This is a genomic window from Salmonella sp. JXY0409-18 (assembly GCF_020268625.1).
Lineage (GTDB): Bacteria > Pseudomonadota > Gammaproteobacteria > Enterobacterales > Enterobacteriaceae > Salmonella > Salmonella enterica.
In genome coordinates this window covers 2,699,412-2,814,754 of the sequence record NZ_CP084216.1, presented here as the reverse complement: position 1 = coordinate 2,814,754, position 115,343 = coordinate 2,699,412, and the positions used below count along the sequence as shown (strand labels likewise).

The following is a 115,343-nucleotide window of genomic DNA, read 5'->3' as shown; positions in this document are numbered from 1 at the left end:
CCACCAGGGGCAAATTTCGCTGCTGTTTTCTCCGCAGGGCTGGCGCATACAAGGCTTACGGGATCAAATTTTACCTCGCTGGTATCATCAGTGGTTTGGCGTGTCCGAGGATAACGGGTAGAATATGCGGCTATTTCAACAAATGCTGGTTTTTTGAATGCATAACGATAAAGATCTCTCTACGTGGCAGACCTTCCGCCGACTGTGGCCAACCATAGCGCCTTTTAAAGCAGGTCTGATCGTGGCGGGCATAGCGTTAATTCTCAACGCAGCCAGCGATACCTTCATGCTATCGCTCCTCAAGCCATTACTGGATGATGGTTTCGGTAAAACGGATCGCTCAGTGTTGCTGTGGATGCCGCTGGTGGTTATTGGGCTGATGATATTACGAGGCATCACTAGCTATATCTCCAGCTACTGTATTTCATGGGTGTCAGGCAAGGTGGTAATGACCATGCGCCGTCGCCTGTTTGGCCATATGATGGGAATGCCCGTCGCCTTCTTTGATAAACAGTCTACCGGTACGCTGCTGTCGCGTATTACTTACGATTCAGAACAGGTTGCCTCTTCTTCATCTGGCGCGCTGATTACCGTGGTGCGTGAAGGGGCATCGATCATCGGATTGTTTATCATGATGTTCTATTACAGCTGGCAGTTGTCGATCATCCTGGTTGTTCTGGCACCGATTGTGTCGATTGCGATTCGCGTTGTCTCAAAGCGGTTCCGCAGCATCAGTAAAAATATGCAGAACACGATGGGACAAGTGACTACCAGCGCTGAACAAATGCTGAAAGGACACAAAGAGGTACTGATTTTCGGCGGTCAGGAAGTCGAAACTAAACGCTTTGATAAAGTCAGCAATAAGATGCGACTGCAAGGCATGAAAATGGTCTCTGCCTCGTCAATTTCCGATCCTATCATTCAGCTCATTGCCTCGCTGGCGCTGGCGTTTGTTCTCTATGCTGCGAGCTTCCCAAGTGTAATGGATAGCCTGACGGCTGGGACCATCACCGTGGTGTTCTCCTCCATGATCGCGCTGATGCGTCCATTAAAATCGCTGACAAACGTTAACGCGCAGTTCCAGCGTGGGATGGCGGCTTGTCAGACGTTGTTTGCGATTCTGGACAGCGAACAGGAGAAAGATGAAGGTAAACGTGTCATTGACCGCGCGACCGGCGATCTCGAATTCCGCAATGTGACGTTTACTTACCCGGGCCGTGAAGTGCCGGCATTGCGTAACATCAATTTGAAAATTCCTGCCGGGAAAACCGTGGCGCTGGTGGGGCGTTCCGGATCGGGTAAATCAACTATCGCCAGTCTGATCACCCGTTTCTACGATATTGATGAAGGACACATCCTGATGGATGGTCACGATCTACGCGAATACACTCTGGCCTCTCTACGTAATCAGGTGGCGCTGGTTTCGCAAAACGTGCATCTGTTTAACGACACGGTCGCTAATAACATTGCTTATGCCCGGACGGAAGAATACAGCCGCGAGCAGATTGAAGAGGCGGCGCGCATGGCCTATGCCATGGACTTTATCAACAAGATGGATAATGGCCTGGATACCATTATCGGCGAAAACGGCGTACTGCTTTCTGGCGGTCAACGCCAGCGTATCGCGATTGCCCGCGCCTTACTGCGCGACAGCCCGATTCTGATCCTTGATGAAGCTACGTCCGCGCTGGATACCGAATCTGAACGTGCGATTCAGGCAGCGTTGGATGAGCTGCAGAAAAACCGTACCTCTCTGGTGATTGCGCATCGTCTCTCCACCATCGAACAGGCGGATGAGATCGTTGTGGTCGAAGACGGCATTATCGTTGAGCGCGGCACTCATAGCGAGTTGCTGGCACAACACGGCGTTTACGCCCAGCTACATAAGATGCAATTTGGCCAATGATAGCGCGTATCTGGTCTGGTGAATCCCCTCTATGGCGGTTACTGCTGCCGCTCTCCTGGCTGTATGGCCTGGTGAGCGGGGCGATTCGTCTGAGCTATAAGCTTGGTTTTAAACGCGCCTGGCGAGCGCCGGTACCGGTGGTTGTGGTAGGGAATCTTACGGCTGGCGGTAACGGTAAAACACCCGTAGTCATTTGGCTGGTGGAAAAGCTGCAACAGCGTGGCGTGCGCGTGGGGGTCGTTTCCCGCGGCTACGGCGGGAAAGCTGCCGCTTATCCGCTGCTCCTGACGCCGGAGACGACAACCGCAAAAGCGGGAGATGAACCGGTATTGATTTATCAACGGACCGGCGCGCCTGTCGCGGTGGCGCCTGAACGCGCCGCGGCGGTGAAAGCGATTCTGGCGGCGCATAATGTGCAGATTATTATCACCGACGATGGGTTGCAGCATTACCGACTAGCGCGAGATATTGAAATTGTGGTGATTGACGGCGTGCGCCGTTTTGGCAACGGCTGGTGGCTTCCTGCCGGTCCTATGCGCGAACGCGCCAGTCGCCTGAAAACCGTGGATGCCGCTATCGTGAATGGCGGCGTCGCCCGGGCGGGCGAAATCCCCATGCAGCTAACGCCTGGACTGGCGGTGAACTTACGTACGGGAGCGCGTTGCGATGTGGCGCAACTGAGCAATATTGTGGCGATGGCGGGCATCGGTCATCCGCCGCGATTTTTCGCGACGCTGGAAGCCTGTGGCGCGCATCCGCAAAAGTGTGTCCCGCTGGCCGATCATCAAACGCTCGCCCCTGCTGACGTTCAGGCGTTGGTCGGTGAAGGGCAGACCCTGGTAATGACGGAAAAAGACGCGGTGAAATGCCGTGCTTTTGCCGAAGATAACTGGTGGTTCTTACCGGTTGATGCGCGTTTGTCCGGTGAGCAGCCTGATAAGTTGCTTCAACATATCACCTCGCTGGTTCGCTAGCGTACCCCAATGCAGCGGCAGTGATGAATTTATGGAGCCATGAATGTCATTGCCGTACCTTTCTCTTTCCCAGGCCCGGTGTCTTCACCTTGCTGCGCAGGGGCTATTGAAAAAGCCGCGCCGTAACGCGATGCCTGGCGATGTTCTTGCCGCCATCTCACGCATGGCGTTGTTGCAAATTGATACCATCAATGTTGTCGCACGTAGCCCCTATCTGGTGCTGTTTAGCCGTCTCGGTTCGTACCCGCAGGCCTGGCTGGATGAGGCGCTGCGACGCGGCGAGTTAATCGAATACTGGGCGCATGAGGCCTGTTTCTTACCACGCCGCGACTTTAAACTTATCCGCCATCGTATGCTGTCGCCGGAAAAGATGGGCTGGAAATATCGCGCGGCATGGATGCATGAGCACGCGGAAGAAATAGAACAGCTAGTGCGGCATATTCAGGAGCACGGTCCGGTGCGTTCTGCCGATTTTGAGCATGTGCAGAAAGGCGTCAGCGGCTGGTGGGAATGGAAACCACATAAACGCCACCTTGAGGGTTTATTTACCGCCGGAAAAGTCATGGTTGTTGAGCGGCGTAATTTTCAACGTGTATATGATTTAACGCCCCGTGTGATGCCGCACTGGGATGATGGACGCGATGGACTGTCACAGTCGCAGGCGGAAAGCCTGATGCTGGATAATAGCGCGCGCAGTCTGGGGATTTTCCGTGAACAGTGGCTGGCGGATTACTACCGCCTGAAACGTCCTGACCTGAAGGGATGGCGGGAGAGCCGGGCGGAACAGCAGCAGATTATTCCGGTCGAGGTGGAAACGTTGGGGCGGATGTGGCTTCATGCCGATCTTCTTTCGCAGCTTGAACCGGCGCTAAATAACGCCTTAAAAGCGACCCATAGCGCAGTACTGTCGCCTTTCGATCCTGTGGTATGGGATCGCAAGCGGGCAGCGCAGCTCTTCGGATTTAACTATCGGCTGGAATGTTATACGCCTGCGGCGAAGCGCCAGTACGGTTATTTTGTGCTGCCGCTATTATACCAGGGCCGTTTAGTCGGGCGAATGGACGCCAAAATGCACCGTAAAACGGGGGGACTTGAGGTTATCTCGCTGTATCTGGAGGACGATATTCGTCCTGGCGTTAATCTGCAAAAAGGAATCTGGCAGGCGATTAGCGCGTTTGCTGCCTGGCAACGGGCATCGCGCGTGACGCTGGGACAATGTCCGCCAGGCCTGTTTAGCGCCATGCGTCATGGCTGGGAAATAGACCCTGCACCATAACCGATTATGTTAATATTGAAGGATTCACAATCCGGTCCATCTGGAGGAACTATGGATCATCGTCTGCTTGAAATCATCGCCTGCCCGGTATGTAACGGCAAACTCTGGTATAACCAGGAAAAGCAAGAATTAATTTGCAAACTGGATAATCTCGCTTTCCCGTTACGCGACGGCATTCCTGTATTGCTGGAAAATGAAGCTCGCTCCCTGACATCTGATGAGAGTAAATCATGAGTTTCGTCGTCATCATTCCGGCCCGTTTTTCATCTACCCGACTGCCAGGCAAACCATTAGTGGATATTAATGGTAAGCCCATGATTGTTCATGTCCTGGAGCGGGCGCGTGAATCTGGCGCGGAACGCATTATTGTCGCGACCGATCATGAAGACGTGGCTCGTGCGGTAGAAGCGGCTGGCGGCGAAGTGTGCATGACGCGCGCCGATCACCAGTCCGGCACCGAACGGTTGGCGGAAGTGGTAGAGAAGTGCGGATTCAGCGACGATACCGTTATTGTGAACGTTCAGGGCGATGAGCCGATGATCCCGGCGGTTATTATTCGCCAGGTTGCGGAAAATCTGGCGCAGCGCCAGGTTGGCATGGCGACGTTGGCGGTGCCGATTCACAGCGCCGAAGAAGCGTTTAACCCGAATGCGGTAAAAGTCGTGCTGGATGCTGAAGGCTATGCGCTTTACTTTTCCCGGGCGACGATTCCCTGGGATCGCGACCGCTTTGCAAAAAGTCTGGAAACGGTAGGGGATACTTGCCTTCGTCACCTGGGCATTTACGGCTATCGCGCGGGATTTATCCGCCGTTACGTGAGCTGGCAACCCAGCCCGCTGGAACATATTGAAATGCTGGAGCAACTCCGTGTGCTGTGGTACGGCGAAAAAATTCATGTCGCCGTCGCCAAAGCGGTGCCCGGCACGGGCGTAGACACCGCCGACGACCTGGAGCGCGTACGCGCTGAAATGCGTTAACATGATCCTGTTCATGATCGTCTTAGACGGTCATGAACAGCGCGGTATGATAGCGCAAAGATGAATACTCACGTCTGCTCATCAGTGGCGGCTTTCTCGTACCGTTACGATTTTCCTCATTTTTCTTTTCTTCCCTTGATCTGATACGGGTGACATCTGTCCATACGACGCTCATTATTAAAGCAGTAGCACTAATGGGGGTAATCTGGAATGGAACAGTTGCGGGCCGAACTCAGTCATTTGTTGGGTGAAAAACTTAGCCGTATAGAGTGCGTGAATGAGAAAGCGGATTCCGCATTGTGGTCATTATATGACAGCCAGGGAATTCCGATGCCGCTGATGGCGCGAAGTTTTACCACTCCCGGCGTTGCGCAGCAACTGGCATGGAAAACCTCAATGCTGGCGCGTAGCGGTACGGTGAGGATGCCGGTAATCTATGGCGTATTGACGCATGAAGAGCATCCTGGTCCGGATGTGCTGCTGCTGGAACGACTGCGCGGTGTGCCGGTCGAGGCGCCGGCGCGCACTCCGGAACGCTGGGAACAGCTAAAAGATCAGATTGTCGAAGGATTGTTAGCCTGGCATCGGCAGGATAGCCGCGGTTGCGTTGGCGCCGTAGACCATACTCAGGAGAATATCTGGCCTTCCTGGTATCGTCAGCGGGTGGAGGTGCTGTGGACGACGCTAAATCAGTTCAGCAATACCGGCCTGACGATGCAGGACAAACGCATTCTGTTTCGTACCAGAGAATGTCTTCCTTCGTTATTTGAAGGGTTTAACGACAACTGCGTACTGGTGCATGGCAACTTCTGCCTGCGCAGTATGCTTAAAGACGCCCGTAGCGATCAGCTTCTGGCGATGGTCGGCCCCGGGCTGATGCTGTGGGCGCCGAGAGAGTTCGAACTGTTTCGCCTGATGGATAATCCATTGGCGGAGGGATTGCTTTGGCATTATCTGCAACGCGCGCCAGTGGCGGAGTCCTTCATCTGGCGGCGTTGGCTCTATGTGCTGTGGGACGAGGTTGCACAGTTGGTCAATACCGGACGTTTTAACCGTACCAACTTTGATCTGGCGGCGAAATCATTACTCCCCTGGCTTGCCTGATATGCCTTTCAGCCATTGCCAAAGTCGTCCTAATGTTTCATACCCAGCGCGATCGCTGTGCATTAGCCAGACCGGGGACGGAATTGCCCGCTCCCAGGGATTGAGCGGCGAATCGATCGCCAACTGATTCGCCGGCGCGGGAAGCGGATTCAGCCCGGCATGCTGAAAGAAAATCATCGCACGCGGCAAATGCGAGGCGGAGGTTACCAACAGGAAAGGGGCGTCGCCGATGGCCTGCTTAACGGCGGCGGCTTCTTCTTCCGTATCTTTTGGCTTATCCAGCGTAATAATATCGCTACGCGGTACGCCCAGCGACTGCGCCACCCGCGCACCGACTTCCGCCGTGCTTACCGTATTGGTTTTTGCTACGCCGCCGGTAAAAATCAGCCTGGCTCCCGGATTCGCGCGCCACAGCCGGATGCCTTCCGCCAGCCGCGGCAAGCTGTTGTTAATTAAATTAGAGCTCGGCGCCCACTGCGGGTTCCAGGTATAGCCGCCGCCGAGAACCACAATATATTCCACCTTTTGCGGACCCTGCCAGGTAGGGTAGCGGTTTTCTATCGGACGCAGCAGATGGTCAGAGACGGGTTGCAGGCTTAATAGCAATAGCGCCAGCCAACCTACGCTGATAAATACTTTTCCGGTCTTCTGAAAGCGGCTAAACCAGAGCAGCGCCAGGCCGACGCCAATGATCAGCAACATCAGCGGAAGCGGCAATAACATACCGCCAATCACTTTCTTTAGCGTAAAAAGCATCCTTTTTGGTTCCTTTTTTAACCATATAGCGGAGGATTAACGGTGATATTACACCAGACAGGTTCATTCTGGCCGCGGCTGTGACAAAATAGCGGTTTTATCAGATAACGCCTGAGCCAGCCTGTGGAGAGTCCGATGCAGGATCGCAATTTTGATGACATTGCTGAAAAGTTTTCCCGTAACATTTACGGCACGACCAAAGGGCAACTGCGGCAAGCCATTCTGTGGCAAGACCTCGATCGCGTGCTGGAGGAGATTGGCGGGCGGAAACTGCGGGTGCTGGATGCCGGCGGCGGCGAAGGGCAAACGGCGATTAAGATGGCGGAACGCGGCCATCAGGTAACATTATGCGATCTGTCTGGCGAAATGATCGCCCGCGCGCGGCAGGCGGCCGAGGCAAAAGGTGTGAGCAAAGACATGCATTTTATACAATGCCCGGCTCAGGACGTCGCTTCGCATTTGGAAAGCCCGGTTGATCTGATATTGTTTCATGCTGTGCTGGAGTGGGTAGCCGATCCTGTCGGCGTATTAGAAACGCTCTGGTCAGTATTGCGCCCTGGCGGCGCGCTGTCGTTGATGTTCTATAACGCTAACGGTTTGCTGATGCACAATATGGTGGCGGGTAATTTTGACTACGTGCAGGCGGGGATGCCTAAACGCAAGAAGCGCACGCTGTCGCCTGACTACCCGCGCGACCCCGCGCAGGTGTACCAGTGGCTGGAGGCGATTGGCTGGCAGATTACCGGTAAAACCGGCGTGCGTGTGTTTCATGATTATCTGCGTGAAAAACACCAGCAGCGTGACTGTTATGAGACCCTGGTCGAACTGGAAACGCGTTATTGCCGCCAGGAGCCGTATATTAGCCTTGGGCGCTACATTCATGTCACCGCGATTAAAAGCCCGGCGCTAGCCGCAGATGCAAGGATAACCTATGAGTGAATTTTCCCAGACAGTCCCCGAACTGGTTGCCTGGGCCAGAAAAAACGACTTTTCCATCTCGCTGCCGGTAGACAGACTTTCCTTTCTGCTGGCGGTCGCCACGTTGAACGGCGAACGCCTTGACGGCGAGATGAGTGAAGGCGAGCTGGTGGATGCATTCCGCCATGTGAGTGATGCGTTTGAGCAAACCAGCGAAACCATCGGCGTGCGCGCGAACAACGCGATTAACGATATGGTGCGTCAACGTCTGCTGAACCGCTTTACCAGCGAGCAGGCGGAAGGCAATGCGATTTACCGATTAACCCCGCTCGGGATTGGCATCACCGATTACTACATTCGTCAACGCGAATTCTCTACGCTGCGTCTTTCTATGCAGTTGTCGATTGTGGCCGGCGAATTGAAGCGCGCGGCGGATGCGGCAGCGGAGGGTGGCGATGAGTTCCACTGGCATCGCAACGTTTACGCGCCATTGAAATATTCGGTGGCGGAGATTTTCGACAGTATCGATCTCACCCAGCGCATTATGGATGAACAGCAGCAGCAGGTGAAAGACGATATCGCACAACTGCTGAATAAAGACTGGCGGGCGGCGATTTCCAGCTGTGAACTGCTGCTTTCCGAAACGTCCGGTACGCTGCGCGAATTGCAGGATACGCTGGAGGCGGCGGGCGATAAGCTGCAGGCTAACCTGCTGCGCATTCAGGATGCCACGATGACGCACGACGATCTGCATTTTGTCGACAGGCTGGTGTTTGACTTACAAAGTAAACTCGACCGCATTATCAGTTGGGGTCAGCAGTCTATTGATTTATGGATCGGTTACGATCGTCACGTGCATAAATTTATCCGTACCGCGATCGATATGGATAAAAACCGTGTCTTCGCCCAGCGGTTGCGCCAGTCCGTACAGACTTATTTTGACGATCCGTGGGCGCTAACCTACGCGAATGCCGATCGTCTGCTGGATATGCGCGATGAAGAGATGGCGTTGCGTGACGATGAAGTCACCGGGGAGTTGCCGCCGGATCTGGAATATGAAGAGTTTAACGAGATCCGCGAGCAGTTAGCGGCCATCATTGAAGAACAGCTGGCTATCTACAAAACCAGACAAACGCCACTGGATCTTGGGCTGGTGGTGCGCGAGTATCTGGCGCAATACCCGCGCGCGCGTCATTTCGACGTGGCGCGTATTGTTATCGATCAAGCGGTACGTCTTGGCGTAGCGCAAGCAGATTTCACCGGACTGCCAGCCAAATGGCAGCCGATTAATGATTACGGAGCCAAGGTACAGGCGCATGTCATTGACAAATATTGAACAAGTGATGCCGGTTAAGCTGGCGCAGGCGCTGGCGAATCCGTTATTTCCGGCGCTGGATAGCGCATTACGTTCGGGCCGCCACATCGGGCTGGACGAACTGGATAATCATGCCTTTCTGATGGATTTTCAGGAATACCTGGAAGAGTTTTACGCGCGTTATAACGTGGAACTGATTCGCGCGCCGGAGGGGTTCTTCTACCTGCGTCCGCGTTCTACCACGCTTATCCCGCGCTCGGTGTTATCCGAACTGGATATGATGGTCGGTAAAATTCTCTGCTACCTCTATCTTAGCCCGGAGCGTCTGGCCAACGAAGGGATCTTTACTCAGCAAGAGTTGTACGACGAGCTGCTTACCCTTGCGGACGAAGCCAAACTGCTAAAGCTGGTGAATAACCGCTCGACGGGATCTGACGTTGATCGTCAGAAACTGCAGGAAAAGGTGCGTTCTTCTTTAAACCGCCTGCGTCGTTTAGGCATGGTATGGTTTATGGGCCACGACAGCAGCAAATTCCGCATTACCGAATCGGTCTTCCGCTTTGGCGCGGATGTCCGCGCCGGCGACGATCCTCGCGAGGCGCAGCGTCGTCTCATCCGCGACGGGGAAGCGATGCCCATTGAAAACCATCTGCAACTTAATGATGAGACCGAAGAGAGTCAGCCGGACAGTGGAGAGGAAGAATAATGATTGAACGCGGTAAATTTCGCTCGCTAACGCTGATTAACTGGAACGGTTTTTTTGCCCGCACTTTTGACCTGGATGAACTGGTCACGACGTTATCCGGGGGCAACGGCGCCGGGAAATCCACGACGATGGCGGCGTTCGTCACGGCGCTGATCCCGGATCTCACATTACTGCACTTTCGTAACACCACGGAAGCCGGCGCCACCAGCGGTTCGCGCGATAAAGGTCTGCACGGTAAGCTGAAGGCGGGCGTCTGTTACTCCATGCTCGACACCATTAATTCCCGCCATCAGCGGGTGGTGGTCGGCGTGCGTCTGCAGCAGGTCGCTGGGCGCGATCGCAAAGTGGACATCAAACCGTTTGCTATCCAGGGGCTGCCGATGTCGGTACAGCCGACACAACTGGTGACGGAGACATTAAACGAACGTCAGGCGCGCGTACTGTCGCTTGCTGAGCTGAAAGACAAGCTTGACGAGATGGAAGGCGTGCAGTTTAAGCAGTTTAACTCCATCACCGATTATCATTCGCTGATGTTTGACTTAGGGATTATCGCCCGTCGTCTGCGCTCCGCTTCCGATCGTAGTAAATTCTATCGTTTGATAGAGGCCTCGCTGTACGGCGGGATCTCCAGCGCCATTACCCGATCGCTGCGCGATTATTTATTGCCGGAAAACAGCGGTGTGCGCAAGGCATTCCAGGATATGGAAGCGGCGCTGCGCGAGAACCGACTCACGCTGGAAGCGATTCGTGTTACCCAATCCGATCGCGATCTGTTTAAGCATTTGATCAGCGAAGCCACCGATTATGTGGCGGCGGATTATATGCGCCACGCTAATGAGCGTCGGGTTCACCTTGATCAGGCGTTGGCGTTTCGACGCGAACTGTACACATCGCGCAAACAACTGGCGGCGGAGCAGTACAAGCACGTCGATATGGCCCGTGAGTTGGGCGAACATAACGGTGCCGAAGGTTCTCTTGAAGCGGATTACCAGGCGGCGAGCGATCACCTGAATCTGGTGCAAACTGCGCTGCGCCAGCAGGAAAAAATTGAACGCTACGAAGCAGATCTTGAAGAGCTGCAGATTCGACTCGAAGAGCAAAACGAAGTGGTGGCGGAAGCCGCCGAAATGCAGGACGAAAATGAAGCGCGTGCCGAAGCCGCCGAGCTGGAAGTCGATGAACTCAAAAGCCAGCTTGCGGATTACCAGCAGGCGCTGGATGTACAGCAAACGCGCGCGATTCAGTATAACCAGGCGATATCAGCGCTTGCCCGCGCTAAAGAACTTTGCCATCTGCCGGATCTAACGCCGGAAAGCGCCGCCGAATGGCTGGATACTTTCCAGGCAAAAGAGCAGGAAGCTACGGAAAAACTGCTGTCGTTGGAACAAAAAATGAGCGTGGCGCAAACCGCGCACAGCCAGTTTGAGCAGGCTTACCAGCTGGTGGCGGCGATCAACGGCCCGCTGGCACGTAGCGAAGCCTGGGACGTGGCGCGCGAGCTGTTACGGGACGGCGTGAACCAGCGTCATCTGGCGGAACAGGTACAGCCGCTGCGGATGCGCCTGAGCGAACTGGAACAGCGGCTGCGCGAGCAGCAAGAGGCGGAACGTCTGCTGGCTGAGTTCTGTAAGCGACAGGGCAAAAATTTTGATATTGACGAACTGGAAGCGCTGCATCAGGAGTTGGAAGCCCGCATCGCGTCCTTGTCTGATAGCGTATCGTCAGCCAGCGAACAGCGCATGGCCTTGCGTCAGGAGCAGGAGCAGCTGCAATCCCGTATCCAGCATCTGATGCAACGCGCTCCTGTCTGGCTGGCGGCGCAAAACAGTCTGAACCAGCTTAGCGAACAGTGCGGCGAGGAGTTTACGTCCAGCCAGGAAGTGACCGAATACCTGCAACAGCTACTGGAGCGTGAGCGCGAAGCCATTGTCGAACGCGACGAAGTGGGCGCGCGTAAAAATGCGGTTGATGAAGAGATCGAACGTTTAAGCCAGCCGGGCGGCGCGGAAGACCAGCGTTTGAATGCGCTGGCGGAGCGTTTTGGCGGGGTACTGCTGTCGGAAATCTACGATGATGTCAGCCTTGAAGATGCGCCGTACTTTTCCGCACTGTATGGCCCGTCGCGCCATGCGATCGTCGTACCGGATTTATCGCAAATAGCCGAACAGCTTGAAGGTCTGACCGACTGCCCGGAAGATCTGTACCTGATCGAAGGCGATCCGCAGTCTTTTGATGACAGCGTATTCAGCGTTGACGAGCTGGAAAAGGCGGTGGTCGTGAAAATTGCCGACCGTCAGTGGCGTTATTCGCGTTTCCCGTCGCTGCCTATTTTTGGCCGTGCGGCGCGCGAGAACCGTATTGAAAGTCTCCATGCGGAACGGGAAGTGCTTTCCGAGCGCTTTGCCACGCTCTCGTTTGACGTGCAGAAAACCCAGCGTTTGCACCAGGCGTTCAGCCGTTTTATCGGCAGCCACCTTTCCGTCGCCTTTGAGGACGATCCGGAAGCGGAAATTCGCCGACTGAACGGGCGTCGCGTCGAGCTGGAGCGCGCGTTGGCGACGCATGAAAGCGACAACCAGCAGCAGCGCCTTCAGTTTGAGCAGGCGAAAGAGGGCGTTTCCGCGCTTAACCGTTTGCTGCCGCGGCTGAATTTATTGGCTGATGAAACGCTGGCCGATCGGGTCGATGAAATTCAGGAACGGTTGGATGAGGCGCAGGAAGCGGCGCGATTTGTGCAGCAATATGGCAACCAGTTAGCCAAACTGGAGCCGGTGGTTTCCGTTCTGCAAAGCGATCCGGAACAGTTTGAGCAGTTAAAAGAAGACTATGCATGGTCGCAGCAAATGCAGCGCGACGCGCGCCAGCAGGCTTTTGCGCTGGCTGAAGTCGTCGAACGTCGGGCGCATTTCAGCTATTCCGACTCGGCGGAAATGCTGAGCGGCAACAGCGATCTCAACGAAAAGCTGCGCCAGCGGCTGGAGCAGGCGGAAGCCGAGCGTACCCGCGCCCGCGAAGCGCTGCGCAGCCATGCCGCGCAGTTAAGTCAGTACAGCCAGGTTCTGGCCTCGCTAAAAAGCTCTTACGACACGAAAAAAGAGCTGCTTAACGATTTGCAGCGCGAATTACAGGATATTGGCGTTCGCGCCGACAGCGGGGCGGAAGAACGCGCCCGCCAGCGTCGCGATGAACTGCACGCTCAGTTGAGCAATAACCGTTCGCGTCGCAATCAGCTTGAGAAAGCGCTCACCTTCTGCGAAGCGGAGATGGAGAACCTGGCCCGTAAGCTGCGCAAGCTGGAGCGTGATTATCATGAAATGCGCGAGCAGGTCGTGACCGCGAAAGCCGGCTGGTGCGCAGTCATGCGGATGGTGAAAGACAATGGCGTGGAACGCCGTCTGCACCGTCGTGAGCTGGCTTATCTGTCGGCGGATGAACTGCGCTCCATGTCGGATAAGGCGTTGGGCGCGTTGCGCCTGGCCGTCGCGGATAACGAACATCTGCGCGACGTATTGCGTCTGTCGGAAGATCCGAAACGCCCGGAACGTAAAATCCAGTTCTTTGTGGCCGTTTACCAGCATCTGCGCGAGCGTATTCGTCAGGATATTATTCGTACCGACGATCCGGTTGAAGCCATTGAACAAATGGAGATTGAGCTGAGCCGTCTGACGGAAGAGCTAACATCGCGTGAGCAAAAGCTGGCGATCAGTTCCCGCAGCGTGGCAAACATCATCCGCAAGACTATCCAGCGTGAGCAGAACCGTATTCGTATGCTGAACCAGGGTTTGCAAAGCGTCTCGTTTGGCCAGGTGAATAGCGTGCGGTTAAACGTCAACGTGCGTGAAACGCATGCCACCTTGCTGGATGTGCTTTCAGAACAGCAGGAGCAGCACCAGGATCTGTTTAACAGCAATCGTCTGACCTTCTCCGAAGCGTTGGCGAAACTGTACCAGCGCCTGAATCCGCAGATCGATATGGGGCAACGCACGCCGCAGACCATCGGCGAGGAGTTGCTGGACTACCGTAACTATCTGGAAATGGAAGTTGAAGTTAACCGTGGGTCTGACGGCTGGCTGCGTGCGGAATCCGGCGCGCTATCCACGGGTGAAGCTATCGGGACCGGGATGTCAATTCTGGTGATGGTGGTGCAAAGCTGGGAAGACGAAGCGCGCAGACTGCGCGGGAAAGATATTTCGCCATGCCGCCTGCTGTTCCTTGATGAAGCGGCGCGTCTGGATGCGCGCTCTATCGCCACGCTGTTTGAACTATGCGAACGTTTGCAGATGCAGCTCATCATCGCCGCGCCGGAAAACATCAGTCCGGAGAAGGGCACGACGTATAAACTGGTGCGTAAAGTGTTTCAGAATACTGAGCATGTTCATGTTGTCGGGCTGCGTGGCTTTGCGCCGCAGCTTCCGGAAACGCTTCCCGGTACGCAGACGGAAGATACGCCTTCAGAAGCGAGTTAAATACGGCAGAAATAATGAAGTGCCCGATGGCGCTTCGCTTATCAGGCAAGGCCGGATAAGTCGGTTACGCCGCCATCCGGCACAACAAGTTCTGCTTTATCATTACCCTGGGGCGGCGAAAGCCGCCTTTTTCTTTATCTGAAAAATCTCTCCGGGTAGTGCATTTTCTTTAAACTTCTTTACATTAGGTTAGGCAAAAACGTAACGAACTTTATATACTGGAGTTAAGCCTGACGAGTGAGCAGGCTGACTCGTCATACTAAACAAAAGCATTGGTTGCGGTTGACCCGCGCTGCGGGCAGCACAGTCATGCGGAGTATGATAATGAAAACAGGGGGCAAGGGATGTTGCTTAATAAGATGTGTGGTCGTTGTCTGTCGGCAATCAGTTTATGCCTGGCCGTAACATTCGCTCCACTGTTCAATGCGCAGGCCGATGAGCCTGAAATGATACCTGGCGATAGCGCCGTTGCCGCGACGGATCAGGCTGGGCCGCAGAAGCAATCAGCCGCGACGGCGATTATGGCCGGGATTCAGCCGCTGCCGGAGGGCGTTTCAGCCGAGAAAGTCCGGGCTGATTTACAGTCGCAGCTTCCTTCCGGCTATACGCCGGTCTATATGAGCCAGCTGACATTGCTGTATGCCGCGCGCGACATGAAGCCCATGTGGGATAATCGCGATGCGGTGAAAGCCTTCCAGCAACAGTTGGCGGAGGTGGCGATTGCCGGATTCCAGCCGCAGTTTACCGCCTGGGTGGCATTGTTGACCGATCCCGCCGTAAACGGTATGGCGCGTGATGTTGTGTTGTCAGACGCCATGATGGGCTATCTCCATTTCATTGCGAATATCCCCGTCAAAGGCCAGCGCTGGTTATATAGCAACAAACCTTACGCATTGGCGACGCCGCCAGTCTCGGTGATTAACCAGTGGCAAATCGCGCTGGAAGAGGGCCAGTTGCCGATGTTTGTCGCCAGCCTGGCGCCGCAGCATCCACAGTATGCGCCCATGCATGACGCGCTACTGAAGCTGGTGGCGGACTCTCGCCCGTGGCCGCAGTTGGCCAATACCGCGACGCTGCGCCCGGGGCAATGGAGTAACGATGTGCCTGCGCTGCGCGAAATATTACAGCGTACGGGGACGCTGGATGGCGGTCCAAAGATAGCCTTACCCGGCGATAACACTGCTGATAGCGCCGTCGTCAGCCCCTCCGCCGCGGTAGTCGAAACATCGGTGGCGCAGCCGGTCGACGAACAAACGGCCCGCCGTAGTAAGTCGGCTCCGGCGGCACGCGCCTACGATCGTGAACTGGTCGAGGCGGTAAAGCGTTTTCAGGCATGGCAAGGGCTGGGGGCGGATGGCGTTATTGGCCCGGCGACGCGTAACTGGCTTAATATGACCCCCGCGCAACGCGCAGGCGTACTGGCACTGAATATCCAACGTTTACGCCTGCTGCCGGCGGAACTCTCTACCGGTATTATGGTAAACATTCCCGCTTATTCGCTGGTCTACTATCAGAATGGCAACCAGGTGCTGGCTTCGAGGGTGATCGTCGGGCGTCCTGACCGTAAAACGCCGATGATGAGCAGCGCGCTGAATAATGTGGTGGTGAACCCGCCGTGGAACGTTCCGCCCACGCTTGCGCGTAAAGACATTTTACCGAAGGTGTGGAATGACCCAGGCTATCTGGAGCGTCATGGCTACACCGTGATGCGCGGCTGGAACAGCAAAGAAGCGATCGATCCGTGGCAGGTTGACTGGGCCACCATTACGCCATCGAATCTTCCGTTCCGTTTCCAGCAGGCGCCAGGCGCGCACAATTCGCTGGGGCGTTATAAATTTAATATGCCGAGTTCAGATGCTATCTATCTGCACGATACGCCCAACCATAATCTCTTTCAGCGTGACGCCAGGGCGTTAAGTTCCGGCTGCGTGCGGGTCAATAAGGCCTCTGAACTGGCGAATATGCTCTTGCAGGATGCTGGCTGGAACGATGCGCGGATCTCAGGCGCCCTGAAGCAAGGCGACACGCGGTATGTCAATATCCGGCAGAACATTCCAGTAAATCTTTACTATCTGACCGCGTTTGTCGGCGCAGATGGACGTATGCAATATCGTACAGATATTTACAATTACGATCTCACAGCGCGATCCAGCGCACAAATTGTGCCAAAGGTTGAACAATTAATCAGGTAAATGAAGAAGTTCTGGTAAATATGTTGTCCTAATGTTTGGCTTCAACGGGGCGTTTCGCTGTAGACCCCCGTTGTGGCTGGGGGAGGGCCATCTTGACGCGGGCTTTATCGGCAGTTAAGGTGCCTTTCGTGCGCCAGAAGTGCATATACAACAACCTTTAAGTCGACCGGGCCGTTCAGAAGTCTGTGCCAGCCGGTATCATGTCTGCTTAAAGGTAGAAGTGTATTAACGATAACATTGACCTGTAGACCTGATTATCATGGACAAATTTGACGCTAATCGCCGCAAGCTGCTGGCGCTTGGTGGTGTCGCTCTCGGCGCCGCCATCCTGCCCGCGCCAGCGTTTGCCACACTCTCGACCCCACGCCCGCGCATTTTGACGTTAAACAATCTCCATACCGGAGAGTCAATCAAGGCGGAGTTTTTCGATGGAAGAGCCTATATTCAGGATGAATTAGCAAAGTTAAACCATTTTTTCCGTGACTATCGCGCGAATAAAGTCCGATCAATCGATCCCCGCCTGTTTGACCAACTTTACCGACTTCAGGGGTTGTTAGGGACGCGTAAACCTGTGCAGCTCATCTCAGGCTACCGTTCTCTTGATACCAATAATGAATTACGCGCCCGTAGCAGCGGCGTAGCGAAAAAAAGCTACCATACAAAAGGGCAGGCGATGGATTTTCATATTGAAGGCGTGGCGCTGAGCAATATTCGCAAAGCGGCGTTATCTATGCGCGCAGGTGGTGTAGGATATTACCCACGTAGTAACTTTGTGCATATTGATACCGGGCCGGCGCGGCACTGGTAATCAGCGAGGCTTAATCAAAGGAGCAGTATGAACTATCGTATTATTCCGGTCACCGCGTTCTCCCAGAACTGTTCATTAATCTGGTGCGAACAAACCCGGCTGGCGGCGCTGGTCGATCCGGGCGGCGACGCGGAAAAAATTAAACAGGAAGTGGACGCCAGCGGCGTGACGTTGATGCAAATTTTACTCACGCATGGGCATCTCGATCATGTCGGCGCGGCGAGTGAACTGGCGCAGCATTACGGCGTTCCTGTTATCGGTCCGGAAAAAGAAGATGAGTTCTGGCTGCAAGGACTGCCGGCGCAAAGCCGCATGTTTGGTCTGGATGAGTGTCAGCCGCTGACGCCTGATCGCTGGTTGAACGACGGCGATCGCGTCAGCGTGGGGAATGTGACGTTACAGGTGTTACATTGTCCGGGACACACGCCGGGACACGTGGTTTTCTTTGATGAACAGTCGCAACTGCTGATCTCCGGCGATGTGATTTTCAAAGGTGGCGTCGGGCGCAGCGATTTTCCTCGCGGCGATCACACCCAGTTGATTGACGCTATTAAGCGTAAATTATTGCCGCTTGGCGATGATGTGACCTTTATTCCTGGCCACGGCCCGCTCTCTACGCTCGGGTACGAGCGTCTGCATAATCCCTTCCTGCAAGATGAGATGCCGGTCTGGTAAGCAGAATGAAAAAGCCTGCAATGTGCAGGCTTTTTTATCGGTCACGCCAGTCGGCAGCTTTTTACAGTACCGCGACAATGGCTTCGCACAGCGGCGCCATATTATCCGGGGTCATGCCCGCCACGTTCACGCGACCAGAAGCCACGGCATAAACGCCGAACTCTTCACGCAGACGCAGCACCTGCTCTTTGGTCAGTCCGCTGAATGAGAACATCCCGTTCTGCTTGATAATAAAGCTGAAGTCACGGTTCGCGCCTTTTTCCTGCAAGGTATTCACGAACAGTTGACGCATACGCTGAATACGCTGGCGCATGTCCGTCAGTTCCTGTTCCCAGATCGCGCGCAGGGCGTCATTACTCAGGATAGTCGCGACGATGGACGCGCCGTGCGCTGGCGGGTTGGAGTAGTTAGCGCGAATGGCGGATTTCATCTGGCTAAAAGCGCGATCCACGGTTTCCACATCGGCAGCCACGAGGGTGCAGGCGCCGACGCGTTCATTATATAAGCCGAAGTTTTTGGAGTAGGAGCTGGCGACAATAAGCTCTTTATGCAGCGCGGCAAAGGCGCGCAGACCTTCCGCATCTTCTTCCAGGCCGCGGGCAAAGCCCTGGTAAGCGAAATCGAATAGCGGCAGCCACCCTTTTTCAACGGAAAGCTCAGCCAGAACCTGCCACTGTTCCAGAGTAGGGTCAATGCCGGTTGGGTTATGACAGCAACCGTGGAACAGAACCACATCGCCGGCCTGTGCTTCGCTCAGGCTGGCTTGTAGCGCTTCAAAATCCAGCGTGTGATTTTCCGCATCGTAGTAAGCGTACTCCCGAACTTCCAGGCCGGCAGCGTTAAACACGCTTTTGTGGTTCGGCCAGCTGGGGTTGCTCACCCACACCCGTTTTACCGGAGTATTTTTTGCCAAAAAGTCGGCGGCAATGCGTAACGCGCCGGTACCGCCCGGCGTTTGCGCCGTGCGTGCGCGCTTATCGTTAATCAGCGCGCTGCCTTTGCCGAACAGCAGTTCCTGAGTACAGCGAGCAAATTCCGGAATCCCGTCAATGCCGAGATAGTTTTTCGTCGTTTCATTTTCCAGTAAATACTGCTCGGCTTTTTTAACGCTGGTGAGCACCGGTGTTTTGCCGGTTTCATCTTTATATACGCCAATGCCAAGGTTAATTTTCCCTGGACGGTCATCGGCGCGAAACAGATCGGCCAGGCCCAAAATTGGGTCGGCAGGAGCGGCGGTTATGTTCTCAAACATGACGAGGTTCCATTATAGTTACAGAAGGGAAATCCGCTATCAGGTTAACGGCAGATTTACAAAATGCCAACCGTTAGCGCTAAAAAGCCCGCCTGTTTTTGAAAGACGCACATTTTCTCTAAGAGAGATAAAAAAACAGGACCGAAGTCCTGTTTTTGAGGCATAAAACAAAGGGGTCTGCTGATCAGAACTGGTAAGTAATACCGACAGCCGCCTGATCGTCGGTGCCAACGTAGCTGGAGCTATAGTCGTTTTCGTCCAGCAGGTTGAAACGGTAGTCAACCCATACGTTCATGTTTTTGTTGAAGTAGTAAGTCGCGCCCGCCTGAATATATTTCGCCAGATCGGCCGAGCCGTCGGCGCCGTTCAACTGCTTACCTTTACTCTGCACATACGAGATTGCCGGACGCAGGCCGAAGTCAAACTGGTACTGAGCGACCACTTCCAGGTTCTGCGTTTTGTTTGCCATTTCCACGGTATCGGTAACCGTATTTTCAACAATGCTCATATTGCGGGTTTCAGCATATACGGCAGCCAGGTAGACGTTGTTTGCATCATATTTCGCGCCAACGGCCCATGACTCTGCGCGATCGCCATTACCATCGCGATCCTGCTGATCGTTAGTACGCTTGCTGTTGCTGTACGCTGCGGTGACGCCAAAGCCGTCGAACTCATATGCCATGGTGTAACCTACGCCATCGCCATTCTGAGAGTTAATGCTGTGGTTGTCCTGATTTTTACCCTGATACTGGATACCGAAAGAGAGACCGTCCACCAGACCAAAGAAGTCAGAGTTACGATAGGTCAACAAACCGCCAGCACGGCTGGTCATGTAGTTATCGGTATAGGCGCCGCCCCAGGTTTCGCCGGAGAAGTAGGGGGCCATATCGGTATAGGATTCAACATCGTAAACGATACCGTAGTTACGACCATAATCGATTGAACCCACTTCCGCGTATTTCAAACCCGCGAAAGCCAGACGGACCAGATTCGAGTTCTGCTGTTCGCCTTCAGCGCGGTCTGCTTTAGTACGGTATTCCCACTGACCGAAACCGGTCAGATCGGTGTTAATCTGCGTTTCCCCTTTAAAACCAATCTGGGCATAAGTCTGGTCGGCATTTTTGCTATCGCCGGTCGTTGTCCATACGTGACGACCCACGGCTTTACCGTACAGATCCAGCTTATTACCATCTTTATTATAAATTTCTGCTGCGTTTGCGGTTGCAGCAGCCAGCAGGGCAGGGATCACCGCTGCCAGGATTTTGCGCTTCATCATTATTTATTACCCTCATTGGTTTTTTTATATGACACCTGCCACTGCCGTCAATAAATTCCGTCAATAAAACTTTACAGAAATATTGATGAGAGTTTGGTGTCTTTATGTGTCTGACAGGCATCTTTCCATTCAAACTAACGTTTCGCTACCGTGAAAGTGCTACAAATATAAAGATTTAGTTTCAAAAGGAAAAAATATGTAAACAAATGTTATTTTCGCGGAACTTTGTGAACAACGTCAAACTTCCCCTGAGTTCTCGCTTTGATTTGATCGTTTTTCTTTTATCACTATGATTTTATTGCAATTATTGGCTTGTAGAACCGTTGTGTCTGAAAAAGCAGCAGGCGAGCTATTTCATAAAAATAGCCATTTGGAAGTCTTGATGTCTGAAATTGTGGTTAAAAATTGTGCTATTAGAACAGAAAATCTAATCCGCAATAAAATTAAGGATTAATTTTTATGTGTAAATATTTTCGTGAAATATACAGTAACAAGATGTGGTAATTCAGAGGGTTGTAATTAAATTTATTTACTTATTGATAATAAAACTGACATTCAGGCGAAAAAAAAGGCCAGCATAGCTGGCCTTGAGTGTGACGTAAAAATCAGAAGCTGGCGTTGCGTGGGGTCCGTGGGAACGGAATAACATCGCGCACGTTTTGCACACCCGTGACGTAAGCGATAAGGCGTTCAAAGCCCAGGCCAAAGCCGGAATGCGGTACAGTACCGTAGCGACGCAAGTCGCGATACCACCAGTAATCCTCTTTATTCAGCCCCATTTCGGCCATACGGGCATCCAGCACATCCAGACGCTCTTCACGCTGGGAACCACCGATGATTTCGCCGATTCCCGGCGCCAGCACATCCATGGCCGCCACGGTTTTGCCATCTTCGTTAAGGCGCATGTAAAATGCTTTAATTTCCTTCGGATAGTTTTTCACCACTACCGGCGCTTTGAAATGCTCTTCCGCCAGATAACGTTCGTGTTCGGAAGAGAGGTCGACGCCCCAGAACACCGGGTTTTCAAATGTCTTACCACAGCGTTCCAGAATGGCGACCGCATCGGTGTAATCCACCTGAGCGAAGTCGGTAGAGACAAAACGCTCCAGACGAGCGATAGCGTCTTTATCCACGCGTTCGGCAAAGAACTTCATATCATCCGCACGCTCTTCCAGAACCGCCTTGAAGACATATTTCAGCATGGCTTCCGCCAGACGGGCGTTGTCTTCCAGATCGGCGAACGCCACTTCCGGCTCCAGCATCCAGAACTCCGCCAGGTGGCGGCTGGTGTTGGAATTTTCCGCGCGGAAGGTCGGCCCAAAAGTATAGATTTTGGACAGCGCACAGGCATACGTTTCACCGTTGAGCTGGCCGGAGACGGTCAGGAATGATTCTTTGCCAAAAAAGTCTTTGTCAAAATCTACTCTGCCCTGGTCGTTACGCGGCAGGTTTTCCAGATCCAACGTTGAGACGCGGAACATTTCGCCAGCGCCTTCGGTATCGGAAGCGGTAATCAGCGGGGTAGAGACCCAAAAGAAACCCTGCTCATCGAAGAAGCGATGCAGCGCCTGCGCCAGAGTATGGCGGACGCGCGCTACCGCGCCAATCAGGTTGGTGCGCGGGCGCAGATGCGCGACCTCACGCAGATACTCAATGCTATGGCGTTTTGCCGCCATCGGGTAGGTATCCGGATCTTCCACCCAGCCTGCGACCTCTACTTTCGTAGCCTGGATTTCGAAACTTTGCCCCTGTCCCGGCGACGCGACAACCTTACCTGTTACTACTACGGAGCAGCCTGTCGTCAGGTGTAATACTTCTTCATTATAATTGGGCAGAGAATTATTAATGACAGCCTGTACAGGATCAAAGCAGGAGCCGTCATAAACGGCGAGGAAGGAGATGCCAGCTTTTGAATCTCGGCGGGTACGCACCCATCCGCGCACGGTGACTTCTTGGTCAACGGCTACGCGGCCCTGGAGTACGTCGGCTACAGGCACAACGCTCATAATATTCTCTCTGTTAATAGTCGGAAAAAATAAACACTTGTCCACCCGAAATGGGGGTATTCCTATGTTACCTGGCATCTGCAATCAGACAAGCAGAAATCGCAGCTGAAGTGAAAGATTTCGGAAATAAACCTGAAAAAGGAGCCCAGGCAGGCTCCCTGGAAAGAATTAACTGGCTTTGCGGATCTGCGGGAGATCAAAGGCTTTACGCAGCGCGCGTACAAACGCTTTATCATGACAGATCGTTTTACCGGGGCTGTCGGAAAGTTTAGCCACCGGCTTTCCGTTACATTCCACGAGTTTAATCACAATATTGAGCGGTTTTACCTGAGGGATATCGCAGGTCAGGCGGGTACCGATGCCGAAGCTTAACTGCACGCGAGAGGCGAAATGGCGATAGAGCTCGACCGCCTTTTGCAGATCAAGGTTATCTGAAAAGACCAGCGTTTTTGTCAGCGGATCAATCCCCAGCTTTTCATAATGGGCAATCGCCTTTTCGCCCCATGCGACAGGGTCTCCTGAGTCGTGGCGTAACCCCTGATAACGGCTGGCGAATTCAATGCCGAAATCGCGTAAAAACGCATCCATTGTAATGCAATCTGTCAATGCGATACCAAGCTGGTCCGGATATTCGTTAAGCCAGGCGGCCAACGCGGCACGCTGGCTGGTCGCCAGGTCCGGACTGATTTGTTGATGCGCCTGGAACCATTCGTGCGCCTGAGTGCCCATCGGCGTCAGCGCCAGGCGACGCGCGAGATCATAGTTGCTGGTGCCGACGAACCATGACTCCTGCTGGAGACGTTTAACTATCGCCTGCTGCACTTCACGAGAGAAACGGCGGCGGGTGCCGAAGTCCATCAGGTGGAAGCGGGACATATCGAGATTGGCGGTTAACGCAGTGAAATCAACCAGCTTACTTTCCAGCGCGTCGAGCGCCTGATCAACGCCCGCGTTTGGCGAGCGGTAGTGATGAACCAGCTCACTGATCACGGCCAGCAGCGGCACTTCCCACATAATGACTTCACGCCACGGGCCGGTTAAGCGAATATTCAGCTTGCCGTTATCGTTGGTGACACAGACTTGAGCCGGGTTATAGCGAAACTCGCGTAACCAGTTCAGATAATCCGGTTTAAAAAAGGGCAGGCCGGAGAGCCACTGGAACTCGTCCTCCTGGAGGCGCAGGTGCTGCATCGCGTCCACCTGCTCGCGAATAGCATCGGCATAAATACCCAGCAGGTCGTCGCCACGGCAACGAAACTCAGCCGCTACCTGCACATCATAGTAGTGGTGAAAAACGGCTTGCTGCATATGCAACTTATAAGCATCTGTATCCAGCAACGAGTGCAGAACAGGAGAAGCGAATTGTGTCATAGGTGCGCTGTTGCGTCCTCTCACGGGAGCGTTTAGTACAATAAACAACTAAGAAAACCGCTGGAGTATACCTTGTTTAGCGATTTATTGAACCCCGATCACACCATAAGCTGTCTTTAGGGTCGAGCGCATTTCGTGCCCCATGTTATAAAAATGTAGCAAAGAGGCCGTTTGTGCCTGAAAAGATGAACATTCTGCGTAGCGCGATTTGCGCAACAGGAATAGACTGGAGTCGACACTCTACACAAAGATGCGAAAGGTTTTTTATGACACAACAGCCACAAGCCAAATACCGCCATGACTATCGCGCGCCGGATTACCAGATTACTGATATTGACTTGACCTTTGACCTCGATGCCGAAAAAACCGTGGTCACCGCAATAAGCCAGGCTGTTCGTCATGGCGCGCCTGATGCGCCTCTTCGCCTTGATGGGGAAGATTTAACGCTGGTATCTATCCACGTCAACGATGCGCCGTGGACAGCATATAAAGAAGAAGAGGGCGCGCTTATCATCAGCGACCTGCCAGAGCGTTTTACGTTACGCATAGTCAACGAGGTAAGTCCGGCGGCGAATACGGCGCTGGAAGGATTGTACCAGTCCGGCGATGCGCTCTGTACCCAGTGTGAAGCGGAGGGCTTCCGCCATATTACCTGGTATCTTGACCGCCCGGACGTACTGGCGCGATTTACCACCAAAATTATTGCCGATAAAAGCAAATATCCGTTCCTGCTCTCCAATGGCAACCGTGTTGCGCAGGGCGAACTGGAGAATGGCCGTCACTGGGTTCAGTGGCAAGATCCGTTCCCGAAACCGTGTTATCTGTTTGCGCTGGTGGCCGGTGATTTTGACGTGCTGCGCGATACCTTTACCACCCGCTCCGGGCGTGAAGTCGCGTTAGAACTGTACGTTGACCGTGGCAATCTGGATCGCGCGCCGTGGGCAATGACCTCGCTGAAAAATTCCATGAAATGGGATGAAACGCGTTTTGGGCTCGAATATGACCTCGACATCTATATGATTGTCGCGGTGGATTTCTTTAATATGGGCGCGATGGAGAATAAAGGTCTCAATATCTTTAACTCCAAATACGTGCTGGCGCGAACCGATACCGCGACGGATAAAGATTATCTCGATATTGAGCGCGTGATAGGTCATGAGTATTTCCACAACTGGACCGGCAACCGCGTCACCTGCCGCGACTGGTTCCAGTTGAGCCTGAAAGAGGGGCTAACCGTGTTCCGCGATCAGGAGTTTAGCTCTGATTTGGGGTCACGCGCGGTGAACCGCATCAGTAACGTGCGTACCATGCGCGGTTTACAATTCGCGGAAGACGCCAGCCCGATGGCGCATCCTATCCGCCCGGATAAAGTAATCGAAATGAATAACTTCTACACCCTCACCGTTTATGAAAAGGGTGCGGAAGTCATTCGCATGATCCACACGTTGCTGGGTGAGGAAAATTTCCAGAAGGGGATGCAGCTTTATTTTGAGCGCCATGACGGCAGCGCCGCGACGTGTGATGACTTCGTACAGGCGATGGAAGATGCTTCTAATGTCGATTTGTCCCATTTCCGCCGCTGGTACAGTCAGTCCGGCACGCCGATTGTAACGGTAAAAGATGATTATAATCCGGAAACCGAGCAGTACACGTTGACCATCAGCCAGCGTACTCCGGCGACGGCGGATCAGGCGGAGAAGCAGCCGCTGCATATTCCATTCGCCATTGAACTGTACGATAACGAAGGCAACGTCATTCCGTTGCAAAAAGGCGGTCACCCGGTCAATGCCGTGCTGAACGTCACGCAGGCGGAGCAGACATTTACCTTCAATAATGTCTACTTCCAGCCTGTTCCGGCCTTGCTGTGCGAGTTTTCAGCGCCGGTGAAACTGGAATATAAATGGAGCGATCAGCAGTTGACGTTCCTGATGCGCCATGCGCGCAATGATTTCTCCCGTTGGGATGCGGCGCAAAGTCTGCTGGCCACATACATTAAACTGAATGTGGCGCGTCATCAGCAGGGGCAACCGCTATCGCTTCCGGTGCATGTCGCTGATGCGTTCCGTGCAGTACTGTTGGATGAGAAAATCGATCCGGCGTTGGCCGCAGAAATTTTAACGCTGCCTTCGGCCAATGAAATTGCGGAGCTGTTTGAGGTCATCGACCCGATCGCCATTGCGCAAGTTCGTGAAGCGCTAACGCGTACGCTGGCGGCAGAACTGGCGGATGAGTTCCTGGCTATCTATAACGCCAATCATCTGGATGAGTATCGTGTTGATCACGGCGATATCGGTAAGCGCACGCTGCGCAATGCTTGCCTGCGCTTCCTGGCGTTTGGTGAGACGGAGCTGGCTAATACGCTGGTCAGCAAACAGTATCGCGACGCCAATAATATGACCGATGCGCTGGCGGCCCTGTCTGCTGCGGTGGCGGCGCAGTTGCCGTGCCGCGATATGCTGATGCAGGAGTATGACGATAAGTGGCATCAGGACGGCCTGGTGATGGATAAATGGTTTATCCTGCAATCCACAAGCCCGGCGGAAAATGTACTGGAAACCGTACGCGGCCTGCTCAAACACCGTTCTTTCAGTATGAGCAACCCGAACCGCATCCGTTCATTAATTGGCGCATTTGCTGGCAGCAACCCGGCGGCGTTCCATGCGCAAGACGGTAGCGGATACCAGTTCCTGGTCGAGATGCTGACCGATCTGAATAGCCGTAACCCGCAGGTAGCATCTCGCCTCATTGAACCGCTGATTCGTCTGAAACGTTATGATGATAAGCGTCAGGAGAAAATGCGCGCGGCGCTGGAGCAGTTAAAAGGACTGGAGAATCTTTCCGGCGATCTGTACGAGAAGATAACTAAAGCGTTAGCCTGACAGTATCTGCTATAAAGAGGTAAGACATGCCCGGTAAGCGTTAGCGCTGCCGGGCATTTTTTTGCCGGACGATGACGCTCGCTGGCGAAACGTGAAGTGAGAATGAAGGAAAACGATTGCTATTTATTGCCGTAGGTCAATTCCCTTTTGCTTTGTTATCGCCCATAATACGCCCCCGGTTTGCACACCGGGAATCCAGGAGAGTTCATGTACTATCCCTTCGTTCGTAAAGCCCTTTTCCAGCTCGATCCAGAGCGCGCTCATGAATTTACATTTCAACAATTACGCCGCATTACAGGTACGCCGCTGGAAGCGCTGGTGCGCCAGAAAGTACCGACAAAGCCGGTTACCTGCATGGGACTTACCTTTAAAAATCCACTGGGGCTGGCTGCCGGTCTGGATAAAGACGGGGAGTGCATCGACGCGTTAGGCGCGATGGGGTTTGGCTCCCTGGAAATCGGCACCGTGACGCCGCGCCCACAGCCGGGTAACGATAAGCCGCGTCTTTTTCGTCTGGTGGATGCTGAAGGTCTGATCAATCGGATGGGCTTTAATAATCTGGGCGTCGATAACCTGGTCGAGAATGTTAAAAAAGCCCATTTTGATGGTATTCTGGGAATTAACATCGGTAAAAATAAAGATACGCCTGTCGAAAATGGCAAAGATGACTACCTGATTTGTATGGAAAAAGTCTATGCTTATGCGGGTTATATCGCCATTAATATTTCTTCGCCGAATACGCCAGGGCTACGTACGCTCCAGTATGGCGATGCGCTGGACGATCTGTTAACTGCCATTAAAAATAAGCAAAACGATCTTCAGGCGATCCACCATAAATATGTGCCGGTGGCAGTAAAGATCGCGCCGGATCTTTGTGAAGAAGAATTGATCCAGGTTGCCGATAGCCTGCTTCGTCATAATATTGATGGGGTGATTGCGACAAATACCACCCTCGATCGTTCTCTGGTACAAGGAATGAAAAATTGCCAGCAAACGGGGGGATTAAGTGGCCGGCCATTACAATTAAAAAGCACAGAAATTATTCGCCGTTTATCCCAGGAGTTAAAAGGACAATTGCCTATTATCGGCGTCGGCGGCATTGACTCAGTTATCGCCGCGCGCGAGAAGATAGCGGCAGGAGCTACGCTGGTACAAATTTATTCCGGCTTTATTTTTAAAGGCCCGCCATTGATTAAAGAAATCGTAACGCACATCTAAACTTTACCCTTTATCAGACAACCAGGGCTTTATTTCCGGCGCTGGTTGTTTTATATTTCTCCACTGTTGCTTATTTAGACATTTTAGGCTTTTATTATTGGGGTAATAAACGAAGCGGCGAAAGGACAATGCTGTTACGAGTTGCTTAAAAGCGGGAGAGAGGTAATGCGAATTAAACCTGACGATAACTGGCGCTGGTATTATGATGAAGAGCACGATCGTATGATGCTCGATCTCGCCAATGGTATGCTTTTTCGCTCGCGCTTCTCTCGTAAAATGCTTACGCCGGACGCGTTTTGCCCGACCGGTTTTTGTGTGGATGATGCCGCGCTCTATTTTTCCTTTGAAGAAAAATGCCGGGATTTCGAATTAACTAAAGAGCAACGCGCGGAGCTGGTGTTGAATGCGCTGGTGGCGATTCGCTATCTCAAACCGCAGATGCCAAAAAGCTGGCATTTTGTGGCGCATGGCGAAATGTGGACCCCGGGAACGGGCGATGCCGCAAGCGTCTGGTTAAGCGATACGGCGGAACAGGTTAATTTGCTGGTCGTTGAGCCGGGAGAAAATGCCGCGTTGTGTCTGCTGGCCCAGCCGGGCGTGGTGATAGCAGGCCGAACCATGCAGCTTGGCGATGCGATTAAAATTATGAACGACAGGCTGAAACCGCAGGTTCACTGTCACAGTTTCAGCCTTGAACAAGCGGTTTAATTCTCCAGTCGTAACGCGGTCTTAGGCACGCAGCTACAGCTCAGAATCGTACCATCGTCACCCATAGCCGATTTTTTCAGCGGACTTACTTCGCCTTCCAGCAAACGTATCCGGCAGCAACCACAGATACCAGCCCGGCAAGAATACGGAATACGAATCCCCTGATTCTCCAACTGTTCCAGTAGTACCTGTTGATTATTCCCGCAGAAGGTTTGCCCCTGCCAGTCGATGGTTACACTCGCGTCCGGGTGTTTCTCTGGCGTAACGCTGTCGTCGACCGTTGTGGCGCCATAAGCTTTTGCTGGGGCTGTCGCCAGAATCTCCACTTCATCGCCGACGCGAATGACGCCGCTATTGCGGGCAATCAGATTCTGACCGAAATCCACATCGCCATTGTCCTGGGCGGTACGAAAAGCTTGCAGTGTCGCCAGCGGTTCTCCGGAAGGATGTTTTTGCCCCTTTTCAGGGCTGACGGTCGTAAAAATACAGCGGCTACAGGGTTTCACGACGTCAAAAATCACATCGCCAATGCGAAGCACTTTCCAGCTATCTTCCTCCCAGGCCGCTACGCCGGAAACCACTAAGTTTGGGCGGAATTGTTCCATTTGTACGCCTGCCGGACAACGCTGTTGCAGATCGCGCAGCGAGGCTTCGTTGGTCAATAAATACGGGTAGCCATCGGCAAATCCCAGCGGCACCGCGTTATGCCGTTTAACCCGGCGCGTCAACTGCGGCCCAACCCAGCGCAACTGGACATCGCGGGAGAAAAAGCCGCTCAACCATTGATTAATCGCCGTCGGGGCGACGCGAGCGGTAAAATGGTTTCCCCAGACCTCGGTCGGCGCATCCTGCGGGGTGAAATCCGTAAAGCGAACCAGCGCGCTACTGCCGTCTGGCGCGGTCAAATGAAGGCCGTCGTGTAAGGGGGAGGGGGTAAAACGTACCATTTGTGGAAACTGGCGGGCGGTGATAAATGTGCCGTCAGGCTCGGTTATCATGAAGATGCGATCAAAAGCCAGGCCGCTGATATCTGCCAGCGCATGAGTCAGACCAATGCCGCGCATGGATTTGACCGGATGAATAAAGAGCCGTGATAACGTCGCCACCGTACAGTCCCTCAAATGAAAATAAGCCTTCAACTTTATGACATGGGCGTGAGATTAGCTATAATGCGCAACAATTTTCTTAGCGTAAAAGTGACAATATGAATTCTCTGTTTGCCAGTACGGCCCGCGGGCTGGAAGAGCTGTTAAAAACTGAACTGGAAAAACTGGGCGCCGTAGGGTGTCAGGTTGTTCAGGGTGGGGTCCATTTTCAGGGCGACACGCGGCTTATTTACCAGAGCCTGATGTGGAGCCGCCTGGCCTCGCGTATTATCCTGCCGATGGGTGAGTGCAAGGTCTACAGCGATCTCGATCTTTACCTCGGCGTTCAGGCGATAAACTGGACAGAGATTTTTAATCCTGGCGCGACGTTTGCGGTGCATTTCAGCGGCCTGAACGACACCATCCGTAATAGTCAGTATGGCGCGATGAAAGTTAAAGACGCGATTGTCGATGCATTTACGCGGAAAAATCTTCCGCGTCCAAATGTGGACCGCGAATCACCGGACCTCCGTATTAACGTCTGGCTGAATAAAGAAACTGCCAGCATTGCGCTGGATCTCAGTGGTGATGGCCTGCACCTGCGCGGTTATCGCGATCGCACCGGGCTGGCGCCAATTAAAGAGACGCTGGCGGCAGCGATTGTTATGCGTTCCGGCTGGCAACCAGGAACCCCGCTGCTCGACCCTATGTGTGGTTCGGGGACTCTGTTGATTGAGGCCGCGATGTGGGCGACCGATCGCGCGCCGGGACTGCACCGTGGTCACTGGGGATTTAGCGGCTGGGCGCAGCATGACGAGGCTATCTGGCAGGAAGTGAAAGCCGAAGCGCAGACCCGGGCGCGTAAGGGGCTGGCGGAGTATTCCTCTCATTTCTACGGTTCCGACAGCGATGCGCGCGTCATTGAGCGGGCGCGCAGCAACGCCCGTCGCGCCGGTATCGGGGAGCTTATCACCTTTGAAGTGAAAGATGTGGCGCAACTGAGTAATCCATTGCCGAAAGGCCCGTATGGTACGGTGATCAGTAACCCGCCTTACGGCGAACGTCTGGACAGCGAACCGGCGCTGATTGCGTTGCACAGCCTGCTGGGCCGTACCATGAAAAATCAGTTTGGCGGCTGGAACCTGTCGCTGTTCAGCGCTTCGCCCGATTTGCTGGGCAGCCTGCAATTGCGTGCCGACAAACAGTTTAAAGCCAAGAATGGCCCGCTGGACTGCGTGCAGAAAAACTATCATATTGCGGAAACCACGGCGGACAGTAAACCGGCGACGGTGGCGGAAGATTACGCTAATCGCCTGCGTAAAAATCTTAAAAAGCTGGAGAAATGGGCGCGCCAGGAAGGGATTGAATGCTATCGCTTGTATGATGCCGACCTGCCGGAATATAACGTGGCGGTAGACCGTTACGGCGACTGGGCGGTGATTCAGGAATATGCGCCGCCGAAAACGGTGGATGCGCAAAAAGCGCGGCAACGTCTGTTCGATATTATTGCGGCAACCTTGTCAGTGCTCGGTATTCCGCCGAATAAACTGGTGTTAAAAACCCGTGAACGACAAAAAGGAAAAAACCAGTATCAGAAAATGAGCGAGAAGGGCGAGTTCCTTGAGGTCAGCGAATATAATGCGCGCTTATGGGTAAATCTGACGGATTATCTCGACACCGGTCTGTTCCTCGATCACCGTATTGCCCGCAGAATGCTGGGAGAAATGAGCAAAGGCAAAGATTTCCTGAATCTCTTTTCTTATACCGGCAGCGCCAGCGTACATGCGGGTCTGGGCGGCGCGCGCAGCACCACAACGGTGGATATGTCCCGCACCTATCTGGAGTGGGCCGAACGTAATTTGCGTCTGAACGGACTGAGTGGCCGCGCGCATCGCCTGATTCAGGCCGACTGCCTGGGCTGGCTGCGCGAGGCGAATGAACAGTTCGATTTGATCTTTATCGATCCGCCGACGTTCTCTAACTCAAAACGTATGGAAGAGTCGTTTGATGTTCAGCGCGATCATGTCGCGTTAATGAAAGATTTAAAACGCCTGCTGCGTAAAGGCGGCACCATCATGTTCTCAAATAATAAGCGCGGATTCCGTATGGATCTGGAAGGGCTGGCGGAACTGGGGCTTACCGCACAAGAAATTACGCAAAAAACGCTCTCCCCGGATTTTGCCCGTAACCGTCAGATTCATAACTGCTGGCTGATCCGCGCCGCCTGAAAGGAAAAGTAAATGTCATTAATCAGTATGCATGGCGCATGGCTGTCGTTCAGCGACGCGCCGCTTCTCGATAACGCAGAGTTGCATATCGAAGATAACGAACGCGTCTGTCTGGTGGGGCGTAACGGCGCCGGGAAATCCACCTTGATGAAGATCCTCAACCGTGAACAGGGTCTGGACGATGGGCGTATTATTTATGAGCAGGATCTGATCGTCGCGCGTCTGCAACAGGACCCGCCCCGTAATATTGCGGGCAGCGTCTATGACTTTGTCGCCGAAGGTATCGAAGAACAAGCGGAATACCTCAAGCGCTATCATGAGATTTCCCGTCTGGTGATGACCGATCCCAGCGAGAAAAACCTCAATGAAATGGCGCGCGTACAGGAACAGCTCGATCATCATAATCTGTGGCAGCTGGAAAACCGTATTAATGAAGTGCTGGCGCAGCTTGGACTCGATCCTAACGCCGCGCTGTCGTCGCTCTCTGGCGGCTGGCTGCGTAAAGCCGCGCTGGGTCGGGCGCTGGTCAGCAATCCGCGCGTATTGTTACTGGATGAACCGACTAACCATCTGGATATCGAAACTATCGACTGGCTGGAAGGGTTTCTGAAAACCTTTAACGGAACGATTATTTTTATCTCTCACGATCGTTCGTTTATTCGCAATATGGCAACCCGCATTGTCGATCTCGATCGTGGCAAACTGGTCACCTATCCGGGAAATTACGATCAATACCTGCTGGAGAAAGAAGAAGCGCTGCGCGTAGAAGAATTACAAAACGCGGAATTTGATCGCAAACTGGCGCAGGAAGAAGTCTGGATTCGCCAGGGTATCAAGGCGCGCCGCACCCGTAATGAAGGGCGCGTGCGGGCGTTAAAAGCGATGCGTCGTGAACGCAGCGAGCGTCGGGAAGTGATGGGCACGGCGAAGATGCAGGTCGAGGAGGCGACGCGCTCCGGTAAAATCGTTTTTGAGATGGAGAATGTCGATTACCAGGTAGAAGGAAAACAACTGGTAAAAGATTTCTCCGCTCAGGTACAGCGTGGCGACAAAATTGCGTTAATTGGCCCGAACGGCTGCGGTAAAACCACGCTACTGAAACTGATGCTGGGACAGCTTCAGGCTGACAGCGGGCGCATCCACGTAGGAACGAAGCTGGAAGTCGCCTACTTCGATCAGCATCGCGCCGAACTTGACCCGGAAAAAACCGTGATGGATAACCTTGCGGAAGGCAAGCAGGAGGTGATGGTAAACGGTAAGCCGCGCCATGTACTGGGCTATTTGCAGGACTTCCTGTTTCATCCCAAACGGGCGATGACGCCCGTTCGCGCGCTTTCCGGCGGCGAACGTAACCGTCTGCTGCTGGCGCGACTGTTCCTCAAGCCGAGCAATCTTTTAATTCTCGATGAACCAACGAACGATCTTGACGTCGAAACGCTGGAACTATTAGAAGAATTAATTGATGGCTATCAGGGCACGGTACTACTGGTCAGCCACGATCGGCAATTTGTCGATAATACAGTGACGGAATGCTGGATTTTCGAGGGCGGCGGCAAAATCGGACGTTATATCGGCGGCTACCATGATGCGCGTGCGCAGCAAGAGCAGCATCTGGCGACGAAACAGCCGATGGCGAAAAAAAATGAGGAAGTTATTGCCCCTAAAGCAGAAATTGTAAAACGTGGCAGTAGCAAACTAAGCTATAAACTGCAGCGCGAGCTGGAGCTGTTACCCGGTCAGCTTGAAGACCTGGAAGCGAAGCTGGAAGCGCTACAGGCGCAGGTTGCGGATGCGGCCTTTTTTAGCCAACCCCATGAGCAAACGCAAAAAGTTCTGGCCGATTTAAGTCAGGCGGAGCAAGAACTTGAGCAAGCCTTCGAACGTTGGGAGTATCTTGAAGGCCTGAAAAACGGGGCATAACGAAAGGAGCGCCTATGTGTGAACATCACCATGCTGCGAAGCACATATTGTGCCCGCAATGCGACATGCTGGTGGCTTTACCCCGCCTCTCGCATGGGCAAAAAGCAGCATGTCCACGATGCGGCGCAACGTTAACGACCGAGTGGGACGCGCCCCGGCAGCGTCCTACCGCCTATGCGTTAGCGGCACTATTTATGTTGCTGCTTTCTAACCTTTTTCCCTTCGTGAATATGAATGTCGCGGGCGTCACCAGCGAAGTCACGCTTCTGGAAATCCCCGGCGTCATGTTTTCTGAAGATTACGCCAGCCTCGGCACGTTCTTTTTATTATTTGTCCAACTGGTGCCGGCATTTTGCCTGGTGACCATTCTATTACTTGTCAACCGCGCCAATCTGCCGTTGTCGGTAAAAAAAACGCTGGCAAGGATCTTTTTCCTCCTCAAATCGTGGGGAATGGCGGAAATATTTCTCGCCGGGGTGTTGGTCAGTTTTGTTAAGCTGATGGCCTACGGCGATATCGGCATCGGCAGCAGTTTTATTCCCTGGTGCTTATTTTGTCTCGTTCAACTGCGGGCGTTCCAGTGTGTCGATCGCCGCTGGCTGTGGGATGATATCGCCCCGCAGCCTGCACTGGCGCAGCCGTTAACGCCGGGGATTACCGGTATCCGGCAGTCTTTGCGTTCTTGCGCCTGCTGCACGGCGATCCTGCCTGCGGAGAGTCTCGTCTGTCCGCGTTGCCATACGAAAGGCTATGTCCGGCGTAAAAACAGTTTGCAGTGGACGCTGGCGTTATTATTTACCTCGATCATGCTTTATCTGCCCGCCAATATTTTGCCGATTATGATTACCGACTTACTGGGCTCTAAAATGCCGTCGACCATTCTGGCTGGCGTGATTTTGCTGTGGAGCGAGGGGTCTTATCCGGTGGCGGCGGTTATCTTTCTCGCCAGTATTATGGTGCCGACGCTAAAAATGATCGCTATTGCCTGGCTTTGTTGGGATGCGAAAGGCCACGGTAAGCGCGACAGTGAACGGATGCATTTTATTTATGAAGTAGTGGAGTTTGTGGGGCGCTGGTCAATGATTGATGTCTTTGTCATTGCCGTACTCTCTGCGCTGGTGCGTATGGGAGGGTTAATGAATATTTATCCTGCGATGGGTGCGTTGATGTTTGCTTTAGTCGTCATAATGACAATGTTTTCTGCGATGACCTTTGATCCGCGTCTGTCGTGGGATCGTGAATACGAACCAGGCCATGAGGAGTCCTGATAGCATGGAACCTAAAAAAGGGGAAGCCAAAGTACAAAAGGTGAAAAATTGGTCGCCTGTCTGGATATTCCCGATTGTTACTGCGCTTATCGGAGCCTGGATTCTGTTTTATCACTACAGCCACCAGGGACCGGAAGTTACCTTAATTACCACCAATGCGGAAGGTATTGAAGGCGGAAAAACGACGATCAAAAGTCGCAGCGTGGATGTTGGCGTGGTTGAAAGCGCGACGCTGACTGACGATCTGACCCATGTACAAATCAAAGCGCGGCTTCATTCCGGTATGGAAAAGTTGCTGCATAAAGACTCGGTATTTTGGGTCGTAAAACCGCAGGTGGGGCGTGAAGGCATCAGCGGGCTTGGGACGCTGCTATCAGGCGCGTATATTGAACTACAACCAGGAAGTAAGGGCAGTCAGCCGGAAAGCTATCAGCTTCTTGACTCACCGCCGTTGGCGCCGCCCGATGCCAAAGGTATTCGTGTGATTCTGGACAGCAAAAAGGCCGGTCAGCTCAGTCCTGGCGATCCCGTTCTGTTCCGGGGCTATCGGGTAGGATCCGTTGAAACCAGCTCTTTCGATCCGCAAAAACGGACAATGAGTTATCAGTTGTTCATTAAGGCGCCAAACGATCGATTGGTTACCAGTAATGTCCGATTCTGGAAAGATAGCGGTATCGCTGTGGATCTGACATCGGCGGGAATGCGCGTGGAAATGGGATCGTTGACGACATTGTTTGGCGGCGGCGTGAGTTTTGATGTGCCGGAAGGACTTGAGCAGGGGCAACCTGTCGCCGAAAAAACGGCGTTTAATCTCTACGACGATCAAAAAAGTATTCAGGATTCGCTGTACACCGATCATATCGATTACCTGATGTTCTTTAAAGATTCGGTGCGCGGATTACAACCTGGCGCGCCGCTGGAGTTCCGCGGTATTCGTCTGGGGACGGTAAGCAAAGTGCCTTTCTTTGCGTCTAAAATGCGCCAGGTATTTAACGATGATTACCGTATTCCTGTGCTGGTGCGCATTGAACCGGAGCGTCTGAAAGCGCAACTGGGAGAAAATGCGGATGTTGCCGCGCATTTGGCGGAGCTGCTTAAGCGCGGTCTGCGTGCATCGCTTAAAACCGGTAATCTGGTGACCGGAGCGCTGTATGTCGATCTGGACTTTTATCCTAAGGAACCGCCGATTACCGGGCTACGCGAATTTGATGGTTATGAAATTATTCCCACCGTCAGCAGCGGCCTGGCGCAAATTCAACAGCGACTGGTGGAAACGTTGGATAAGATCAACAACCTGCCGCTGAATCCGATGATTGAACAAGCGACCAATACGTTGTCTGAAAGCCAGCGTACTATGCGTCGGCTGCAAACCACGCTGGATAATATGAACAAGATTACCTCCAGTCAGTCGATGCAGCAGCTTCCGGCGGATATGCAAACGACGTTACGCGAACTTAACCGCAGTATGCAAGGCTTCCAGCCTGGATCGGCGGCGTATAACAAAATGGTGGCGGATATGCAGCGTCTCGATCAGGTGCTTCGTGAGTTACAACCGGTGTTGAAAACTCTGAACGAGAAGAGCAACGCGCTGGTATTTGAAGCGAAGGATAAAAAAGATCCTGAGCCTAAGAGGGCGAAACAATGAAAAAATGGCTAGTCGTGATAATGGCGTTCTGGCTGGCGTCATGTAGCTCCGGCGGAGAGAATAAAAGCTATTATCAGCTCCCGATAGCGCAAAGCGGTGTGCAAAGCACCGCAAGCCAGGGCAACCGTCTCTTATGGGTAGAGCAGGTTTCCGTACCTGACTATCTGGCAGGTAACGGCGTGGTGTATCAAACCAGTGATGTTCAGTATGTGATTGCCAATAACAATCTGTGGGCCAGCCCGCTGGACCAGCAATTACGTAACACGCTGGTGGCGAATCTTAGCGCCCGGCTTCCTGGCTGGGTCGTCGCTTCCCAGCCGTTGGGAACCACCCAGGATACGTTAAACGTTACCGTAACCGGATTCCATGGACGCTACGATGGTAAGGTTATCGTCAGCGGGGAGTGGTTATTAAACCACAATGGACAGCTGATTAAGCGGCCTTTCCATATCGAAGCCAGTCAGCAGAAAGATGGCTATGATGAGATGGTCAAAGTACTGGCAAGCGCATGGAGTCAGGAAGCAGCCGCTATCGCAGATGAGATAAAGCGCCTTCCCTGAGATAAAAGTAATGTAAATTTAACCGCTTCAGGTCGTGCGCCTGAGGCGGTTTTTTTATTTTTGACGCCGGAAAAATAGTTGTTATGGCTCACATTTTTTGTACAAATGATTTACCGTATAGCTCACAAATATGACATTGGTGTGAATTTTGCGCATTGACGGGCGATCCATTTAGAGGTATTCGTGTAGTGTGATTGCACATTTTGTAATCACTGTTTTCTTTTCCACCAGATACAAATATGAGGGAAACGAGGCATGAAGAGACAAAAACGAGATCGCCTGGAACGGGCACATCAACGTGGATATCAGGCCGGCATCGCCGGACGATCAAAAGAAATGTGTCCCTATCAGACGCTGAATCAACGGTCATACTGGTTGGGAGGTTGGCGACAAGCCATGGAGGACAGGGCGGTAATGGCCTGATTCTGTCTCTTTAGAAAAAGAAACCTCCGCAGTGCGGAGGTTTCGCCTTTATTGGCTTTGCAAGCATGATACCGATAGCGCGGAATATCAATTCAACACTTAGAACGCGGAAGTATCCTGGAACAAACCGACTTTCAAATCGTGTGCGGTATAGATCAGACGACCATCCACCAGAACCTCACCGTCCGCCAGGCCCATGATCAGGCGACGGTTTACGATACGTTTGAAATGAATGCGATAGGTGACTTTCCTGGCTGTCGGCAGAACCTGACCGGTAAATTTCACTTCGCCCACGCCCAGAGCGCGGCCTTTGCCTTCGCCGCCCAACCAGCCCAGGTAGAATCCTACCAATTGCCACATAGCATCCAGACCCAGGCAACCGGGCATCACCGGATCGCCGATAAAGTGGCATCCGAAGAACCATAGATCCGGATTGATATCCAGCTCGGCTTCGACATAGCCTTTGTCGAAATTGCCGCCCGTTTCGGTCATCTTAACGACGCGGTCCATCATCAGCATGTTCGGCGCAGGGAGTTGCGGCCCTTTAGCGCCAAACAGTTCACCACGACCAGAGGCAAGAAGGTCTTCTTTTGTATAGGATTCGCGTTTATCTACCATGTTTTATGTAAACCTTATTTTATTGAAGCACGCAGGATAGCTAACACGTGTACGCTGAACAAGTCCGATCAGTTCGGAATAAAAGCGTTCAGCCAACGTAATGGCCACGGGAAACGATGACGGCCTTCCTGTTGCGTCGCCTGCGCGATACGCTCCTGGATAGTCTGCATCAACGTCGTTTGACCTTCGCCATCCCACACCAGATTTAACAGTAGCGGTAAGGCGTCGGTCACGTCGTCTACCGCCCAGATAGTGAACTTCTCTTCTTTAACCGCTTGCAGCAGTTCAGATTTAAGACTGAGATGGCGGACGTTGGCGGCAGGGATAATTACGCCCTGTTTACCGTTTAATTCCCGCTGCTCGCAGATGGCGAAGAAACCTTCAATTTTTTCGTTTAGCCCGCCCACCGGTTGCGCGCGACCAAACTGATCGACCGAGCCGGTAATCGCAATGTTTTGATTCACTGGCACATTGGCCAGCGCGCTGATGAGCGCACATAATTCCGCCATTGAGGCGCTATCGCCATCCACTTCGCTGTAGGATTGCTCAAAGGTTAACGAGGCAGAGAAGGGAATTTGTTGCTCCAGCTGCAACTCCGACATCAGGAAGGCCTGCATAATCATCATTCCCTTAGCGTGGATATTTCCGCCAAGTTCGGCCTTGCGCTCAATATCGTTAAATTCGCCATCGCCGATATGCACAACACAGCTAATTCGCGACGGTTCGCCAACGGCGCGCGGATGCCCGGGAAACTCAATGACGGAAAGCGCATTGATTTGTCCAACGCGTTCGCCTTCGGTTTCAATCAGGATCTGCTCTTGCAGAATCTCATCCTGCATCCGTTCCGCCAGAAAGCCTTCTCGCCATTCGCGTCGGGCAAGCATCAGACTGAGCGCTTCTGCGCCGCAGGTATCGCCTTCGCATAAAGGCGATGCCTCCTTAAACTGGCGGGCTATCCACAGTGGGCAAAGAGGCAGCGTATCCTGTTCGCCGGTATAGCGCACAGCCTCGCGTATCAGGACGGGCCAGGCGTCTGGTGCCGGAGGGGGCAAATTATCGCGTAAAGCGATACGCGTCACCCATTGACACCATAGGGTCATAGCTTCTGCGTCCGCTATCTGTAAATTGTCTTCAAATTCACTGTAGATAGCCTGTTCCGCGAGCTCCGGTTCCATTTCCTGAAAATCAGCCAGTGATTCACGTTCGCCAACCAGAATCACCTTCAGTTTGAGCGGCATTGATGGCACGGAGACCGGTAATGGACGCGACTCGTCAAACGCCACCCAGTCAAAACGCTCGCGGCTAACGATGGCTTTCAGACGCATCCATAGCAACGGCTGCGCCAGAAGGGTTCGTAAGGAAATAATCAGCACGCCGCCGTTCGCCTGATGAACCAGTCCCGGCTGCAGGGTAATGTCGCCGTTATACTGCCGCAGGCAACCAAAGAGCTGTTCGGCTTCGACCCAGTCCGCGCTGACGACTTGTGTGACGGTGGCAAAGTTGTCTTGCGCATTCTGCGCGGCGCGGTAATGAATAGTATGCCCGGAAACGTCATAATGTCCGCCGGTTAATTGTCCGGCATCGGTTTGCAGAGCGCGGACGGCATCTGAAAGTAAAGTGAGATACTCTTGCTCTTCAGGCGCTTTAGTCAGCATAAAAGAGGATGATGCCCACGGCTGTATAAGTTGCTCAAGCGCAAATTGCAGTCGTGGCTGAGTATCACTGAGTAAGGTGTCGTTTTCGTCAGTCGCGTGTGGCTGTGCAAATATCTCCTGATAGCTTTCGCTATCCGGAACCAGATCACGCCATGCAAGTTTCGTAATGGTCAAAGTTGAGGTTTTTTAGTCTGTTGTAAAAGGGGGGATTATAGCCTAACCCGTCACGCTGCACACGCGGAAAGCGAATGCAAAGTAATATGAAGACGTGTAACCATTCACAGGTTCGAGATTCTTTTCTTCAGATGGCTAAAAAACTGATATTCTGATAACAGTTACACGGTAACATTGGGATCACAATGAAATATCAACAACTTGAAAATCTTGAAAGCGGTTGGAAATGGAAATATCTGGTGAAAAAGCACCGCGAAGGGGAGTTGATCACCCGCTACGTGGAAGCCAGTGCTGCCCAGGAAGCCGTCAATTTGTTGTTGGCCCTCGAAAATGAACCGGTGCGGGTAAATGTCTGGATAGACAGGCATATGAATCCTGCCTTGCTTAATCGGATGAAACAAACCATTCGGGCAAGACGCAAACGACACTTCAATGCGGAACATCAGCATACGCGCAAAAAATCTATCGATTTAGAGTTTATGGTCTGGCAGCGTCTGGCAGGCCTTGCGCAGCGACGCGGTAAAACATTATCCGAAACGATAGTGCAACTGATAGAAGACGCGGAGCATAAAGAGAAATATGCCACGCAAATGACCACGTTAAAGCAGGATTTACAGGCGTTATTAGGCAAGAAGTAACGCTGAAAGGCGTTGTCATCCAGACCAGAGCAAAAAACCCCGCGACGCGGGGTTTTTTATCAGACGGAAACTTAAGCCTGCGGCTGAGTTACCACGTCTTTAACGCCTTTAACTTCGATCTCTACGCGACGATCCGGAGCCAGGCAATCGATCAGGGCAGCGCGAGGTTTCACGTTGTCACAGGTGTTGCCGGTAACCGGGTTAGATTCGCCCATACCACGTGCGGAGATTTTGTCAGACGGAATACCTTTGGAGATCAGGTAATCAACAACAGACTGAGCACGTTTCTCGGACAGACCCTGGTTGTAAGCGTCAGAACCGATACGGTCAGTGAAGCCCAGAACGACGACGGAACCGTCTTTCGGATCCAGGTTGCTCAGCTGGCTGTACAGCTGATCCAGAGCCTGCTGGCCTTCTGGTTTCAGAGTTGCTTTGTTGAAGTTGAACAGTACGTCAGACTTCAGAGTGAAGTGCTTGGTCTGTACTTCCGGAGCCGGAGCCGGTGCCGGAGCTACTACCGGAGCAGCTTCTTGCTGGCCGAAACGGTAGGAAACACCTACGCTCAGCAGGCCGTTGTCCGGACGGGTGCCGATGGTGTTGGCATCACCGATGTTGTTAGTCCACTGGTATTCCAGACGGGTTGCGATTTCAGGGGTGATGGCATACTCGATACCGCCCGCGAATACCGGGGAAACGCCGGTGTCGTGGTCTTTAGTAGACGCGCCGCCAGGGACGTTAGACTTGGTGTCTGCACGCCATACCATACCACCCAGACGGGTATAAACGTCCAGATCGTCAGTGATTGGATAACCCAGTTTAGCGGTCAACTGAACGCCCTGAGCTTTATAAGCGCCATTGATGTTGTCGCCTTTGTACGGCATACGGCCTAACCAGTCGTAGCCCATTTCAAAGCCAACGTACGGGTTAACCTGGTAACCACCAAAAGCACCTGCGCCCAGTTGGTTTTCATGAGTCGGGCCATCATTGTTAATGAAGCCGGTGTCATGGTACTGAGACCAGCCCAGTTTAGCACCAGCGTACCAGGTGTTATCTTTCGGAGCGGCCTGCGCTACGGTAGCGAAACCAGCCAGTGCCACTGCAATCGCGATAGCTGTCTTTTTCATTTTTTGCGCCTCGTTATCATCCAAAATACGCCATGAATATCTCCAACGAGATAACACGGTTAAATCCTTCACCGGGGGATCTGCTCAATAGTTACTCTACCGATATCTACGGCTTATGCTGAGCACCCCTGGCGATGTAAAGTCTACAACGTAGTTGGAAACTTACAAGTGTGAACTCCGTCAGACATGTGAAAAAAACATGCTGGATATACACATCATTTAACAGTTTCAGATGATAAATCGTACAGCAAAAATTGCGGAAACCGCTTCTGGCAAGCTTTCTCGCAAAAAAAACGTTACCACTCAAAGGAGATGCGTTCGCGTAAAAAAAAGTCCAGGATAAATCCTAATTTTACTTAATGATACAAATTAGAGTGAATTTTTAGCCCGGAATGCTGTCTCCTGGGTAAAGCGTGCGCACGTACAGGGCGCATGATAAACCCTACCGCATTACCTACCTTCGCTGCTTCAACCAGGCTGGCATGTTCTTCTTCTGTCAGTTCTTCAGTCATCCAACCAATTACCACGCTGTAATTTCCTGTACGCAAAGCGCGGATCATCGACTCCAGCGTATGACGAGGCGCAAGCTGGCTAATTTGCATCACTTTCGTTAATGGCAAACCTGAAGACTGTACCCACTCTCGGCTGAGCTTTTGCTGTGGCGTGAGCCAGAGCTGCCAGCGTGATTGTTGGCCTAACTGACGAAGTAAAGGCAAAAGCAGGAGCTGCGCCATCATGGGCTGGTCTTCGTGGTAGACAACTTCACTGACCAGTCCTGCCGCGGCATTTTCCGTAGCGGTGCGCGCTGCGTTGTGGGTAGTGGTAGGAAATGACGAAGAACGATTTGCATAACCTGAAGTGTACATAATCAATCCAGCCCTGTGAGTTACTGTATATTCATACAGTACCCCTGTGGCGATGAAAGATCAACTCTATTTTCGGAAACTGTCTCGCAATTTTTATTCTTAGTGGCGTCAAAAATAAAAATCATCTTGCTCGCGGAGTATAAGTTGCCTATTTTCGTCATTAACGGATCCGTTACTGCAAATCATTCTTTTACTTTATGATTTAAAAGGAATTTTATGAGAGCACTCTCTTATGACAGGATCTATAAATCGCAAGAATATTTGGCCTCTTTGGGGACGATCCAGTATCGATCTTTATTCGGTAGCTATAGTCTGACCGTGGAGGATACCGTCTTTGCGATGGTGGCTAATGGCGAGCTTTATCTCCGCGCCTGTGAAGAAAGCGTACCCTACTGTGTGAAGCATCCTCCCGCCTGGCTCATGTTTATGAAATGTGGACGTCCCGTTATGCTCAACTATTACCGGGTGGATGAAAGCCTGTGGCGCGATCAGCAGCAGCTGGTACGTTTATCGAAGTATTCTCTTGACGCGGCAATGAAGGAAAAACACAGCCGTATTTTACAGCACAGACTCAAAGATCTCCCCAATATGACCTTCCATCTGGAAACATTGCTCAATGAGTCAGGGATAAAGGACGAAAATATGTTACGCATACTGGGCGCGAAAATGTGCTGGCTAAGGTTGCGACAAAGCAATCCCTTGCTGACAGTGAAAGTTTTGTATGCCCTGGAAGGCGCAATTGTCGGCGTACATGAAGCGGCGCTCCCGGCGAGTCGTCGCCAGGAGCTTGCCGACTGGGCTCATTCGCTTACGGCTGGGTAATTAATGTAGAAGTCGGCGGTGAAATTTGCCGTTGCAAGCGTCCAATCTCGGGCAGTAAGGCAATGAGCAAACCAATTTGTTGAACAACCAGAGGTTCTTTGCTGTCCGGACGTGTTTCCAGCGACTGAACTCGCTGCTTTAAACCCTCCAGCGCCTGGTGTACGCGCTGTTCGTCTTCAGGTTGATGATGAAGCGCATCATCAACGTAGCAGACCGCGTCATCCAGAAGCCCCAACACGTCCGGATTACTGAGCTTTTCGCGGTGCGCGCCGAGGGCGGAGATATAGCTGGTAAAAGTGTGATTGAGGCAAAGCAGCCTGAACGCCGCCTCCCGGGTTTCGGCCGTGACGTCGGGTTCGCTCGACATATTAGAAACCACGGATGCCAGTTCTGCATCGCGGTTGTGCGCGTCGCGTCTGGCAATGCGATAGGTCAGGCGGTTATCCCGTCCCTGGTGATATTGCTCAAGGATCGCATCAAGGTAGCGGCAATTAGCATCGGTGGCGCGCTGGAGTACCCGGGGAAGGTTGCGAAAGCGCCAGTCCGGCCAAATAAAGCTGACCGCAGCCCAGGCGATAGCGCAGCCAATTAACGTGTCGACGACGCGCGGTAACGCTACCTCGAAGCCTTCGCCCAGGAGGTTAAAGCAGAGTAATACCAGCAGGGTGATGAACATCGTCGCATGGGCATACTGCACATTACGGAATGCGAAGAAAAGCACGCCGGTAATCACCAGCAGAACTAACTGTCCTTCAAGCGAAGGGACAAACCATAAAATCGGCAGGCCGATCGCAACGCCTACCAACGTACCGATAATCCTGAGCGCAAGGCGATGGCGGGTCGCGTTATAGTTAGGCTGGCAAACGAACAGGCTGGTGAGCAATATCCAGTACCCGTGGCGCATCCCGGTAATTTGGATGAGAGCATAACCGATGCACAATACCAGCGACATGCGTACCGCATGGCGAAAGAGAGCGGACTCCGGGGTAAAATTACGGCTCAGACGCAGCCAGATGTCGCTAAACCCGTGCAGGCTATCATCAGCCAACTGGTTTTCTGACTCATTGCGCGGCATTGCCTGGGCCTGCTCCGACTCGATCGTCGCCAGTTGCGCATCAATGGCGCGTAGGTTGGTTAATAAGAACCCAAGCGTATTTAACAGCTCTAAAGAAGCGCCGCTGGCGCGCATACGTTCAAGCGCGGCGTCAATGTGGGTAAAGGCGCGTTCAAAACGCGGATCATGCTGGTACGGCGTACGCAGTAAGATACAGCGCGCCAGCTGCGTACAGGCCTGCGCCTGCATCGACATCAGACGTTGAAAGCGGAACATGACGTCGCTATGGCGAAAATAATCGCGCAGCGTCTGGTATTGAATATGCGAAGAACTGGCGCGTTCATGAATATCCTGCGCCACAAAATAGTAATGGAGGGTGCGGCGCGTACCGCGTTGACCGCGATCGCCGCGCAGGCGAGTCAACAACGACACTTTCGTTTGGTTCAGCGTCGCCATTAACTGCCCGTTCGCTAACGCTAAATCATAGAGCGGCGCCTGGCTTTCATCTTCAATATCAGGATCAAACAGACGTGATTTCAGTTCCAGATAGTGCGCTAACTGTTCGTAACTGCGTGCCAGATTATCCTGCAACGGACGGATCGGAAATAGCAGATGCCCGGTTAGCGTCAGTAGGTTATACCATACTGCGCCTGCCAGCAGGAGCAGTGGTTGCTGATACCAGTGATCGTATAAAGGGGTACCCAGCATCGTGTAGATGGCAATGAGTAACGCGCCGAACGCGATGGTGGCATAGCGTTGCCCTAGTCCTCCCAACAGAATAAACCCGCTGGTGGATAACGTTAAGCCCAACGCAAATAGCCACGGCCAGGGAAAGAGTAGCTCCACAGAAGCCGACGCGATAAAAAAGCAAATTAAGGTAATGATTAAATTACGCAAGCGTCCGGCAAGGCGGTCGTCGAGATCGGTTAGCGCCGCGGCAACCATACCGAGCGTGAGCGGGATGGTCAGTTTGACGTCGCCCAGCCACCAGGGCAGGGCGGTGGTGCCGCACAGAGCGATAAAAATGCGGATGTAATACAGCCAGGTACTGTTCCAGGTATAACGGCGAATCAACGGACTTAACATAAAGGCTATTTGTCCCGATCATTCAAAACGGCGCGCGTTAGCTTCTCGCGCGGCGCGAGCGGTTTCTACAGAGACGACGCGGCGACCGACAGGCCAAAGCGCAATCGCGGCAATTTTAAAGTTCGCAATACCGACAGGTATCCCGATGATAGTGACACACTGCGCGATACCGGAGGCAATGTGCATCAGGCATAGCCACCAGCCGAAAAAAAGTAACCAGAAAATATTCAGCAAGGTACCGCCAGTATTCATTAATACGCTTTTCGCCGCCGGATTAAGTTCGTCAACGTGAATGGCTTCATTACCGTAAGGGAACAGGGACAGTTTGGTTATCTCCCAGCAGGAGCGGGTCAACGGCAGGGTAAAAATAAGCACAATACTGACCAGCGTCGCCAGCAGCCAGGCCAGCGTAGTGGCAAAGCCGCCCAGTACAAAGTTTAAAATATTCAGAACGGTACGCATAAACCCTCAGTTCATTCCGGTTTTCTATCACTGCGGGCAATTGTAACGTTTTTTTAGACTGGAGCACGTTTTCTCTGGCGGTTACACTGATAAGCACATCTTTACGTCTGGATTCGCTGAGTCATGGAACTGAAAGCTACTTCTCTTGGAAAACGTCTGGCGCAACACCCGTATGATCGTGCCGTGATCCTCAACGCTGGGGTGAAAGTGTCTGGCGACAGGCATGAATATCTTATTCCATTCAATCAGTTATTGGCGATTCACTGTAAGCGTGGGCTGGTATGGGGCGAGCTGGAGTTTGTCCTGCCGGAGGATAAAGTCGTGCGTTTGCATGGTACTGAGTGGTCGGAAACCCAGCAATTCCATCGCTATCTGGACGCGCACTGGCGTCGCTGGAGCCAGGAGATGAGTGATGTCGCCGCGCAGGCATTGCAGGAGCAATGGGAGCGTATTAGTGAGCGAACGGGCGAAAACCAATGGCTTACCCGTGAACGCGTTCGGGGGCTGGAACACGAAATTCGCCAGACGTTTGCCGCCTTGCCGCTGCCGGTCTCACGTCTGGAGGAGTTTGCTCACTGTCGCGAGATATGGCGTAAGTGTCTGGCCTGGTTACAGGATAGCGAGGGAAGTCGGCAGCAGCATAATCAGGCGTATGCTGATGCCATGCTGGAAGCGCATGCCGACTTTTTTACGCAGATAGAATCTTCTCCGCTTAATCCTTCCCAGGCCAGGGCGGTGGTTAACGGCGAATCATCGTTACTGGTACTGGCGGGCGCGGGAAGCGGTAAGACCTCGGTGCTGGTGGCGCGCGCGGGTTGGCTGTTGGCGCGCGGACAAGCAGATGCGGGGCAAATTCTTTTACTGGCGTTTGGTCGCAAGGCGGCAGAGGAGATGGATGAGCGTATCCGCGAGCGCTTACATACGGAAGAGATTACTGCCCGTACGTTCCATTCGCTGGCGCTGTATATTATTCAGCAAGGCAGTAAAAAAGCGCCGGTTGTCAGTAAGCTGGAAAGTGACGCCACCGCGCGGCATCAGCTATTTCTGCGCACCTGGCGTCAGCAGTGTAGCGAGAAAAAAGCGCAGGCCAAAGGCTGGCGTCAGTGGCTGGAAGAGGAGATGCAGTGGGTAGTGCCGGAAGGTAATTTCTGGGACGATGAGACATTGCAGCGGCGTCTGGCCCCTCGCCTGGATCGTTGGGTCAGCTTGATGCGTATGCACGGCGGCGCGCAGGCAGAAATGATCGCTGGCGCGCCAGAGGAGTGCCGCGAGCTGTTTGGCAAACGCATTAAGCTGATGGCGCCGCTGCTGAAGGCCTGGAAAAGCGCGTTGAAAGCGGAAAATGCCGTTGATTTCTCCGGTCTGATCCATCAGGCAATGGTGATCCTCGAAAAAGGGCGTTTTATCAGCCCGTGGAAGCATATTCTGGTCGATGAATTTCAGGATATTTCCCCGCAACGGGCGGCGCTGTTAGAAGCACTGCGCAAGCAGAATAGCCAGACTACGCTGTTTGCCGTGGGCGATGACTGGCAGGCGATTTACCGTTTTAGCGGGGCGCAGCTCTCCTTAACGACGGCGTTTCATCAGATGTTCGGCGAGGGCGAGCATTGCCACCTGGACACCACGTACCGTTTTAACAGTCGGATTGGCGATATTGCCAATCGCTTTGTACAGCAGAATCCGCACCAGCTTAAAAAACCGTTAAATAGTCTGACCCCAGGCGATAAAAAAGCGGTGACGTTATTAGATGAAAGCCAGTTGGACGCGTTACTGGATAAATTATCCGGCTATGCGAAGGAAGATGAACGTATCCTGGTGCTGGCGCGCTATCATCATCTGAAACCCGCGAGTCTACAAAAAGCGGCGACTCGCTGGCCGAAGTTACAGATAGACTTCATGACTATCCATGCCAGCAAAGGCCAACAGGCCGATTACGTGATTCTTGTCGGATTGCAGGAGGGTAACGACGGTTTCCCCGCCCCGGCGCGAGAATCCATTATGGAAAGTGCGCTTCTTCCTCAGGTTGAGGATTTTCCGGACGCTGAAGAGCGGCGTTTGTTATATGTGGCGTTGACGCGCGCGCGTGCGCGGGTCTGGCTGCTTTTTAATAAAGATAATCCCTCGCGCTTTGTGGAGGCGCTTAAACAGCTGGATGTGCCGGTGGCGAGGAAGCCCTAAAGCGCGGGCGGTACAGCATCCCGCCCGCGTAGCGGTTATTTCAGGCCGCGTAGCGGTTATTTCAGGCGCTCGGCCAGATAACGCGCATAATCCGGAATAAGAATATCTACAGCGTCATTAAAATGCGGGGACTGGATGATAAAGTCCGCCGTTGAGACATTAGTGGCGACAGGAATATTCCATACGGTGGCCAGACGCAGTAGCGCTTTGACATCGGGGTCGTGCGGTACCGCGTTAAGCGGGTCCCAGAAGAAAATCAACACGTCGATTTTCCCTTCTGAAATGAGCGCGCCAACCTGCTGGTCGCCGCCCATCGGGCCGCTCAGCATCGCATTAACGTCCATACCGGTTGCGCGCTGGATCAGATTCCCCGTGGTGCCGGTTGCATAAAGAACGTGTTTTTCCAGCAACGGCTGATGGCGTTCCACCCAGTTCATTAACATCTGTTTGCAGTGGTCGTGAGCAACCAACGCGATATGTTTGCGCGTCGGCAAGGTGCGAGTCGTCAGTTCCATAATTCGATTCCGTAGTTAACCTGTCTACAGATTACTGGAAGCGCTTGATGCTGCAAGAGAAAGACAAAAAAATTGCGCGCTGGGACAACTCATATCAAGAGGGCGGCTGTTTTTCCGCCCATTGCAGAAAATGATGGCGTGTCTGCGGGTCGGCCAGTCGGAACCAATATTTCAGCCGCTGTTCTGTCAGAGTTTGTGATTGCGGCGGTACGGTATCAAGCTCTGAGACGTCGGAAAGTAATGTGCTGTCGTCTGCCATCATCGTGGCGAACTGAGGAAGCGAGGCGCGTTTCGCCGATTTATTATAACGCTCGGTCTCTATTTCATAATCGACCACTTTAGCCGTAGAAGTAATGGCCAGAATATCGAGTTTTACCGGAATGGGCATGGCGTCGCCGTCCAAAAGCGCCAGACGCGGCGCCGCGTTAAAATGCGAGGCTTCGCGCTCGTTTTCCAGCCGTGGGAGCTGGAAATTGACCTGATTTATCAGTTGGGTATCGAAACTTATCACCAGCGGCGGAGAAATATAAAGCCGCTCTTCATTACCGGGCAGGCGGATGGTTTTTTCCACCCGGAAAACGAGTTGATGCGGCCCGTTTTCCAGTTCGATGCTCTCTGCGCCGCGTAATAAAGAGCTGGACACCTTTTTGCCGTCCAGCACCAGCAGATCAACCTCATTCGACAGACGGAGCGTTGTGGCAAAAACAGTCACCGGCAAACAGAGAGCAAGGAAGGTGGTTAGCGCGCCGGTTTTCATAAGGTTCTCCTGTCCAAAGGCCGTCTGGCTAATAATGTATCGAAATTTTTCTTAGATCATGTTTACTAACATATAGACATATTTTGGCGTTTTGCTCTCATACATCGGTATGGGATGAATGGTTGCTATGTCAGGTTTGTCGTACACTTTGCAAAACAGCCAGGAGAAAGATGATGAAAGAGACCGATATTGCTGATGTATTGACGTCCACTCGCACTATCGCGCTGGTAGGTGCGAGCGATAAACCCGATCGTCCAAGTTATCGGGTAATGAAATACCTGCTTGAGCAGGGTTACCATGTGATTCCGGTTGCGCCAAAAGTCGCGGGTAAGACATTGCTGGGGCAACAGGGGTATGCCACGCTGGCGGACATTCCCGAAAAAGTCGATATGGTGGATGTTTTTCGCAACTCTGAAGCTGCATGGGGCGTCGCACAGGAAGCTATCGCCATCGGCGCAAAAACGCTGTGGCTACAGCTTGGCGTGATCAACGAACAGGCGGCGGTACTGGCGCGGGATGCAGGCATGACCGTGGTGATGGATCGTTGTCCGGCGATTGAGATCCCTCGCCTGGGGCTGGCGAAATAAAAGTTTAAATGGCCGGATATCGCCCTCCGGCCTTTTAAATACAATCAGTTACGTAGTCGCGGTGCCTGAAGCTGCTTGCGAATGGTTCGCGCCAGTTCATCCATCGATGGCTGTTCTGGATGCTCGTCCCGCATTTCGCTTCGCAACTGGGCCTCGGCCAGATAAGTATGCACTGGCTGACCATCATCATCTTCCATTACCACGTGGTACCACGGAGCAGCGCGAAGTTCGTCGTTAACCGCCAGTTCATCAGGCGACGGCTCATCAAGCGAATATTCCGGGTCGATATCGACGACCACTCCGAGGTAACCTAACAGGGAATGGCGGACCTGTTGGCCGATACCGAATTTGCTGGCTATCATAGTCACCTCCCGGGAAATAGATACCCTTTATATGAGGATACTATTCCACTTTTCAAGTTACATGACGCGACAGGCAAACCCTTTCAGATACAGCCCTTCCGGGTAGGTGGCGATCACCGGGTGATCGGCGGCCTGACGGAACTGCTCTATAAATTGTACATCACGACCGGCATCTATTGCGGCATCGGCAATGATTTTCTGAAATAAATCGCTGGTCATCAGTCCGGAGCAAGAGAATGTCAGCAGTATGCCGCCCGGATTGAGCAGTTGAATCGCTAACATGTTAATGTCTTTATAGCCCCGGCAGGCACCCATTAACTGGCTTTTATTTTCGACGAATTTGGGCGGGTCCATGATGATGACGTCGAATTTTTCGCCGTGTTCACGGTAAGCGCGCAGCAACTTAAACACGTCATCGCGCACGAATTCGGCTTTGCTCAAATCCAGTTGGTTCAGTTCAACGTTTTGCCTGGCGATATCCAGCGCATCCTGTGAGGTATCCACGCTGACAACCTGGCGACAACCGCCCATTAATGCCGACACGGCAAAACCGCCGGTATAAGAGAAGCAGTTCAGTACCCGCTGATTTTCCACGTAGCGGCGCGTCGCCAGACGACTGTCGCGCTGATCAAGATAATAACCGGTTTTGTGGCCGCCCTGGATATCAACCAGCAATTTCATACCGTGTTCTTCAATTGGCAGAAGCGCAGGCGGCAGTTCGCCAGTGACCGGGCCTTGCGTCAGCGCCATCCCTTCTTTTTTCCGCACGGCGACGTCGCTGCGATCGTAAATAGCGCAATCCGGATAGCATGTTTGCAGAGCGCTAATTAATGCGGCGCGTTGATATTCCGCCCCGGCGCTGAGCAGTTGCAGCACCAAAAAATGACCAAAACGATCGATAGTGACGCCAGGCAGGCCATCGGACTCACCGGCGATCAGACGATAGCTATCCAGGCCGTCTTTTTTCGCCAGCCAGTCGCGCCACTGCTGCGCCTGGCGCAGGCGGCGGGTGAAAAACGCAATATCAATGGATTCTGCTTTATCAAATGTCCAGACGCGCGCGCGGATCTGGGATGCTGGCGACCAGGCGCCGCGTGCTAACCACTTTCCCTGATGGTCGACGATATCGATAGTTTCACCGAGGTTGGCTTTGCCTTCCAGGCGGGATACGGCGCCGGAAAAGACCCATGGGTGGCGGCGGAGTAAAGATTTTTCTCGCCCTTTGCTGAGGACTAAACGGGGATATTGCGAAAATGTAGATTCAGTCATGCGGAGTAACCTCTCACAAACAGTAACGCGAGCCGGATGATAGCTCCAGCCAGGGACCGTGAAAACGAAATGGCGCGTAGGGTAGCACAGATAAGAGGGGCAATCATCAGCGTATGGTGGTGAGCGTTTCTGCACAAAATAGAATCGTAAAGGCACAGTTTCTTCAGCGGGCGCTTTTTATAGTGTTATTTCTTTATATGAAGAAGGAAATACAATGAAAACAGTCTTCTCTTTGACCGCAGCCGCAATGATGGCATTGAGTGGCAGCGTATCTGCCGCATCGGCGTTTAGCCTCAGTAGCGCGGATATTCCGGCGGATTTTCGTTTAACGCAACAGCACGTCTTTAAAGGATTTGGTTGTAGCGGAGAAAATATTTCGCCGCAGCTGAGCTGGCGCAATCCGCCTGCCGGAACCAAAAGCTACGCTATTACCGTCTTCGATCCTGATGCGCCCACCGGAAGCGGCTGGTGGCACTGGACGATGGTGAATATTCCTGCGCAGATTCACGACCTGCCGACGGGGGCTGATAAAAAAACGTTACCCGCTGGAGTGGTGCAGGGACGTAATGATTTCGGTTATGCTGGCTTTGGCGGCGCCTGTCCGCCGCCGGGCGATAAGCCTCATCGCTATCAGTTTACTGTGTGGGCGCTGAATACGGCAACACTGCCGCTCGACAGTGAGTCGAGTGGCGCGTTGGTAGGGTTTATGCTTAACGCGCATGTGATTGCGAAAGCAAAATTCACGGCCACATACGGAAGGTAAAACAGAGGACGGCACGGTGCAGGAGATGCATATTCGACATCAGGATCTTACGACGGCAGAGGTGCGTTCCAGTCATCTGCACCGTTTGCATCGAGTTACGCTTTTTTCCGCCGCTATCTGCCATATTACGCAGGGCAGTAAAGTCATCATTCAGGATGATAGCCGCCTTGTCGCCGGGCCGGGCGAGTTGATTATTATTCCGGCGAACACGCCGCTGGAGATTATTAATCAGCCTGCGCAGAACGGTTTTCGCTCCGACCTGTTGTTACTTTCACCGGAGATTATTGCTCGCTTTAAAACGATGTACGTTCAGGATTATCCACCGGCAAACCTGACATCGCTGTGTACCCCGATGAGCCGTAGCCTGACATTTATGTGGGAGAACGTGTTGGATGCTGTGCGCCAGGGTTTACCCGTTGGGCTACAGGAACATCAGGCGATGGGGTTACTGTTAGCGCTTTTACATGATGGCGCGGCGGGACCGCTGCTTATTGAACGGCGTTACACCCTCACGGAGCAGGTGCGGCAACTGATTATGCTCTCACCTGCTAAGCTATGGACAGCCCAGGAGATAGCCCGCCGCCTTGCTATGGGAACATCGACGCTGCGTCGACGTTTGCAGCGCGAATCGCAGAGTTATCGACAAATTGTTGAAGAGGTGCGCATGTCCTGCGCGCTTTCTCAACTGCAATCGACGACGCTGCCGATCGGCGAAATAGCGCTACGGTGCGGCTACCTGTCGGGGTCGCGGTTTACGGCCAGATTCCGCCAACATTATGGGTGTCTCCCCAGCCAGGTACGTTAAGTATGTCCTGTATGAGCTTCCACCACTGATTATGAAAGGAGAACCATCATGTCGAACGTCTGCATTATCGCCTGGGTTTATGGTCGCGTTCAGGGAGTCGGGTTTCGCTATACCACGCAGCATGAGGCGCAGCGGCTGGGGTTAACCGGCTATGCGAAGAATATGGATGACGGAAGCGTAGAAGTAGTGGCCTGTGGCGACGCGGCGCAGGTGGAAAAACTCATCAAGTGGCTGAAAGAGGGCGGGCCGCGCTCTGCTCGTGTGGACAAAATCCTCACTGAACCGCACAGCCCTCGCGAGACGTTAACAGGCTTCAGTATTCGGTATTAAATACACTTTACCGGCTTGGGCAGACCGGCGATTTTGGTCGCTTGCTTTGCCGGGCCTTTCGGGAACAGACGATACAGATAGCGGCTGTTGCCTTTTTCTTCGCCGAACTTATTCGCCATCGCTTTTACCAGCATTCGGATGGCGGGAGAGGTATTAAACTCCAGGTAAAATTCGCGCACGAAGCGCACGACTTCCCAGTGTTCCGCAGAGAGCTCAATGCCTTCATTGGCGGCGATAGCGACTGCCAGCGCTTCACTCCACTGCGTCGTCTCTTTCAGATAGCCTTCGCTATCAGTACTGATTTCTTTACCTTCAAAGATCAACATAACGTTTCACTGCGTAATCAACACGGACGGCAGTGTAGCAAAAAATAAAGCCCTGCATAAGCAGGGCTGGAAGAGGGGAATGTCGATTAGTCGCGGCTGGCGAAGCCCAGGATGCTGAGCAGGCTGACAAAGATGTTGTACAGCGAAACGTACAGACTGACGGTCGCACGAATATAGTTGGTTTCACCGCCGTGAATGATGTTACTGGTTTCATACAGGATAGCGCCCGAGGAAATCAGGATAAACACCGCGCTAATCGCCAGGTGCAATGCAGGCAGTTGCAGGAAAATATTCGCCACCATACCAATCAGCACGACGACGATCCCGGCCATTAACATACCGCCCAGGAAAGACATATCCTTACGGGTGGTCAGAACGTAAGCGGAGCAGCAGAAAAATACTAACGCGGTACCACCCAGCGCCAGGCCAATGACATCGCCCATGCCTGCTGACAGATAGGCGTTAAGAATCGGGCCCAGGATATAGCCGAGGAAGCCGGTAAACGCAAAAGCAGACAGGATACCGACCGGCTTATTGGCGGTTTTATAGGTCAGGAACATCAGCCCATACATACCGACCAGCGTCAGAATCAGGCCGGGGGAGGGCAGCATCAGTACCGTACTGGCTGTCGCGGTAATTGCGGAGAAAGCCAGCGTCAGGCTCAACAGAAAATAGGTGTTGCGCAGTACTTTGTGCGTACTCAGTAGCGAGCTACGATCACGCGATGATGTAATGATACGATCCATTAGTCACTCTCTTATGACAGATGTAATTAATAAAGGAGAATAATAAAAACAGTCACTGTCACCCAGTGGTTTTACCCATCTTTACGCATTCGTTTACGTTTAGTTTCCTTAAGAGATTTCAGGTGATTACCGTCGTTAAAACGGTCTGCTCATGCCTGGCGCTACGCCATAAAACAGGCGGCAGCGCCAACTACGCGCTACCGATAAAAAATTGATAATCACAGAGGTAAAACAGTGGGGACGATCAACACGTATTAAGCCAGTTTTTGTGTTGAAGAAATGGTCAATGTGCCGCTATTTCAGGCAATTAACGAAATTTTGCCTGTTTTTCACGCAAAAGAACACATTCGGTCTTTACATGACGCACCGGGATGTTTATAGTGCGCCTCATTCCGGAAGTGTGGCCGAGCGGTTGAAGGCACCGGTCTTGAAAACCGGCGACCCGAAAGGGTTCCAGAGTTCGAATCTCTGCGCTTCCGCCAGATTAAACAAGGGGTTACCGAAAGGTAACCCCTTTGTTTTTTGGCGCTTAGAATATAGTTAGAAAATACTGCTAGAACATTTCCCGAAAAAACGGACTACGCGGGTTTTTAGTTTCTTTTCGTTTCCTGATGTGTCTATTTATTGAAGATGTAGACCATTCTGGGAGGTGAAGGATGCCCCATCTCTTTCAGAATAATGTTGGTATATTCGACAACAGGGCCTCCTGGATGATTTTCTTCTTTATCCTGAAGATGGGTCAGTGCATGTACAACTTCATGAATAAATGAACGTTTTATGTCAAAAAGTTGTCTTCCTTCGTTACTTTCATAATGTTCGGTATATGAATCATCAGAATCGTCCAGATTGAGACAAATAACTTTCCTGCCTTCTGAAAGTTTGAAGTGTTCCTGAGCCACGGTAGTTTCAAAGGCTTCGCCTGCCCCCAGTAGCCAGCGCTACTCCACATCATGTAGTTCTTTTTCATATGCGTAATTCATCAGTCTGCGGAATGTTTCGCTTTGGGTATACGCATTTTGAAGTACGGAGGATAGTTCATCGTAGCATTCGTCATAAGTGTCGTCATCAATTTCTGTATCAGGGTCTATTCCACCCGCGCCTGAGATAAGGTACTCCACAGCCTGGATATTTTTAATCAAAGAGCTTATTCTGCTACGCTCTCATATCAACAATGTAAAAATACGCTGAAAATGTTATTTATAATGAAACTTAGGGGCGGGGTTTATTTAATAAAACAAGGGGGGCTTCTGTTTGAATACTTCTTGTTTATAAAATCCCTTTATCTCGACTAAAATATTGGATGGGGGAAAAGCGTTTTATCATTGTAATCCGGGAGTGGAGTAGGGGTATGTTGACTACCTGTCAGATCGGCTCCTGTTAATGCTTTCGCTAAAGTTAGAGCTATCTTATCTAATTTTGCACCATTTAGTTTGGTGTCAGTTAAGTCTGAGCCGAATAGAATTGCAGCGGTTAAGTTTACACCGGACATGTTAGCGCAAGTCAGGTCTGCGTGAGTCAGGTTTGCTTTAGTCATGTTTGAACCCATTAGATTTACAGCGTGTAGATTTGCACAACACAAATTTGCACCGACTAAATTTACATTAGAAAGAGTTGTTTCACGGAAATCTGCATTAGAAGCATCTATTTTTGACAAATCTTCCCCCTGGAAATCTTTATGAGCCAGGTTTACTCCGCGCAGGTTCAGAAAACCATCCTCGGTTATAAGTGAATCAGGCTGTTGTATATTATGTTTACTCATCAGCTTTAACATTCGACATACATTCCAAAATCTCTCACTATCAACGTTATCCGTTACAGTTTTTCCATTTTTGTTCACTTCAATAATGACCATGGGATCCGTATTTTCGGATGCTGCTCCACATGACAGACATATAGTACACCCGTTGACATCCTCCAGAAATATTTTATTACCATCGAAGAAAGCATCTTTATTTACATATAATAATGATGTGGTCAGTTTTCCAATTACCTCCCGAAAGCATCTTTCATTGCTTCTTCTTACTCCACCACAGGTAAAAAAATTGACAAACCATTCCAGTATACCGCGTGGTGAAGTTGCACTTTTCATTGCTTCTTTCGTACCGGTACCGGCCGCATGCAAATATCTTAATATATTTTCTGGGGACGCGTTAGTTATTGGCATTTTGATTCCTTCTTATGGAAGTGAGTCGATTCCTTATAGGTGTGAGTCAAGTCACATTTATACAAGGAATAATAAAAAAAGATATAAGGTGATTTTTGTATTTAGAGCTTTGGTTGAGTATGAGTAGGTGTCTGGCATCTGACAAGAGGCGATGATATCTGCCATAACGGTGAAGCAGAAGTAATATCACCCGTGAATAATAAGATTATCCTTGCTATTGACTTCCTTCATTTCCAGCATAGCTTACGCTTCATCATCATTGAATAAACAATTAAGTTTGTTGAGCGAAAATTTACTTAAAGAAAAAATAATAAGTACCAATATTTTTGCAGCATTTCAACTTATAGCAGAATAAATGTGCGTAGATGGCGTAAAAACCTGATGAGCAGGAATACTTACACACTAAAAATGCTCCCGCAAACAGAGCAAAATGAGAAAGAGGAACGTTTGCCCCTTACATTTCCACCAAAGATTCTGGTTTTGTCTCTTGTAAAGGGCATACGTATCGCGTTTTATCTCATTAAGAAAGTATGTTGACGTATTACATTATGCATAATGCTCTTTCAATTGCTTCACGTTTGAAATGAATAATTCAAAACCAGTGAGCGCCTCTTCTTCGGTACTGGTTTGCGGCAAGCGATAAAGCGCCACTAAAGCAGTATTGTCTGCGTCAGCGCCGATAGTGACGGCGCTCGTGTAGTTAAGACGTAAAAAATGCTGCAAAGTCAGGATGTCGTCAGGCAGTGGCATAAAGGGACAGCACATTTCCAGTGTATGATCGGATTCATTAAAATAAACCTGTATCCCATCATCAATGATAAGCAGTGGCTCATCTTCTGGCGCATCCAGGCCTAACGCGTCATATAAACGATTTAATAGACTTTCCATATAGTTACCTCAAGACTCAAGATGTGATTAATGAAGAAATGCCTTTTACTGACTGCCAAATATTTTCATCCCCAACTCGTTTTTGATAGGAAAGATTGAGCACCTCTGGCGATAAATTTTTCATTACTTTGTTTCCCGCCCCGCCCGTATTTTGTTTCTGAATCTCCAGGTTGCCGCTATTCAGTAATACTTTTTGGAAAATTTTCTGTCCACCGCTATCCGGAAGACTACCAGGCGCACTTAACATATGGGTCTGATGTAAAGAAATGTGCTCTCGCTTGATTTCTGAATCCATCATCCCTGTACGATCTTTGCCGCTTTTACAATTCCAGGCGGGCACCGCGTCAATTTCATGGGCTAACATGGCAAGGCGTTGTGCGAGTTTATAGGGTTCACCGCCATCTTTATGATGTAGGTTATTTTTCCAGATATCCTTAATCTGGCGCGCTAATGTATTGACGACCTCATAATTATCCGGGTATTGCGCCAGCCATTCGCCAACCCAGCCACCAGGTCTGGCTTCAGGGCGTAAATCATTGCCTAATAACTGATGTAGCGCTTCGGCATTATATCTATCCGATGCCTTAAGGCCAAAGCCGAGCTTGAGCGCCAGCTCATTAACACCCACATTAAATGCGGCGACGTCCGGTTTTATTTTTACCGTCTGTAGATCGCCATCTTTATTGCGGATTTTTAAATGAATCATTTTTCCCGGCTGGGTCAACGATTGCCATGCGCGCATTTGATCCTCGACCATCGTTCCCTCTTTGCCGAAAATATTCGACGCGGTGAGTAACCCGACGGATACCAGTTTCAGGCTTACCGCTTCGCCCTCTAAGGCTCTGTTAAGCAACTCAGGTTTACTAAAAAGTGCCGCAGTTAATACTTCTTTGGCTTTGTTTTCAGCGCCGACCTGACGCAGAAGCGGATCTTTTTCATGATAGGGGGAAAGCACGCCATGACGTATCCCGCAAAAGAGCGTTTTATCTTTACCGTCCTCATGCACACTCACCGTGGACATCCACAAATTGTTGGCGTGATGAATATTCCTGGTATCCCAACTGCATACGCCCTTTCCCTGATAAGCACTGGGAAAGATATCTTTTGCGCCAATTTTCATCTCTGCGGCAGGGAGCTGCGTGTTGGTATAGTGATGCCCGTTATGCGTGAGTGTATTTTTTATGGTTTGCCAGGGCTGGTTATTAAGCTGCTTGACCTGAGCATCTCTAAACGCTACTGCCGCAAAGCGATGAGCTTCTTTTGCAGGTAGGCCATTTTGCTGCTGAGTGCGTGCTGCAATAAGTTCGATAAGATTTTTCTTCAATGCTTTTGCCGCGGCTTCTTCTTGTTTTGTTGCTGGCCGGTCCGCTTTAACTTTGGCTAACTCCATTTGGTTTGCCATTGACGTTAGAACCGGGTCTTGTTTACCCAGAACGGTTGCCGCGACGGTAAGAAGATCGCGCTGTAAGTTATAGAGGTTATGCAGCGAGTGGTTAGACGTCTTCTGATGCTGTAGATAATTCCCCCATGTCGCGCCGGGTTCTCGCAGGACAATAATTTCCGGGCGAACGTCGGGCGCTTTAGCCGGCGCTTTGCCCTGGCCTGAGAGAATCTGCATTCCGTTGTATAAGGTTTTTTGTAGGCTTTTAAAAGCCTCCTGGGTTTTTAGTGAAGCTGAGTGATAGAAGCTCTGTATTTGCATAGCGTTTTTAATATTCCTGAATAGGGGAGTGGGAACATTCAACAGGGTTAACAACCCTTTAAAAGAATGTGACTTTTATGCGCCAGGAACTTTAAAAAAATGTCCTTTTTAATGAGGAAACGCTTCTGATCAGGCGGGGAGGTGTCCTGACGTGCATACGTAGTGGCGATCATGGGGGGGAACGGCGCATCAAATGTTCATAAAATCTACAAACTTCACAATTTAGGGCACAACTTTTATTGAAAACCCACCTTCTTGACTCAGATCAAATTCACCGATTTACTCCTGCGTAAAGTAACGGCGTTACATCAAATGTTATACAGGTGTGTGTATGCCAGCAAAGCCCCGGACAAGTAAGACCGTGACGAAGAATATTCGTTTTTCCTATTCCATGCTTGAACAGATAGAATTCGCGTTGAAATCTGAAAAGACGCGGAATTTTTCAGCGTGGGTAAAAGAGGCCTGTCGGGAAAAGTTATGTAACACGGGACATAAGTTGTAGTTATCGTTTTATGCGAGAGGAGGCGGCCATTTTGAAAAGAACAACGTGCTTATATACCTCCTGGGTTTTTGCCGCTTTTGTCTCTCTGCTGATATTTGCCTGGAGTGTCATAAACTATCCTCTCTATGAATCCATAATAATTATTGTCTTTTATATCTGGCTAATTCTGGTGCCGCTTTATCTTATTGTGTATGAGTGGCTAATAGATTGTCATTAAATTTATGGTTGCGTACTTGAAAAGTGATATTTCATATCTGTGCGGTAAGTCATTGTCGTAATAATATTATTGGTCAGGCGACGGGCGAGCGTCTGCGCATTTTGCATCGTTTTATCTTCAAAATTTTGCAGTAAGCGTTGCGCTTCTTTCGGATGCGACGCATATAATCTCAGATAGCTCTGTTCCATCTTATACTGCTGCTTAGCTGTTTGCTGTTCAAATGTTTTCCAGGCGTGTTGCACATCTGGCGCAAACGCATTGTAGTCCTGCATAACCAGCGTTTGCAGCGTGCGGAATGTCCAGTAGGTAGAGTCGTTGCTCGCCCGATCGGTTCCTTTATCATCTCCGGGTTGATAATGACGCATCCCCTGATAATAGGGGAGATAGACGCTAAGAGATGGCATTCCATAGGCGATGTATTCTACGTTGCCGATAGCCTGCGGTAATTTCGGTCTGACCTGTAAAATATGTGACTCCTGGGTACGAAAAACGGATATAGGTCGCCATGGTTCTTGTGGATTATGATTGGCATAAGGGTCGTGCGACGTACCCTGATAGTGATTGCGTAACGCGTTTTTTACTGCCGCCACGCTGATCTTCGTTATTGGCGTTAAAAAAACAGGAAATGTTTCCCCTTCGCTAACGACCGTATCCAGATGCGGATTAAACTGGTGTTGTAGCGTCCAGACGCGCGGATAATTATAGGTGGTATCGTTTTTGTTATCCTGCGAATAGGCTTGATGAAAGTCGAATTCGCCGCGGGCCGGATCATATAATCCCTGCTTTTTCGCAAAGCTTACTAACGTTGGTGACGCCATATAATTCGCGTTATCATTCGGATCGTAATGCCGTAAACGTCCCTGATTGGCGGAAACGAAATAGCTATCTGCCGGAAGTCGTACTGCCAGCCATTGATGACCGCTTCCCGTCTCCAGATACCATATCTCTTTGCTATCAATAAACGCGACGCCGAAACCTTCGCCCGCGCCTTTTTGTTCAATAATGTCTCCCAGTAATTTGGCGCCCTGACGCGCCGATTGCGCCACTGGCAGGATCACGGACTCAATGGCGTCTTCCGTGATTCCCGTTTTTGTCACGTAAGGATCGGCAGCCAGCGCCGCTCTGCCGTTATAAATGGTTTCCGTTGCGCTCATTCCGACGCCCGCCGAATTGAAACCGGCTTCACCCATGGCGTTATCGTTAGTATCAAAGTCATGAATCGCCGTATAGCGCATCGCTGTCTCCGGAAGCGGCCAGCTAAAATTGTTCCGATGTGCTTTATACTCGCCTTGTTGATGAAACGCGACGGGATGAATAACCTTATGCTTGGCGTTATTTGCCGAGCCATCCTCGTTGCGCGCGATAATAAAGGAGCCGTCAGCCGAAGCCTGATTGCCTACCAAAAGGGTAGTACAGGCGATGACTTTACCCATACCCAGCAGCGTAACGGCGAATGCAAGATACTTTTTCATAAAGGTTCCCACTGAATAACGCGTTATGGGATGAATTGACCCTGGATTGGAAACCGAGAAAGTGATCGAGCCAGCAATATTCTTTGCCGGCATCCTTTATTTTCTCTTTATTGAGGTTGTATTGATAACCACAGCCCTGTGGCAGGGAAGGGGAACAGAACCTGTACTGACCTTAGCTATCACCGCTATCAGGCAGACGAACCGAAAAGATATTATGTTCATCGGCATAGCGGTAAGATGCCGAACCACCGTGTAATAGAGCAATCGCGTTAACTAACGATAACCCCAGGCCGAAACCGGCAGTGTGGCGGGCATTATCTCCTCGCCAAAAACGCCGGAAAAGCTTATCCGCATCGGCGGGGTGGCTGCCCGGATTAGCGACCCGAATTTCTGCAACGTTATCATCATAAGCGCTTTCAATACGTATCACGGCGTTTTCATCAGAATAACGGATGGCATTCGTCAGCAGGTTTGAGAGCACTCTTTGTAATAATATTTCGTCAGCCCATACCGTTCCCTGACATTGATTTATAAAACAGATGCGCTTCTCCTCGGCAAGGGGGCTAAGATAATCCAGCATATTTTCGACCAGCGCATTGAGCGAAACAGGCTGTTTTTTTACCGCTATATTCTGGTGCTCCGCGCGTGCCAGAAAGAGAATATTTTCTGTCAGTCGCGACAGTCCCTCCAGCTCTTCAATATTATCGACAAGGGCTTGTTGATACTCTTCGGCGCTGCGTTCCTGACTCAGCATCACCTGATTCTTCCCCAGTAAAATATTAACAGGCGTGCGCAGCTCATGCGCCAGATCGTCGGCAAATTGGTTCAGGCGTTCAAAATCGTCGGAAAGCTTCTGGCGCATGGTATTTAGCGCTTGTCCAAGCGGCCTGAGCTCAACGGGTAACGCCTGTTCCGCCAACGACTGGCGAAGTGTGCCGCTATCTGTCGCCGCGGTGAGTCGGCTGAGCGACGTAATGGCCCGCAGCCCGTTTCTGATGACTAATGGACTGAGCGCCGAACAGACGAGGATCGCGATAAGGCTAATCAGCAAACTGTTGCGGCGATATTGCGCCAGCATTTGCCGCCTTTCCGTCGCCAGCCTGGCAATAGTAAGGGTCAGCGGGTCATCGCCGCTTCTGGCGTTTACTCGTACCGCGGTCAGCTCCGTGCCTTGTACCGCCTGGCGAAATAAGGTTTCGCGAGTGATGTTTTTAGCCAGCGGAATCTCGTTAAAGCGTTGGTCGGGGATGCCGCTATGATTAATCGCAACATTGTGGCCTGTTGCTGAATGGATCAATAAGATATCCTGCTTCGTATCCACCATCCGATTGAAATAGAGCGGCAGATTTTCCGGCCTGGCGCCATCCAGTAACAGTTGCTGCATTTGCGCCGCCCGATTTATTAGCGTCATATCATCCCGATACGTTAATTCTTTGCTCAGCGCGTTATAGAGCGTCCAGCTAATGCCGGTACAGGCGAGGATAAGTATGGCGATAAAAGAAATTGTCAGGCGCAGCGTCATTGATAACTTAACCATTCTGCGACGTTTCCGCCTGTAATCGATAACCCATCCCCCGCACGGTCATGATGAGCTTCTTTTCAAATGGATCGTCTACTTTGGCGCGCAGCCGACGAATCGCGACATCAACGGTGTTGGTTTCACTATCAAAGTTAATTCCCCAAACCTCGCTGGCGATCGCGGTTCGGGGCACAATTTCTCCTGCCCGGGAGGCCAGTAACCAGAGGAGCAGGAATTCTTTGCGGGTCAGGGAAATCGGTTTGCCATTTCGTGACACCGATTGCTTTGTGGCATCCATGTCCAGACCATTGATCGTCAGTCGGGTAAAGACCGGGACGTGCTGTCTGAGTTGAGCTCTCACCCGGGCCAGCAGTTCGGCGAAGGAAAAAGGCTTAACAAGGTAATCATTAGCGCCCGCCTCAAGACCTTTGACGCGATCCTCAACCGAGTCGCGCGCCGTCAGGCAAATAACAGGGGATTGATGCGCAGTGCGTAACGCGCGTAAAACCTGCCATCCATCAAGCCCCGGCAGCATAATATCAAGAATAATCAATGAATAATGTTCCTGAAGGGCCAGGTGTAATCCGTCTCGTCCATCACAGGCATAATCAACCACATAGCCTGCCTCCGTGAGTCCCTGACGTACCCACTCAATGGTTTTCTGGTTATCTTCAATCAATAAAATCTTCATCGACGCAGTATGCCATAGGCTTGGTAGCGAATCCGTAAATCTCCAACAAGATGACATAATTGTCATGTCCGTGTAAGGTTAATCCTGGACGCGCCAGATATATTTTCCTGCATCAATACCGTAAAGGAGTGAAGCATGAAACGATATATACTGGCTACCGCGATAGCATCTCTTGTTGCAGCCCCGGCAATGGCGCTGGCCGCTGGCAACAATATTCTCAGCGTACATATTCTCGATCAGCAAACAGGCAAACCGGCACCCGGCGTGGAGGTGGTACTGGAGCAGAAAAAGGACAACGGATGGACGCAATTAAACACCGGGCATACCGACCAGGATGGACGTATTAAAGCTCTGTGGCCCGAAAAAGCTGCCGCGCCGGGGGATTATCGCGTTATTTTTAAAACCGGCCAGTATTTTGAAAGTAAAAGACTGGACACGTTTTTCCCGGAGATTCCCGTCGAGTTTCATATCAGCAAAACGAATGAGCACTATCATGTGCCGCTGTTATTAAGTCAGTATGGTTATTCAACCTATCGCGGGAGCTAATTTAGAGCCTATCCCATTAGGGCTATTTTACTTGCCATTTTGGTCCTGGGCAGTGCTCGCCAAAACGCGTTAGCGTTTTGAACGCCGCTTGCGGCGGCCCGAAGGGCGAGCGTAGCGAGTCAAACCTCACGTACTACGTGTACGCTCCGGTTTTTGCGCGCTGTCCGTGTCCAAACTGGCTGCGCCAATAACGCCTGGTGGGATAGGCTCTTAGATTGTATTAATCGCCGCGATTTATGGCGATCAAACATCGCGGCGGGAATAAAAATCTTCAGCGTATCGACTCTTCTCCCACAAGCGGTGGTTATCCCGCTTGTGGGCATGAGTGACGGTTAAACAGGCGCTTCCATCTCAAGTCTGACCGGATGAAAACGGCGTTTGAAATAAATCAGGCCATGCCCATCCTGGCTAAGGATGATATTTTTGATCGCCACCAGATACACCAGATGCGTGCCAATGGTTTGTACCTCGCTGATCTCGCCTTCAAGACCGGCCAGCGCGCCGTTAAGTACCGGCTGGCCCAACGGTCCGTTTTGCCAACATGGCTGGTGAAAACGCTCCTCCATCGCCATCCCCGTCATACCGGCAAAGTGGCGCGCCATCAGCTCCTGCTCATGGTTAAGTACATTAATGCACAGCCTGCCGTTACCCTGAAAAACGGGGTTCATGGCGCTATTGGCATTAATACATACCATTACGGAGGGCGGCGTATCGGTGACGGAGCAGACCGCTGTTGCGGTGATACCGCAGCGTCCGGCGTGACCCGCCGTGGTTACGATGTTGACCGCTGCCGCCAGACTTGCCATCGCATCGCGAAAACGCAGACGTTGTTCATCTACTTGCATGAGAACCTCCTGCCGCGTTATTTCAGCAGCTTATCCAGTTGATTGATGTCGTCGTTATTGTGCAAATGCGAAACCGTCCAGCCATTCTGATCGTATTCGGAGAGGCAGCGATCGACCATTGCCATCATCTTATCCATATTGCCGGAGCTCTGGGCCTGACGCAGGCACTGCAGACGAATTTCATCCTGGCTGCCCGAGTAGTTAATCTCGTACAGCTCATGGCGACCGCCAAACTCGCTGCCGATGGCATCCCACATCAATTTAAGAATTTTGATACGTTCAACATGGTCCATTCCGTTAGAGCCACGTACGTATTTCGCCAGGTACTGGTCGATTTGCGGATTATTCAGATCGCGGGCGCTGGAAGGCAGGTAAATCAGGCCGCTGGTAACGTTACGTTCAATAATATTTTTAATTTTCGCGTAGGCCATTGGGGCCATCACACGATAGGTTTGCAGCGCAGCGTGGTCCGGTAGCCAGGCGCCGTTTACCCACGGGGTTGCTTCAGAACACATAGAATCGCTCAATGCCCAGAACATATTGCGCCAGGCCACGACTTCGCCGAGATCGGCCTGCACGCCCCGGAACTCTACGGTACCCGTACATTCGAGCGATTTTTTCAGCAGCGCGGTAATGAAATCAAGTTTAACCGCCAGACGAACACAGGCTTGCAGTGGATACATACGGGCAAAGCCGCCTTCCATCGTCCAGCGACGGCAACGATCGAAATCACGGTAAATCAACACGTTTTCCCACGGGATCAGCACCTTATCCATCACCAGAATGGCATCGTTTTCATCAAAGCGGCTGGAGAGTGGATAATCAAACGGCGAGCCCGTCGCGCCCGCGACCATTTCATACGAGGCGCGCGAAATAAGTTTTACGCCTTCGGCATCCATTGGCGCGACAAACATCAGCGCAAAATCCGGGTTTTCGCCCATCACCTGGGCTGAGCCGAAACCAATCATGTTGTAGTGAGTCAGGGCGGAGTTAGTGGCGACGACTTTCGCCCCGCTGACAATAATCCCGGCGTCCGTCTCTTTCTCCAGCTTGATATAGACGTCTTTCACTTCGTCGGCAGGTTTGTGGCGGTCGATAGGCGGGTTGACGATAGCATGGTTAAAGTACAGGCCGGTCTCCTGAATACGGGTGTACCAGTTGCGGGCGTTCTGCTCAAACTGGCCGTAGAAGGCTGGGTTAGCGCCCAGAGCGCAGCCAAAGGCGGCTTTGTAATCCGGTGTGCGTCCCATCCAGCCGTAACTCAGGCGTGACCACTCGGCGATAGCATCACGCTGTTGGCGCAGATCGTCTGCGCTTTTCGCCACGCGGAAAAATTTATGCGTATAACCGCCGCTGCCGGTATCGGTATTCCAGCACAGGGTATCTTGCATCGACGGTTTATGTAATGCGTCATACAGTTGTGCGACAGAGGCTGCGGCATTGCGGAATGCCGGATGTGTCGTAACATCTTTAACGCGTTCGCCGTAAATATAAATTTCCCGCCCGTCCTGCAGGCTTTTTAAATACTCTTCGCCCGTTAACGGACGCTTGTTATCAGTACGAAAATCTTCAGGTTTCATTGCGGCCTCTTCCTCGTTAATCGGAATGTTTTGTTAATAATATGTTTCTTATTTGTTGTTTAATTGAATAGGCAGAAGCGTAAACTGTGAAGAGACTTTCAGGACAACGGCGGGTACTTTTCAGATGAACGTCGAAGAAGAAGAGTAAAATGCGATCGCCGTCAACGTTGTAAGCGGGAGGGGATTCCCGTGTCGGCGGCGTGGGAAGGTAATAATACTATGCTTCCGCTTCGCTATCAGGATGCTGGCGCCCCAGGGCAATAAGATCGTCCAGCAGCAGCATCAATTGCTGTGTTTTTTCGGGCGTGAAATCGGCCTCAATTTTTCGATAAGCCTCTTCTACCTGGCTCCGGGCACGGGCGTACAACGTTTGTCCCTGCTCCGTCAACATGACATATAACTTACGCTGATCGTTAACCGGCTTGAGTCGCAACACCAGTCCGTCTCGCTCCATGCGCGTCAATATTCCGGTCAGACTTGGACGCAAAATACAGGTACGAAAGGCCAGCTCGTGAAAATCCATAGAGGGGCTATCGGCCAGAATTCGCACAATGCGCCATTGCTGGTCGGTCAGATTGTGGCTTTTAACGATGGGGCGGAAATAGGTCATTGCCGCTTCGCGCGCCTGAAGCAATGCGATGGTTAATGAATCATGCATAAGCGTTTCTCTTTTGCAGAATTATTAATACCTGAATAATCATGTTTACCGATGTGAGCTATGACATCTGTTTTATGTCCAAAGTTTAACAGAAACAAGGGTTTTTATTTAACTCTTTGATATATATGTATTTGATAATAAATTTGTGAAAATATTGTTAATCGCATCACAAATACTTTACTTCAGCTTGCTAAATGTACAGCGAAAGCATAAATCTAATCATTAATATATTAATGAAATCACAGCCCGTTAAATCGGCCTGAGGAGTTTATGTATGAAGGGTACTGTTTTCGCCGTTGCGTTAAACCATCGCAGCCAGCTTGATGCCTGGCAAGAGGCTTTCTCTCAGCCTCCCTATAATGCGCCGCCTAAAACCGCAGTGTGGTTCATCAAGCCGCGTAATACGGTGATTCGTCACGGCGAACCCATTCCTTATCCGCAGGGAGAAAAGGTACTGAGCGGCGCGACAGTGGCGCTCATTGTGGGGAAAACCGCCAGTCGGATACGCCCTGAAGCGGCGGCGGACTATATCGCCGGGTATGCGCTGGCTAACGAGGTCAGCCTGCCGGAAGAGAGCTTTTATCGCCCGGCGATTAAAGCGAAATGTCGCGATGGCTTTTGCCCTCTGGGTGAAATGGCGCCGCTGAGTGATGTGGATAACCTCACCATTATCACTGAAATCAACGGACGAGAAGCGGACCACTGGAATACTGCCGATTTACAGCGTAGCGCCGCACAGCTGCTTAGCGCGTTAAGTGAGTTCGCTACGCTTAACCCTGGCGATGCGATCTTACTCGGTACGCCACAGAATCGCGTTGCGCTGCGTCCCGGCGATCGGGTGCGTATCCTGGCGAAAGGTTTACCCGCGCTGGAAAATCCGGTTGTCGCAGAAGATGAATTCGCCCGCCACCAGACGTTTACGTGGCCGTTGTCAGCAACGGGAACGCTATTTGCGCTGGGGTTGAACTACGCCGATCACGCCAGCGAGCTGGCATTTACGCCGCCGAAAGAGCCGCTGGTATTTATCAAAGCGCCAAACACCTTTACCGAACATCATCAAACGTCGGTGCGCCCGAACAACGTCGAATATATGCACTATGAAGCCGAACTGGTCGTGGTAATTGGCAAAACGGCGCGTAAGGTGAGCGAAGCCGAAGCCATGGAGTATGTGGCCGGTTACACCGTCTGTAACGACTACGCGATCCGCGACTATCTGGAAAACTACTACCGTCCAAATCTGCGGGTAAAAAGCCGCGACGGCCTGACGCCGATAGGCCCGTGGATTGTGGATAAAGAGGCGGTTTCTGATCCGCATAACCTGACGTTACGCACCTTTGTCAACGGTGAGCTGCGGCAGGAAGGGACGACCGCCGATCTGATCTTCAGCATCCCGTTCCTGATTTCTTATCTGAGCGAATTTATGACGTTGCAACCGGGCGACATGATTGCCACCGGTACGCCGAAAGGGTTGTCCGATGTGGTGCCGGGGGATGAAGTTGTCGTGGAAGTAGAAGGCGTGGGTCGCCTGGTTAACCGAATCGTCAGTGAGGAGAGCGCAAAATGAAGAAAATAAATCATTGGATTAACGGCAAAAAAGTTGCAGGTAACGACTACTTCCAAACCACTAACCCGGCGACTGGTGACGTGCTGGCGGAAGTGGCCTCCGGCGGTGAAGCAGAAGTGAACCAGGCTGTCGCGGCGGCCAAAGAGGCGTTCCCGAAATGGGCCAACCTGCCGATGAAAGAGCGTGCGCGCCTGATGCGCCGCCTTGGCGACCTGATTGACCAGCATGTGCCGGAAATCGCGGCGATGGAAACCGCCGACACCGGCCTGCCTATTCACCAGACTAAAAACGTGCTGATCCCGCGCGCCTCGCATAACTTCGAATTCTTCGCCGAAGTGTGCCAGCAGATGAACGGCAAGACCTATCCTGTTGACGATAAAATGCTCAATTATACGCTGGTGCAGCCCGTCGGCGTCTGCGCGCTGGTGTCGCCGTGGAACGTGCCGTTTATGACCGCGACCTGGAAAGTCGCGCCGTGCCTGGCGCTGGGCAACACCGCGGTGCTCAAAATGTCCGAGCTGTCGCCGCTGACTGCCGACAGGCTGGGCGAGCTGGCGCTGGAGGCAGGAATTCCGGCAGGCGTGCTGAACGTGGTGCAGGGCTATGGCGCGACGGCGGGCGATTCGCTGGTACGCCACCATGACGTGCGTGCGGTGTCGTTTACCGGCGGGACCGCCACCGGTCGCAATATCATGAAAAATGCTGGCCTGAAAAAATACTCGATGGAGCTGGGCGGCAAATCGCCGGTGCTGATTTTTGAAGATGCCGACATTGAGCGCGCGCTGGACGCCGCGCTGTTCACCATCTTCTCGATCAACGGCGAACGCTGCACCGCCGGGTCGCGCATCTTTATCCAGCAGAGCATTTACCCTGAGTTCGTGAAGCGCTTTGCCGAACGCGCGAATCGCCTGCGTGTCGGCGATCCGACCGACCCGAATACCCAGGTCGGCGCGCTGATTAGCCAACAGCACTGGGAGAAAGTCTCCGGTTATATTCGCCTCGGCATTGAAGAGGGCGCAACGCTGCTGGCGGGCGGTGCGGAAAAACCCACTGACCTGCCTGCGCATCTGAAAGGCGGTAACTTCCTGCGCCCAACCGTGCTGGCCGATGTCGACAACCGTATGCGCGTCGCGCAGGAAGAGATCTTTGGGCCGGTCGCCTGCCTGCTGCCATTCAAAGACGAAGCGGAAGGGTTACGTTTGGCGAACGACGTGGAATACGGTCTGGCCTCTTATATCTGGACCCAGGACGTGAGCAAAGTGTTGCGCCTGGCGCGTGGGATTGAAGCCGGCATGGTCTTCGTCAACACCCAGAACGTCCGCGACCTGCGCCAGCCGTTCGGCGGCGTGAAAGCCTCCGGTACCGGGCGCGAAGGCGGCGAATATAGCTTCGAAGTGTTTGCGGAAATGAAAAACGTCTGCATCTCAATGGGCGACCATCCTATCCCAAAATGGGGAGTTTGATATGGGCAAGTTAGCGTTAGCAGCAAAAATTACCCACGTGCCGTCGATGTATCTTTCTGAACTGCCGGGAAAAAATCACGGTTGTCGTCAGGCAGCCATTGATGGGCATATTGAAATTGGCAAGCGTTGCCGCGAAATGGGCGTTGACACCATTATCGTATTCGACACCCACTGGCTGGTGAATAGCGCTTACCACATTAATTGTGCCGACCATTTCCAGGGCGTCTATACCAGCAACGAATTGCCGCACTTTATTCGCGACATGACCTATGACTATGACGGTAATCCGGAGCTCGGCCACCTGATCGCCGACGAGGCAGTCAAACTGGGCGTGCGCGCTAAAGCGCATAACATCCCGAGCCTGAAGCTGGAGTATGGCACGCTGGTACCGATGCGCTACATGAACAGCGACAAGCACTTCAAAGTGGTCTCCATCTCGGCGTTCTGCACTGTGCATGATTTTGCCGACAGCCGCAGACTGGGCGAAGCCATTCTCAAGGCGATTGAGAAATATGACGGTACCGTAGCGGTATTCGCCAGTGGTTCTCTGTCGCACCGTTTTATTGACGACCAACGGGCGGAAGAGGGGATGAACAGCTACACCCGCGAGTTCGATCATCAGATGGACGAGCGCGTGGTCAAGCTGTGGCGCGAAGGCAAATTCAAGGAGTTTTGCACCATGTTGCCGGAGTACGCCGACTACTGCTACGGCGAAGGCAACATGCACGACACGGTCATGCTGCTGGGAATGCTGGGTTGGGACAAATACGACGGCAAGGTGGAGTTCATCACCGATCTGTTCGCCAGCTCCGGTACTGGCCAGGTGAACGCTGTTTTCCCGCTGCCTGCGTAAGGGGTGTTTATGCCGCACTTTATTGCTGAATGTACTGAAAATATTCGCGAGCAGGCTGATTTACCAAGCCTGTTCAGCAAAGTAAACGAGGCGCTGGCCGCCAGCGGGATTTTCCCCATCGGCGGTATCCGCAGTCGCGCCCACTGGCTGGATACCTGGCAGATGGCTGACGGTAAGCATGATTACGCGTTTGTGCATATGACGCTGAAAATCGGTGCCGGGCGCAGCCTGGAGAGCCGTCAGGAAGTTGGCGAAATGCTGTTTGGGCTGATTAAAGCCCACTTCGCCGACCTGATGGAGAACCGCTATCTGGCGCTGTCGTTTGAGATTGCCGAGCTACATCCGACGCTCAATTACAAACAAAACAACGTACACGCGTTATTTAAATAGCACACTGTTTCGCCCGGTGGCGCTGCGCTGACCGGGCCTACAAAAAAACGATGCACGAAGCAATACCGAACCGTAGGCCGGGTAAGACGCACCCGCGTCGCCACCCGGCGCAGCAGCACCGCATGACGTAACAGGAAGCAACTATGCTCGATAAACAGACCCATACCCTGATCGCCCAGCGACTTAATCAGGCTGAAAAACAGCGTGAACAGATTCGCGCAGTGTCGCTGGATTATCCCAACATCACTATTGAAGATGCCTATGCCGTACAGCGCGAATGGGTCAATATCAAAATTGCCGAAGGGCGCACGCTCAAAGGCCACAAAATCGGCCTGACCTCAAAAGCGATGCAGGCCAGCTCGCAAATCAGCGAACCGGATTACGGCGCGCTGCTTGACGATATGTTCTTCCATGACGGCGGCGATATCCCCACCGACCGTTTTATCGTCCCGCGTATTGAAGTGGAGCTGGCGTTCGTGCTGGCGAAACCGCTGCGCGGCCCTCACTGCACGCTGTTCGACGTCTACAATGCCACGGATTATGTGATTCCGGCGCTGGAACTGATTGACGCCCGCAGCCACAACATCGACCCGGAAACCCAGCGCCCGCGCAAAGTGTTCGACACCATTTCCGACAACGCCGCCAACGCCGGGGTGATCCTCGGTGGTCGTCCCATCAAACCAGACGAGCTGGATCTGCGCTGGATCTCCGCGCTGCTCTATCGCAACGGCGTGATCGAAGAAACCGGCGTCGCCGCAGGTGTGCTGAATCATCCGGCCAACGGCGTGGCGTGGCTGGCGAACAAGCTTGCCCCCTACGATGTCCAGCTTGAAGCCGGGCAGATCATCCTCGGCGGCTCGTTCACCCGCCCGGTGCCGGCGCGCAAGGGCGACACTTTCCATGTCGATTACGGCAACATGGGCGCGATCAGTTGCCGGTTTGTGTAAGGAAAAAACGATGAAAAATGCTTTCAAAGACGCGTTAAAAGTGGGGCGTCCGCAAATCGGTTTGTGGCTGGGGCTTGCCAACAGTTACAGCGCTGAACTGTTAGCGGGCTCCGGCTTCGACTGGCTACTGATTGACGGTGAACACGCGCCAAACAATGTGCAGACGGTGTTGACCCAGTTGCAGGCGATTGCGCCTTATCCCAGCCAGCCGGTGGTGCGTCCGTCATGGAACGATCCGGTACAGATTAAGCAACTGCTCGACGTCGGCGCGCAAACGCTGCTGATACCGATGGTGCAGAATGCCGATGAAGCGCGAAACGCCGTGGCGGCTACGCGTTATCCGCCTGCCGGTATTCGCGGCGTGGGCAGCGCGCTGGCGCGGGCATCGCGCTGGAATCGCATTCCGGACTATCTCCACCAGGCCAACGACGCCATGTGCGTACTGGTGCAGATTGAAACGCGTGAGGCGATGAGCAATCTGGCGTCAATTCTCGACGTGGATGGCATTGATGGCGTGTTTATTGGCCCGGCGGATCTCAGCGCCGATATGGGCTTTGCCGGCAATCCGCAGCACCCGGAAGTGCAGGCGGCGATTGAGAACGCCATCGTGCAGATACGCGCGGCGGGGAAAGCGCCGGGGATTCTGATGGCCAATGAAGCACTGGCGAAACGTTATCTGGAACTGGGGGCGCTATTTGTCGCCGTCGGCGTTGACACCACGCTGCTGGCGCGCGGCGCGGAGGCGCTGGCGGCGCGCTTTGGCGCAGAAAAAAAGCTGTCCGGTGCGTCCGGCGTCTATTAAGCCTGGCCCGGTAAGCGCAGCGCTACCGGGCAACCGTAGTACCCTACAAAAATTCCCATCAGAGGAAAAAAAATGAGCGACACATCATCTGCACTTCCGGAAAGCCCCGAGTCTGTCCGTTCGCACAACGCGCTCAGCACGGGTCAACAAACCGTCATAAATAAACTGTTCCGCCGACTGATCGTATTTTTATTCGTGTTGTTTATCTTCTCGTTTTTAGACCGTATCAACATCGGTTTTGCCGGGTTGACGATGGGGCAGGATCTGGGGTTAAGCGCCACCATGTTTGGCCTTGCCACGACGCTGTTTTACGCCACCTACGTCATTTTCGGCATTCCCAGCAACGTGATGTTGAGCATCGTCGGCGCCCGCCGCTGGATTGCGACCATTATGGTGCTATGGGGCATTGCATCTACCGCTACGATGTTCGCGGTGGGACCGAAAAGCCTGTATGTGCTGCGAATGCTGGTGGGCATTACCGAAGCGGGCTTTTTGCCAGGAATATTGCTCTATTTAACCTACTGGTTCCCGGCATTTTTCCGCGCCCGCGCCAACGCATTATTTATGATTGCCATGCCGGCCACTACCGCATTGGGGTCGATTGTCTCCGGCTATATTTTATCGCTGGACGGCATATTCAATCTGCATGGATGGCAGTGGTTATTCCTGTTGGAAGGATTTCCGTCAGTTTTGTTAGGCATTATGGTGTGGTTTTACCTGGATGATACCCCGGCAAAAGCCAAATGGCTGACGGCAGAGGATAAAAAATGTTTGCAGGAGATGATGGATAATGACCGCCTGACGCTGGTTCAGCCGGAGGGGGCTATCAGCCATAACGCCATGCAGCAGCGTAGTCTGTGGCGCGAAGTATTCACGCCAATTGTACTGATGTATACGCTGGCCTATTTTTGCCTTACCAATACGCTTAGCGCCATTAGTATCTGGACGCCGCAAATCCTGAAAAGTTTTAATGAAGGCAGCAGCAATATCACCATCGGCCTGCTGGCGGCGATCCCGCAGATTTGTACTATTCTGGGCATGATTTACTGGAGCCGCCATTCGGACAAACATCAGGAGCGTAAACATCACACGGCGTTGCCGTTCCTGTTTGCCGCCGCGGGCTGGCTGCTGGCGTCGGCGACCGACCATAACCTGATCCAGCTCCTGGGGATCGTGATGGCATCCACGGGTTCCTTTAGCGCGATGGCGATCTTCTGGACCACGCCGGATCAGTCGATCAGTTTACGCGCCAGGGCGATAGGCATTGCGGTCATCAATGCCACCGGCAATATTGGCTCCGCACTCAGCCCATTTATGATTGGCTGGCTAAAAGATATCACCGGTAGCTTCAATAGCGGACTCTGGTTTGTCGCTTCTCTGTTAGTCGTCGGCGCTGCCATTATCTGGCTCATTCCCATGAAAGCATCGCGTCCGCGCGCCACCCCTTGAGGAGAAACTATGTGCCAACGTGCGATCGCCAATATTGATATCAGCAAAGAGTATGACGAAAGCATGGGCAGTAACGATGTGCATTATCAGTCGTTTGCTCGTATGGCGGATTTCTTTGGTCGTGATATGCAGGCGCATCGCCACGACCAGTTTTTTCAAATGCACTTTCTTGATACCGGGCAGATTGAGCTACAGCTCGACGATCATCGCTATTCGGTGCAGGCGCCGCTATTTGTGCTTACGCCGCCCTCGGTGCCGCATGCTTTTATTACCGAATCGGATAGCGATGGCCATGTTCTGACGGTACGCGAAGAGCTGGTTTGGCCGCTGCTGGAAGTGCTTTATCCCGGCACCAGAGAGGCCTTTGGCCTGCCGGGAATCTGCCTGTCGCTGGCGGATAAACCCAACGAGCTGGCGGCGCTCAAACATTACTGGCAGCTAATTGAGCGGGAGTCCACGGAACAACTGGCTGGCTGCGAACATACCCTGGTGCTACTGGCGCAGGCGGTATTTACCTTGCTGTTGCGTAATGCGAAGCTGGACGATCACGCCGCAACCGGGATGCGCGGTGAACTGAAACTTTTTCAGCGCTTTACCCTGTTAATTGACAACCACTTCCATCAGCACTGGACGGTGCCCGATTATGCCTGCGAGCTGCATATTACCGAATCTCGTTTGACCGATATTTGCCGACGTTTTGCTAATCGCCCGCCTAAACGCCTGATTTTTGATCGGCAATTACGCGAGGCGAAACGACTGCTGCTTTTTTCCGACAATGCTGTCAACGAGATCGCCTGGCAATTAGGTTTTAAAGATCCGGCTTATTTCGCCCGTTTCTTTAATCGCCTTGCTGGCTGTTCTCCTTCGCAGTTTCGCCAACGTGAAGTTCCCTCTTTTCTCAACTAAGAAGAGTAAAAACATGATGAAAAAAAGCGTCGCTATGCTGGCGGTTTGTATGCTGGCGCAAAGCCACCTTGCCATTGCTGCCGGTACTCCTGCGCCTCAAGAGATCAACATTGTTTTACTGGGCACCAAAGGCGGGCCTTCTTTGCTCAATACAGCCAGACTACCGCAAGCGACGGCGCTCACTATCGGCGATAAAATATGGCTGATAGATGCCGGCTACGGCGCCAGTCTGCAACTGGTGAAAAACGGCATTCCACTGCGCAACATCAATACTATTTTGCTCACCCATCTGCACAGCGACCACATACTGGATTATCCTTCCTTGCTGATGAATGCCTGGGCAAGTGGTCTGAAAGACCATACCATACAGGTGTATGGCCCGCCGGGAACCCAGGCGATGACGAAGGCTAGCTGGAAGGTCTTTGACAGGGATATCACGCTACGCATGGAAGAAGAGGGGAAACCCGATCCGCGCAACCTGGTTAAGGCGACCGATATTGGTCAGGGCGTCATCTATAAAGATGAACTGGTCACAATAAGCGCGCTAAAAGTGCCTCATTCCCCTTTCCCGGACGGTGAAGCGTTTGCTTACCGTTTTGATACTCAGGGTAAGCGAATCGTCTTCTCTGGCGATACGTCCTGGTTTCCGCCGCTTGCAACGTTTGCCCAGGGGGCGGATATCCTGGTACATGAGGCGGTACATGTCCCTTCAGTAGCAAAACTGGCTAATAGTATTGGCAACGGAAAAACGCTGGCTGAAGCGATTGCGTCGCATCACACCACGATTGAAGATGTCGGTAAGATTGCTCGCGAGGCCCACGTGAAAAAACTGGTGTTAAGTCATCTGGTGCCTGCGACGGTTGCGGATGACGTCTGGCAACAGGAAGCCATGAAAAATTACCCGGGCCCTGTCATTGTCGGTCATGACAATATGACGATAAGCGTACCGTAAGTATCAGGGCAGGGGTAAACCCACGGGCTGACATGATGTCAGCCCGTTATGCTTTTGGCGATCAGCATGACGCGCAGAGCTTTTGTCTAAAACATTATTTTTTCTAAACACTACTTGCTGATTTTTATGCACAATAAAGGTAAGATGATTGCTCTGGTGAAATATTACTAAATAAGAATGTCACGGATGGAATTTATACAGTGTTAAAAGCAATGCGTTTCTTTGTCTGCCGGCCATCAGTAATATCCTCTGTACCGGCTCCTCGTTGCCAAAGTGAAGGTTAGATTAAACGAATCAAAAAATATCCGAACTGTACAATTTTTATATCAAACATATTTAACTGCAAAATACTGCAAACGTGCGCGAATATACTTAATCAGTAATATGGCTAATGCATACTTTATTTCCTAAACTTTCTTATTATCTATTTGAATATTTCTGGTTAAACCAAATGGACAAACGGATACCAGACACTCGAAAGGATAACTGCAGGCTTCTGGTTTAGGATTGCAGTTACCAGGACAGTGGCTATTTTCTTTAAGCGATTTCCATAGAACAGGATTAAACCTGGTAACGTTGTAAACAGTAACGGGATAAAGTTTATCGTTTATTAAGACCCCCTTATTAAAGGGGATGATAATGCTACCTGGAGGCATGTAAACATCTGCCTGATACCATAAGGTCAATCTAAGATTTTTTAGGCTATGTATGCATGAGAACGATACTCCGGTAGAGGGACTTATAACTGTATCAACGACCTTCCATTCCATTACAGAAACCTTTTAAGTGAAATAGTCAATGGTGTAAATTACATTTTCCGCAAGCCTATTCAGGATAGATGAAAATCTGAGAAACATAACTCGTTGAAAACGATCGTTTTTTATTGACCACTCTATTTATATTGATTTTTTAATAAGTTATTTATTTTATGCTCTTATTTTGTTTACATTCTATTACATTTTTGTATTTTATACGTGGTGTAAATATTGGGCGGCAGTGGATGTTATAACGCTCAATTATTAAACTGTAAGTGACTGTTGTATTTCTTATTTATAAATACTGCAACCTGTAAGCGCAGTGGTACATTTTACCCGGCATTGACAGGGAGAAGGTACGTATCAACCAGAGAGTACAAAACAGTGAAAGAATATATTCTTCAGGCAATAAATGATCGCTAACGTGTAAAAATAACCGACGTATCTAAAAAATGTGAACTTGTGGCTGGTCTTTATTTAAACGATGATCTTCGCAATGGCGCATTAATGGCTGACATTGGCGGTTCGTTGATCGGGTTGTGCGCGGTGAAAGGCTATATTTCTTCCGTTGGGGGAAGTATGTCAGAGGCATTCTGGTATTATACCGGGTGCATGTAAATCCGGGGCGGGCAGAAAGCCCACCCTCGGTTTATTGCCTTTATCGTGGATTAGGGATGCGAGATAAAGCGAGAAAGGCGTTGCAGCAGTAACCGGTTTTCTTCGCGCAGCCGTGAATTCTCTTCCAGCAGCGTTAACGCGACCGCGATCCCAGGCCAGTCGAGCGCCAGCTCCTCGCGTAAGCGTAGCGCGCGTTGTACCACGCTCGCTGCGCGATCGTCGAATTGCCAGTCGGCGTTATCGTCTTCGTAAGGCTCAATTACGCCAAGTCCGACGATTTCGTTTAGCTCCTCTTCCGTCACGCCGGTGTGCAAACAAAATTCGGTGATGGTAAAGGTGACAGTGATGTTAGCCATTATGCTTTCCCCCATTGCTGGCGTGGGTCAAAGGACGACTGCGCGTCCGCCAGTTGTTGCCACAGGGCAGCTGTTTTCTCGTCAGGTTTCGGCGGCATAACGATTTTGATGATGGCATAGAGATCGCCAGTGTGCTTTTTACTGGCTAATCCTTTTCCTTTGATACGCAGCCGCTGACCTGCCTGGCTGCCGGGGGGAATGGTCAGCAAAATACGCTCTTTAAGCGTTGGCACAGACACCTTCGCGCCGAGCGCCGCCTCCCATGGGGCAAGCGGAAGGACGACTTCCAGATCCTGATTGACGATATCAAAGAGCGGATGCGGGGCAATATGGATAACGAGCCATAAATCGCCATTGGGTCCGCCGTTTTCCCCCGGCGTGCCCTGGCCTTTCAGTCTGATTCGTTGCCCGTTGCTGACGCCAGCCGGGATTTTCACATTCAATGTTTTGGGAATTTCCCGCTCCACCAGACCGAACGCGTTATAAACGGGGACGGAATAGCTAATCGTACGCTGGTGCTCTTCCAGCGTTTCTTCCAGGAATACCGCCACTTCAATTTCGATATCATGACCGCGTGCGGCGTGGCGGTGGTGCGAATGGCGACCGTGCTGACCAAAAATAGACGAGAAAATATCATCAAAATCTTCGGCGTTATACGGTTGGCCTTCGTGTTGCTGGAACTGGCGATTAAATTGTGGATCGTTACGGTGTTGCCATAACTGGTCATACTCGGCGCGCCGTTGCTCATCACTCAGCACTTCCCATGCTTCAGCAACCTCTTTGAAACGGGCTTCGGCATCGGGTTCTTTGCTGACATCTGGATGGTACTTGCGGGCCAGTCGGCGATAGGCGGTCTTAATCGTCTTGAGATCGTCCGTCGGTTTCACGCCCATAATGGCGTAATAATCCTTAAGTTCCATAGCATCATCTCGCTAAATCAATACATACAGAAGGGACCCCAAAAAGGTTTCTCCACTAAGTGTAGGGTAAACCTGAAAAGTGCGTATGAAAACACCAGTTATATCATTAGTAAGAATAAATTACGTTGTTCGACTATCAGAAGGTTGCGCAGCGCGCCGACATAACTTTACAGGGGAAAGGTTGCCAAAACCGCGCCAGTGGCTAAGATAACTCGCGTTAAACAGTGAGGGCGCAATGGCGAAACAACAACGGATGGGCTGGTGGTTTCTTTGCCTTGCATGTGTCGTGGTAATGGTTTGTACCGCGCAACGCATGGCGGGCCTGCACGCCTTGCAGATGCAGGCGACGGCCTCTTCAGTGGTGGTGAGCGCTCCCTCTTCGACAGATGACGGCTCGCCGGTCACTCCCTGTGAATTAAGCGCCAAGTCGCTGCTGGCGGCGCCTCCGGTACTCTTTGAAGGCGCTATCCTTGCGCTTTGTCTACTGCTTTCCTTACTGGCGCCTGTCCGGATCATGCGCCTGCCGTTTTCGCCTCCACGGGCTATTTCGCCGCCCACATTACGGGTACATCTACGATTTTGTGTCTTCCGTGAATGACAGACCGGTTATTGCTAACGGTTAATTACTCATTCACGGAGAAAAAATATGATGATTTTGTTCAGGCGGATACTGTTCTGCCTGTTATGGCTTTGGCTGCCCGTCTCCTGGGCGGCGGAAAGCGGCTGGCTGCGTTCGCCCGATAACGACCATGCCAGCATACGGCTACGTGCCGATACGTCCGCTAACGGTGAGACCCGGCTGTTGCTGGATGTCAAACTGGAAAACGGCTGGAAAACCTACTGGCGCGCGCCGGGGGAAGGGGGCGTGGCACCCTCTATCGCCTGGAAAGGCGACATGCCTGAGGTAAGCTGGTTCTGGCCAACCCCCTCGCGCTTTGATGTGGCGAATATCACCACCCAGGGATATCACGACGAGGTGACCTTTCCGATGATCGTGCGCGGTACGCCGCCGGCGACCTTGAGCGGCGTGTTGACGTTATCAACCTGCAGCAATGTTTGTCTGTTGACCGATTACCCCTTTTCCGTGACGCCCACTGTGCAGAATGCCGATTTTGCCCATGACTATGCGCGGGCGATGGGTAAAGTTCCGCTCCGCAGTGGGCTAACGGACTCGCTTGAGGTCGGCTATCGCCCGGGAGAACTGGTGGTCACTGCTACGCGAGCGGCGGGCTGGTCATCGCCCGGGCTCTATCTTGACACCATAGATGACGTCGATTTTGCGAAGCCTCGCCTGCGCGTAGAGGGCGACAGGTTACAGGCGACGGTGCCGGTGACGGACAGTTGGGGCGAAAAGGCGCCCGATTTGCGCAACAAATCGCTGACCCTCGTGTTAGCCGATGGCGCTATCGCCCAGGAGAGCACGCAAACCATTGGCGCTGCGCCAGCGCAAACGCCGGACAATGCGGCGCTACCTTTCTGGCAAGTTGTAATGATGGCGCTGATCGGCGGACTGATTCTTAATTTAATGCCCTGCGTGCTGCCGGTTCTGGGCATGAAACTTGGCTCTATTTTATTGGTAGAGGAAAAAAGCCGCTCTCACATCAGGCGACAATTTTTGGCTTCGGTCGCCGGTATCATTGCGTCATTTATGGCGCTGGCGGCGTTTATGACCCTCCTTCGCCTGTCAAACCATGCGCTGGCTTGGGGAGTCCAGTTCCAGAATGCATGGTTTATTGGTTTTATGGCTCTGGTGATGTTGTTGTTTAGCGCCAGCCTGTTCGGGCTTTTTGAGTTCAGGCTTCCCTCATCTATGACCACGAAACTGGCCACTTACGGCGGTAACGGTATGTCGGGACATTTCTGGCAGGGGGCGTTCGCCACGCTGCTGGCGACGCCTTGTAGCGCGCCGTTTCTGGGTACGGCGGTGGCGGTGGCGCTCACGGCGTCGTTGCCGACGCTATGGGGGCTGTTCCTTGCGCTTGGCCTGGGAATGAGCGCGCCGTGGCTACTGGTCGCGATACGACCAGGGCTTGCGCTACGTTTACCGCGCCCCGGGCGTTGGATGAATGTCCTGCGCAGGATCCTCGGTCTGATGATGCTGGGGTCGGCTATCTGGCTGGCGACGTTACTCCTGCCGCATTTCGGCTTCACTGCGTCAAAGAGCGCGCAAGACACGGTTCAGTGGCAACCGTTGAGTGAACAGGCAATCCAGTCGGCGCTGGCGCAGCATAAGCGGGTATTTGTCGATGTTACTGCGGACTGGTGTATTACCTGTAAAGTGAATAAATACAACGTCCTGCAAAAAGAGGATGTGCAGGACGCCTTGCAACAGCCGGATGTTGTGGCGCTGCGGGGAGACTGGACGCTGCCGTCCGATGCCATTACAGATTTTCTGAAAACGCGTGGTCAGGTCGCCGTGCCGTTTAATCAGGTATATGGCCCCGGCTTGCCGGAAGGGGAGGCACTGCCCACTTTGCTGACCCGCGATGCGGTATTACAAACGTTGAAAAAAGCGAAAGGAATAACCCAATGAAATACATGATTGTTTTACTGCTGGCGCTGTTTTCGACGCTGAGCATCGCGCAAGAAACTGCTCCTTTTACGCCGGATCAGGAAAAGCAGATTGAAAATCTGATCCATGCGGCGTTGTTTAACGATCCTGCCAGCCCGCGGATAGGCACTAAACACCCTAAGCTGACGCTGGTGAACTTTACGGATTACAACTGCCCGTACTGCAAACAGCTCGATCCGATGCTGGAAAAGATTGTGCAGAAATATCCTGACGTTGCGGTCATTATTAAACCGCTGCCATTCAAAGGAGAGAGCTCCGTACTGGCGGCGCGTATTGCGCTGACCACCTGGCGCGAGCATCCGCAACAGTTCCTCGCGCTACATGAAAAACTCATGCAAAAGCGCGGTTACCATACGGATGACAGTATTAAACAGGCCCAGCAGAAAGCAGGGGCTACGCCAGTGACGCTGGATGAAAAAAGCATGGAAACGATACGCACTAATTTGCAGTTGGCAAGGCTGGTCGGCGTGCAAGGAACGCCAGCGACGATCATTGGCGACGAGCTGATTCCGGGCGCAGTGCCCTGGGATACGCTGGAAGCGGTGGTGAAAGAAAAACTGGCGGCTGCCAATGGCGGGTAAACTGCGGCGTTGGCTGCGTGAAGCCGCGGTTTTTCTGGCGCTCCTCATCGCGATAATGGTGGTCATGGACGTCTGGCGCGCGCCGCAGGCGCCTCCGGCGTTTGCCGCGACACCGTTACATACGCTGACGGGAGAGTCGACAACTCTGGCGACATTGAGCGAAGAACGCCCCGTACTGCTCTATTTTTGGGCCAGCTGGTGCGGGGTATGCCGCTTTACTACGCCTACGGTCGCTCGTCTGGCGGCGGAAGGGGAAAACGTCATGACCGTTGCGCTCCGCTCCGGCGATGACGCTGAGGTTGCCCGCTGGCTGGCGCGCAAGGGCGTTGACTTTCCGGTCGTCAATGATGCTAATGGCGCCTTATCTGCTGGCTGGGAAATCAGCGTGACGCCAACGCTGGTGGTGGTTTCACAAGGTCGGGTTGTGTTCACCACCAGCGGCTGGACCAGCTATTGGGGCATGAAGCTTCGGCTGTGGTGGGCAAAAACGTTCTGAATATGCGCCGGGGTTTCCCGGCGCTAACGCGTTTACTGTAAGAAAAACCCCCGTTTTGCGAAATCGTTCCCGGAAAAATGATCCATTTCTGTCACACTCAGAACGATTTGATAACAATAAGAGGTCATAGGGATGAAAAAATCATTACTCGCTGTTGCTGTGGCAGGGGCTGTTTTGTTGTCATCCGCCGTACAGGCGCAGACAACGCCGGAGGGTTATCAATTACAACAGGTGCTGATGATGAGCCGCCATAATCTGCGGGCACCGCTGGCGAATAATGGCAGCGTACTGGCGCAGTCGACGCCGAATGCCTGGCCGGCGTGGGACGTTCCCGGCGGGCAACTGACGACGAAAGGCGGCGTGCTGGAAGTCTATATGGGACACTACACACGTGAATGGCTGGTCGCGCAGGGGCTGATACCGTCGGGAGAATGTCCGGCACCCGACACGGTATATGCCTATGCGAATAGTTTGCAGCGCACCGTCGCCACCGCGCAATTTTTCATTACCGGCGCTTTCCCCGGCTGTGATATTCCTGTTCATCATCAGGAAAAAATGGGCACTATGGATCCTACCTTCAATCCGGTGATTACCGATGATTCCGCCGCGTTCCGGCAACAGGCCGTACAGGCGATGGAAAAGGCGCGTAGTCAGCTACATCTTGATGAGAGTTATAAACTGCTTGAGCAGATAACGCATTATCAGGACTCGCCGTCCTGCAAAGAGAAGCATCAGTGTTCGCTAATCGACGCGAAAGATACCTTCAGCGCGAACTATCAGCAAGAGCCTGGCGTGCAGGGGCCGCTGAAAGTAGGGAACTCGCTGGTGGATGCGTTTACCCTGCAATATTACGAAGGGTTTCCGATGGATCAGGTCGCCTGGGGCGGGATCCACACCGATCGGCAGTGGAAAGTGCTGTCAAAACTGAAAAACGGCTATCAGGACAGCCTGTTTACCTCACCCACGGTGGCGCGCAATGTCGCTGCGCCGCTGGTGAAATATATCGATAAGGTGCTGGTTGCCGATCGCGTTAGCGCGCCGAAGGTGACCGTGCTGGTGGGGCATGACTCCAATATCGCGTCGCTGCTGACGGCGCTGGATTTTAAACCCTATCAGCTCCATGACCAGTATGAGAGAACGCCGATTGGCGGCCAGCTTGTCTTCCAACGCTGGCATGACGGCAACGCTAACCGGGATTTGATGAAAATCGAGTATGTCTACCAGAGCGCCCGGCAGTTACGCAATGCGGAAGCGTTAACGCTCAAATCGCCCGCGCAAAGGGTAACCCTGGAACTGAAAGGATGTCCGGTGGATGCGAACGGCTTCTGTCCGCTGGATAAGTTCGATAACGTCATGAACACTGCCGCAAAATAGCCGTATGCCCCCGCGCAGGCGGGGGCGTTTGTGTTATACGTTCTTACGTTCGATGATTTGTTCGCCCCAGAAGAGCGAGTCTTTGTCCGTTTTCTCAAAGGCTTTGATCAGCACCTCATCGCTACCTTCTTCCCATATTTTTTCTGCCAGTTTCTCGTCATAGTGAGCGACTTCAAAAATGGCTTCGGCAATTTCCGGCGACGTATTACGCAGGCTTGCCCATTCGCCGACGCGGTGCGCTTTTGCTTCTTGAGTTGGCATTCGAATCCTCCTGTTGAAGATTAGCCGTTGAGTTTGACTGCCAGACCGGCGACGTATTCCCCCTGATAGCGAGCGATAGAGAGTTCCTCCTGGCTTGGTTGACGCGAACCGTCGCCTCCGGCGATAGTCGTTGCGCCGTAAGGCGTGCCGCCGCGAACCTGGGAGACGTCAAACAGTTCCTGTGCGGCATAGCCTATCGGGACAATCACCATCCCATGATGGGCAAGCGTAGTCCAGGTCGAGGTGATCGTCTGCTCCTGGCCGCCGCCCGTTCCGGTAGAACTGAACACGCTGCCGAGCTTGCCGTATAGCGCGCCGGATGCCCACAGTCCGCCGGTTTGGTCCAGGAAGGTACGCATCTGGCCTGACATATTGCCAAACCGGGTTGGCGTACCAAAAATAATGGCATCGTAATCCGCCAGCTCCTGTGGGGTGGCAACCGGTGCGTTTTGCGTTTTACCGCCAGCTTTTGCGAAGATTTCAGGCGGCATTGTTTCTGGCACACGCTTTATAATGACCTCTGCGCCGTCGACTTTCTTTGCCCCTTCCGCCACCGCGTGCGCCATGGTTTCAATGTGTCCGTACATGGAATAATAGAGCACCAGAATCTTTGCCATTTGTACTACTCCTCAGATTAATCAGGTGTGTAGCGATTCGCTACGTCTATTTAAAGATATGCTCTCCTGTGAAGAGTGCAAATTTCAGCGCCATTTCTTTGATTTATAACAATAATTAATTTGGCGACCTTTGTTGCAAAATGATACATTTTTAAGCGCTTTGATTTTTCTAAATATAAGAATAACTTATTTATTTCTTATGGTTATTATTCTGCATATTCGGCTTCTGATGTTGCAGAATATTTCGGTAAGCGGCCTACCACGGCGTTTTTCACTATGCTTAATGTTACGCGGCGTTACTGATGATATCGTTCATACGCTGCGCGAGGAGATACTCCTCATTACCTATGCAATATGATGTCTAATCTATGACGGAGGTCAGTAATGGCAAACCATCGTGGCGGTTCCGGTAATTTTGCGGAAGACCGCGAAAGAGCATCAGAAGCAGGTCGTAAAGGTGGTCAGCACAGCGGGGGCAATTTTAAGAATGACCCGCAGCGTGCATCCGAAGCAGGCAAAAAAGGGGGCAAAAGCAGTAACCGTAATAGCTAGCCTGCGTCACAACAGCAAGACGCTGAGCGTTTCGCGCTAAAAAGCGTCATGCGCCACCGCCGCCGGATTTCCGGCGGTTTTTTTGTTTATAAGCCGGATTTGGTATGCTTGCGTCCTGACAAAAAGGAGAGGGCGCATGTCGCAACGCACAGAGAAAAAAATCGGGAAACGCTCGCAGGCCACCGGTGCAAAACGGCAGCTTATCTTAACCGCCGCGCTTGCTGTTTTTTCCCAGTATGGCATTCATGGCGCGCGTCTTGAGCAGGTCGCCGAGCGGGCAGGCGTCTCCAAAACCAATCTGCTTTATTATTATCCCTCGAAAGAGGCGCTGTATGTCGCGGTAATGCGACAGATCCTGGATGTCTGGCTGGCGCCGCTCAAGGCGTTTCGCGCAGAATTTTCCCCTCTGGAGGCCATCAAAGAGTATATCCGTCTCAAGCTGGAGGTTTCGCGTGATTATCCGCAGGCGTCGCGGCTCTTCTGCATGGAGATGCTGGCGGGCGCGCCGCTCTTAATGGAGGAACTGACCGGCGATCTAAAAGCGTTGATAGATGAAAAATCCGCGCTGATTGCCGGATGGGTGCACAGCGGGAAACTGGCGCCTGTCTCCCCGCACCATTTGATCTTCATGATTTGGGCCGCCACGCAACATTACGCCGATTTTGCCCCTCAGGTTGAGGCGGTAACCGGCGCGACGCTTCGCGATGAAGCCTTTTTCAACCAAACGGTCGAAAGCGTTCAGCGCATTATTATTGAAGGGATTCGCGTGCGTTAACCGGCTGGCGGCAGTGGGCAGCTCAAATCCCCCTCTTCACATTGCAGCAGCGAGGCTAAAAACGCTTCGCGTTCGTTCGTTTTATCGGTCAGGCACTGGCTGGCGATCATGGGTTGCACGCTGCCGCCCTCCGTACCTGAGCGAATCAGAGCGCAATCGGCGTCCCGCAGGGCAATCCATGCCACCTGCGCTTTTTGCAACAGCTCGCGCTGCGGCGGTTGCGCACGCTTAAGCGCGCTTTGATAGGTTTCGTTCAGCTTTTTATCTGCCGCCTGGTATTGCGCGGCGGCGCAGCGATTCATTTCCAGCTGCGTACTGGCGCTGGCACACTCATCGGCCAACGCCTGGCTGCTGAACAACAACGCCGCGCAGGTAAGGAAAATTCGTTTCATACGCTCCTCTGACGCGAGTAAAAAGGCTCCATTGACGGAGCCTTAATTAACCACAGTATTAGCCAATTGTCATCAGGCTGGCATTACCGCCAGCGGCAGCAGTGTTTACGCTCAGCGAACGTTCAATATAGAGCCGTTCCAGCAGCATATTGCTTTCGCCGCGGGCGAACCCCTGTACCGACACTATCGCGCCTTCGCGGGCGGCGACGGCTTCGCACACGGTTCGCAGCTTGTCGGAGTCGCCGTGGAAAATCACCGCGTCAAACGGCTGCGCCATCAGCGTTTCCGCTTTCGCAAACTGGACACGCGCCGCAACGGCGGCGGGGAGACGTTTCGCCAGATCGCGGTGGAAGGCGTCGTCTGACCATAGCGCCTGACTGCCGACGGCGAGAACGGCGGCAAGCTGCGTCAGCGCGTCCTGTTCGTCATCAGCCAGGCATAATACCCGTTCACGCGGCAACAACGTCCAGGTATTGCGCTCGCCGGTCGGCCCCGGTAGCAGGCGCTGCGTGCCGGCCTGCGCCAGATCGGCGAATTGTCGGCAGAGCGTCTGTAGCGCCGGGCGATCCGCCGCCCATTGCGTCAGGGCGGTCAACGGCGCGAGTAGCGTGGTTTTAAGCTGCGCATCCACCGGGTAACGCGCATCCTGACGAGTTAGCGTCGTATTGAGCGCATTGGGCGGGCGGTGTGCCAGCAGGCGGTAGAGGTAGAGCGGCCCCCCCGCTTTTGGCCCGGTACCGGACAGGCCTTCGCCGCCAAACGGCTGGACGCCGACAACCGCGCCCACCATATTACGGTTAACGTACAGGTTGCCGACATGGGCGGAACCGGTGACTTGCGCAATGGTTTCATCAATACGGGTATGTACGCCCAGCGTTAGCCCGTAGCCGGAAGCGTTAATCTGTTCGATAAGCTCCGCCAGTTGGTTACGGTTATAACGCACGACATGCAGCACGGGCCCGAAGACCTCTTTTTCCAGTTCTGCGAAGTTTTCCAACTCAATAAGCGTGGGCATAACAAACGTACCGGTCTGCCATTCCTGCGCGTCATCGTTGTTTTCACGCGCGGCCTGGAAAACCGGGCGGCCTTTGGCGCGCATCGTCTGGATATGACGCTCGATGTTGGCTTTGGCCTCGCTATCAATCACCGGCCCGATATCGGTCGTCAGACGGCCTGGATTCCCCATCCGACACTCCGCCATCGCGCCGCGTAACATTTTCAGCGTATGTTCGGCGATATCGTCCTGCAAACACAGCACGCGGAGCGCGGAACAGCGTTGTCCGGCGCTGTCGAAAGCGGAAGCCAGCACATCCACGACCACCTGCTCGGTGAGCGCGGAAGAGTCGACAATCATAGCGTTCATACCGCCAGTTTCCGCAATCAACGGAATAGGGCGGCCCTGGGCGTCAAGACGCGTGGCGATGTTGCGCTGCAACAACGTCGCGACCTCCGTGGAACCGGTAAACATCACGCCGCGTACACGCGCATCGGCGGTAAGCTGGGCGCCGACGGTTTCTCCCCGTCCCGGCAACAGTTGCACGACGCCCGGCGGTACGCCCGCTTCCAGCAAAATGGCAATGCCCTGGGCGGCAATCAGCGATGTCTGCTCTGCCGGTTTCGCCAGAACGCTGTTACCTGCCGCCAGCGCGGCGGCGATTTGGCCGGTGAAAATGGCCAGCGGGAAGTTCCACGGACTGATACAGACCACCGGCCCTAACGGGCGATGCGTTTCGTTATCGAAATCGTCACGCACTTGACCGGCATAATAATGGAGGAAGTCTACCGCTTCGCGCACTTCGGCAATGGCGTTGCTGAACGTTTTCCCCGCTTCGCGCACCAACAGGCCAATCAACTGCTGCATTTGGTCTTCCATCAATACCGCCGCCCGCTGCAAAATGGCGGCGCGTTCTTGCGGCGGCGTCGCAAACCAAACCGGCGCCTGATTGACCGCGTTTTGCAATGCCTGTTCAACCTCGCTTTCTGTCGCTTCGCGTCCCCAGCCGACAATATCTTTCGGTTCCGCCGGGTTGATAACCGGCGTCATCTCACCGTCGGCCACCGGTTGTTCCAGCACAGGTTTGGCCTGCCATTTCTGCATGGCGTTGCTTAACAGGGCAGAAGAAAGCGAGGCGAGGCGATGTTCATTCGCTAAATCAAGTCCGGCGGAGTTTATCCGACCTTCGCCGTACAGATCGCGCGGCAGCGGAATTTTCGGATGCGGTATGCCAGCCTGACCTTCCTGCTGCGCCAGTTTTTCCACGGCCTCGACCGGGTCGGCCACCAGTTCATCGAGCGGTAGGGTGGCATCGGCGATGCGGTTGACAAAAGAGGTGTTGGCGCCGTTTTCCAGCAGGCGTCGTACCAGATAGGCCAGCAGGGTTTCGTGCGTTCCCACCGGCGCGTAAATACGGCAGGGACGGTTAAGTTTTCCGTCCGCCACTTTACCGGTGACCTGTTCATACAGCGGTTCGCCCATGCCGTGCAGGCACTGGAATTCGTACTGACCCGGATAGTAATTTTGCCCGGCCAGATGATAAATCGCCGCCAGTGTGTGTGCGTTATGGGTCGCGAACTGCGGGTAGATCAGATTAGGGACCGCGAGCAGTTTTTTCGCGCAGGCCAGATAAGAGACATCGGTATACACTTTGCGGGTATAAACCGGATAGCCCTCCAGCCCTTCCATTTGCGCGCGTTTGATCTCGCTATCCCAGTAGGCGCCTTTCACCAGACGAATCATCAGCCGACGGCGGCTACGGGAGGCCAGATCGACTAAATAATCAATGACCAGCGGGCAGCGTTTCTGGTAAGCCTGGATCACAAAGCCAATGCCGTTCCAGCCCGCCAGTTCGGGTTCGAAGCAGAGTTTTTCCAGCAGATCGAGCGAGATCTCCAGACGATCCGCCTCTTCGGCGTCGATATTGAGACCGATATCATACTGGCGCGCCAGCAGCGTCAGGGATTTCAGGCGCGGATAAAGCTCCTCCATTACCCGATCGTATTGCGCGCGACTATAGCGTGGATGCAGGGCGGACAGCTTAATCGAGATGCCTGGCCCTTCGTAAATACCGCGACCGTTAGACGCTTTGCCGATGGCATGAATCGCTTGCTGGTAAGAAACCATATACGCCTGCGCATCGGCGGCGGTTAACGCGGCTTCGCCCAGCATATCGTAAGAATAGCGGAACCCTTTCTCTTCCAGTTTTCGGGCATTCGCCAGCGCCTGAGCAATGGTTTCGCCAGTCACGAACTGCTCGCCCATTAAACGCATCGCCATGTCGACGCCTTTGCGGATTAACGGTTCGCCGCTCTTGCCGATAATGCGGTTCAGCGAGCGTGAAAGATTAGCTTCGTTATGCGTTGAGACCAGTCGGCCGGTAAAGAGCAGCCCCCAGGTGGCGGCGTTTACAAACAGCGACGGGCTACGGCCAATATGCGACTGCCAGTTGCCATTACTGATTTTGTCGCGAATTAACGCATCGCGCGTAGCTTTGTCGGGAATACGCAGCAGCGCTTCCGCCAGACACATCAGCGCAACACCTTCTTGCGAAGAGAGGGAAAACTCCTGCAACAGGCCTTGTACCATACCCGCGCGACCGCTGGCGGATTTTTGATTGCGCAATTTCTCCGCCAGTTGATACGCCAGTTTATGCGCCTGCTCAGCGACAGGCGGCGACAGGCGCGCCTGTTCCACTAGCATTGACACCGCATCGGTTTCCGGGCGGCGCCAGGCGGCAGTGATGGCGGCGCGAGAGACGGATTGGGGAAGAATCTGTTCGGCAAACTCCAGAAAGGGCTGATGCGGCTCATCCTGCGGCGCGACCGGCTCCTCGCTTTCATTTGCCGCGCCGGCAAACAGCGCAGGTAGCTCCGGTAGCGTATCGCTATTTTCCAGCTTGTCCAGATAGCTAAAGATTGCCTGTTTTATTAACCAGTGCGGCGTGCGATCGATACGCGAGGCGGCCATTTTGATCCGTTCGCGCGTGGCGTCGTCCAGCTTAACCCCCATCGTGGTGGTTCCCATACCCTCTACTCCTGTTATTCGCTCTATCTGCTAACCAATAGTTAGCGGAAAATATCCACTATGTTGCAACTTTGTGCAACCGCGTTAAATGTGACCTGCGTTGCAAGCTTAAAAATGAATAAATTGTTAAAAAAAGAAAGTGGGAGTCTGACGGGGAAAACCATCTGGATTTATTTTCTCTGCGGTAGTTAACACTTTTAAAAGGTGCAACCGCAAAAAATGTGAGAGAGTGCAACCTGGAGAAAAATAGTATCCCTCTGCAATCAAATTTGATGTAAATGGTGTGTTAAATCGATTGTGAATAACCACCGCTTCCGGCAGGATACGGTCGCCCTGGTAAACATAACACCCTTGCCACGTTCCGGCAGGGTACAAAACGGCACGCTACGGTAGTGCCAATAAATAAATTTGGAGAACCTTGATGGCTATTAGCACACCGATGTTGGTGACATTCTGTGTCTATATTTTTGGCATGATATTGATTGGGTTTATCGCCTGGCGCTCAACCAAAAACTTTGATGACTATATTCTTGGCGGTCGCAGCCTGGGGCCGTTTGTTACGGCTTTATCAGCCGGCGCGTCGGATATGAGCGGCTGGCTGTTAATGGGGCTGCCTGGCGCTATCTTTCTGTCGGGGATCTCTGAAAGCTGGATCGCCATTGGCCTGACGTTAGGCGCATGGATTAACTGGAAGCTGGTGGCCGGGCGCCTGCGCGTGCATACCGAATTTAACAATAACGCGCTCACGTTGCCGGACTATTTTACCGGTCGGTTTGAGGATAAGAGCCGAGTCCTGCGTATTATTTCCGCGCTGGTCATTCTGCTGTTTTTCACTATCTATTGCGCGTCAGGTATTGTCGCTGGAGCACGACTGTTCGAAAGCACCTTCGGTATGAGCTATGAAACCGCACTGTGGGCGGGGGCCGCGGCAACCATTATTTATACCTTTATCGGCGGGTTTCTTGCCGTTAGCTGGACGGATACCGTTCAGGCCAGCCTGATGATTTTTGCGTTAATCCTGACGCCGGTGATGGTTATTGTCGGCGTAGGCGGTTTTAGCGAGTCGCTGGAGGTGATCAAGCAAAAGAGCATCGAGAATGTCGACATGCTCAAGGGGCTGAATTTTGTCGCCATTATTTCCCTGATGGGCTGGGGACTGGGTTACTTCGGTCAGCCGCATATCCTGGCGCGCTTTATGGCGGCGGACTCCCATCACAGCATTGTTCATGCGCGTCGTATCAGTATGACCTGGATGATTCTGTGTCTGGCGGGCGCGGTGGCGGTGGGCTTCTTTGGCATTGCGTACTTTAACAATAACCCCGCGCTGGCCGGGGCGGTGAACCAAAACTCAGAGCGCGTATTTATTGAACTGGCGCAGATCCTGTTTAACCCGTGGATTGCCGGTGTTCTGCTGTCTGCTATCCTGGCGGCGGTGATGTCGACGTTGAGCTGTCAGTTGCTGGTATGCTCCAGCGCGATTACGGAAGATTTATATAAGGCTTTTCTGCGTAAAAGCGCCAGCCAGCAAGAGCTGGTATGGGTAGGGCGAGTGATGGTGCTGGTGGTAGCGCTGATCGCCATTGCGCTGGCGGCGAATCCCGATAACCGTGTGCTGGGGCTGGTGAGCTACGCCTGGGCTGGATTCGGCGCGGCATTTGGACCTGTTGTCCTGTTTTCTGTGATGTGGTCGCGTATGACACGTAACGGCGCGCTGGCGGGAATGATTATTGGCGCGGTGACGGTTATCGTCTGGAAACAATATGGCTGGCTGGATCTGTATGAGATCATCCCTGGCTTCATTTTCGGCAGCCTGGGGATCGTAATCTTTAGCCTGCTTGGCAAAGCGCCGACAGCAGCGATGCAGGAACGCTTTGCAAAAGCGGACGCGCATTATCATTCCGCGCCGCCGTCGAAGCTACAGGCGGAATAACCGACATGTCCGATAGCATTATTGCCATCGGACATATTTTACCAGGCGGCGTTATACGCCCGCCTGGTCCTCTGATAAGTCCCGGACCGATTGACTGAAGATGTTCAGGTAAATGAGGACGCACTCTCAAACTATTTTTAGCCCTTGAGTGCCGTTAACGCGGGCGTAATACATCTCGAGTAATCACTAACTAGCCATATATGAAATCGCCTGTTAATGGTACCAATAGCCTTGACGCAATAGAGTAATGACAAAAATTAAAACAAGTCAGCGTTACTGGCGTAAGTATGCCGCATAAAATTTTGCATAAATAATGCCGTTTTAGCGATGGGAGAGAGGACACGTTAATTATTCCATTTTAACCTTATATATGTTCAATATTCAATGGGTTATGGATGTTTTCAGCATTAATACCCGCAGTAGCTAATGATTATCTTTTTTAGTCTCCTGCCGATGAAATAATCGTGTAATCTTTCTGTAAGAGACTGACAATGACGCAATAATTTTTGGTTAATGCTTGGTGAATATATTGTTGCATTATTGATGTTTTGTGTTGTACTTAGTAGTAATAGCGGTAGTTCCCCGGCAGTGATGGTCACTCACTATGGAGATCGCGAATGGTAATGTCCGCACCAGGACACATTGTTTACAGTAGTTACAACACCCTGTACGGACATTCTCTCTCCGGTGGTGGTCTTGTCATCTTAAAAGCTCTCATCATTTCCCTTACTGACCATACCCATGACGTCATATGTGGTGCGCGTAGCCGTGTGTGGCGTCGTTTCAAAAAGCAAGCTAAGGCTTACAAGGAAGCCAACCCTCAGATGTGTGTGCGCATAATCGCGTTCAAGAGAACGCGGGTGATGTATACCTACAACTCAAGGTGCTATCCATGGGAAGACAAAAAGCAGTGATCAAAGCTCGTCGTGAAGCAAAGCGTGTGTTGAGACGAGATTCGCGTAGTCATAAGCAACGTGAAGAAGAATCGGTCACGTCACTGGTACAGATGGGCGGAGTAGAAGCCATTGGCATGGCGCGCGATAGTCGCGATACCTCTCCTGTTAAGGCGCGAAATGAAGCACAGGCGCATTATCTGAACGCTATCGACAGTAAACAGCTTATTTTTGCGACCGGCGAAGCCGGCTGCGGGAAAACATGGATCAGTGCGGCAAAGGCGGCAGAAGCATTGATTCATAAGGACGTCGAGAGGATCATTGTGACGCGTCCGGTATTGCAAGCTGATGAAGACCTTGGTTTTTTGCCCGGTGATATCGCTGAAAAATTCGCGCCTTATTTTCGGCCCGTCTACGATGTCCTGCTTAAACGGTTAGGCGCGTCCTTTATGCAATATTGCTTGCGCCCGGAAATCGGTAAGGTAGAAATTGCCCCGTTCGCCTATATGCGTGGGCGTACTTTTGAAAATGCGGTCGTGATCCTCGATGAGGCGCAAAATGTGACTGCGGCGCAAATGAAAATGTTTTTGACGCGATTAGGCGAAAATGTCACGGTCATTGTCAATGGCGATATTACGCAATGCGACCTGCCGCGCGGCGTGCGTTCCGGGTTGAGCGATGCGTTGGAACGCTTTGAAGAAGATGAAATGGTAGGGATTGTGCATTTCAACAAAGACGACTGCGTGCGCTCGGCGCTTTGTCAGCGAACGCTTCACGCATACAGCTAATATAGCATTGACTTTCAGAGCCCGGGAAACCGGGCTTTGTTATCTATAAAGCATCCAGCAGACTCATGGACAAAAAAGGAAAATGACGCCTGTACGGGAAAGGAATTATTTTGTCATGTCCAGGGCATTCATTGTCCGTAATTTGCTTTCTCGGGCCTGTTCCGGCGAGGACTGTACAAGAAGGGTATAGAGCAGGTCAAAGACGAAAAGCTGCGCGGCTTTCGTACCGATCGAGTCACCCTGCAACATTCCTTGCCGATTACCATTGATCAGGCAAAAATCGGCCTCTTCACATAATGGAGAACCCAGATTATGGGTAATGGCGACTGTGGTGGCACCAGCCTGTCGGGCCAATCGGAGTGAATGCACTGTTTCTGGCGATGTGCCCGAGTGACTGACACCCATCGCGACATCGCCTGCTTTTAATAGCGTAGCCTGCATGTACATAAAATGGTTATTGCTTACCGCATCGCCCCGTAAACCAATACGCATTAGCTTGTGTTTCATATCCAGCGCCGTGATCCCCGATGAGCCCACACCAAAGATATAAACTGAGTGACAGTGACGTAGGGCATCCACGACACCGAGAACCTGTTGCATATCAAGCAGATTTAGCGTTTCAGATAATACATTACTAATGGTATTCTGCAATTTTAAACCAATGGCGTGGGCATCGTCGGATTCGCTAACTTCGGCATCCAGTAGAGGACTACTGTCATCAGACTCGGTAGTGGCAAGTTCAATGGCCAGGTCCATTTTAAAATCCTGAAAACCTTTATAGCCCAGGGTGCGACAAAAGCGAATAACCGTGGCTTCTCCGGCCTGTGTTTCGCGCGACAAATCGGCAATAGATGACTGTGTCACCTGTCTGGGGAAGGCTAAAATATATTGCGCAATACGCTGGGAGGCACGTGTCAGGCTTTTTTGCATAGCACCCAGAGTATCAAGGATTTTTCCGGGTTTAAGACGTGGGGGTTGAGGCTCCATATAGTTCCTGCTCTTGAGGGCTGATTGCGGCACAAAGCCTGCAATATCGAACAGAGTAGAGCCTATCAAGTCTGCGGCATGAAAAAAAGCGCGATGTAAGTAAAGGAGGGGGAATATTTACATCGCGTTGCCAACTTATGACAGAACATCACTGGAGAGTAATCTGTTGCTCTTACGGTGTTTATAGCGCGCCATTTGACGGATGGTTTATACCTGGCCCGGTATTGTCGCCCCGGGCGTTGGCGTCACCGTGTGCTGTGTCGGTATAGCGTGGTATCATGAAATCATAATGTCACCTTTGGTTCAGGTTTTTCATCCAGCGTCAATGGCGGTGCCGGGGCAAATAACGGGGCGAAAATAACGCCGCTGATCACCACGCTTAGCGAGCCAATGACCCCATAAAAGAAGAAGTTAAGGTCAGTGGCATAGCGTGCGCCCAGCACGGTAATGACGCTGATAATAATTCCTAAAACCGCACTCCCGGCATTTGCTCGTTTAAAGAAAATGCCCAGCATGAACAGACCGGTCATTGGCCCTCCCATCAGACCTATCAGACTATTAAATGCATCCCAGATTTCTGATTCATCGGCCATGACCAGCCATACCGAGGCCGCGCTACTTATCAGGCCCGCGACCAGAATAACTAACTTAGCTATTTTCATACGGTTTTCAGGCGTTCTTTTTTTATGACTCAAACGCTGATAGATATCGGAATTAAAACAACTAGAAATGCTGTTTAAGCTGCTGGAGATACTGGACTGCGCAGCAGCGAAAATAGCGGCGATTATCAACCCTGCAATGCCGACTGGCATTTCGGTGACCACGAATAAGGGTAAAATGCCGCCAGTGTTGAATCCCGCCGGTAATAATTGTGGATGTTGCTGATAGTAGACAAACAATGCCGAGCCGATAGCAAAAAAGAAAACAGGGATCACAGCAACCAGTTTGGCATTTGTAAGTAATGTTTTCTTCGTTTCCTCTATGGAGTCAGTCACGATATAGCGTTGGACCACATCCTGACTGGCAGTAAATTGCTGAATATTGGCAAACAGAAAACCAATAATCAATACGGGTACTGTGCTTTCCGTCCAGCTCCAGTGGAACTGCGTAGCCGGAAAGAATTTATCCGCCTGCTGCGTCACCGTAAAAATTTCACCAATGCCGCCCTGGACTTTGAGACATATCACTATAAAAATCAGTATCGCGCTGCCAGAAAGTAAGAGGCCTTGAATAACATCAGTCCATATTACTCCTTCAATTCCACCCATCCAAGTATAAATGATACACATCACGCTAATCAACAGTACCAAAATCACCGGGTCTATAGCGATGAAGGGGCGCAAGGCCAGCACGGTGAGGAAAGTGATAATGGCGATACGTCCGATATGAAACAACATAAATGACATGCTGGCGAATAGACGGCAGCGCACATCGAACCGTGCTTCGAGATATTCATAGGCTGATGTGACTTTCAATTTCCGAAAAAACGGAATATAGAAATAAAAAACCAGCGGTAAAATTGCGATAGCCAGATACTGACCAATGATAAACGTCCAGTCGGAAGTAAACGCTTTGGCAGGAATTGACATAAATGTAATTGAGCTTAACGTAGTAGCAAATACACTGACCCCAGCCGCCCAACCAGGAACCCGGCCACCACCGCGAAAATAATCGTCTGCTGTTTTTTGCCGTCTGGAAAAATAGACACCGACTAACATCATGGCCAGGAGGTAGCCAAATAATACAAGATAATTAACGATGCCGAAAGAATGTGTAATCATAGTTCTTTCCTGCTTATGGTTTTGAGTAGAGTTGCGGTCATCGTCTGTGTATTTTTATCTTCCCATCATTCAGACGATACGATATTCAGATCAAGTAATAGTTTTTGTTAATCTCAATGACGGTAATCATGAGATGTAAAAGGCAGAACATTTATGCTCCACCAATGGTGATGCCCAGACGTATGTCCTGCCGGATACCTGAAATAGCAGATATCCGATATTGCGTTCAAACAGGCTTCAGGCCTGGGTATCGTATTTGCCGATAGCATTATTAACGTCGGATTATTCTCTGAGACATAAATATCAATAGTAAGCGTGTTCATTTTCTTTTCCTGTTCAGCGTTTTACTGCGTGACTGAACCACTGACAGATATGCTCGATACGGGTGATAGCGGAACCAACGGTAACTGCCCAGGCACCATGCTCAATAGCATTGGCCGCCAGTGCAGGCGTGTTATAGCGCCCCTCGGCAATAACACGACAACCTGCATGGCTCAGTTGCGTCACCATTGCCAAATCTGGCTCAACCGGCGTGATGGGGCCGGTATAGCCAGACAATGTTGTACCAATGAATTCGATTCCTTTCTGATGGCAACTTATGCCTTCATTCACGGTTGAACAGTCTGCCATCGCCAGTAATCCATGCAGGCGAATACGTGTCAGTAAACTATCAATATCAACCGGGCGAGAGCGGAATGAGGCATCAAAAGCGATAATATCGGCACCTGCCTGCGCCAGGGCGTCAACATCCTGTAAATAGGGAGTGATACGGACTGGCGACCCTGTAAGGTCACGTTTAATTATCCCAATAATTGGAACAGAAAGATGGGGACGAACAGTCCGCAGATTCTCAATGCCTTCAATGCGCACAGCGACCGCACCCGCCGAAGCCGCTGCCTGTGCCATTGCAGCCACAATTTCAGGTTTATCCATAGGGCTGCCTGGTACCGGTTGGCATGAGACAATCAGCCCACCGTTTTCGTGTACACTTTGTTCCAGCCTGGCTAATAGTGACATCCAGTTCCGCCTTATATATTTTGAAGTTTTGCTCCGTTTTATATTATGTTGTGGAGTGTTGCTGCATCAAGCAAAAAGATAGAAAAATGTGAACACAGTCATAAGGTATGTTTGTTATTCAATTACTGCGCCAGCGGATTTGAGGCTATAACCTGAAGCTACAAGACAAATACAATTCATTCTGACGGCAGCATGCTGTATTTTATTAACTGCTTCCGGCATAAAGATAAAATGCTCAGAAGGAGCTTATACGCCACGGGATAGCCAGTATGAAATGCATCACATAATTCTTGTTGTATTTATTCAGAATGCTATCACTAATGAGTTTGGCCATAACAGGTCACCCATAATCACTTCTAACATCACCATGGGGTGCTTTTACCTCGCACATGATAACCCCATGTAATTATTTTTAGCGCTTGGTCACATTTTGTCATTATCATTGTTGAAATTATGCGCCATAAGATCACTAATGATGAAGCTTTACTCCAATTGTATTTCTTCGCATGGGGATGCAGATGAAAAACTTTAAGAAAATGATGACGCTAATGGCGCTATGTTTATCAGTCGCTATCACCACATCAGGATATGCAACGACGCTTCCTGATATACCAGAACCACTGAAAAATGGTACTGGCGCTATTGATAATAATGGCGTGATTTATGTCGGCTTAGGTACCGCAGGGACATCCTGGTATAAAATTGATCTTAAAAAGCAACATAAAGACTGGGAGCGTATAAAGTCGTTTCCTGGTGGAGCTCGTGAGCAATCCGTGTCGGTATTTTTAAATGATGAGCTTTATGTTTTTGGTGGCGTAGGGAAAAAAAACAGTGAATCACCGTTGCAGGTTTATAGCGATGTGTACAAATACTCACCGGTGAAAAATACATGGCAAAAAGTTGACACTATATCTCCAGTTGGATTAACAGGGCATACGGGAGTAAAATTAAACGAAACGATGGTACTTATTACCGGAGGGGTTAATGAGCATATCTTTGATAAGTATTTTATTGATATAGCGGCTGCGGCTGCGGATGAAAGTGAAAAAAATAAAGTCATCTATAATTATTTTAATAAACCTGCCAAAGATTATTTTTTTAATAAAATCGTATTTATCTACAATGCTAAAGAGAACACATGGAAGAATGCCGGTGAGCTGCCAGGCGCGGGGACGGCAGGATCGTCATCGGTAATGGAAAATAATTTCCTGATGCTGATTAATGGTGAGCTCAAACCGGGTTTACGTACCGATGTGATTTACCGCGCCATGTGGGATAACGACAAGCTAACATGGTTGAAGAACAGCCAGTTACCGCCATCGCCTGGAGAACAACAGCAAGAAGGGTTGGCCGGAGCATTTTCGGGCTATAGTCACGGTGTCCTGCTTGTCGGTGGTGGCGCGAATTTTCCGGGAGCAAAACAAAATTATACCAATGGAAAGTTTTATTCCCACGAAGGAATAAATAAAAAATGGCGAGATGAAGTCTATGGTTTGGTTAATGGCCATTGGCAATATATGGGTAAAATGAAACAACCTCTCGGCTATGGTGTATCAGTAAGTTATGGTGATGAAGTTTTCCTTATCGGTGGTGAAAATGCTAAAGGGAAACCTGTTTCGTCTGTAACCTCCTTTACCATGCGTGATGGTAATTTATTAATAAAATAATTTTTAAATACAAAAATAAAGTTAATTGATAAGCGGAGTATTTTATGAAAATCAACAGATATCTTCTGGGTATGGTTTCGTTTATAGCATTTTCATCATATCTACAAGCGGCAACCCTTGATTATCGGCATGAATATGCTGATAGAACCAGAATTAATAAAGACCGTATTGCTATAATTGAAAAACTTCCTAACGGCATTGGTTTTTATGTCGATGCCAGCGTTAAATCGGGAGGAGTAGATGGTGAGCAGGATAAGCATTTAAGCGATCTCGTCGCAAACGCTATAGAACTGGGCGTAAGTTATAATTATAAAGTTACGGACCATTTTGTTTTGCAGCCTGGATTTATATTTGAAAGCGGTCCAGATACTTCAATTTATAAGCCTTATTTAAGGGGGCAATATAATTTTGATTCTGGTGTTTATATGGCTGGTCGTTACCGCTATGACTATGCAAGAAAGACAGCTAACTACAATGATGATGAGAAAACGAATAGATTTGATACTTATATAGGTTATGTTTTTGATGAGTTGAAATTAGAATATAACTTTACCTGGATGGATAGCGATCAAATTAAATTTGATAACAAAAAAACAAACTATGAGCATAATGTGGCTTTAGCCTGGAAACTGAATAAGTCATTTACACCATACGTTGAGGTTGGAAATGTAGCGGTGAGAAATAATACCGATGAGAGACAGACCCGTTATCGCGTTGGATTACAATACCACTTTTGAGAAAGGTTAAAGAGTTACTGTACTAATCTTTGCTTAGTATACATATCGATAATCTTATAGCCCGTGGCTACGTTACAGAACGTTAGACTTTGTCTTGAGTATTCACGTCCTTAACGTAGCTACGAACAAGGATGATAAACAATGAATATACGCCTTACATAGCTACGATCTCAGGCGGTTGTCGGAAAGTACCGATTGATAGTGTCTTATTCGGCAATTGATATGACTTAAAAATTAATTCCGTAAGCATTTCAGACGGTAACAGCAAATAAGGGTTTTATTGTGATAGCAAAATTCTTCCCGTGGTATAGCGAGATAACACGTCCACAAAAAAATGCTTTATTTTCAGCATGGCTGGGTTACGTTTTTGATGGCTTCGACTTTATGCTGATTTTCTACATTATGTATCTGATCAAGGCTGACTTAGGATTGACAGATATGGAGGGCGCATTCCTTGCCACAGCGGCCTTTATTGGGCGACCATTTGGCGGGGCGCTATTTGGTCTGCTGGCAGATAAATTTGGCCGTAAGCCGTTAATGATGTGGTCGATAGTTGCCTATTCTGTAGGTACAGGGTTAAGTGGCCTGGCTTCCGGTGTAATTATGCTGACGCTTAGTCGTTTCATTGTCGGTATGGGGATGGCGGGGGAGTATGCTTGCGCTTCTACTTATGCCGTGGAAAGTTGGCCAAAGCATTTAAAATCTAAAGCGAGCGCATTTCTGGTTTCAGGTTTCGGTATTGGTAACATCATAGCAGCCTACTTTATGCCTTCATTTGCCGAAGCGTATGGTTGGCGTGCTGCTTTTTTTGTCGGTTTGCTACCCGTTCTTTTAGTAATCTACATCCGGGCCAGGGCTCCTGAATCTAAAGAGTGGGAAGAAGCCAAACTCAGTGGTCTCGGAAAGCACTCACAAAGTGCCTGGTCAGTTTTCTCTTTGTCAATGAAAGGGCTATTTAATCGAGCTCAATTTCCACTGACATTATGTGTATTTATTGTTCTGTTCTCTATTTTCGGCGCAAACTGGCCGATCTTTGGTCTACTGCCTACATATTTGGCGGGAGAGGGCTTTGATACGGGCGTGGTCTCTAATTTAATGACGGCGGCGGCATTCGGCACTGTATTGGGAAATATCGTTTGGGGTCTGTGCGCAGATAGAATTGGTTTGAAGAAAACGTTCAGCATTGGTCTTCTCATGTCCTTTTTATTCATTTTCCCGTTATTCAGAATTCCGCAAGATAATTATTTAGTGCTGGGCGCATGTTTATTCGGTTTAATGGCGACTAACGTAGGTGTTGGCGGGCTGGTTCCCAAATTCCTCTACGACTACTTTCCTCTTGAGGTTCGTGGTTTGGGTACCGGGCTGATTTATAATCTTGCTGCGACATCAGGCACATTCAATTCAATGGCGGCGACCTGGCTTGGAATAACAATGGGGCTAGGCGCTGCGCTAACGTTCATTGTTGCTTTCTGGACCGCAACAATTCTACTCATTATTGGTTTATCCATTCCGGATAGGCTAAAAGCACGTCGTGAAAGTTTTCAGTCAACAAAAGAATTTTAATAGAGGATAAATGATGACGAAATACGGTGTTGTAGGTACGGGTTATTTTGGCGCTGAACTGGCGCGATTTATGTCTAAGGTTGAAGGAGCGAAAATCACTGCGATTTACGATCCGGTAAATGCGGATCCGATAGCGAAAGAGCTGAACTGTGTCGCCACTGCAACGATGGAGGCGCTTTGTACCCATCCTGATGTGGATTGCGTAATTATTGCTTCACCAAATTACTTACATAAAGCGCCGGTCATTGCGGCGGCTAAAGCGGGTAAACACGTGTTTTGTGAAAAACCTATCGCCTTAAATTACCAGGATTGTAAGGATATGGTTGATGCCTGCAAAGAAGCTGGTGTTACCTTTATGGCGGGTCACGTTATGAACTTTTTTCACGGGGTTCGCCACGCTAAAGCGCTCATCAAAGCCGGTGAAATCGGTGAAGTTACACAAGTTCACACTAAACGTAATGGTTTTGAAGACGTGCAGGATGAGATCTCATGGAAGAAGATTCGCGCAAAGTCAGGCGGGCATCTGTACCATCACATTCACGAGCTAGATTGTACACTGTTCATCATGGATGAAACCCCATCCCTGGTTTCAATGGCGGCGGGGAATGTTGCGCACAAAGGTGAAAAATTTGGTGATGAAGATGATGTTGTCCTAATCACTCTTGAGTTCGAAAGCGGTCGTTTCGCGACACTTCAGTGGGGATCATCGTTCCACTACCCTGAGCACTATGTATTAATTGAGGGCACGACAGGTGCAATTCTCATTGATATGCAAAATACGGCTGGTTATCTAATAAAAGCGGGCAAAAAAACACACTTTCTTGTGCATGAAAGCCAGGCGGAGGATGACGATCGTCGCAACGGTAACATATCCAGCGAGATGGATGGCGCAATCGCTTATGGTAAACCCGGTAAACGTACGCCGATGTGGCTCTCATCAATTATGAAACTGGAGATGCAGTACTTGCATGATGTGATAAACGGTCTGGAGCCAGGCGAGGAGTTTGCTAAATTGCTAACAGGAGAAGCGGCGACAAATGCCATTGCTACCGCTGATGCTGCGACGCTTTCCTCAAACGAGGGGCGCAAAGTAAAACTCACTGAAATTCTTGGCTAAAATTGAAAGCCGGATGGTGGTGTTATTACCCGGTGGCGCTGCGCTTATGTAGACCGGATAAGGCGCCCGTGAACTGTGCCGCCATCCGGCAATGGACGGGTCACATATAAGCAAAAAGCCCGTACTTCTGTACAGGCTCTCAACTTGAATATGGCGGTGAGGGGGGGATTGACTCGCTGCGCTCGCCCTTCGGGCAGTCTCCTCGCAGGCTCGTCGTCTGTCCAACTGGCTGCGCCAGTTGTCGAACCCCGGTCGGTGGTTCTCATCCCCCCTTGGTTTGGGGGATACATATAAGCAAAAAGCCCGTACTTCTGTACAGGCTCTCAACTTGAATATGGCGGTGAGGGGGGGATTCGAACCCCCGATACGTTGCCGTATACACACTTTCCAGGCGTGCTCCTTCAGCCACTCGGACACCTCACCAAATTGTCGCTCCAGCATTACTGGAACGGGCGCTAATGTAGGGAAATATCCTTTCTACGTCAATCAACTTTTTCAAAAAAAAGCGCGTTTATACAAACTTCCACCAATCTGTGGCTTTAATAAGCGAAAACTGCTTTTTTTGCCCGCGCCGGGAAATTTGCTATGCTGCACATCCCGTTGAAAACGCTGATAACAGGCGCAATCACATTCCGCACCATACTGCTCAGGAGATAACATGGAGATAATTTTTTATCACCCGACATTTAACGCCGCCTGGTGGGTAAATGCACTGGAGAAGGCTCTCCCACATGCGCGCGTTCGTGAATGGAAGGTCGGTGATAACAACCCCGCAGACTATGCGCTTGTATGGCAGCCCCCGGTTGAAATGCTGGCCGGAAGACGCTTAAAAGCCGTCTTTGCGCTGGGCGCGGGGGTGGATGCAATTCTGAGTAAATTAAATGCGCATCCGGAAATGCTGGACGCCTCCATTCCTCTATTCCGTCTGGAAGATACCGGAATGGGCCTGCAAATGCAGGAGTATGCCGTCAGCCAGGTATTACACTGGTTCCGTCGTTTCGATGATTATCAGGCGCTGAAGAATCAGGCGCTATGGAAACCGCTGCCGGAATATACCCGCGAAGAATTTAGCGTCGGTATCATGGGCGCAGGGGTGCTGGGCGCAAAAGTGGCAGAAAGTCTACAGGCGTGGGGGTTCCCGTTACGTTGCTGGAGTCGTAGCCGCAAATCCTGGCCTGGCGTGGAAAGTTATGTGGGGCGTGAAGAGCTGCGCGCTTTCCTGAACCAGACGCGGGTGCTGATTAATCTGCTGCCGAATACGGCCCAAACGGTAGGAATTATTAATAGCGAATTGTTGGATCAATTGCCGGATGGCGCCTACGTGCTGAATCTCGCGCGCGGCGTTCATGTTCAGGAGGCTGATCTGCTGGCTGCGCTTGATAGCGGTAAGCTAAAAGGCGCGATGTTGGATGTCTTTAGCCAGGAACCGTTACCGCAGGAAAGCCCATTATGGCGCCATCCGCGAGTCGCCATGACGCCGCACATTGCGGCAGTCACCCGTCCGGCGGAAGCCATCGATTATATTAGCCGCACAATTACCCAGCTGGAGAAGGGAGAGCCGGTGACGGGGCAGGTGGATCGGGCGAGAGGATATTGACATCAACCCGGCGCGGGCCGGGTTTCGCTAAAAAACGCTGGCGATACCTGCTATCCTTGTCGGAAATGACTACAGGAGAGAGCAATGTATCCCGTTGACCTGCATATGCATACCGTCGCCAGCACTCATGCCTACAGTACTCTGAGCGATTATATCGCGGAAGCCAAACGCAAAGGCATTAAACTTTTTGCGATTACCGACCATGGTCCGGACATGGAAGATGCGCCGCATCACTGGCATTTTATTAACATGCGCATCTGGCCGCGTCTGGTTGACGGCGTGGGGATACTGCGTGGCATTGAGGCGAATATCAAGAACATTAACGGTGAAATTGATTGCTCCGGAAAGATGTTCGACTCGCTGGATCTGATTATCGCAGGCTTTCATGAGCCCGTTTTTGCGCCGCATGATAAAGAAACCAATACTCAGGCGATGATCGCGACCATCGCCAGCGGCAAGGTGCATATAATTAGTCACCCCGGAAATCCAAAGTATCCAGTGGAGGTTAACGCCATCGCGCAGGCGGCGGCGAAACACCATGTAGCGCTGGAAATCAACAACTCTTCTTTTCTGCATTCGCGTAAAGGAAGCGAAGATAATTGCCGCGCGGTCGCTGCCGCCGTACGCGATGCGGGAGGCTGGGTAGCGTTAGGCTCTGATTCCCATACGGCCTTTACGCTTGGCGATTTCACCGAATGCCGGAAAATTCTGGATGCGGTGAATTTTCCGGAAGATCGAATCCTGAACGTCTCGCCGCAGCGCTTACTGGCCTTTCTCGAATCACGCGGTATGGCGCCTGTACCGGAATTTGCCGAACTTTAATCGTTATTTACGGGAAGATATCAATGAATGAGTTTTCAATCCTGTGCCGTGTGCTGGGATCGTTGTATTACCGCCAACCGCAAGATCCTTTACTGGTTCCGCTGTTTACGTTAATCCGTGAAGGTAAACTGGCGGCAAACTGGCCGCTGGAGCAGGATGATATGCTGGCGCGTTTACAGAAAAGCTGCGATATCACGCAGATTTCCACTGATTACAATGCGTTATTTGTTGGGGAAGAGTGCGCGGTAGCGCCATACCGCAGTGCGTGGGTCGAAGGCGCGGAAGAGTCTGAGGTGCGCGCTTTTTTAACGTCGCGAGGGATGCCGCTGGCCGATACGCCTGCCGATCACATTGGTACTTTATTGCTCGCGGCCTCCTGGCTGGAAGATCAGTCTGCCGAAGATGAAAGTGAAGCGCTGGAAACCTTATTTGCCGATTATCTGCTTCCCTGGTGCAATACCTTCCTCGGTAAAGTTGAAGCCCATGCCGTTACGCCATTCTGGCGCACTTTGGCGCCGCTAACGCGTGATGCGATAGGGGCCATGTGGGATGAACTTCAGGAAGAAGATGAAGAATAATGTGATGTAAATCACTTTTAACTGCAACTGGTTTTACATCATTGCATAAAATGTGTGCGTGATCTCATTAATGTGCCGCTTTTCTGTTATGATGCGCGCCATGAACATACTTCTTTCTATTGCTATCACGACGGGCATCCTTTCTGGAATATGGGGATGGGTGGCCGTCTCCCTGGGGTTACTAAGCTGGGCCGGTTTTTTAGGCTGTACGGCTTATTTCGCCTGTCCGCAGGGCGGCTTTAAGGGATTGTTGATTTCCGCCTGTACGCTGTTAAGCGGTATGGTGTGGGCGCTGGTCATTATTCACGGTAGCGCGCTGGCGCCGCATCTGGAAATTGTCAGTTACGTGTTGACGGGGATCGTGGCATTCCTGATGTGTATCCAGGCAAAGCAGCTATTGCTTTCTTTTGTTCCGGGAACATTTATCGGCGCCTGCGCGACATTTGCAGGGCAGGGTGACTGGCGGTTGGTATTACCGTCGCTGGCGCTGGGGCTAATCTTTGGCTATGCCATGAAAAATAGTGGGCTATGGCTGGCATCACGCCGCGAGCAACATTCAGCGAATACGGCGGTCACAAAATAAAAAAAGCGTGGGGTCTTCCCCACGCTTTGTCGTATTCATCAGGATTCTGGCGGTACTGACAGCTCACGGTATTTCACCAGAATATCATTTTGCCTGTCCGCTTTATTCTGCAAATCCCACAGGCCGCGATCGATACCATCATTAATGAGGAAGATAACGCCGGTTTCAATGGCTGACATCAGACACAGCATCACCGGTTCGTTCGAGGTATAGCCGATTTCGCCTTCCAGTAAGCGCTGGTAATCAATAAAACGGAACACGCCTGCCTGTACTTCATAGGAAAGGATCGTTTTACTGGTGTTCACCGAAGAAAGGATCTCGCCCGTACTGACGTTAACCACGCGCAGGTTGACAGCAATCTGATCCAGCTGATACTGCGTATCGGCGCCAATACCGAAATATCTTGCGCCGACCCCGCCGGATTTGACATTACTTTCATAACCAATAATAGAACCTTCCACCATAATATTTGCCGCCGTCAGCGACTGAAGCGGGATACGGTTATTCATCGCCACGGTGCCGTTTTCCTGGGCTGCGCGAATAATTTTCCGTTCATTCAAAAGATTCTGTAAGCCTTGTCGTTCCAGTGGGATAAACCAGCGCGAATCTTTCAGCGCGGTGACCAACATAGCGGTGGCGCTCTGCGGCACAGCCGTGGAAAAGTTACTTGCCGGGTAAGGTTTAAATTGGCCCGTTTCATCCTGAATGTTATATACCGAAACAAAGATCTTACCGGTGGGAGCAGGTAAGTGCGTCAAATCTTTGTAACTTTGTGCGCGGGGCATTAATGTCGGTTTCGCCGCTTGTTTCGGCGGGGCAGTTAAGCATCCGCTCAACAATAAAACGGCAACCAAAATAAGTAAGCGCGGCATGATTTATATCCTTTAGTGACTGTAGCTTAAAAATCGGTTGACTGAGTTTGTAAACCTGACACTTCGATGGTCGAGGTTCTTCCCGTTTTTCTGTCCGTAACGTTGAGCTGGAGCTGTCCGTCGCGATTAGCGATATCGATAATAAAATCGTTGGTCACCATACGTCCTGGTTTCCCGGTATTAATATTGGTCAACAAGCCGCCCAGAATTTGCGATTGAATAGCCTGCGTAAAGTTATCCAACGCTGAGGGGGTTTCGATACCAAAATCGTTATCATAAGCGGGGTCTTTATATGAATTTTGCGCCTGGGCGCTATTCAATAAAAAGGAACCGTTATTGGGGTTTCCACCAAAGTTAGGATTACGGAACTGGAACGTCATATTTCCAGCCCAGGTTAATGGCGAAAAAAGCATGAGCAGCACTACTGCATGTTTAACACGCATGACAGCCTCCGGATAAAAATCATGTTTTAGAATTCATCACGCGCTAAATCACTCGTACTTAATAGCGTTTGATCTATTTGTCGGCGATTTAATGCTTCCTCTGTTTGCGCTAATGCGAAGACGACGGTTTTCTCGAAGTCTCTTTTCATTGGAAATAAAAAGGTCTGGAAAATAACGTCCTGATTTACCGTTATGGTTATCCAGCTTCCCCAACGCGCACTGGGTCTTTCATTAATGGTCAGATTGCCGGTGTATTCGCTTTCCCATTTGTCGCTGAATGCACGATAGAATTCATGTCCTATCGAAGAGACGGTATGGTCGGTTAACAATCCGGGAACCTCGACTTCAACTTCATTGGCATGCAGGTTTCCGGTAGCGAACAGTAACTCTGCTGCTACAATCCAGGTCAGATAGCGTTTCATGGCCTTACCGCCTGAGATTATCGTTTGCCCATGAAACTGCCTGGGTACGATTTTTGACAGCTATCTTTTTGAAAAGATTATAAAGATGTGTCTTAACCGTATTCTCGCTGATAAATAGCGACCTGGCGATTTCATTATTAGAGGCACCAATACGTAACTTATTGAGGATCTCTTTTTCGCGATGAGTGAGTAATGCGGACTCGGTGCTGTTGTAGCGGTAATTTCCTGAGTGCGTAATCAGGTAACTGGCTAATTTTTGTGAAAAATAACATTCGCCGCGCAGAATACCCTGTAATCCGCTGACCACGTGTTCCTGGTCTTCAGTGGCGTAAAACACGCCGTTAATATGAGGCCAGTTTTCAATTTCACGGTAGGGATAATCGTCAGGGGTATTTAACAATAATGTTTTTATATTATTGTTTTTGCGGCTTAAATTATCCTGCCAATAGTGGATAAGCTTCTTATCCGCTTCCATCATATCCATTAAAACAATGCAACCGGCTGAGATATCTTCCAGAGAACGTTGAATATTATGCAGTTTTCCGGTTATGGCCAGCGATTGCTTTAAATGTTGCAATAATGCCGTAGCTTGCAGAGATGGCTTTGTGATCAACAATAGTGTGTGACCATGACTACTATGGACTTCATTAAACATGATGAAACTCCACTTTTTTTAATCGCACATCTGACAGCTGCCCCCATAAAATAAAGGCACCAGAAGTACTGACAGATGTTGCACTGCTGTGGGTTGAAATAGCCCATTATCCAGAAAGAGAAAAATATTTACGAAAATACTTTTAACTGTTTTCAATCTAGCCATTACAAATCTTAAAGCAAGTGTTAAACTTGTAACAAGATGTAAAAATATATATTAAAATGTTGTTTTTGGGTTTTTTTGAAGTTTAGATTTGATAGTAAAGTTGTACATTTAGCTGTTATTGCATAGATTTAAAAAATCATACAAATTATAATAATTCATTGATTTTTAATCATTTTAATTATTGTGAGTCATGTTTTGATTTTATTTTTTCTTAAAATTTGAGACGTGGCATTAACCTGGACAGCACAAAGACAAAAAAAACGAAGTGTGTCACGTCTTGTGCGTATTGCCCCCCCATGGGAAGCATAAGAACATCCCCATGGTGGCATAACACACACCAACACTTCATTTTTTGGGTGCGCGATACACTCTCTTCTGTGGCCAAAAATCAATTATAAAAAATCACATGGCTATCGTTTTATTAGCACTTTGGTATGAGCTTAAATAACAAAATACCACGCGTGGGTGAGTTATTAAAAATGTTTCCACGGACATACTCTTCATCGTAACGACGCGTTAACAAAAAACGCATGTCGCTAACAAAGCAATAGATAGTTTTCGCTATGTACGACCAGGTCCAGGGTGACAGCATGAAAAACAAATTGTTATTTATGATGTTGACAATACTGGGTGCGCCTGGGATTGCAACCGCGACAAATTATGATCTGGCTCGTTCAGAATATAATTTTGCGGTAAATGAATTAAGCAAGTCTTCATTTAATCAGGCGGCCATTATTGGTCAAGTCGGCACGGATAATAGTGCCAGAGTACGCCAGGAAGGATCAAAACTATTGTCCGTTATTTCACAAGAAGGAGGAAATAATCGGGCGAAAGTCGACCAGGCAGGGAATTATAACTTTGCGTATATTGAGCAAACGGGCAATGCCAACGATGCCAGTATATCGCAAAGCGCTTACGGTAATAGTGCGGCTATTATCCAGAAAGGTTCTGGAAATAAGGCCAATATTACCCAGTACGGTACGCAGAAAACAGCAGTTGTAGTGCAGAAACAGTCGCAGATGGCTATTCGCGTCACCCAACGCTAATACCGTTACGACTTTTAAATCAATCCGATGGGGGTTTTACCATGAAACTTTTAAAAGTGGCAGCATTCGCAGCAATCGTAGTTTCTGGCAGTGCTCTGGCAGGCGTCGTTCCACAATGGGGCGGCGGTGGCAATCATAACGGCGGCGGCAATAGTTCCGGCCCGGACTCAACGTTGAGCATTTATCAGTACGGTTCCGCTAACGCTGCGCTTGCTCTGCAAAGCGATGCCCGTAAATCTGAAACGACCATTACCCAGAGCGGTTATGGTAACGGCGCCGATGTAGGCCAGGGTGCGGATAATAGTACTATTGAACTGACTCAGAATGGTTTCAGAAACAATGCCACCATCGACCAGTGGAACGCTAAAAACTCCGATATTACTGTCGGCCAATACGGCGGTAATAACGCCGCGCTGGTTAATCAGACCGCATCTGATTCCAGCGTAATGGTGCGTCAGGTTGGTTTTGGCAACAACGCCACGGCTAACCAGTATTAATTTAGCGTCTGCGCTAATAAAAAAACAGGGCTTACGCCCTGTTTTTTTTCGGGAGGAAATTATGCATACTTTATTGCTCCTTGCCGCACTTTCAAATCAGATTACGTTTACCACAACTCAGCAAGGCGATATTTACACGGTGATCCCTCAGGTAACATTAAACGAACCCTGCGTCTGTCAGGTGCAAATTCTCTCTGTGCGCGACGGTGTCGGGGGACAAAGCCATACACAGCAAAAACAAACGCTATCTTTACCTGCTAATCAACCGATTGAGTTGTCTCGTCTTAGTGTAAATATATCTTCAGAGGACTCGGTTAAAATTATTGTTACTGTTTCGGACGGACAATCACTGCATTTATCACAACAATGGCCGCCTTCTGCACAGTAGTTTTTGATGGTGGCGGAAATGGATTGGCTGACCTGGGTATTAAAGAGGCGATAAAAGCGTCTCATCGTCTCGGCATGTCGCTAAAAGGTAACGCCGAACCCTCGAGGATGACTAATCATTGAGGAGTTAACATGTCCGTAATCAAGAAAAATATCCCTGCCATAGGCCTGTGTATCTGCGCTTTTTTTATCCATTCTGCGGTAGGGCAACAAACGGTACAGGGCGGCGTTATCCATTTTCGCGGCGCGATTGTTGAGCCACTGTGCGATATTTCTACTCACGCCGAAAATATTGATTTAACCTGCCTACGCGAAGGTAAAAAGCAAATGCACCGGATTGACCTTCGGCAGGCATCTGGATTACCGCAGGATATTCAGTCCATTGCGACGGTGCGGCTGCATTATCTCGATGCGCAAAAAAGCCTGGCGGTGATGAATATTGAGTACCGTTAACGGCGGTGTCATAGATATAAAAAGAGCGACTCTGTTGAAAGCCCTGCTGTACACTTTGCAGATAAGGTGAGACAAAGGGGGGGTTATGACATCACGTCTTCAGGTCATACAGGGTGATATCACTCAACTTAGCGTCGATGCGATTGTGAATGCCGCTAACGCATCATTAATGGGCGGCGGCGGCGTAGACGGCGCGATTCATCGCGCGGCGGGGCCGGCATTGCTGGACGCCTGTAAACTCATCCGCCAGCAACAGGGCGAATGTCAGACGGGACATGCGGTTATCACGCCTGCTGGCAAGCTTTCGGCAAAGGCGGTTATTCACACAGTGGGGCCCGTCTGGCGAGGCGGCGAATACCAGGAAGCTGAGCTACTCGAAGAGGCATACCGGAATTGTTTGCTGCTTGCCGAGGCGAATCACTTTCGTTCCATCGCTTTTCCGGCAATCAGTACCGGCGTTTATGGCTATCCACGCGCCCAGGCCGCTGAAGTCGCCGTCAGGACGGTTTCAGATTTTATTACCCGTTACGCTCTGCCTGAACAGGTATACTTTGTCTGTTATGATGAAGAAACTGCCCGGCTTTACGCAAGATTACTTACTCAGCAAGGCGACGACCCTGCCTGATAAAACACGCCTGGAGCGTGCCGTTGAACCGCTATGCGCGCGCCATCCCGGAGAGTGCGGCATTCTGGCGCTGGATAACAGTCTGGACGCTTTTGCCGCCCGCTACCGCCTGACCGAAATGGCGGCGCGGACGCTGGATGTGCAGTATTATATTTGGGAAGACGATATGTCCGGGCGGCTGCTCTTTTCGGTACTGCTGTCGGCGGCGAAGCGCGGCGTTCATGTTCGTCTGCTGCTGGATGATAACAATACGCCTGGTCTGGATGATACGTTGCGCTTGCTGGATAGCCATCCTAATATCGAAGTTCGTCTGTTTAATCCTTTCTCTTTTCGTACGCTACGCGCGCTGGGATATTTGACGGATTTTGCGCGGCTGAATCGGCGGATGCACAATAAAAGTTACACTGCCGACGGCGTAGTGACGCTGGTCGGTGGGCGCAACATCGGCGATGCCTATTTCGGCGCTGGCGAGGAGCCGTTATTTTCCGATCTGGACGTGATGGCCATTGGCCCGGTGGTCAATGATGTCGCCAATGATTTTGAACGTTACTGGCGCTGTAGTTCAGTGTCGACATTGCAGCAAGTATTATCCCTTTCTGAGCAGGAACTGACGCAGCGTATCGAACTTCCCGAATCCTGGTATAACGATGAGATCACCCGCCGCTATCTGCATAAGCTGGAAACCAGTCAGTTTATGGCGGATCTCGATCGCGGAACGTTGCCGCTGATTTGGGCAAAAACACGCTTGCTTAGCGATGACCCTTCTAAAGGCGAGGGGAAGGCGCAGCGCCATTCGCTTCTTCCGCAGCGATTATTTGACGTGATGGGCTCGCCGACGGAGCGTATCGACATTATTTCCGCTTACTTTGTCCCTACGCGCGCAGGCGTGGCGCAGTTGCTTAATCTGGTCAGGAAGGGCGTGAAGATCGCCATCTTAACTAACTCTCTGGCGGCCAACGATGTGGCGGTCGTTCACGCAGGGTACGCGCGCTGGCGAAAGAAATTACTGCGCTATGGCGTGGAGCTCTACGAACTGAAACCGACCCGCGAACATGAAACCGCCGTACATGATCGCGGACTCACCGGGAACTCAGGTTCCAGCTTACATGCTAAAACGTTCAGTATTGATGGTAGTAAGGTGTTTATCGGATCGCTTAATTTTGATCCCCGTTCAACGCTTTTAAATACCGAAATGGGCTTTGTCATTGAAAGTGAGACGCTGGCGACGCTTATTCATAAGCGTTTTACGCAGAGCCAACGCGATGCGGCCTGGCAGCTGCGGCTGGATCGCTGGGGACGAATTAACTGGATCGATCGTCAGCAAGAAGAGGAAAAGGTGTTAAAGAAAGAACCCGCTACGCGTTTCTGGCAGCGAGTTCTGGTACGGTTGGCGGCAATTTTACCTGTGGAATGGTTGCTGTGAACCCGCGCGCGGAAAACTACCCGATCGCGGCGCGGCTTTCTTGTTTTACCGGCGGTTTACCTGAAAAGAGAAATTTCAGGAGCGGGATGCGTAAATGAATTTCATACAGAATTAACGCAATACCCATAACAAATATCAGCCCGCACAAGAACCCGATCAGGTTGGAGGTGATATGCGGTGTAATATACGCGCCAAAGAAAAGCGTTAAGGGATGATGCACCAGATAGATAAACAGCGAAGCATTCACGAAATAGGTGACACGCGCGGACTGGAAGTTTAACAAGCGATGCCCCAGTGAGAATACCACGTTCACCATCCACAGCCCCATGACCATCGTAATCACGGATTCGGTTTCGTACATCCAGGCGTCGCCGCTCCCATAACGTTGATTCAGCAGATACGCGATAAAAGCAACGGCAGCGCCTAAAGTGCATCCGCGTGAGGGCGTGGTGAAGCGCGCTTTCAGATCGGGGTGAATGAAGGCCAACGCGCCGAGAATAAAAAATGGCACATAAAATAGCGTTTGCATCACAATAAAATTGAACATGCCGTCACTGAGGATTGCTGGATATACGATGAAAATAATGCGCCTGATAGCGGCGTAAGCGATCCCCAGCAGGAAAAAAATAAGCGAAAGTTTGGCCAGTGAAATAGCGGCGGGACGAGGCTTGCTTGTTTCCTGCCTTTTTTGGAACCAGGTAAAAATCCCGATGCTGACTGTGGTTAATATCACCAGCACCAGTAAAAACCACAGATGTGAAATGAGTTCCCACGCTAACGTATTATATTTTTCATAGGCAGAGAGTGTAGGCCAGTTCTCTGTTTTCTCTTTGACATATTGCAACA

107 protein-coding genes, 2 tRNA genes, 1 other RNA gene and 2 pseudogenes (2 of these 112 cut by a window edge) are annotated in these 115,343 nt (G+C 51.5%); 66 read left to right on the top strand and 46 right to left on the bottom strand.

The window, feature by feature from the left end:
* The 7 genes from LDB27_RS13685 to LDB27_RS13655 form a co-directional block, all read left to right on the top strand.
* Positions 1-121: the 3' end of a ComEC family protein gene (locus LDB27_RS13685; RefSeq protein ID WP_000705769.1), read on the top strand. It extends 2,144 nt beyond the left edge of the window; only the last 121 of its 2,265 coding nucleotides appear in the window; the start codon falls outside the window, past its left edge; its stop codon occupies positions 119-121.
* Between the two features lie 36 nt (positions 122-157).
* Positions 158-1,906 (top strand): lipid A ABC transporter ATP-binding protein/permease MsbA, encoded by a 1,749-nt coding sequence (gene msbA / locus LDB27_RS13680; protein WP_000551246.1) that lies wholly within the window; start codon positions 158-160, stop codon positions 1,904-1,906.
* Positions 1,903-2,880 carry a tetraacyldisaccharide 4'-kinase gene (gene lpxK, locus LDB27_RS13675; protein WP_000561688.1) on the top strand — a complete coding sequence of 326 codons (978 nt, stop codon included), beginning with the start codon at positions 1,903-1,905 and terminating at the stop codon, positions 2,878-2,880. The genes msbA and lpxK overlap by 4 nt, the downstream gene beginning before the upstream one ends.
* Before the next feature lie 43 nt (positions 2,881-2,923).
* Positions 2,924-4,156, top strand: coding sequence for a winged helix-turn-helix domain-containing protein (locus LDB27_RS13670; protein WP_000056924.1), 1,233 nt, complete (start codon positions 2,924-2,926; stop codon positions 4,154-4,156).
* A 51-nt stretch (positions 4,157-4,207) separates the two neighbouring features.
* Positions 4,208-4,390 carry a protein YcaR gene (gene ycaR, locus LDB27_RS13665; protein WP_000350056.1) on the top strand — a complete coding sequence of 61 codons (183 nt, stop codon included), beginning with the start codon at positions 4,208-4,210 and terminating at the stop codon, positions 4,388-4,390.
* Complete coding sequence (gene kdsB, locus LDB27_RS13660; protein WP_000011576.1) at positions 4,387-5,133, top strand: 3-deoxy-manno-octulosonate cytidylyltransferase; 747 nt, start codon at positions 4,387-4,389, stop codon at positions 5,131-5,133. Before ycaR ends, kdsB begins: the two co-directional genes overlap by 4 nt.
* 210 nt (positions 5,134-5,343) lie before the next feature.
* Positions 5,344-6,237, top strand: coding sequence for a YcbJ family phosphotransferase (locus LDB27_RS13655; protein WP_000436888.1), 894 nt, complete (start codon positions 5,344-5,346; stop codon positions 6,235-6,237).
* Here LDB27_RS13655 and elyC read toward each other — a convergent pair.
* Entirely contained in the window at positions 6,217-6,993 is a 777-nt protein-coding gene (elyC, locus tag LDB27_RS13650; protein WP_000899554.1) for an envelope biogenesis factor ElyC, read from the bottom strand. The two genes, LDB27_RS13655 and elyC, sit on opposite strands and share 21 nt — an antisense overlap.
* A gap of 135 nt (positions 6,994-7,128) precedes the next feature.
* Between elyC and cmoM the strand changes: the two genes are divergently transcribed.
* The 7 genes from cmoM to LDB27_RS13615 all read left to right on the top strand — a co-directional run bounded on the left by cmoM (position 7,129) and on the right by LDB27_RS13615 (position 18,073).
* Positions 7,129-7,932: a tRNA uridine 5-oxyacetic acid(34) methyltransferase CmoM gene (cmoM, locus tag LDB27_RS13645; protein ID WP_001154025.1), complete on the top strand. Its 804-nt coding sequence runs from the start codon at positions 7,129-7,131 to the stop codon at positions 7,930-7,932.
* The gene (gene mukF, locus LDB27_RS13640; protein ID WP_001288828.1) at positions 7,925-9,247 is read left to right on the top strand and encodes a chromosome partition protein MukF; all 1,323 of its coding nucleotides are present in this window, start codon (positions 7,925-7,927) and stop codon (positions 9,245-9,247) included. Before cmoM ends, mukF begins: the two co-directional genes overlap by 8 nt.
* A complete protein-coding gene (gene mukE / locus LDB27_RS13635; RefSeq protein WP_000060025.1) occupies positions 9,228-9,932 on the top strand; it encodes a chromosome partition protein MukE in 705 nt (234 codons plus the stop codon). The genes mukF and mukE overlap by 20 nt, the downstream gene beginning before the upstream one ends.
* Positions 9,932-14,398, top strand: coding sequence for a chromosome partition protein MukB (mukB, locus tag LDB27_RS13630; protein WP_000572737.1), 4,467 nt, complete (start codon positions 9,932-9,934; stop codon positions 14,396-14,398). Before mukE ends, mukB begins: the two co-directional genes overlap by 1 nt.
* Before the next feature lie 344 nt (positions 14,399-14,742).
* Positions 14,743-16,590, top strand: a complete 1,848-nt coding sequence (ldtD, locus tag LDB27_RS13625; RefSeq protein WP_000925885.1) for a L,D-transpeptidase — start codon at positions 14,743-14,745, stop codon at positions 16,588-16,590.
* Positions 16,591-16,849: 259 nt separating this feature from the next.
* Entirely contained in the window at positions 16,850-17,398 is a 549-nt protein-coding gene (locus LDB27_RS13620; protein ID WP_000357052.1) for a YcbK family protein, read from the top strand.
* Positions 17,399-17,425: 27 nt separating this feature from the next.
* On the top strand, positions 17,426-18,073 hold the full coding sequence (locus LDB27_RS13615; RefSeq protein ID WP_001109471.1) for an MBL fold metallo-hydrolase: 648 nt from the start codon (positions 17,426-17,428) through the stop codon (positions 18,071-18,073).
* A 61-nt stretch (positions 18,074-18,134) separates the two neighbouring features.
* Here LDB27_RS13615 and aspC read toward each other — a convergent pair whose 3' ends face one another.
* The 4 genes from aspC to pncB all read right to left on the bottom strand — a co-directional run bounded on the left by aspC (position 18,135) and on the right by pncB (position 23,978).
* Complete coding sequence (aspC, locus tag LDB27_RS13610) at positions 18,135-19,325, bottom strand: aspartate transaminase (protein WP_000462656.1); 1,191 nt, start codon at positions 19,323-19,325, stop codon at positions 18,135-18,137.
* A 184-nt stretch (positions 19,326-19,509) separates the two neighbouring features.
* Entirely contained in the window at positions 19,510-20,601 is a 1,092-nt protein-coding gene (gene ompF / locus LDB27_RS13605; protein ID WP_000977709.1) for a porin OmpF, read from the bottom strand.
* Between the two features lie 605 nt (positions 20,602-21,206).
* Positions 21,207-22,607: an asparagine--tRNA ligase gene (gene asnS / locus LDB27_RS13600; protein ID WP_000117867.1), complete on the bottom strand. Its 1,401-nt coding sequence runs from the start codon at positions 22,605-22,607 to the stop codon at positions 21,207-21,209.
* A gap of 168 nt (positions 22,608-22,775) precedes the next feature.
* Complete coding sequence (gene pncB / locus LDB27_RS13595) at positions 22,776-23,978, bottom strand: nicotinate phosphoribosyltransferase (protein ID WP_000191405.1); 1,203 nt, start codon at positions 23,976-23,978, stop codon at positions 22,776-22,778.
* A 266-nt stretch (positions 23,979-24,244) separates the two neighbouring features.
* Here pncB and pepN point away from each other — a divergent pair, with 266 nt between their 5' ends.
* The 3 genes from pepN (at position 24,245) to zapC (ending at position 28,783) form a co-directional block, all read left to right on the top strand.
* A complete protein-coding gene (pepN, locus tag LDB27_RS13590) occupies positions 24,245-26,857 on the top strand; it encodes an aminopeptidase N (RefSeq protein ID WP_000193782.1) in 2,613 nt (870 codons plus the stop codon).
* Between the two features lie 207 nt (positions 26,858-27,064).
* Entirely contained in the window at positions 27,065-28,075 is a 1,011-nt protein-coding gene (gene pyrD / locus LDB27_RS13585; protein ID WP_000291723.1) for a quinone-dependent dihydroorotate dehydrogenase, read from the top strand.
* 165 nt (positions 28,076-28,240) lie between these two features.
* Positions 28,241-28,783: a cell division protein ZapC gene (gene zapC / locus LDB27_RS13580; protein WP_001220671.1), complete on the top strand. Its 543-nt coding sequence runs from the start codon at positions 28,241-28,243 to the stop codon at positions 28,781-28,783.
* Here the strand turns inward: zapC and LDB27_RS13575 are convergent.
* A complete protein-coding gene (locus tag LDB27_RS13575) occupies positions 28,780-29,889 on the bottom strand; it encodes a YcbX family protein (protein WP_000224063.1) in 1,110 nt (369 codons plus the stop codon). The two genes, zapC and LDB27_RS13575, sit on opposite strands and share 4 nt — an antisense overlap.
* A gap of 98 nt (positions 29,890-29,987) precedes the next feature.
* Here LDB27_RS13575 and rlmKL point away from each other — a divergent pair, with 98 nt between their 5' ends.
* From rlmKL to rmf, 6 genes are all read left to right on the top strand, one after another.
* Positions 29,988-32,096, top strand: coding sequence for a bifunctional 23S rRNA (guanine(2069)-N(7))-methyltransferase RlmK/23S rRNA (guanine(2445)-N(2))-methyltransferase RlmL (gene rlmKL, locus LDB27_RS13570; protein WP_001086481.1), 2,109 nt, complete (start codon positions 29,988-29,990; stop codon positions 32,094-32,096).
* A gap of 12 nt (positions 32,097-32,108) precedes the next feature.
* Positions 32,109-34,016: an ABC transporter ATP-binding protein gene (locus tag LDB27_RS13565; protein WP_000053043.1), complete on the top strand. Its 1,908-nt coding sequence runs from the start codon at positions 32,109-32,111 to the stop codon at positions 34,014-34,016.
* 14 nt (positions 34,017-34,030) lie between these two features.
* Positions 34,031-35,284 carry a membrane integrity-associated transporter subunit PqiA gene (gene pqiA / locus LDB27_RS13560; RefSeq protein ID WP_000333143.1) on the top strand — a complete coding sequence of 418 codons (1,254 nt, stop codon included), beginning with the start codon at positions 34,031-34,033 and terminating at the stop codon, positions 35,282-35,284.
* Between the two features lie 4 nt (positions 35,285-35,288).
* The gene (gene pqiB / locus LDB27_RS13555; protein WP_000433412.1) at positions 35,289-36,929 is read left to right on the top strand and encodes an intermembrane transport protein PqiB; all 1,641 of its coding nucleotides are present in this window, start codon (positions 35,289-35,291) and stop codon (positions 36,927-36,929) included.
* Positions 36,926-37,489, top strand: coding sequence for a membrane integrity-associated transporter subunit PqiC (pqiC, locus tag LDB27_RS13550; protein WP_000759136.1), 564 nt, complete (start codon positions 36,926-36,928; stop codon positions 37,487-37,489). The genes pqiB and pqiC overlap by 4 nt, the downstream gene beginning before the upstream one ends.
* A 255-nt stretch (positions 37,490-37,744) precedes the next feature.
* The gene (gene rmf / locus LDB27_RS13545; RefSeq protein ID WP_001537784.1) at positions 37,745-37,912 is read left to right on the top strand and encodes a ribosome modulation factor; all 168 of its coding nucleotides are present in this window, start codon (positions 37,745-37,747) and stop codon (positions 37,910-37,912) included.
* A gap of 99 nt (positions 37,913-38,011) precedes the next feature.
* Here the strand turns inward: rmf and fabA are convergent, their stop codons facing one another.
* Positions 38,012-38,530, bottom strand: coding sequence for a bifunctional 3-hydroxydecanoyl-ACP dehydratase/trans-2-decenoyl-ACP isomerase (gene fabA / locus LDB27_RS13540; protein WP_000227928.1), 519 nt, complete (start codon positions 38,528-38,530; stop codon positions 38,012-38,014).
* A 68-nt stretch (positions 38,531-38,598) separates the two neighbouring features.
* Positions 38,599-40,359, bottom strand: coding sequence for an AAA family ATPase (locus LDB27_RS13535; protein WP_000156445.1), 1,761 nt, complete (start codon positions 40,357-40,359; stop codon positions 38,599-38,601).
* A 185-nt stretch (positions 40,360-40,544) separates the two neighbouring features.
* Here LDB27_RS13535 and matP point away from each other — a divergent pair, with 185 nt between their 5' ends.
* Positions 40,545-40,997, top strand: a complete 453-nt coding sequence (matP, locus tag LDB27_RS13530; RefSeq protein WP_000877172.1) for a macrodomain Ter protein MatP — start codon at positions 40,545-40,547, stop codon at positions 40,995-40,997.
* A gap of 71 nt (positions 40,998-41,068) precedes the next feature.
* Here matP and ompA read toward each other — a convergent pair whose 3' ends face one another.
* Both ompA and sulA read right to left on the bottom strand, forming a co-directional pair.
* Positions 41,069-42,121 carry a porin OmpA gene (gene ompA / locus LDB27_RS13525; RefSeq protein WP_001562588.1) on the bottom strand — a complete coding sequence of 351 codons (1,053 nt, stop codon included), beginning with the start codon at positions 42,119-42,121 and terminating at the stop codon, positions 41,069-41,071.
* Between the two features lie 356 nt (positions 42,122-42,477).
* Entirely contained in the window at positions 42,478-42,987 is a 510-nt protein-coding gene (gene sulA / locus LDB27_RS13520; RefSeq protein WP_000288732.1) for an SOS-induced cell division inhibitor SulA, read from the bottom strand.
* A gap of 216 nt (positions 42,988-43,203) precedes the next feature.
* Between sulA and LDB27_RS13515 the strand changes: the two genes are divergently transcribed.
* On the top strand, positions 43,204-43,809 hold the full coding sequence (locus LDB27_RS13515; RefSeq protein WP_001202375.1) for a TfoX/Sxy family DNA transformation protein: 606 nt from the start codon (positions 43,204-43,206) through the stop codon (positions 43,807-43,809).
* Here LDB27_RS13515 and yccS read toward each other — a convergent pair.
* Together yccS and LDB27_RS13505 are read right to left on the bottom strand one after the other, a co-directional pair.
* Positions 43,796-45,949, bottom strand: coding sequence for a YccS family putative transporter (yccS, locus tag LDB27_RS13510; RefSeq protein ID WP_000950870.1), 2,154 nt, complete (start codon positions 45,947-45,949; stop codon positions 43,796-43,798). The genes LDB27_RS13515 and yccS overlap by 14 nt on opposite strands.
* A gap of 18 nt (positions 45,950-45,967) precedes the next feature.
* A complete protein-coding gene (locus LDB27_RS13505; RefSeq protein ID WP_001261221.1) occupies positions 45,968-46,411 on the bottom strand; it encodes a YccF domain-containing protein in 444 nt (147 codons plus the stop codon).
* Positions 46,412-46,534: 123 nt separating this feature from the next.
* Here LDB27_RS13505 and helD point away from each other — a divergent pair, with 123 nt between their 5' ends.
* Positions 46,535-48,589, top strand: a complete 2,055-nt coding sequence (gene helD, locus LDB27_RS13500) for a DNA helicase IV (RefSeq protein ID WP_000420528.1) — start codon at positions 46,535-46,537, stop codon at positions 48,587-48,589.
* Between the two features lie 56 nt (positions 48,590-48,645).
* Here the strand turns inward: helD and mgsA are convergent, their stop codons facing one another.
* Both mgsA and LDB27_RS13490 read right to left on the bottom strand, forming a co-directional pair.
* Positions 48,646-49,104, bottom strand: a complete 459-nt coding sequence (gene mgsA / locus LDB27_RS13495; protein ID WP_000424187.1) for a methylglyoxal synthase — start codon at positions 49,102-49,104, stop codon at positions 48,646-48,648.
* A 94-nt stretch (positions 49,105-49,198) separates the two neighbouring features.
* Complete coding sequence (locus LDB27_RS13490) at positions 49,199-49,861, bottom strand: DUF2057 family protein (protein ID WP_000847729.1); 663 nt, start codon at positions 49,859-49,861, stop codon at positions 49,199-49,201.
* Positions 49,862-50,034: 173 nt separating this feature from the next.
* On the opposite strand from LDB27_RS13490, the gene LDB27_RS13485 reads away from it, so the two are divergent.
* Positions 50,035-50,448, top strand: coding sequence for a CoA-binding protein (locus tag LDB27_RS13485; protein ID WP_001537782.1), 414 nt, complete (start codon positions 50,035-50,037; stop codon positions 50,446-50,448).
* Positions 50,449-50,492: 44 nt separating this feature from the next.
* Here LDB27_RS13485 and hspQ read toward each other — a convergent pair whose 3' ends face one another.
* Positions 50,493-50,810, bottom strand: a complete 318-nt coding sequence (hspQ, locus tag LDB27_RS13480; RefSeq protein ID WP_000561983.1) for a heat shock protein HspQ — start codon at positions 50,808-50,810, stop codon at positions 50,493-50,495.
* 57 nt (positions 50,811-50,867) lie between these two features.
* On the bottom strand, positions 50,868-52,079 hold the full coding sequence (rlmI, locus tag LDB27_RS13475; RefSeq protein ID WP_000140488.1) for a 23S rRNA (cytosine(1962)-C(5))-methyltransferase RlmI: 1,212 nt from the start codon (positions 52,077-52,079) through the stop codon (positions 50,868-50,870).
* Positions 52,080-52,293: 214 nt separating this feature from the next.
* On the opposite strand from rlmI, the gene LDB27_RS13470 reads away from it, so the two are divergent.
* From LDB27_RS13470 to yccX, 3 genes are read left to right on the top strand one after another with little or no spacing between them, the layout of a single operon-like run.
* Positions 52,294-52,842 carry a YbhB/YbcL family Raf kinase inhibitor-like protein gene (locus LDB27_RS13470; protein WP_000859426.1) on the top strand — a complete coding sequence of 183 codons (549 nt, stop codon included), beginning with the start codon at positions 52,294-52,296 and terminating at the stop codon, positions 52,840-52,842.
* Positions 52,843-52,867: 25 nt separating this feature from the next.
* Positions 52,868-53,647, top strand: a complete 780-nt coding sequence (locus LDB27_RS13465; RefSeq protein WP_000548082.1) for a helix-turn-helix transcriptional regulator — start codon at positions 52,868-52,870, stop codon at positions 53,645-53,647.
* A gap of 48 nt (positions 53,648-53,695) precedes the next feature.
* Positions 53,696-53,977: an acylphosphatase gene (gene yccX, locus LDB27_RS13460; RefSeq protein WP_000072884.1), complete on the top strand. Its 282-nt coding sequence runs from the start codon at positions 53,696-53,698 to the stop codon at positions 53,975-53,977.
* Here the strand turns inward: yccX and tusE are convergent.
* A complete protein-coding gene (gene tusE / locus LDB27_RS13455; RefSeq protein ID WP_000904446.1) occupies positions 53,974-54,303 on the bottom strand; it encodes a sulfurtransferase TusE in 330 nt (109 codons plus the stop codon). The two genes, yccX and tusE, sit on opposite strands and share 4 nt — an antisense overlap.
* A gap of 86 nt (positions 54,304-54,389) precedes the next feature.
* The gene (gene yccA / locus LDB27_RS13450) at positions 54,390-55,049 is read right to left on the bottom strand and encodes an FtsH protease modulator YccA (protein WP_000374046.1); all 660 of its coding nucleotides are present in this window, start codon (positions 55,047-55,049) and stop codon (positions 54,390-54,392) included.
* A 394-nt stretch (positions 55,050-55,443) separates the two neighbouring features.
* Between yccA and LDB27_RS13445 the strand changes: the two genes are divergently transcribed.
* Positions 55,444-55,531, top strand: a tRNA-Ser gene (locus LDB27_RS13445).
* A 135-nt stretch (positions 55,532-55,666) separates the two neighbouring features.
* On the opposite strand, the pseudogene pipA reads toward LDB27_RS13445, so the two are convergent.
* Positions 55,667-56,167 (bottom strand): annotated as a pseudogene (gene pipA / locus LDB27_RS13440) (type III secretion system effector protease PipA); the annotation flags it as partial.
* 170 nt (positions 56,168-56,337) lie between these two features.
* Positions 56,338-57,213 (bottom strand): SPI-2 type III secretion system effector PipB, encoded by an 876-nt coding sequence (pipB, locus tag LDB27_RS13435; protein WP_001123036.1) that lies wholly within the window; start codon positions 57,211-57,213, stop codon positions 56,338-56,340.
* A gap of 217 nt (positions 57,214-57,430) precedes the next feature.
* On the opposite strand from pipB, the pseudogene LDB27_RS13430 reads away from it, so the two are divergent.
* Positions 57,431-57,750: pseudogene (locus LDB27_RS13430) on the top strand (hypothetical protein).
* A 9-nt stretch (positions 57,751-57,759) separates the two neighbouring features.
* Here the strand turns inward: LDB27_RS13430 and sigE are convergent.
* Together sigE and sopB are read right to left on the bottom strand one after the other, a co-directional pair.
* Positions 57,760-58,101 carry a type III secretion system chaperone SigE gene (sigE, locus tag LDB27_RS13425; RefSeq protein WP_000444724.1) on the bottom strand — a complete coding sequence of 114 codons (342 nt, stop codon included), beginning with the start codon at positions 58,099-58,101 and terminating at the stop codon, positions 57,760-57,762.
* A gap of 16 nt (positions 58,102-58,117) precedes the next feature.
* The gene (sopB, locus tag LDB27_RS13420) at positions 58,118-59,803 is read right to left on the bottom strand and encodes an SPI-1 type III secretion system effector inositol phosphate phosphatase SopB (RefSeq protein ID WP_001166958.1); all 1,686 of its coding nucleotides are present in this window, start codon (positions 59,801-59,803) and stop codon (positions 58,118-58,120) included.
* Positions 59,804-60,134: 331 nt separating this feature from the next.
* On the opposite strand from sopB, the gene LDB27_RS13415 reads away from it, so the two are divergent.
* Positions 60,135-60,305, top strand: coding sequence for a YlcI/YnfO family protein (locus LDB27_RS13415; protein ID WP_001111006.1), 171 nt, complete (start codon positions 60,135-60,137; stop codon positions 60,303-60,305).
* On the opposite strand, the gene LDB27_RS13410 is transcribed toward LDB27_RS13415, so the two are convergent.
* From LDB27_RS13410 to hprR, 4 genes are all read right to left on the bottom strand, one after another.
* Positions 60,306-60,416, bottom strand: coding sequence for a hypothetical protein (locus tag LDB27_RS13410; protein ID WP_000174815.1), 111 nt, complete (start codon positions 60,414-60,416; stop codon positions 60,306-60,308).
* Between the two features lie 108 nt (positions 60,417-60,524).
* Positions 60,525-61,994, bottom strand: coding sequence for a C69 family dipeptidase (locus LDB27_RS13405; RefSeq protein WP_000760234.1), 1,470 nt, complete (start codon positions 61,992-61,994; stop codon positions 60,525-60,527).
* Between the two features lie 172 nt (positions 61,995-62,166).
* Positions 62,167-63,531, bottom strand: a complete 1,365-nt coding sequence (locus tag LDB27_RS13400) for a heavy metal sensor histidine kinase (protein ID WP_000240027.1) — start codon at positions 63,529-63,531, stop codon at positions 62,167-62,169.
* Positions 63,524-64,204, bottom strand: coding sequence for a response regulator transcription factor HprR (gene hprR, locus LDB27_RS13395; RefSeq protein WP_000698207.1), 681 nt, complete (start codon positions 64,202-64,204; stop codon positions 63,524-63,526). Before hprR ends, LDB27_RS13400 begins: the two co-directional genes overlap by 8 nt.
* A 135-nt stretch (positions 64,205-64,339) precedes the next feature.
* On the opposite strand from hprR, the gene hiuH reads away from it, so the two are divergent.
* Positions 64,340-64,750 carry a hydroxyisourate hydrolase gene (gene hiuH, locus LDB27_RS13390; RefSeq protein WP_000833183.1) on the top strand — a complete coding sequence of 137 codons (411 nt, stop codon included), beginning with the start codon at positions 64,340-64,342 and terminating at the stop codon, positions 64,748-64,750.
* A gap of 332 nt (positions 64,751-65,082) precedes the next feature.
* Here the strand turns inward: hiuH and LDB27_RS13385 are convergent, their stop codons facing one another.
* The 3 genes from LDB27_RS13385 to hpaR all read right to left on the bottom strand — a co-directional run bounded on the left by LDB27_RS13385 (position 65,083) and on the right by hpaR (position 67,833).
* The gene (locus LDB27_RS13385; protein ID WP_001195556.1) at positions 65,083-65,595 is read right to left on the bottom strand and encodes a 4-hydroxyphenylacetate 3-monooxygenase reductase subunit; all 513 of its coding nucleotides are present in this window, start codon (positions 65,593-65,595) and stop codon (positions 65,083-65,085) included.
* A gap of 17 nt (positions 65,596-65,612) precedes the next feature.
* Positions 65,613-67,175, bottom strand: a complete 1,563-nt coding sequence (hpaB, locus tag LDB27_RS13380) for a 4-hydroxyphenylacetate 3-monooxygenase, oxygenase component (protein ID WP_000801496.1) — start codon at positions 67,173-67,175, stop codon at positions 65,613-65,615.
* Positions 67,176-67,392: 217 nt separating this feature from the next.
* Positions 67,393-67,833: a homoprotocatechuate degradation operon regulator HpaR gene (gene hpaR, locus LDB27_RS13375; protein ID WP_000543922.1), complete on the bottom strand. Its 441-nt coding sequence runs from the start codon at positions 67,831-67,833 to the stop codon at positions 67,393-67,395.
* Positions 67,834-68,107: 274 nt separating this feature from the next.
* Here hpaR and hpaG point away from each other — a divergent pair, with 274 nt between their 5' ends.
* The 9 genes from hpaG (at position 68,108) to LDB27_RS13330 (ending at position 77,159) form a co-directional block, all read left to right on the top strand.
* A complete protein-coding gene (gene hpaG / locus LDB27_RS13370; protein ID WP_000679210.1) occupies positions 68,108-69,397 on the top strand; it encodes a 4-hydroxyphenylacetate degradation bifunctional isomerase/decarboxylase in 1,290 nt (429 codons plus the stop codon).
* Positions 69,394-70,860, top strand: a complete 1,467-nt coding sequence (hpaE, locus tag LDB27_RS13365) for a 5-carboxymethyl-2-hydroxymuconate semialdehyde dehydrogenase (RefSeq protein ID WP_000723516.1) — start codon at positions 69,394-69,396, stop codon at positions 70,858-70,860. The genes hpaG and hpaE overlap by 4 nt, the downstream gene beginning before the upstream one ends.
* 1 nt (position 70,861) lies before the next feature.
* Positions 70,862-71,713 carry a 3,4-dihydroxyphenylacetate 2,3-dioxygenase gene (hpaD, locus tag LDB27_RS13360; protein WP_000516978.1) on the top strand — a complete coding sequence of 284 codons (852 nt, stop codon included), beginning with the start codon at positions 70,862-70,864 and terminating at the stop codon, positions 71,711-71,713.
* 9 nt (positions 71,714-71,722) lie between these two features.
* Positions 71,723-72,103, top strand: coding sequence for a 5-carboxymethyl-2-hydroxymuconate Delta-isomerase (locus tag LDB27_RS13355; RefSeq protein WP_001119857.1), 381 nt, complete (start codon positions 71,723-71,725; stop codon positions 72,101-72,103).
* A 143-nt stretch (positions 72,104-72,246) separates the two neighbouring features.
* Entirely contained in the window at positions 72,247-73,050 is an 804-nt protein-coding gene (gene hpaH, locus LDB27_RS13350) for a 2-oxo-hept-4-ene-1,7-dioate hydratase (protein WP_000884795.1), read from the top strand.
* Positions 73,051-73,060: 10 nt separating this feature from the next.
* Positions 73,061-73,852, top strand: coding sequence for a 4-hydroxy-2-oxoheptanedioate aldolase (gene hpaI, locus LDB27_RS13345; protein WP_000785081.1), 792 nt, complete (start codon positions 73,061-73,063; stop codon positions 73,850-73,852).
* A gap of 72 nt (positions 73,853-73,924) precedes the next feature.
* Positions 73,925-75,301, top strand: a complete 1,377-nt coding sequence (gene hpaX, locus LDB27_RS13340) for a 4-hydroxyphenylacetate permease (RefSeq protein WP_001285795.1) — start codon at positions 73,925-73,927, stop codon at positions 75,299-75,301.
* A gap of 9 nt (positions 75,302-75,310) precedes the next feature.
* Entirely contained in the window at positions 75,311-76,207 is an 897-nt protein-coding gene (hpaA, locus tag LDB27_RS13335) for a 4-hydroxyphenylacetate catabolism regulatory protein HpaA (protein WP_000336602.1), read from the top strand.
* Between the two features lie 13 nt (positions 76,208-76,220).
* Positions 76,221-77,159 (top strand): MBL fold metallo-hydrolase, encoded by a 939-nt coding sequence (locus tag LDB27_RS13330; protein WP_000976561.1) that lies wholly within the window; start codon positions 76,221-76,223, stop codon positions 77,157-77,159.
* Positions 77,160-77,566: 407 nt separating this feature from the next.
* On the opposite strand, the gene LDB27_RS13325 is transcribed toward LDB27_RS13330, so the two are convergent.
* From LDB27_RS13325 to cbpA, 3 genes are all read right to left on the bottom strand, one after another.
* Positions 77,567-77,929, bottom strand: a complete 363-nt coding sequence (locus LDB27_RS13325) for an anti-adapter protein IraM (protein ID WP_001537781.1) — start codon at positions 77,927-77,929, stop codon at positions 77,567-77,569.
* 653 nt (positions 77,930-78,582) lie between these two features.
* Positions 78,583-78,888, bottom strand: coding sequence for a chaperone modulator CbpM (gene cbpM, locus LDB27_RS13320; RefSeq protein ID WP_001284251.1), 306 nt, complete (start codon positions 78,886-78,888; stop codon positions 78,583-78,585).
* On the bottom strand, positions 78,888-79,808 hold the full coding sequence (cbpA, locus tag LDB27_RS13315; protein ID WP_000420603.1) for a curved DNA-binding protein: 921 nt from the start codon (positions 79,806-79,808) through the stop codon (positions 78,888-78,890). The genes cbpM and cbpA overlap by 1 nt, the downstream gene beginning before the upstream one ends.
* Positions 79,809-80,043: 235 nt before the next feature.
* On the opposite strand from cbpA, the gene LDB27_RS13310 reads away from it, so the two are divergent.
* The 5 genes from LDB27_RS13310 to agp all read left to right on the top strand — a co-directional run bounded on the left by LDB27_RS13310 (position 80,044) and on the right by agp (position 84,831).
* The gene (locus LDB27_RS13310; protein ID WP_001118907.1) at positions 80,044-80,406 is read left to right on the top strand and encodes a hypothetical protein; all 363 of its coding nucleotides are present in this window, start codon (positions 80,044-80,046) and stop codon (positions 80,404-80,406) included.
* A 48-nt stretch (positions 80,407-80,454) separates the two neighbouring features.
* Positions 80,455-82,341, top strand: a complete 1,887-nt coding sequence (locus LDB27_RS13305; protein ID WP_000972972.1) for a protein-disulfide reductase DsbD family protein — start codon at positions 80,455-80,457, stop codon at positions 82,339-82,341.
* Positions 82,338-82,961, top strand: a complete 624-nt coding sequence (locus tag LDB27_RS13300; RefSeq protein WP_000876694.1) for a DsbA family protein — start codon at positions 82,338-82,340, stop codon at positions 82,959-82,961. Before LDB27_RS13305 ends, LDB27_RS13300 begins: the two co-directional genes overlap by 4 nt.
* Positions 82,951-83,457 (top strand): protein disulfide oxidoreductase, encoded by a 507-nt coding sequence (locus LDB27_RS13295; RefSeq protein ID WP_000907525.1) that lies wholly within the window; start codon positions 82,951-82,953, stop codon positions 83,455-83,457. Before LDB27_RS13300 ends, LDB27_RS13295 begins: the two co-directional genes overlap by 11 nt.
* A gap of 132 nt (positions 83,458-83,589) precedes the next feature.
* The gene (gene agp, locus LDB27_RS13290; RefSeq protein ID WP_000749201.1) at positions 83,590-84,831 is read left to right on the top strand and encodes a bifunctional glucose-1-phosphatase/inositol phosphatase; all 1,242 of its coding nucleotides are present in this window, start codon (positions 83,590-83,592) and stop codon (positions 84,829-84,831) included.
* Between the two features lie 33 nt (positions 84,832-84,864).
* On the opposite strand, the gene LDB27_RS13285 is transcribed toward agp, so the two are convergent.
* A complete protein-coding gene (locus LDB27_RS13285; protein WP_001143125.1) occupies positions 84,865-85,092 on the bottom strand; it encodes a YccJ family protein in 228 nt (75 codons plus the stop codon).
* Positions 85,093-85,112: 20 nt separating this feature from the next.
* Positions 85,113-85,709 (bottom strand): NAD(P)H:quinone oxidoreductase, encoded by a 597-nt coding sequence (wrbA, locus tag LDB27_RS13280; protein WP_001062898.1) that lies wholly within the window; start codon positions 85,707-85,709, stop codon positions 85,113-85,115.
* Positions 85,710-86,093: 384 nt separating this feature from the next.
* On the opposite strand from wrbA, the gene LDB27_RS13275 reads away from it, so the two are divergent.
* Together LDB27_RS13275 and rutR are read left to right on the top strand one after the other, a co-directional pair.
* Positions 86,094-86,261 (top strand): general stress protein, encoded by a 168-nt coding sequence (locus tag LDB27_RS13275; protein ID WP_001273663.1) that lies wholly within the window; start codon positions 86,094-86,096, stop codon positions 86,259-86,261.
* A 136-nt stretch (positions 86,262-86,397) separates the two neighbouring features.
* Positions 86,398-87,036, top strand: a complete 639-nt coding sequence (gene rutR, locus LDB27_RS13270) for an HTH-type transcriptional regulator RutR (RefSeq protein ID WP_000083128.1) — start codon at positions 86,398-86,400, stop codon at positions 87,034-87,036.
* Here rutR and LDB27_RS13265 read toward each other — a convergent pair.
* Positions 87,033-87,428 (bottom strand): lysozyme inhibitor LprI family protein, encoded by a 396-nt coding sequence (locus LDB27_RS13265; RefSeq protein WP_000821064.1) that lies wholly within the window; start codon positions 87,426-87,428, stop codon positions 87,033-87,035. The two genes, rutR and LDB27_RS13265, sit on opposite strands and share 4 nt — an antisense overlap.
* A gap of 58 nt (positions 87,429-87,486) precedes the next feature.
* Positions 87,487-91,449 carry a trifunctional transcriptional regulator/proline dehydrogenase/L-glutamate gamma-semialdehyde dehydrogenase gene (gene putA, locus LDB27_RS13260; RefSeq protein ID WP_000537519.1) on the bottom strand — a complete coding sequence of 1,321 codons (3,963 nt, stop codon included), beginning with the start codon at positions 91,447-91,449 and terminating at the stop codon, positions 87,487-87,489.
* A gap of 421 nt (positions 91,450-91,870) precedes the next feature.
* Between putA and putP the strand changes: the two genes are divergently transcribed.
* Both putP and phoH read left to right on the top strand, forming a co-directional pair.
* The gene (gene putP / locus LDB27_RS13255; protein WP_001018467.1) at positions 91,871-93,379 is read left to right on the top strand and encodes a sodium/proline symporter PutP; all 1,509 of its coding nucleotides are present in this window, start codon (positions 91,871-91,873) and stop codon (positions 93,377-93,379) included.
* Between the two features lie 892 nt (positions 93,380-94,271).
* Positions 94,272-95,060, top strand: a complete 789-nt coding sequence (phoH, locus tag LDB27_RS13250; RefSeq protein WP_000533527.1) for a phosphate starvation-inducible protein PhoH — start codon at positions 94,272-94,274, stop codon at positions 95,058-95,060.
* Positions 95,061-95,165: 105 nt separating this feature from the next.
* Here the strand turns inward: phoH and LDB27_RS13245 are convergent, their stop codons facing one another.
* The 3 genes from LDB27_RS13245 to LDB27_RS13235 form a co-directional block, all read right to left on the bottom strand.
* Positions 95,166-96,047, bottom strand: coding sequence for a MurR/RpiR family transcriptional regulator (locus tag LDB27_RS13245; protein ID WP_000433674.1), 882 nt, complete (start codon positions 96,045-96,047; stop codon positions 95,166-95,168).
* A gap of 284 nt (positions 96,048-96,331) precedes the next feature.
* Complete coding sequence (locus LDB27_RS13240; protein ID WP_000628083.1) at positions 96,332-97,828, bottom strand: sodium:solute symporter; 1,497 nt, start codon at positions 97,826-97,828, stop codon at positions 96,332-96,334.
* Positions 97,829-98,164: 336 nt separating this feature from the next.
* The gene (locus LDB27_RS13235; RefSeq protein ID WP_000054243.1) at positions 98,165-98,845 is read right to left on the bottom strand and encodes an N-acetylmannosamine-6-phosphate 2-epimerase; all 681 of its coding nucleotides are present in this window, start codon (positions 98,843-98,845) and stop codon (positions 98,165-98,167) included.
* A 506-nt stretch (positions 98,846-99,351) separates the two neighbouring features.
* Here LDB27_RS13235 and LDB27_RS13230 point away from each other — a divergent pair.
* From LDB27_RS13230 to LDB27_RS13215, 4 genes are all read left to right on the top strand, one after another.
* Entirely contained in the window at positions 99,352-100,512 is a 1,161-nt protein-coding gene (locus LDB27_RS13230) for an N-acetylneuraminate epimerase (protein WP_000525757.1), read from the top strand.
* A gap of 44 nt (positions 100,513-100,556) precedes the next feature.
* Entirely contained in the window at positions 100,557-101,249 is a 693-nt protein-coding gene (locus LDB27_RS13225; protein ID WP_001529182.1) for an oligogalacturonate-specific porin KdgM family protein, read from the top strand.
* 282 nt (positions 101,250-101,531) lie between these two features.
* Entirely contained in the window at positions 101,532-102,812 is a 1,281-nt protein-coding gene (locus LDB27_RS13220; protein WP_000560754.1) for an MFS transporter, read from the top strand.
* Between the two features lie 10 nt (positions 102,813-102,822).
* Entirely contained in the window at positions 102,823-103,929 is a 1,107-nt protein-coding gene (locus LDB27_RS13215) for a Gfo/Idh/MocA family protein (RefSeq protein ID WP_000988594.1), read from the top strand.
* 151 nt (positions 103,930-104,080) lie between these two features.
* On the opposite strand, the gene LDB27_RS13210 is transcribed toward LDB27_RS13215, so the two are convergent.
* Both LDB27_RS13210 and LDB27_RS13205 read right to left on the bottom strand, forming a co-directional pair.
* A non-coding RNA gene (locus tag LDB27_RS13210) (RtT sRNA) lies at positions 104,081-104,216 on the bottom strand.
* Between the two features lie 48 nt (positions 104,217-104,264).
* Positions 104,265-104,352 (bottom strand) — tRNA-Ser (locus tag LDB27_RS13205).
* Between the two features lie 235 nt (positions 104,353-104,587).
* Between LDB27_RS13205 and ghrA the strand changes: the two genes are divergently transcribed.
* The 4 genes from ghrA to LDB27_RS13185 all read left to right on the top strand — a co-directional run bounded on the left by ghrA (position 104,588) and on the right by LDB27_RS13185 (position 107,509).
* The gene (gene ghrA / locus LDB27_RS13200; protein WP_000402552.1) at positions 104,588-105,526 is read left to right on the top strand and encodes a glyoxylate/hydroxypyruvate reductase GhrA; all 939 of its coding nucleotides are present in this window, start codon (positions 104,588-104,590) and stop codon (positions 105,524-105,526) included.
* Positions 105,527-105,610: 84 nt separating this feature from the next.
* Positions 105,611-106,348, top strand: coding sequence for a phosphatase (locus LDB27_RS13195; protein WP_000283646.1), 738 nt, complete (start codon positions 105,611-105,613; stop codon positions 106,346-106,348).
* A 23-nt stretch (positions 106,349-106,371) separates the two neighbouring features.
* Positions 106,372-106,926: a molecular chaperone gene (locus LDB27_RS13190; protein ID WP_001001890.1), complete on the top strand. Its 555-nt coding sequence runs from the start codon at positions 106,372-106,374 to the stop codon at positions 106,924-106,926.
* A gap of 100 nt (positions 106,927-107,026) precedes the next feature.
* Positions 107,027-107,509: a DUF1097 domain-containing protein gene (locus LDB27_RS13185; RefSeq protein ID WP_001546652.1), complete on the top strand. Its 483-nt coding sequence runs from the start codon at positions 107,027-107,029 to the stop codon at positions 107,507-107,509.
* Positions 107,510-107,547: 38 nt separating this feature from the next.
* Here the strand turns inward: LDB27_RS13185 and csgG are convergent, their stop codons facing one another.
* Genes csgG through csgD form a run of 4 tightly spaced genes read right to left on the bottom strand, consistent with a single transcriptional unit; the run spans position 107,548 to position 109,901 of the window.
* A complete protein-coding gene (gene csgG / locus LDB27_RS13180) occupies positions 107,548-108,381 on the bottom strand; it encodes a curli production assembly/transport protein CsgG (protein WP_001137620.1) in 834 nt (277 codons plus the stop codon).
* Positions 108,382-108,407: 26 nt separating this feature from the next.
* Positions 108,408-108,824 carry a curli production assembly/transport protein CsgF gene (gene csgF / locus LDB27_RS13175; RefSeq protein ID WP_001264073.1) on the bottom strand — a complete coding sequence of 139 codons (417 nt, stop codon included), beginning with the start codon at positions 108,822-108,824 and terminating at the stop codon, positions 108,408-108,410.
* A gap of 26 nt (positions 108,825-108,850) precedes the next feature.
* The gene (gene csgE / locus LDB27_RS13170) at positions 108,851-109,246 is read right to left on the bottom strand and encodes a curli production assembly/transport protein CsgE (RefSeq protein WP_000833307.1); all 396 of its coding nucleotides are present in this window, start codon (positions 109,244-109,246) and stop codon (positions 108,851-108,853) included.
* A gap of 4 nt (positions 109,247-109,250) precedes the next feature.
* On the bottom strand, positions 109,251-109,901 hold the full coding sequence (gene csgD / locus LDB27_RS13165) for a biofilm master transcriptional regulator CsgD (RefSeq protein ID WP_000481517.1): 651 nt from the start codon (positions 109,899-109,901) through the stop codon (positions 109,251-109,253).
* A gap of 755 nt (positions 109,902-110,656) precedes the next feature.
* Here csgD and csgB point away from each other — a divergent pair.
* From csgB to LDB27_RS13135, 6 genes are all read left to right on the top strand, one after another.
* Positions 110,657-111,112, top strand: coding sequence for a curli minor subunit CsgB (gene csgB, locus LDB27_RS13160; protein WP_000791656.1), 456 nt, complete (start codon positions 110,657-110,659; stop codon positions 111,110-111,112).
* Between the two features lie 41 nt (positions 111,113-111,153).
* Positions 111,154-111,609 (top strand): curli major subunit CsgA, encoded by a 456-nt coding sequence (gene csgA, locus LDB27_RS13155; RefSeq protein WP_000771416.1) that lies wholly within the window; start codon positions 111,154-111,156, stop codon positions 111,607-111,609.
* Positions 111,610-111,670: 61 nt separating this feature from the next.
* The gene (gene csgC, locus LDB27_RS13150; RefSeq protein ID WP_000557256.1) at positions 111,671-111,997 is read left to right on the top strand and encodes a curli assembly chaperone CsgC; all 327 of its coding nucleotides are present in this window, start codon (positions 111,671-111,673) and stop codon (positions 111,995-111,997) included.
* Positions 111,998-112,128: 131 nt separating this feature from the next.
* Complete coding sequence (locus tag LDB27_RS13145; protein WP_000111254.1) at positions 112,129-112,449, top strand: type 1 fimbrial protein; 321 nt, start codon at positions 112,129-112,131, stop codon at positions 112,447-112,449.
* Between the two features lie 85 nt (positions 112,450-112,534).
* Entirely contained in the window at positions 112,535-113,074 is a 540-nt protein-coding gene (ymdB, locus tag LDB27_RS13140; RefSeq protein WP_000203947.1) for an O-acetyl-ADP-ribose deacetylase, read from the top strand.
* On the top strand, positions 113,010-114,497 hold the full coding sequence (locus LDB27_RS13135) for a phospholipase D family protein (protein ID WP_000976323.1): 1,488 nt from the start codon (positions 113,010-113,012) through the stop codon (positions 114,495-114,497). Before ymdB ends, LDB27_RS13135 begins: the two co-directional genes overlap by 65 nt.
* 16 nt (positions 114,498-114,513) lie before the next feature.
* On the opposite strand, the gene mdoC is transcribed toward LDB27_RS13135, so the two are convergent.
* Positions 114,514-115,343, bottom strand: partial view of a glucans biosynthesis protein MdoC gene (gene mdoC / locus LDB27_RS13130; protein ID WP_000100058.1) — the 3' portion only. Its footprint extends 325 nt past the window's final position; 830 of the gene's 1,155 nt are visible here — the last part of the coding sequence; its start codon lies off the right edge, out of view; the stop codon is at positions 114,514-114,516.

Coding starts and splice junctions, on each gene's coding strand:
- csgG (WP_001137620.1), bottom strand. CDS start 108,381: ATGCCGCGCTTACTTATTTTGGTTGCCGTTTTATTGTTGAGCGGATGC.
- yccX (WP_000072884.1), top strand. CDS start 53,696: ATGTCGAACGTCTGCATTATCGCCTGGGTTTATGGTCGCGTTCAGGGA.
- hpaD (WP_000516978.1), top strand. CDS start 70,862: ATGGGCAAGTTAGCGTTAGCAGCAAAAATTACCCACGTGCCGTCGATG.
- ldtD (WP_000925885.1), top strand. CDS start 14,743: ATGTTGCTTAATAAGATGTGTGGTCGTTGTCTGTCGGCAATCAGTTTA.
- LDB27_RS13305 (WP_000972972.1), top strand. CDS start 80,455: ATGATGATTTTGTTCAGGCGGATACTGTTCTGCCTGTTATGGCTTTGG.
- rmf (WP_001537784.1), top strand. CDS start 37,745: ATGAAGAGACAAAAACGAGATCGCCTGGAACGGGCACATCAACGTGGA.
- ghrA (WP_000402552.1), top strand. CDS start 104,588: ATGGAGATAATTTTTTATCACCCGACATTTAACGCCGCCTGGTGGGTA.
- csgE (WP_000833307.1), bottom strand. CDS start 109,246: ATGAAACGCTATCTGACCTGGATTGTAGCAGCAGAGTTACTGTTCGCT.
- csgB (WP_000791656.1), top strand. CDS start 110,657: ATGAAAAACAAATTGTTATTTATGATGTTGACAATACTGGGTGCGCCT.
- hpaA (WP_000336602.1), top strand. CDS start 75,311: ATGTGCCAACGTGCGATCGCCAATATTGATATCAGCAAAGAGTATGAC.
- zapC (WP_001220671.1), top strand. CDS start 28,241: ATGCGAATTAAACCTGACGATAACTGGCGCTGGTATTATGATGAAGAG.
- LDB27_RS13285 (WP_001143125.1), bottom strand. CDS start 85,092: ATGCCAACTCAAGAAGCAAAAGCGCACCGCGTCGGCGAATGGGCAAGC.
- hpaI (WP_000785081.1), top strand. CDS start 73,061: ATGAAAAATGCTTTCAAAGACGCGTTAAAAGTGGGGCGTCCGCAAATC.
- elyC (WP_000899554.1), bottom strand. CDS start 6,993: ATGCTTTTTACGCTAAAGAAAGTGATTGGCGGTATGTTATTGCCGCTT.
- LDB27_RS13515 (WP_001202375.1), top strand. CDS start 43,204: ATGAGAGCACTCTCTTATGACAGGATCTATAAATCGCAAGAATATTTG.
- LDB27_RS13505 (WP_001261221.1), bottom strand. CDS start 46,411: ATGCGTACCGTTCTGAATATTTTAAACTTTGTACTGGGCGGCTTTGCC.
- LDB27_RS13615 (WP_001109471.1), top strand. CDS start 17,426: ATGAACTATCGTATTATTCCGGTCACCGCGTTCTCCCAGAACTGTTCA.
- asnS (WP_000117867.1), bottom strand. CDS start 22,607: ATGAGCGTTGTGCCTGTAGCCGACGTACTCCAGGGCCGCGTAGCCGTT.
- LDB27_RS13225 (WP_001529182.1), top strand. CDS start 100,557: ATGAAAATCAACAGATATCTTCTGGGTATGGTTTCGTTTATAGCATTT.
- LDB27_RS13310 (WP_001118907.1), top strand. CDS start 80,044: ATGGCGAAACAACAACGGATGGGCTGGTGGTTTCTTTGCCTTGCATGT.
- agp (WP_000749201.1), top strand. CDS start 83,590: ATGAAAAAATCATTACTCGCTGTTGCTGTGGCAGGGGCTGTTTTGTTG.
- ompF (WP_000977709.1), bottom strand. CDS start 20,601: ATGATGAAGCGCAAAATCCTGGCAGCGGTGATCCCTGCCCTGCTGGCT.
- mukE (WP_000060025.1), top strand. CDS start 9,228: ATGTCATTGACAAATATTGAACAAGTGATGCCGGTTAAGCTGGCGCAG.
- LDB27_RS13135 (WP_000976323.1), top strand. CDS start 113,010: ATGATGAAGAAACTGCCCGGCTTTACGCAAGATTACTTACTCAGCAAG.
- LDB27_RS13470 (WP_000859426.1), top strand. CDS start 52,294: ATGAAAACAGTCTTCTCTTTGACCGCAGCCGCAATGATGGCATTGAGT.
- helD (WP_000420528.1), top strand. CDS start 46,535: ATGGAACTGAAAGCTACTTCTCTTGGAAAACGTCTGGCGCAACACCCG.
- LDB27_RS13485 (WP_001537782.1), top strand. CDS start 50,035: ATGAAAGAGACCGATATTGCTGATGTATTGACGTCCACTCGCACTATC.
- cmoM (WP_001154025.1), top strand. CDS start 7,129: ATGCAGGATCGCAATTTTGATGACATTGCTGAAAAGTTTTCCCGTAAC.
- rlmKL (WP_001086481.1), top strand. CDS start 29,988: ATGAATTCTCTGTTTGCCAGTACGGCCCGCGGGCTGGAAGAGCTGTTA.
- rlmI (WP_000140488.1), bottom strand. CDS start 52,079: ATGACTGAATCTACATTTTCGCAATATCCCCGTTTAGTCCTCAGCAAA.
- tusE (WP_000904446.1), bottom strand. CDS start 54,303: ATGTTGATCTTTGAAGGTAAAGAAATCAGTACTGATAGCGAAGGCTAT.
- LDB27_RS13265 (WP_000821064.1), bottom strand. CDS start 87,428: ATGAAACGAATTTTCCTTACCTGCGCGGCGTTGTTGTTCAGCAGCCAG.
- LDB27_RS13230 (WP_000525757.1), top strand. CDS start 99,352: ATGGGGATGCAGATGAAAAACTTTAAGAAAATGATGACGCTAATGGCG.
- hpaR (WP_000543922.1), bottom strand. CDS start 67,833: ATGCATGATTCATTAACCATCGCATTGCTTCAGGCGCGCGAAGCGGCA.
- phoH (WP_000533527.1), top strand. CDS start 94,272: ATGGGAAGACAAAAAGCAGTGATCAAAGCTCGTCGTGAAGCAAAGCGT.
- csgA (WP_000771416.1), top strand. CDS start 111,154: ATGAAACTTTTAAAAGTGGCAGCATTCGCAGCAATCGTAGTTTCTGGC.
- sulA (WP_000288732.1), bottom strand. CDS start 42,987: ATGTACACTTCAGGTTATGCAAATCGTTCTTCGTCATTTCCTACCACT.
- mukB (WP_000572737.1), top strand. CDS start 9,932: ATGATTGAACGCGGTAAATTTCGCTCGCTAACGCTGATTAACTGGAAC.
- msbA (WP_000551246.1), top strand. CDS start 158: ATGCATAACGATAAAGATCTCTCTACGTGGCAGACCTTCCGCCGACTG.
- LDB27_RS13405 (WP_000760234.1), bottom strand. CDS start 61,994: ATGAAAAAGTATCTTGCATTCGCCGTTACGCTGCTGGGTATGGGTAAA.
- lpxK (WP_000561688.1), top strand. CDS start 1,903: ATGATAGCGCGTATCTGGTCTGGTGAATCCCCTCTATGGCGGTTACTG.
- matP (WP_000877172.1), top strand. CDS start 40,545: ATGAAATATCAACAACTTGAAAATCTTGAAAGCGGTTGGAAATGGAAA.
- mgsA (WP_000424187.1), bottom strand. CDS start 49,104: ATGGAACTGACGACTCGCACCTTGCCGACGCGCAAACATATCGCGTTG.
- LDB27_RS13190 (WP_001001890.1), top strand. CDS start 106,372: ATGAATGAGTTTTCAATCCTGTGCCGTGTGCTGGGATCGTTGTATTAC.
- LDB27_RS13240 (WP_000628083.1), bottom strand. CDS start 97,828: ATGATTACACATTCTTTCGGCATCGTTAATTATCTTGTATTATTTGGC.
- pqiC (WP_000759136.1), top strand. CDS start 36,926: ATGAAAAAATGGCTAGTCGTGATAATGGCGTTCTGGCTGGCGTCATGT.
- hpaX (WP_001285795.1), top strand. CDS start 73,925: ATGAGCGACACATCATCTGCACTTCCGGAAAGCCCCGAGTCTGTCCGT.
- pyrD (WP_000291723.1), top strand. CDS start 27,065: ATGTACTATCCCTTCGTTCGTAAAGCCCTTTTCCAGCTCGATCCAGAG.
- rutR (WP_000083128.1), top strand. CDS start 86,398: ATGTCGCAACGCACAGAGAAAAAAATCGGGAAACGCTCGCAGGCCACC.
- LDB27_RS13300 (WP_000876694.1), top strand. CDS start 82,338: ATGAAATACATGATTGTTTTACTGCTGGCGCTGTTTTCGACGCTGAGC.
- kdsB (WP_000011576.1), top strand. CDS start 4,387: ATGAGTTTCGTCGTCATCATTCCGGCCCGTTTTTCATCTACCCGACTG.
- csgF (WP_001264073.1), bottom strand. CDS start 108,824: ATGCGTGTTAAACATGCAGTAGTGCTGCTCATGCTTTTTTCGCCATTA.
- LDB27_RS13185 (WP_001546652.1), top strand. CDS start 107,027: ATGAACATACTTCTTTCTATTGCTATCACGACGGGCATCCTTTCTGGA.
- LDB27_RS13385 (WP_001195556.1), bottom strand. CDS start 65,595: ATGCAAGTAGATGAACAACGTCTGCGTTTTCGCGATGCGATGGCAAGT.
- LDB27_RS13330 (WP_000976561.1), top strand. CDS start 76,221: ATGATGAAAAAAAGCGTCGCTATGCTGGCGGTTTGTATGCTGGCGCAA.
- ycaR (WP_000350056.1), top strand. CDS start 4,208: ATGGATCATCGTCTGCTTGAAATCATCGCCTGCCCGGTATGTAACGGC.
- cbpM (WP_001284251.1), bottom strand. CDS start 78,888: ATGGCTAACATCACTGTCACCTTTACCATCACCGAATTTTGTTTGCAC.
- sigE (WP_000444724.1), bottom strand. CDS start 58,101: ATGGAAAGTCTATTAAATCGTTTATATGACGCGTTAGGCCTGGATGCG.
- LDB27_RS13275 (WP_001273663.1), top strand. CDS start 86,094: ATGGCAAACCATCGTGGCGGTTCCGGTAATTTTGCGGAAGACCGCGAA.
- pncB (WP_000191405.1), bottom strand. CDS start 23,978: ATGACACAATTCGCTTCTCCTGTTCTGCACTCGTTGCTGGATACAGAT.
- pqiA (WP_000333143.1), top strand. CDS start 34,031: ATGTGTGAACATCACCATGCTGCGAAGCACATATTGTGCCCGCAATGC.
- hspQ (WP_000561983.1), bottom strand. CDS start 50,810: ATGATAGCCAGCAAATTCGGTATCGGCCAACAGGTCCGCCATTCCCTG.
- LDB27_RS13490 (WP_000847729.1), bottom strand. CDS start 49,861: ATGAAAACCGGCGCGCTAACCACCTTCCTTGCTCTCTGTTTGCCGGTG.
- pepN (WP_000193782.1), top strand. CDS start 24,245: ATGACACAACAGCCACAAGCCAAATACCGCCATGACTATCGCGCGCCG.
- LDB27_RS13465 (WP_000548082.1), top strand. CDS start 52,868: ATGCATATTCGACATCAGGATCTTACGACGGCAGAGGTGCGTTCCAGT.
- aspC (WP_000462656.1), bottom strand. CDS start 19,325: ATGTTTGAGAACATAACCGCCGCTCCTGCCGACCCAATTTTGGGCCTG.
- LDB27_RS13195 (WP_000283646.1), top strand. CDS start 105,611: ATGTATCCCGTTGACCTGCATATGCATACCGTCGCCAGCACTCATGCC.
- LDB27_RS13655 (WP_000436888.1), top strand. CDS start 5,344: ATGGAACAGTTGCGGGCCGAACTCAGTCATTTGTTGGGTGAAAAACTT.
- cbpA (WP_000420603.1), bottom strand. CDS start 79,808: ATGGAACTTAAGGATTATTACGCCATTATGGGCGTGAAACCGACGGAC.
- LDB27_RS13245 (WP_000433674.1), bottom strand. CDS start 96,047: ATGGAGCCTCAACCCCCACGTCTTAAACCCGGAAAAATCCTTGATACT.
- hpaG (WP_000679210.1), top strand. CDS start 68,108: ATGAAGGGTACTGTTTTCGCCGTTGCGTTAAACCATCGCAGCCAGCTT.
- LDB27_RS13355 (WP_001119857.1), top strand. CDS start 71,723: ATGCCGCACTTTATTGCTGAATGTACTGAAAATATTCGCGAGCAGGCT.
- putA (WP_000537519.1), bottom strand. CDS start 91,449: ATGGGAACCACCACGATGGGGGTTAAGCTGGACGACGCCACGCGCGAA.
- yccS (WP_000950870.1), bottom strand. CDS start 45,949: ATGTTAAGTCCGTTGATTCGCCGTTATACCTGGAACAGTACCTGGCTG.
- LDB27_RS13400 (WP_000240027.1), bottom strand. CDS start 63,531: ATGGTTAAGTTATCAATGACGCTGCGCCTGACAATTTCTTTTATCGCC.
- hpaE (WP_000723516.1), top strand. CDS start 69,394: ATGAAGAAAATAAATCATTGGATTAACGGCAAAAAAGTTGCAGGTAAC.
- hprR (WP_000698207.1), bottom strand. CDS start 64,204: ATGAAGATTTTATTGATTGAAGATAACCAGAAAACCATTGAGTGGGTA.
- LDB27_RS13145 (WP_000111254.1), top strand. CDS start 112,129: ATGTCCGTAATCAAGAAAAATATCCCTGCCATAGGCCTGTGTATCTGC.
- LDB27_RS13620 (WP_000357052.1), top strand. CDS start 16,850: ATGGACAAATTTGACGCTAATCGCCGCAAGCTGCTGGCGCTTGGTGGT.
- LDB27_RS13565 (WP_000053043.1), top strand. CDS start 32,109: ATGTCATTAATCAGTATGCATGGCGCATGGCTGTCGTTCAGCGACGCG.
- LDB27_RS13410 (WP_000174815.1), bottom strand. CDS start 60,416: ATGACACTCCAGGCAAATATCAGCAGAGAGACAAAAGCGGCAAAAACC.
- mukF (WP_001288828.1), top strand. CDS start 7,925: ATGAGTGAATTTTCCCAGACAGTCCCCGAACTGGTTGCCTGGGCCAGA.
- hpaB (WP_000801496.1), bottom strand. CDS start 67,175: ATGAAACCTGAAGATTTTCGTACTGATAACAAGCGTCCGTTAACGGGC.
- fabA (WP_000227928.1), bottom strand. CDS start 38,530: ATGGTAGATAAACGCGAATCCTATACAAAAGAAGACCTTCTTGCCTCT.
- hpaH (WP_000884795.1), top strand. CDS start 72,247: ATGCTCGATAAACAGACCCATACCCTGATCGCCCAGCGACTTAATCAG.
- ompA (WP_001562588.1), bottom strand. CDS start 42,121: ATGAAAAAGACAGCTATCGCGATTGCAGTGGCACTGGCTGGTTTCGCT.
- wrbA (WP_001062898.1), bottom strand. CDS start 85,709: ATGGCAAAGATTCTGGTGCTCTATTATTCCATGTACGGACACATTGAA.
- LDB27_RS13670 (WP_000056924.1), top strand. CDS start 2,924: ATGTCATTGCCGTACCTTTCTCTTTCCCAGGCCCGGTGTCTTCACCTT.
- sopB (WP_001166958.1), bottom strand. CDS start 59,803: ATGCAAATACAGAGCTTCTATCACTCAGCTTCACTAAAAACCCAGGAG.
- LDB27_RS13415 (WP_001111006.1), top strand. CDS start 60,135: ATGCCAGCAAAGCCCCGGACAAGTAAGACCGTGACGAAGAATATTCGT.
- LDB27_RS13325 (WP_001537781.1), bottom strand. CDS start 77,929: ATGGAATGGAAGGTCGTTGATACAGTTATAAGTCCCTCTACCGGAGTA.
- pipB (WP_001123036.1), bottom strand. CDS start 57,213: ATGCCAATAACTAACGCGTCCCCAGAAAATATATTAAGATATTTGCAT.
- ymdB (WP_000203947.1), top strand. CDS start 112,535: ATGACATCACGTCTTCAGGTCATACAGGGTGATATCACTCAACTTAGC.
- pqiB (WP_000433412.1), top strand. CDS start 35,289: ATGGAACCTAAAAAAGGGGAAGCCAAAGTACAAAAGGTGAAAAATTGG.
- putP (WP_001018467.1), top strand. CDS start 91,871: ATGGCTATTAGCACACCGATGTTGGTGACATTCTGTGTCTATATTTTT.
- LDB27_RS13215 (WP_000988594.1), top strand. CDS start 102,823: ATGATGACGAAATACGGTGTTGTAGGTACGGGTTATTTTGGCGCTGAA.
- csgC (WP_000557256.1), top strand. CDS start 111,671: ATGCATACTTTATTGCTCCTTGCCGCACTTTCAAATCAGATTACGTTT.
- yccA (WP_000374046.1), bottom strand. CDS start 55,049: ATGGATCGTATCATTACATCATCGCGTGATCGTAGCTCGCTACTGAGT.
- csgD (WP_000481517.1), bottom strand. CDS start 109,901: ATGTTTAATGAAGTCCATAGTAGTCATGGTCACACACTATTGTTGATC.
- LDB27_RS13235 (WP_000054243.1), bottom strand. CDS start 98,845: ATGTCACTATTAGCCAGGCTGGAACAAAGTGTACACGAAAACGGTGGG.
- LDB27_RS13295 (WP_000907525.1), top strand. CDS start 82,951: ATGGCGGGTAAACTGCGGCGTTGGCTGCGTGAAGCCGCGGTTTTTCTG.
- hiuH (WP_000833183.1), top strand. CDS start 64,340: ATGAAACGATATATACTGGCTACCGCGATAGCATCTCTTGTTGCAGCC.